Below are 110522 nucleotides of genomic sequence, written 5' to 3'. Positions count from 1 at the left end.
GGCCGCGCCGACGACAAACTCGAACCGGCGACGAAGAGCAAAATCGCGCAGTTCTGCGACGTGCCGGACGCCGCCGTGTTCTCCAACCCCGACGTGCCGGACATCTACCACGTCCCGCTGATGGTCGAAGAGGAGGGCCTCGACGAGTACGTCATGGAGCGGCTCGGCATCGCCGACGAGGCGCTTCCGAAGGAAGACCGCGACAACCGCTGGCGCGAACTCGTCACGGCCGACCGGACCGGCTCGGTCGACATCGCGCTCGTCGGCAAGTACGCCCTCGAAGACGCCTACATGTCCATCCACGAGGCGCTCAAGCACGCGGGCATCGAGTGCGGCGTCGACGTGAACATCCTCTGGGTCGACTCCGACGAGATGCTCGACAAGCACGAAGAGCGCCTGAAGGACGCCGACGGCGTCGTCGTCCCCGGCGGCTTCGGCTCCCGCGGAACCGGCGGCAAAATCGAGGCCATCCGCTACGCCCGCGAGAACGACGTTCCCTTCCTCGGCCTCTGTCTGGGCTTCCAGATGGCCGTCGTCGAGCAGGCCCGGAACGTCCTCGGCCACGAGGACGCCCACTCGGCCGAACTCGACCCCGACACGCCCTACCCGGTCATCGACCTTCTGCCCGAGCAGTACGAGGTCGACGAGATGGGCGGGACGATGCGCCTCGGCGCGCACGACACCGACATCGACGCCGGCACGCTCGCGGAGGCGGTGTACGGCGACACCTCCTGTACGGAGCGCCACCGCCACCGCTACGAGGTGAACCCCGAACTCATCGACGAACTCGAATCCGAGGGGCTCCGCTTCTCCGGCCGCGCCGAAAACCGCATGGAGATTCTCGAACTGACGAACCACCCGTTCTTCTTCGGGACGCAGTTCCACCCCGAGTTCCGCTCCCGACCCGACCGCGCGAGCCCGCCGTTCCTCGGCTTCCTCCGCGCGGTCCTCGGCGAACTCGACGCGCGCGAACTCGGCAACGAAGAGGTGACCGCATAATGGTAAACGTAGACGAATTCATCGAAGACGCGACCGAATCGATTCGCGACCAAATCGGCGACGAACACGCCATCATCGCCCTCTCGGGCGGCGTGGACTCCTCCGTCGCCGCGACGCTCGCCTACGAGGCCGTCGGCGAGCAACTCACCCCGGTCTACGTCGACACCGGCCTGATGCGCAAAGGCGAGACCGAGCAGATTGCGGACACCTTCTCCTTCATGGAGAGCCTCCGCGTCGTCGACGCCCGCGACCGATTCTTCGACGCCCTCGAAGGCGTCGTCGACCCCGAGGAAAAGCGCCAGGTCATCGGCGAGCAGTTCATCCGCGAGTTCGAGCGCGAGGCCAAAGAGACCGACGCGCAGTACCTCGTGCAGGGGACCATCTACCCCGACCGCATCGAGTCCGAGGGCAACATCAAGTCCCACCACAACGTCGGCGGCCTGCCGGACGTGGTGGACTTCGAGGGCATCGTCGAACCCGTCCGCGACCTCTACAAAGACGAGGTCCGCGAGGTCGCCCGCGCGCTCGGCCTCGAATCCATCATCGCCGAGCGGATGCCGTTCCCGGGGCCGGGCCTCGCGGTCCGCGTCCTCGGCGAGGTCACGCCCGAGAAGGTGCAGGTCGCCCGCGACGCGTGTCACGTCGTCGAAGACGAGACCGAAAAGCACGACCCGTGGCAGGCGTTCGCCGCCGTCATCGGCAAGGGAACCGGCGTCAAGGGTGACAACCGCGTCCACGGCTGGATCGTCTCCGTGCGCTCCGTGGAGTCGCGCGACGGCATGACCGCCCGCGCGCAGGAACTGCCGTGGGACACCCTCCAGCGCATCCAGTCGCGCATCACCGGGACGAACGAGAACGTCGCCCGCGTCGTCTACGACGTGACCCACAAACCGCCGGCGACCATCGAGTACGAATGACGACGGCAGTCGTCGCGGGGGCGGACCCCGACGGACTCGGCGAAGCGCTCGAAGACGAGGGCGCGACGGTCGTCCGCGTCACGGGCATCGCCTCCGCCGACTCGCTCGGCGAGGCCGGCATCGAGGACGCCGACCTGCTCGTGCTCACCGACATGGACGACGCGACGGCCATCGCGGTGGCCAAAGAGCTGAACCCCGACGTGCGCGTCGTGACCTACGCCTACGACACCCTTCCGGAGTTCGCCAAGGGGCAGGCCGACCTCGCCATCGACCCGAACCTGCTCGCGGTCGACGTGGTCGCCGAAGAACTCGTCTGAGACGGTCAGGAGTTCCTGACTGTCTCGATACGCAGGCTTTCTTGCACAGTTTTAGTTGTACAAATATTGATATCATCACGGTCCTTCATGACAGTTGCAGATGTCGTCCTTCTCTCGACGAACGATGCTGAAGAGCCTCGGCGCGACCGGTCTCCTGCTCGCAGGCGGCGCGACGACCGCGGCGGCACGCCCCGGCGGCGTCGCCGCGGGTGACGCGCGGTTCCGAGTCGGTCACTTCTCGCCCGACGCGCCCCCCGTAGACGTGTACGTAAACGGCGACCCCTTCCCCGGCCTGCAGGGCGTCCCGTTCGGCGTGCTCTCCGACTACTTCGCCGTCCCGGCGGGGACGTATCGGGTCGAGGTCACGCCCGCGGGCGACGCCTCGACGGTCGTCATCGACACCGAGGTCACGCTCCGTCGCAACCGCGATTACACCGTCGCGGCGACGGGTGCGCTCGCCGACATCGCGGCCGCCGTGGCCGCGGACACGAACCGCCCGGCACCGTACGGCAAGGCCAGCGTCCGCGTCGCGCACTTCTCGCCCGACGCGCCCGAAGTCGACATCGTCGTCGCGGGCGGCCCGACGCTGTTTTCGGGACTGGCGTTCGGCGACGTCTCGGACTACGAGACGGTCCCCGCCGGGACGTACGACCTACAGGTCGTCCTCTCGTCGGACGGGACGGTCGTGCTCGACCTCCCCGGAACGGCGCTCGAAGGCGGCCGAACCTACTCGGTGTTCGCCATCGGCTTCGCCACCGGCGGCTCGCCCGGCTTCGGCGTCCTGCCCGTCGTCGACGCCGTCTCACCCGCGCGCTAGCCGCCGACCAACGAGGGCGTCCGTCGCGTGCGCTGAGTCGATACCGGTCGCCGCCCGCGGCGAGAATCGAAACCGACCGACAGCGGCGGGAGACCCCGGCCCGCGTTGCCATGGTCGAAACCCCCTTTTGGCGTCCCCGCCGATAGCCGGTGACATGGTTCGGGTCTCGACCGGCGCGCGCATCCACTTCGGCTTCCTCAATCTGAGCCTCGCCCGCGACCGCCTCTACGGCGGCGTGGGCGTCGCGCTCGACGAGCCGCGGGTGGTCGTCGCCGCCGAGCCCGCGGCCGACGTTCGGTGTCGGCATCCCGCCGCCCGCGAGTACGCCGAGCAGGCGGTCGAACTCCTCGGCGTCGAGGGCGTCGACGTCTCGGTCGAGCGCGCCCTGCCGCGACACGCCGGCCTCGGGAGCGGGACACAGCTCGCGCTCGCGGTGTTGCGGGCGGTCGCGGCCGCCACCGACCGCGAGGCCGACGTGCGCCGACTCGCCCCGGAGGTGGGGCGCGGCGGCCGCTCCGGCGTCGGCGTCGCCACGTTCGAAGCCGGCGGGGCCGTCCTCGACGCGGGCCACCCGACCGCGCGGTTCACCACCGACCGCCCGGAAGACGGCTCGTGGTCGGTGCCGGCGGTCGCCGCCCGACACGAGGTGCCCGACCGCTGGCGGTTCCTGCTCGTCGTCCCCGACGCCGACCCCGGCCGCAACGGCGCGGCCGAGGAGTCGAGCATGCGCTCCGTCGTCGAGCGCGCGGACGCGCAGACCGGCGACCGCATCGCCGGCATCGTCACCCGGCGGCTCCTCCCGGCGCTCGCCGAGGGGTCCGCCGAGCGGTTCGGCGAGGCCGTCGAGTCCGTCGGCCGACTCAACGGGACGTGGTACGCCGACGAGCAGGGCGGCGTCTACCGGCCGCCGGTCGGCGCGCTCGTCTCGTCGCTGTCGGAGTCGCCCGTCGTCTACGGCGCGGGCCAGTCGTCGTGGGGACCGACCGTCTACGGCGTCACCGACGCCGACCACGTCGACGAGGCGGTCGAGGCGGGCCGGGCCGCGCTGGCCGACGCCGACATCGACGGCACCGTCTCGGTCGCCCGCGGGCGGAACCGCGGCGCGCGCGTCGAGTGAAGCGGGCGTGAGCGAACGGGTGTGAGCGAACGGACGTGAGCATCGCGGGGCGAGTCGGAGGTGGCGACCGCGACGGCCCACCGCGCTCCCCGAAACGCCTAACCGACGCGGCCGAGTCGGCTTCGGTATGTCTCAAATCCCCTTCGGCATCCCCCGCCTCGACAGCATCATCGGCGGCGGCGCACCCCCGGGGAACGTCGTGCTCCTCGCGGGCGAGTCCGGCGCGGGCGCTCGGGAGTTCCTCTACACGAGCGCGACGATGAACGCCCTCTCGCACGCCGACGCGGAGCTGTTCGACCTCCACTACGGCTCGCTCGCGGACACCGCGACGCCGCCGCCGGAGATTCACTACGTCTCGTTCACCGCCGGCGAGGAGTACCTGCGCCGCGAGATGGGCTACACCATGGACGACGAGGTCGTCGAGTCCGCGGTCGAACACATCGAGTTCCACGACCTCTCGCCGGAGTACTTCCAGCTCAGCCCGATTCCGCGGGAGTGGTACCTCGGCCAGCCGACGAAGCTGGAGGACCTCGGCCACCGACACAACCGCGAGTCCGTGTTGGGCGCGCTGGGGAGCACTCTGAGCGAACACGCCCCCGGGAACCTCGTCGTCATCGACTCCCTGACCGACCTCGTGGCGAGCCAGTCCGACGAGATGACGTGGTCGGACATCGCGATGGTCATCAAGGGGCTGGAGAAAGCCTCCTACCAGTGGGGCGGGCTCATCCTCGTGCTCGCGAGCACCGAGGCGCTCTCGAAGACCGAACTCGGCGTCCTCAAGGGCGCGACCGGCGGGACACTGCTTTTCGAGTGGGAGTCCGGCGGGTCGAAGCGCGCGCGGACGATGGTCGTCCAGGAGTTCCGCGGCGTGCTCGCCCGACTGGAAAGCGAGAACATCGTGCAGTTCGAGACCGAAATCAACGAAAGCGGCCTCGACGTGAGCGACGTGCGGAAGATTCGCTGAGCGAACCGACGCGGAATCGTGCGACGACCTGTCTCCGATTCGGGGACAGTTCTTAAGGCTCCGTAGACAAACTGGACACGAAGATGGAAGGGGAAGACGGGCTGTCGCTCTCAGACGACCTCCGCACGTGGGTCGAAGCGCGCGCCGACGAGGAGGACGTCGACCCGGAGACAGTGCTCTCGCGGGCCCTCGGGACCTACCGGCTCGCCGTGATAGACGCGGGCGAATCAATCGACGAGAGCGCATCGGTTCCCGACCGACTCGACGGGGTCGAGGGTCGCGTCGAGGCGCTCGAAGGCGATCTCGACGAGAAGATAGCCGACGTGCGGACGCGCGTCGTCCAGGTCAAACGCGAGACCGACGAGAAAGCGCCGCGCGACCACGCGCACCCCGAGTTGGACGGCGAACTCGACCGACTGGCCGACGACGTACACGCGGTTCGCAACCGCGTGGCCGACCTCGACGACCGCCTCGACGCCGGCTTCGAGAACTTCGAGGAGATTCTCAGCTACCTCGACGAGACGACGGCGACGCTCGACGAGAACCTCCGGTCGGTCGCGCGGACGCTTCTGGACCTCCGCGGGCGGGCGGCTGACCTCGAAGCCGCCGACCTCGAACGGACGGCGCTCGCCGAACTCCTCCGTTCGGCGAACGCGGCCGGCGAGAAGAAAGCGCGGTGCGAGGAGTGCGACGCGACCGTCCACCTCGACCTGCTCGCGGAACCCCGCTGTCCGTCGTGTCGGACCCCCTTCCGCGAACTGTCGTCGTCGCCCGGGTTCTTCGGGACGGCGACGCTCCACACCGGCCGGCTCCCCGCGCTGGAGGCGGCTGACTCGTCAGCCCCGACCGACGAGGTCGAAGACCTACTCGACGAGGCCATTCCCGACAGGCGGGACGCCGACGCCAGTTCGGACGCCGGTTCCGGTTCGGACGCGGACGACGCCCCCATCGACGAGCGCGACCGGTCCCCCGCCGCCCGAGAGGAGGAGTCGGCTCAGCGGGGTGCCGGTGCCGCGGCGGGGAGCGAACGCGGCGACGACTGAGAGCCCACGAAGACGATGACCGACGACAACGACCCCACGGACGACGCGGCGAGAGACCACACATACACCTTCGGCGACCGCGGTGACCGGCCCGAGCGCGACGACCCGACGGACGGCGCGTCCGACGCCGAGAACACCCCGGAAGCGGGCCGCGGCGGACGCAACGGCGACGCCGATTCGGCCCCGCTTTCGGACCTCGCGGGGCGCGTGGCCGAGCGCCGCAACCGCTCGCGCGTCACCGACCAGCGCGACGACGTGACCGAGCTCTTCGAGTCGGTCGAAGTCGGCGAACTCGACCGCGACGACGTGTGGACCTCGCTCGTCGAAGGCGGGGACAGCGAGGAGGCGGAGGGCGTCGGCGTCGGAGCCGAGGCCACCCCGGTCGACGCCAGCGGGGGCGTCGCGGACCACGTCGTCCCCAAGAACGAGTTCTGCCAGCGCTGTGAGCACTTCGGCGAGCCGCCGAAGCTCGCGTGCCACCACGAGGGGACGACCATCGTCGAACTCGAAGACAGCGACCACTTCCGGGTGCGGAACTGCCCGATGGTCGACGACGACTGACGGCGGCGGCGCGGCGGGCCGACTCTGATTCTCCCCGCGACAGAACGGAGTGACAGCTTCTTTGCCCTCGGTCCGCTACCGGCGGGTATGCAGTTCTGCGACGAGTGCGGTTCGATGATGGTGAGCCAGAACGGCGCGATGACCTGCACGAACGACGACTGCGGGGGGACCGCTGAGCGCGACGAGGAGCTCGCGGCGGAGTTCGTCTCCACCGAGGCCCAGTCGGACGACGAACTCATCGAGACCGAAGAGGGCGCTGAGTTCGAGGGCAAACCGACCGCGAAGGACGTTCACTGCGACGACTGCGGCCACACGAAAGCGTGGTACACCATCAAGCAGACCGGGTCGGCCGACGAACCGCCGACGCGGTTCTTTAAATGTCAGGAATGCGGCTATCGGTGGCGGGAGTACAACTAAGTCCAGCGGTAGAAGACGCAAAAAATGACGTTAATGGTAGATAAGTCACGTCTGTGAACTCACCGTAGACGTTTCTGAGACGGAATCTGAGGCACTTGAGGAGCTATCCGATGAAGCTCTTGAGAAGGCTAAGCGAGACTGGTTGGGAGGAAAGCGAGATACTGGCCCTCGACTGAGTTGAACATAATCAGGGGATTTCAAACTCTCCCAACAATATTGAGTTATCTGACTCTTCTGTCCAAGAAACACGAATCTTACCACCGCTTAATGTGCATTCTGAATCCGAATTCCGCCACGAAAATGAATATACGAACAGTTTATCACCTGATTTGACTTCTTTAGCTCCTTCGTGTCCTCCCCGATACCAATATGTTTTCCCCAACGTTGGGTTTGAAGAATCGCATTCATCTCCTCCCGAAATTTCCGCATCTATATTTTCACTCAACAGATAGTCTGGTGTGCTCATAGTCAATACAACGAAATCGTTCGCATCTTTACCTCCTGTACGAAATTCTTGACCATCATACCGTTCCGTATTCGAGTAATATTCAAACTCTATCGAGGACTTTCGTGCAATGTCTGAGGATTGAGATTCATATTCTGGCTTTGGTTGGGTTGTCTCGGTGCTCTCTGATGCTCCACTTCCTGAAGGCGAACCTGTGGCACATTTCATTCCATCGTACTCCTCATCTAAGCCATTCACATCCAGTCGGAAATCCGACGTAGGGCCGAACCCGGTTCCCTCGATCACTACGGTTTTTGTCTCTTTTGGCTCAAATGTCACTTCAACAAAATATTCGTCGCCATCCTCCTTAACCGAGAAGATCTCAAGCCTGTCGGTAGTCAGATTCTTGGCTACGAAATTCGGATAGTCAACGGAATTACCTTTCTCTATTTCTAAAATCTGGAAGGCATAGTTTCCTGATTCACAATGAGGTAGTCCATATTTTCCGACCTGGGGTGATGCCTCTGTGTGAGTCTCCGTTTCGGCGGAAGGGGTATCCGTTTGCACATCACCGGTGACACTTCCACTAGTGCATCCTGCCAGACCGATTAAACCGAAACCAGATATTCCAGCCAGAACCTCTCGTCGGTTGAATCCACTTATCCCTGTCATACGCCAAAATCACATATCCGTGATTTACGCCTTTTGGACAGTCCATCATTCCTGATAATCGTAACCTCAGAAACGGGAGGGGAACCTGCGGGACGCAAGGAACCCTCGGCCCCCTGCTACGAATGTTGTGAGACGACGTATGCGCCTTGTGAGTCAATTCGAGTGTCGGGCGACAGAAAACTAGAGTATGTTCAATATCTCTTCCTTCCGGTGACTGCCGCCTGAGAGTGAGTTGGAGACTCGTAGTGGTCCTTGAGCATTTGGACAGTCGCATTCATTCGTCCACTAATCGTATCCCACGCCACGCCTTCGTCCCGCATTCGGGTGATTGCCACTCGTCGCAAGTCGTGACGATTGCGACGCTCGGCCGCTTGCTCAACGGTGCGAAGGTCGTAGTTCCATACCGTGGTGAAAGGTCATCAGCCTCGCGGGATGTGTCAATCCACTTGATTTTTAGCAGGTCACCCCTCACCCAACTCCGCGGCCGTCACCGCACCCGGTTCCTCGTCACGTTCGTCCGTCGAATCGCTCGCGAGCGCGTAGCCGTAGGGCACGAGCAACAGGCTCCCGAACCAGCCGATGACGAGCCCGAGCGTCCCGAAAATCGTGCCGACGAGGCCGATTGCGACGGCGTCGGCCGCGACGACGACGACGGCGAGCGCGACGCTCCAGCCGACGAGCGATTTCCACGACCCGCGGCGGATGCAGAAGCCGGCGAACAGGCCGAAGGCGGCCACGACGCCGATGCCGGGAACGAGGACGTAGCGCATGCCGAGCGAGCCCGTGTTGGTGAGCGTCGTCGCCAGCCACATGGCGACGGCCGTACCGGGGACGACCAGTAAGGCGGTTCTGCGGTCCAGCGGGCGGGCGCGGCGTCGAATCCGGAACGCGCCGAGGAGGCCGAGGCCGGCGACGGTGTACGCCCAGCCGATGGGGTTGAACAGGAACCCGCCGACGATGGCGAGGAAGTTCCCGAGAATCTCGCCCTCGTTCGCCGGGTGGACGAGGTAGTGCGCGCCGCCGCGCTCGTAGAGCCCCGGTACGACGAAGGTGCTGTTGGTGACGGTGCCGCCGTCGATGGCCTCGCGCACGTCGGCGCTGGCGTTCGCGGCGGGCGACGACGCCGCGGCGGCGACGGTCTCCCAGTCGGTCGGGTCGAGTTCGATGGTCGCGCGGACCGGGTCGCCCGAGACGTTCAGAGAAAACCGGTAGTACCGGCCGTCGTAGACCGCGAACTCGGCGTCTTCGTTCACATCCGAGAGGGTCATGTACGCCTCGGGTTCGATGTCGCCGTCGTACCGGCCGGTCCGGGCGGCGGTGGCGACCGGCTCTCGGAGTTGCGGCGTCCGGTTCACCGTCTTGTCGAGGTTAACCACGTCGGGGTCGTAGGAGGCGACGAGACCGGGCGGCGAGTCGGCGGTCACTTCCTCGGCCTCGTACGTCGATTCGAGCGACGAGGCCGAGGTGGCGACGGCGAACGACTGACTCAGCGCGACGCCGACGAGGAGAAGGGCGACGACGGCGGCGAGCCGCTTGCGGGAGACCATAACCCCGGCTTCGGAGCCGAGTCAAAAATGTCGTTCGGTCGAACGGTCGCGGGCCGTTTCGTTGCGGGCCGTTTCGTCGCGGGTCCGTGGTGTCGGAGGCGACCCCGGCTCTCACTCCCGTTTTCATTCCCATCTCTCACCCTCGTTCCCCCCGTTCTCACTCGACGCCGAGGTTCGACACGAGGAAGTCGGCGACGGCGGCCGCGACCTTGTCCTCCTGTCCGATGAAGAAGTGGTCGGCCGCGAACTCGACGACGGGTTGGTGGTACTCGCGGGCGCGCTCGACGACGGGTTCCCAGTCGGCGACGTCGTCGCGGGTGCCGTAGACGACCTGCACGGGGACGGGGATGCGGTCGAAGGCGGCGACGGCGTCGAGGTCGTCGGCGAGTCGCCCGGCGGGGGCGAGCGCGGAGACGGCGTCCACGGCCGCGCCCTCGGCGGCCGCGAGAAGCGCCATCGCGCCGCCGAACGAGAAGCCGAACAGGCCCACGCGGTTGTAGCGCTCCGCGGCCCACTCGACCGCCCGGAGGGTGTCGGCGCGCTCGCCGTAGCCCTCGTCCCACGGGCCGTAATCGAAGCGGAGGCAGTCGACGCCGCGGGCGGCGAGCGCGTCGCCCACGGCGACGAGGCGGGCGTCGCCGCGGTGGCCCTGGTGTTGGGGGTGGGGCGGACAGGCGACGACAATCGCGTCGCCTCGGGCCGCCGCGTCGTCGGTGTCGTCAGTATCGTCCGCGGCGTCGCCGCGGGCGCGGTCGAGGGTCGCCCGCACGTCGCGGCCGCCGGGCACGAGAATCGTCTCGGTCATAGAGACAGGTTGCGCTGGTGAGGTTTTAAGCCGAACGTCGCGTAGTAATTGGGTATGGGAATTCTCTCTCGCACGTCGTACGTCATCCGGTCGAAGATAAACGCCCTCCTCAACCGTGCGGAGGACCCGACCGAGACGCTCGACTACTCCTACGAGAAGATGCGCGACGAGCTACAGCAGGTCAAACAGGGTATCGCCGACCTGACCACCCAGAAGAAGCGACTGGAGATACAGAAGCGCCGCCTCGAAGAGAACGTCGAAAAGCACAACGACCAGGCCCGCGAGGCCGTCCAGCAGGACCGCGAGGACCTCGCGCGCAAGGCGCTCGAAAAGAAGCAGGCCAAGATGAGCCAAATCGAGGAGTTGGAGACGCAGATCGCCAGCCTGCAGGAGACGCAGGACCAACTCGTCAACAAGAAGGACGAACTCCAGAGCCGCATCGAGGAGTTCCGCACGAAAAAGGAGACGATGAAGGCCCGCTACGAGGCCGCCGAGGCGTCGAGCCGCGTCTCCGAGGCGATGACCGGCGTCGGCGACGAGATGGCCGACGTGGGTCGCGCGCTCGAACGCGCCGAAGAGCAGACCGACGAGATGGAGGCCCGCTCCGCCGCGATGGACGAACTGATGGACTCCGGCGCGTTCGACGACGCGCTGTCGGACAAGGACTCCATCGAGCGCGAGCTCGAGGCCGGTCGCACCAGCGCCGAAGTCGACACCGAACTGGAGACGCTCAAAGCCGAGATGGGCAAGTCCTCCGGGTCGTCGTCATCGAGCGAGAGCGCGAGCGACGCCGACGTGGACGTCGAGACCGAGGTGGCCGACGAGGAGGTCGAAGCCGAACTCGAAGAGCTGAAGAACGAAGACGACTCCTCGTCCTCCTGAGCGCGCCCGCCCGACCCGACGCCTTGCCGTGAGGCGCTCGGCTGACCCAGTCGCCTCTGCCGTCTCCGCGACCGACCGCCAGTACGCACTTGACCCCGCCGCTCGATAGCTTCGGGCATGTCGAACACCGGCGGGCCGTCGGCCGGCGAGCCCGACGACACGATGCGGGAGCGCGGGACGACGAGCCGCGCGAAGCTCCGCGCCCTCCTCGACGCGGACCGCCGCGCCGTCGCCGCGGCCCCGCTCGTCGTCGTCTTCTGTAGCGTCGTCGTCCTCGGCCAACTGGACCCGACGCCGCTCCGGGTCGCCGTCGAGTCCTCGGACCCAATCGAGACGCTCGCGCAGGGGCTTCTCACCGCGATTATCACGGGCGTCACGCTCGTCGTCACCATCAACCAGCTCGTGCTCTCGCGCGAACTCGGCCCGCTGGGCGACCAGCGCGACCGGATGGAGGGGTCGATGCGCTTCCGCGAGGACGTCGCCGACCTCTTGGACGCGCCGGTCGCGCCGCCGGAGCCCTCCGCGTTCCTGCGCGCGCTGGCCGAGGGCATCGCGTCGCGGGCGCGGGCGGTCGAAGACACGCTCGATGCGGACGGGGACGCCGGCGAGAGCGGCGAGGCGAGTACGGACGGCGACGCGGACGATACCGATAGCGACCCGGCGGCCCGCGTCCGCGAGTTCGCCGGGGAGGTCGAGTCCAACGCCGAGGCGGTCGCAGAACGTTTGGAGGGCCGGCAGTTCGGGACGTTCGCGGTGCTGTCGGCGGCGCTGGACCTCAACTACTCGTGGAAAATCTATCAGGCGGCGCGGCTCCGCCGCGTCCACGACGCCGACCTCTCGGCGGAGACGAAGACGGCGCTGTCGGAACTCCGCGACGCGCTCGAACTGTTCGGCCCCGCCCGCGAGCACGTCAAGACGCTGTACTTCCGGTGGGAACTGGTCGACCTCTCGCGGACGATGTTCTACGCGGCCGTCCCCGCGCTCGTGGCGAGCATCGGCGCGATTCTCTTCCTCGACGACCCGACCACGATTACCGGCGCGACGCTCGGCGTGTCGAACCTGCTTCTCACCGTGGCGTTCGTGGTGGCCGTCTCGCTTTCGCCCTTTGCGGTGCTCGCGGCCGCGGTCCTCCGAATCTCCACGGTCGCGAAACGGACGCTCTCTATCGGGCCGTTCGTGCTTCGGTCGGAGACCCGCGAAGACGACCTCGACTGGGAGTCCTGACGGGGGCGGCGGTCTCGCGTCGGCGTCGGTGGCGTCGGTGGCGTCGGTGGGTGTCGCCGCGTTACCGCATCCGCGTCGCCGCGCCCGCGTTACCGACGCTGTGCGCCGGTTCCCGGTCGGTCGAGGGCTTCGAGGTCGATGCCGCCGTTCGGCATCGGGACGCCCTCGTAGGGGTCGTCGGCGAGGAGGAGCGAGCCGTCGAGGTCGGCGTAGTCGAGGAGCGGCGCGAGGTGACAGCCCGCCGCGATGGCGGCGTTCGACTCTATCATACAGCCGAGCATGACCTCCAGCCCGTGGGCGCGGGCGGCGTGGATGGCGCGCTTGGCCTCCGTGAGGCCGCCGCACTTCATCAGCTTGAGGTTCGCGATGTCGACGCGGTCGGCGATGCGCGGGATGTCGTCGGCCGTGATACAGGACTCGTCGGCCGCGATGGGAAGCGCGCCGCGGTCGTAGACGAACTTCAGGCCCTCGTCGTCCTCGGCGGGGACGGGTTGTTCGACGAACTCGACGCCGAAGTCGGCGAGGAACTCGGTCATCTCGACGGCCTCGCGGGGGGTCCACGCCTCGTTGGCGTCGACTCGGATGGTCGCGCCGGGGGCCTCGTCGCGGACGGCCTCGATGATGGCCCGGTCGCGGTCGGTGCCGAGTTTGACCTTGAGCACGTCGTAGCCGGCCTCGTACGCCTCCGCGGTCTTCTCGCGCATCGTGTCGAGGTCGTCGAGGCCGACGGTGTACGACGACGTGGGCGTCCGCGAGGGGTCGAGCCCCCAGAGGCGGTACAGCGGGACGCCGAGGCGCTTGGCCGCGAGGTCGTGGAGAGCGATGCTGACGGCGGTCCGCGCGGCGGGGTTGCGGCGGACCGTCTCGGCCATCTCGCGCTCGATGCGGTCGATGGCGTGGGCGTCGCCGACCGCCTCGACCACCGAGAGCAGGTCCGGTAGCACGGCCTCGACGGTGTCGGCGGTCTCGCCGTAGTGCGACGACGGGGCGGCCGCGCCGACGCCCGTCATGCCGCCTTCGTCCTCGATGCGGACGACGACGTTCTCGGCGTCGGTCTGGACGCCGCGGGCGATGCCGAACGGCTCCGCGAGCGGCATCGAGACGCGCTCGAACTCGGTCGTGATCATCTAGAACACCTCGTCGATGAGGTCGGCCGACCCGAACCGGACGGGGTCGACCGCGGGGACGCCGAGTTCGTCGGCGAAGGCGTCGACGGCCTCGGCCGCCTCCACGTCGTCGTCGACGTGGGAGGTGTTGAGCATCCCGGCGACCACGTCGGCCTCGTGGACCGGGTCGGCGAGGTTCTCGTACAGCGAGACGTACTCCGAGAGCTCGGGGAGCGCGAACTCCTCGTAGCCGTGAATCGCCTCGCGGGTGGCCTCGTGACAGAGCACGAGCTTGTCGGCCATCGACCCGTGGAGGATGCCGCAGGTGACCGCGGAGTACGCCGGGTGGACGATGCTCCCCTGCCCTTCGACGAACAGCACGTCGTGTTCGTCGCCCTTCTCCAGAATCATCTCCTCGACCGCACCGGCGGTGAAGTCGCTGACGACGCGGTCGACGGGGTTGCCCCAGCCGGCGATCATGATGCCGGTCTGGCCGGTCGGGATGAAGCCCGCGTCGATGCCGCGCTCGCGGGCGGCCTCGACGAGTTCGAGCGTCGCGGTCATCTTGCCGACCGAGCAGTCGGTGCCGACGGTGAGGACGACTTCGGCGTCCACGTCGGCGGACTTCCCCTGCGCGACGCCGAGGTCGTCGTGGGGCTTGCGAACGTCGTTGATGTCACAGCCGTGTTCGTCGGCGAGGCGGGCGAACTCCTCGTCTTCGGCGAGGAAGTAGTGGAGGCCGGAGATGAGGTCACAGCCGCGTTCGAGGGCGGTGCGAACGTCGTCGCGCCACGTCTCGTCGAACGCGCCGCCGATGGGCGAGATGCCGACGAGGAGGGCGTCGGCGTCGGGCGCGTCGGCCATCGAGGCGACGACGGGCACGTCGGGGAGGTCGCGGCGGTGGTCGGCGGCGGAGGTGCCGGGGTTGTCGCGGTCGAGGACGGCCACCACGTCGTAGTCGGCGTACTTCAGGACGCCCGTGGCGGTCTTCGCGCGGTCGGGGAACTTCTCGTGTGCGAGGACGACGACTCGCTGTGGATCGGTCATACTGAATGCCACTACGTGCCACCCTAAAAGGTGAGGCGATTCGGCGGCGACTGCCGGGTCATATCGCCGAGTTGTCTGCGAGTATTCGGGTATTCTCTGGGGAGCATCCGCGGCGTCGTCGCCGACTCAGAGCCGGTAGAGTCGCGTGGTCCAGAACTCCCTGGACGCCTCGGCGAGCGCCGCCTCGGGGTCGCCGCTGGCGTCCACGGTCGCGGTCAGCGCGGCCCGCTCGCGGAACTCACCGAGGACGGTTCGCTCGCCGAGGACGACGAGGTCGGCGTCGTCACCGGCTGTTTCCGCCTCACCCGCGCCGGAATCGCCGCCGAGGAACTCGTCGAGCGCCTCGTGACAGCGGTCGATGTGGTCGTCGATTTGGCCCTCGCGGATGCGCTCGAAGCGCGCCTGCGAGAACCCGCCTTTGGAGTGGGCGGACTTCACGTCGCTCTCGAAGCCCTCGACGAATTCGAGGTCGCCGTCCTCGTAGCGACCGAGGGCGAACAGGTCGCCGCGGACGAGCGCGACGACGGTGGTCTCGGTCGGGTGGAACCACGCCGGGTCGAGGTCGAAGCCGTCGCTCCAGCGGTCGAAGTCATCCGGTTGGCGCGGCGGCGAGAGCGCGACGCTCACCACTCCGGCGTCGTCGGTGAGCGCGACGCAGGGCGCGGCCCGGCGGACGAGCGGGGCGCGGTCGCCGAAGGCGGACTCGGCGGCCGAGGGAAGCGAGCGGTCGTCGGCGACGGCGGCGGTGAGCGCGCCCTCCGCGTCGGTCGAAACCGAATCGAGGCGGGACAGCACCTCGCGGAGGCGGTCGCCGCGGAGGTCCTCGGTCCCGCGGAAGTCGAGGGAGTCGTCCTCGCCCGAGAGGCGCTCCACGCGGTCTTCGAGCTCGGTGACGCGGTCTTCGAGGCGGTTGACCTCCTTTTCGGCCTCCTGTCGCGCGCGTGCCGCCTCCTGTCGGCGGTCGGACTCGCCCTCCAGACGCCCGGCTAACGCGTCGCGTTCGTCTTCCAACTCGGCGATGCGCGCTTTGAGTTCGGCTCGACCCAACAACTCGTCCAGCATACACGGACGCGTGCGGGCCGACCACTTGAGCGTTCGGACGCGGGGACGAGGCGAGCGGGACCGTTCCGCCCGCGCGACGACCGCGGCGGCGCGACTCAGGCCAGCCTGTCGTCGGGTCGGTCGGGGCCGGAGCCGCCGGGTCCGCCGGGCGCGAGGTCGTCGGGGTCGTAGCCGGCGTACCGGAGCAACTCGGCGGCTCGCGGGGCGTCGGCGAGAAGCACCGGCCGGTCGTCCGGGAGCGCGTCGGAGTCCACGGCGTCTCGGGGGAGCGCGAGCGTCCCCGAGGGGACGCCGTCGTCGCCGACGACCGGGAAGTGGGCCGTGTCGAGTTTCATCACGAGCGGGTAGTCGACTCGCTCGACGCCGCTACCGTCCGTGTAGACGCACTCGTTGAGTCGCTCGTGTTCCGTTCGGTGAATCGCCGCCTCGGCCCCGTCGTACGGTTCGACGTACAACCGGCCGAGGAAGTAACTGCTGGAGAAGCGTTCGAACATCTGTGCGTGTGAATGTCAACCACGAACAGGGATAAGCCTTGTCGGAACCATTTATATCGACACGCAATTCCACCGTCGAGAACCGGCGGCGGGAGTCGAGACCGGCAGACGAGAGCGCGACTCGGGCGCGAGAGAATCGGTCGTGAAAACGGGCGGGCGGGGCGGGCGTCTCGCTCGCTTCGAGGGAGCGGTCTCGGCGGGGAGAAGGTTTGGTTCCGGGTGTGACGGACGGTTCAGTCGTCGCCGCGGGTCGCCGCGGTCATCGACCAGACGGCGACGAGGCCGAGCGCGAGCGCCGGGAGCATCGGCAGGGCCAGCATGGCCGCGAGGTACGGGAGGCCGGCCATCGCCGGGAGCGACGGCACGAGGTACACCGCGCCGGGGACGACGAGGAAACAGAGCGCGACGACGCCGACGAGCACCCAGCCGCGACTTCCGAAGCCGGTCGCTTCCGGCTCCGAGCCGTCGCCGCCGACCGCGGGGCCGTCCGGCCGGTGGACGTAGGTGTCGGACTCGGCGGTCGCGCCGGTCGCGCCGTCCCGAGCCGTGGTGTCAGAGCTCACTATCGGGGATTACGACCACCTTGCCAAAGCCCTGTCGCTCCTCGATGAGCTCGTGCGCGCGGTCGATTTCGCTCATCGGGAGCGTCTCGCGGATGCGGGGTTCGAAGGTGCCGTCCCAGACGAGGTCGAGCACCTCGTCGGCCTCGCCGGGCGTCGCCATCGTCGAACCGATGACCGAGAGCTGGTTCCAGAAGATGTAGTTGAGGCCCGCGCCCGGGTCCGGTCCGGTCGTCGCCCCGCAGGTGACGACGCGGCCGCCCTTGACGAGGCTCTTGAGCGACTGCTTGTAGGTCGCCTCGCCGATGTGGTCGACGACCATGTCGACGCCGCGACCGTCGGTCAGTTTGCGAATCTCCTTCGAGAAGTCGTCTTCCTCGTAGTTGATGACGTGGTCCGCGCCGCACTCCTTGGCGTACTCCAGTTTCTCGTCGGTGGAGGCGGTGGCGTACACTTCCGCGCCCGCGTAGTCGGCGATTTGGACGGCCGCGTGGCCGACGCCGCCGGACGCGCCGAGGACGAGCACCTTCTCGCCGGGGCGGAGTTCGCCGCGGTCGACGAGCATCCGCCACGCGGTCTGGAAGACGAGCGACGCGGAGCCGGCGACTTCCCACGGCACGCCCTCGGGGACGGGCACGAGGTTCTCCTCGGGAATCGCCGCGAACTCGGCGTGGACGCCGCGGACGTGCTCGCCGATGATGTGGAAGTCCGGCGCGAGCGTCGGGTCGCCCTTCCGGGAGAACTCGTCGCCGCCGCCGGCGACGCCCGCGATGAGCGCCACGCGGTCGCCCGCCTCGAACCGGCTCACGCGCTCGCCGACCTCGGTGACGACGCCGGCCATGTCGCTTCCGGGGATGTGCGGCATCTCCAACTCGACGCCCGGAAGCCCCCGCCGCGTCCAGATGTCGAGGTGGTTGAGCGACGCCGCCTTCACGTCGACGAGGACCTCGTCGGGACCGACTTCCGGGTCCGGGAAGTCGCCGTACTCGAGGACGTCTCGGTCGCCGTGTTCCGTGAATTGGACCGCTTTCATCTCGACCCGACCGAGGATGGGCAGGAACTAAAGTGTGGGTTTACGCCAATCGTCTTTCCTCTTGTTCGACATCTGACGAACCTCGTGGATTCAAATCATATCGGTGCGAAGATATATACGACACAGGGTTCCCAACACAGTCGAGCCCGACAGTCACGGTCGCCGACATCTACCGGCGGCCCGTACAGGGGCGGTCGACAGGCGTCCGACTCGTTGGAAGGAGTATCAGGTACGTGATTCGAGACGAGACTTCAGCACAGCTTTCGCGCCTCCTCGTGAGGCGGTCGTCGTTCGTCCGAGCGCTCGCGGAGCGACCGCGAGACAAGCGCGGACTCGCCGACGACCTCGACACCTCGCGTTCGACGGTCGACCGCGTCGTCCGCGACCTGCTCGACGCCGGCCTCGTCGAGCGCGCCGACGGCCTGTATCGGCTGACCTGCGTCGGCCGGTGCGCGCTCGGCGCGTACGACGAGTGCCTCGACTCGCTCCGCGGCGTCCAAGCGGCGCGGGACCTCCTTTCGATGCTCCCGACCGACGCGCCGCTCGACCCGGTGTTCCTAACGGGCGCGGCAGTTCACACGCCGACCCCGGACATCCCGGACAGCGCGATTCGGGAGCTGTTTTCGAGCGTCGAGAGCGCAAAGCGAGTCTACGGCGTCGCCCCGGTCGCGCTCGTCGGCCAGCTTCGACCCTTCTACGAGACCGCCACCGAGGGCGGGACGGTCGTCGAGATGATTATCTCCGACGAGCTGTTCGACCGACTCGCCGCCTCTCCGGACTCGCACGCGGTCATCTCCGACCAGCTCCGACACGAGTCGGTGACGCTCTACCGGGGCGAGGTCCCGTTCCGGTTCGGCCTCTGGGTGACGGAATCGGAGGCGGGAATCGTCGTCTACACCGACACCGGCGTCGGCGGGGTCGCCCGCAACGACACCGAAGCCGCCGTCGAGTGGGCCACAGAGCAGTTCGAAGCCCTCCGCGAGAACGCGGAACGCCTGACGCTCGACTCGCTCGACGGCGTTCCAGGCGACGGGTGAGCCACGCCGGTCGCCGGCGACTCGTCCGACCGGCCGCCGCGAACCGACGACCGCCGGGCCGACGCGGGAATTTTATCGCCGGACGACGAAGCCGCGGCCGTGAGCGACCACGACCATCACCACGGCGAGGGGGGCGGCGACGACCACAGCCATCACCGCGACGACCACGGCCACGACGACCACAGCCATCACCACCACGATGTCGACGACCTCCAAGCGGCGGTGCTGACGGTTTCGTCCACCCGCGATATCGACGACGACCCCGCGGGCGACTCGATAGCCGAACTGTTCCGCGAGGCGGGTCACTCGGTGTCGGTCCGGCGGGTCGTCGACGACGACTACGACGAGATTCAGACCGCGGTCGCGCGGATGGCCGACCGCGGCGACGTCGACGTGACGGTCACGACCGGCGGGACGGGCGTCACGCCCGACGACCAGACCGTCGAGGCGACGGCGCAGTTGTTCGGGAAGACGTTGCCCGGCTTCGGCGAACTGTTCCGGCGGCTCTCGTACGACGAAATCGGCACCAAGGTCGTCGGCACCCGCGCGACCGCGGGCGTCGTCGACGGGATGCCGACGTTCTGTCTGCCGGGGAGCGAGAACGCCGCCCGGCTCGGCACCGCGGAGATAATCGTCCCGGAAGCGCCGCATCTCACCGGACTGGCGCGGCGCGACGAGGCGTAGATACCCGCCCCAAAAACCGAGGGTCGTCGGGCGAATCCGACTGCAACGTCTGCCCAGTCGCGGCCATTTAAGTTCGCGCACGCGCTCCGATGAGGTATGAGCCAGCAGTCCCCTCGCGAGGAGGACTCGGACGACGTGTTCTCCAGCGGTAAGGACCCGAGCCTCCGAAGCACGGAGGTCACGGAGGGTCCCGACAAGGCCCCGCACCGAGCGATGTTCCGCGCCATGGGCTTCGACGACGAGGACTTCTCGTCGCCGATGGTCGGCGTGCCGAACCCCGCCGCCGACATCACCCCGTGTAACGTCCACCTCGACGACGTGGCCGACGCCGCAATCGAGGGCATCGACGCCGCGGGCGGGATGCCCATCGAGTTCGGGACCGTCACCATCTCCGACGCCATCTCGATGGGGACCGAAGGCATGAAGGCCTCGCTCATCTCCCGCGAGGTCATCGCCGACTCCGTCGAACTCGTCTCCTTCGGCGAGCGCATGGACGCGCTCGTCACCGTCGCCGGCTGTGACAAGAACCTCCCCGGCATGATGATGGCCGCCATCCGAACCGACCTTCCCTCCGTCTTCCTCTACGGCGGCTCCATCATGCCCGGCCAGCACGAGGGCCGCGAGGTGACCGTCCAGAACGTCTTCGAGGGCGTCGGCACCTACGCCGAAGGCGACATGAGCGCCGACGAACTCGACGACCTCGAACGCCACGCCTGCCCCGGCGCGGGCTCCTGCGGCGGGATGTTCACCGCCAACACGATGGCCTCCATCTCCGAGGCGCTCGGGATGGCCCCCCTCGGGTCGGCCTCCGCGCCCGCCGAGTCCGACGAGCGCTACGAGAACGCCCGCCGCGCCGGCGAGGTCGTCCTCGACTGCGTGGAAAACGACCGCCGCCCCTCCGACATCCTCACGAAGGAGTCCTTCGAGAACGCCATCACCCTGCAGGTCGCCACCGGCGGGTCGACCAACGCCGTGCTCCACCTGCTCGCGCTGGCCGCCGAGGCCGGCGTCGACCTCGATATCGAGGAGTTCGACGAGATTTCCCGTCGCACGCCGAAAATCGCCAACCTCCAGCCCGGTGGCACGCGCGTCATGAACGACCTCCACGAAATCGGCGGCATCCCGGTCGTTATCCGTCGTCTCGTCGAGGCCGGCCTGTTCCACGGCGACGCGATGACCGTCACCGGCCGCACCATCGCCGAGGAGCTCGACCACCTCGACCTCCCGGACGACGACGGCCTCGAAGCGGACTTCCTCTACACGGTCGACGAGCCGTATCAGGAGGAGGGCGCAATCAAGATTCTCACCGGCAACCTCGCGCCCGACGGCGCGGTGCTGAAGGTCACCGGCGACGACGCCTTCCACCACACCGGCCCCGCCCGCGTCTTCGAGAACGAGGAGGACGCGATGCGCTACGTGCAGGAAGGACACATCGAGGAGGGCGACGTCATCGCCATCCGCAACGAGGGACCGCGCGGCGGCCCCGGCATGCGCGAGATGCTCGGCGTCACCGCGGCCGTCGTCGGACAGGGCCACGAGGACGACGTGGCGCTTCTCACCGACGGTCGGTTCTCCGGCGCGACGCGCGGCCCGATGGTCGGCCACGTCGCCCCCGAGGCGACCGAGGGCGGCCCCATCGGCCTCCTCGAAGACGGCGACGAGGTGACCGTCGACATCCCGAACCGCGAACTCTCCGTGGACCTCACGGACGAGGAACTCGACGCGCGGAAGGAAGACTGGGAACCCAAGCCGCCGGCGTACACCTCCGGCGTGCTGGCGAAGTACGCCCGCGACTTCGGCTCGGCCGCGAACGGCGCGGTGACGAACCCGGCGCTCACGCGCGACGAATAGAGACGAGTCGCCGCGGCGGCTCCCCCGACGCGGACGCCGTCGTCAGAACAGGCCGAATCCGGACGCCCGGTACAGGGCGAGTATCCCGATTCCGAGCGCGGTTCCGACCGGAATCAGCAGAATCACTTTTCGCGGCTGTTCGGTGAATCCGTAGACGCATAAGCCGAACGGGACGGACAGCAACACGTCCACCGTCCACTCCGAGAAGGGGGGCGAGAGCCCGGACCACGGGACCAAAACGAGGAGTCCAGCGCCGCCGAAGAAGGCGATAATTCGGTTCCACCGCCACGATGCGAACTGCACGCCACAACCGACAGTCGCAACTGAAGTGACAGTTTCGGTGCGGAGCCCGGTCGCGGCGTCACCGACTCCGTACTCGCAGGCCCGCCGAGTCGACTCGGCTCAGACCACGCGGTTCCGCAGGTCGTCGTCGCCGGCGTCCAGTTTGTCGAGGTTCTCGGCGATGATGTCGGCCATGCGCTCCCAGTACTTCGGGGTGTGGCCGGCGTTGTGGGGCGTGACGAGGACGTTCTCGAAGTCCCAAAGCGGGTGGTCCGCGGGGAGCGGTTCGGGGTCGGTCACGTCGAGTGCCGCCCCGCGGATGCCGTTGCTCCGGAGTTGGGAGACGAGCGCGTCGGTGTCGACGACCGGGCCGCGGCCGACGTTGACGAGGACGGTTTCGGGGGCCATCGACGCGAACGCGTCGGCGTCGACGAGGCCGCGGGTGGCGTCGGTCAGCGGGCACGCGATGACGACGTAGTCGGCGCGGGCGAAGGCGTCGTGGAGGCCCTGTTCGTCGTCGAAGCCGACGACCTCGTCGGTCGGGCCGCCCTTCTCCGGCGAGTAGCGCACGCCGACGGTCTCGACGCCGAACGGGTCGAGTCGGTCCACGATGGATTCGCCGAGCGCACCGAGGCCGACGACGGCGACCGTCGAGTCCTGCAGTTCGACCGTCTGGTACGACTGCCAGACGTTCGCCTCCTGCTGTCGCTCCGCGACGTGGAAGCGGCGGGCGAAGTAGAGGAGGCTCCCGAGGACCTGCTCGGCGATGTTCGGGCCGTGGACGCCGGAGGCGTTGGTGACCGCCACGTCGCGGGCCTCGAACGCCTCGATGGGGAGGTGGCCCGTGCCGGCGAACACGCAGGCGAACAGGTCGAGGTTCTCGGCGGCTTCGAGGTCGTCTTCGCTCACGTCGAAGCCGGTCGCGACTTGGACGCGAGAGAGCAGGTCGCGCTCCTCTTCGGGCGTCGTCGCGAGGGCGACCTCGCGGTCGGGGAGGCGCTCGCGGAGCGTTTCGGCGTACGCCTCGGCAGACAGGCCGTGTATCTTCTGCCGAAGCACCGCGATGTCTGGGTCGGACATGCTCGATGATTCTCGAAGGCGGTGATGAATCTGTCCGATTCGAACGCGGCGGGCCGCTCACTCGATGGGGTCGCGCCGCCGCGGGCGACGTTTCGAAATCGTGCGAGTGACGGCGACTGCATCGACCGTCGAGTCGACGACGAACCGAGAGCCGTCTTCGCCGAGTTTCCACGCAACGGGCGCATAGCCCTGTGGGGCGGGGCCGCCGTCGACGAACACGAGGTCGCCCGTCTCGTCGCGGAACACGACGGGCTCTCTCGGCTCGTCCGGCTCGTCTGCGGTCATTGACTCGGAGCTACCGCGGTCTCCGCTATAAACCCCCGTCTCCGGTTATCAACTGCTGTATTCAGTTGGTTTTTCCGGAGAAGATCGACCGCAGTAACCGAAATCTGACGATATATAGATTATCGAATCACGGAATTAGGCGAGACACCCCGCGTCGGGTCGGCCGCGAGACTGTCGGCTCCGGGGAGTCACGTCGCTCGTGGAACTGTCGGCTCCGAGGAGGGTTCCGAGCGGTGGCGCGCCGGTGTCGCGGTCGCGCCACGCCGCTGAAAAACGCCCCGAGCGGCGTTCGGACGCGCGGTCTCGAAACCGTCGGACGCCGCGGCGCTTCAGGGGGTTTAATAGCCGAGCGAAGTGCTGTAGCGGTATGGAACGCGTAGATGTCGCCATCATCGGCGGCGGTCCGGCCGGCACGTCGGCGGCACACGCCGCGGCCTCGGCCGGGGCCTCCGCTCTGGTCCTCGAAAAGGGCGTCCCCCGAGCAGACCGACCGGGCCTCGGCCCCGATTCGACGGACGCGGCCGGTATCCTCGACTACTGGGTGGACATCATGGGCATCCACCCCGACGAGTTCCCCGACGACGTCGTGCTCGACATCCTCGACCGCGCGGAGTTCATCGGGCCGAACGAGTCGCTGACGCTCCGCAGTACCGGCATCGACTCCTCGTACGACGAGTTCGGCTACACCTTCCACCGCGCGAAGTTCGACGACTGGCTCCGCGGTCGCGCCGAAGACGCCGGCGCGGAGTACCGCGTGAAGGCCTCGGTCCGCGACGTGGAGACCGACCTCGACGCGACCGGCGACGACCCTCGTCACGTCGTCCGCCTCGCCAACGGCGAGGACGTGGGCGCCGACTTCGTCGTCCTCGCCGACGGCCCCCAGCGGACGGTCACGAACAAGGTGCTCGACGACCTGCTTTCGTTCCCCATCACGGACCGCCTGTCGTCCACCGAGGCGAACCACATCGCCTATCAGGAACACCGCGAGTTCCCGCCGGAACTGTTCGACGAGGTCGACGGCGCGATTAAGTTCTGGTGGGGCTACATGCCCGGCCACACGGCGTACCCGTGGATTTTCCCGAACGACAACAACGTCTGCCGGGTCGGCCTCACGATGCCCATCGGCCTCGACATCGACGAGGTCGACGACCGCGATGCGTACACGCTCCTCCGCGAGGACGACGAGCGCATCCCGCAGGGCCGCGAGTACGTCCGCCGCCTCCTCGAACAGGAGTACGGCGACGAGTACGACATCGACGAGGACTTCCCGCTCGTCGAGGACCGCGGAAAGACGAAGGGGACAGAGACGTACGCCATCTCCTCGACGCGACCCATCGACTCGCCCGCGTCGGCCGGCATCGCCGTCACCGGCGGCGCGATGGGCGCGACCTCCGCCTTCCACGAGGGTGGCGACCACGTCGCCGTCCGGACGGGAGCCATCGCCGGCGAACTCGCCGCCGAGGGCGACCTGAGCGACTACAACGAGCGCTGGAAGGACGCCATCGGCGACGAGATTCTCCGCAACGTCGCCATGGCCGAAATCGTCCACGACTACGGCCCCGCCCAGTGGGACAAGACGTTCAAGGCGGCCCGGAAGCTCCTCGAAAAGGACGAGGGCTACAAGGCGTTCGGCGCCTCGAAGCTCAGCGCGGGGTTCAGCGCCGCCAAACTCGCCACGCAGTACCAGCGGACGAAAATGAAGTACCGCAAGGGCAAGTACGTCCAACTGCGCGAAGACGAGTACGCGCTGTAGCCGACGGAAGACTTATCGGTTTCTCCGAATCTCTGTCAGTCGATGGCCGGTCGCCCCTCTCGCCGCCAACTGCTCCGCCGCGGAGCCGCCGCCGTCGGCGTCGGGCTGACCGGCGGGCTCGCGGGCTGTTCGTCGCTTCGAGGCTGTTCGTCGGCCGAAATCATGCTCCGGGGGGAACTGGTCGGGTCGGCCCCCGACGGGGCGACCGTCGTCGACGTCGCCGACCCGCGGGTCGCGAACAGCCCGTGGGTGCTGAAGGTGGTCGAGGCGGCCGCCGAGGGTCACCCCCGCGAGTCGAGCATCTCGGACTGTCTGAGCGACTACGACGCCCTCCGCGAGGACCTCGACGCGCTCCCGTCGGTCGACAAGTCGGAAGACCGCCGCTACTACGTCCGCGTCGACGGGCAGGTCGTCCGGCTTCGGGCCGTCTTCTTCGCCGGCGACGACGCCCGCCGGTCGGAACTCGTTTCACCCCCGGCGCGCTAGAGGCGAGTGCGTACCTCAAGTCCCCGGCCGAGTGTTCCCGCTTCGGGAGCGATGACAGCACGGCGAACCCGGGTGCGCAATACCTACTGGCCGGCTGACGCCGGCGTACTTCGGAACGTCCGCGCCCGAAAGACGGACCGCCCGGCACGAGGGTTTCCCGGTCGACGCGGCACGCCGCCTCGGGATGAGACCGGCCGTTAGTGTTCTGGGCGACATCCTACCTCAGCGGAGATACGTCTCCAGTTTGGCTACGACCTGTTCGACGAACGCATCCGTCACGCGGCCTTGCCAGGCGACGAAATCCTCACTTCGTGGAGAGTGTACAGCCCATGGGGAGACGTACGATGCCCGAGGGCACCGCCAGTCTCCCAGACGTCGGCTGAGAGCGCAAGCGAGTCGTCGTACGCTTTCGTCGAGATGGCGACTGCGATGTACTGTTCGCCGTCGAAGGGGTGCGTCTCGTTGTTGACGATTAGCCACGGACGCTGTCTACCAGTCCCGAGTTTGAACGGGTCCGAACTCCGTGCGACGTCGCCGCGCTCCGGTTGCATCTATGACTCGTCCTCACTCACGTCCCGTTCACTCGGATGCGGGGTATCCGGGGCCGTCGAGTCCCACTCGTCGGCGTCGATGCCGCCATCGTTCGCGTCCAATCGCTCACTTGCGACGTGGAGGTCGTATGCGTCAGCGAGGCGGCTTTCGTCGGGGGTGATTGCCCAGTACTCTCCCCGGTGCCGAACCAGATTACGTGCCTTCAGCCGCGAGAGGGCGGTTCCGACTGCGTTTGGGTTCTCGTCGATGGCACTGGCAATCTCAGACCGGGTGAACGCCTGGTCGCGGTGCGCGTACAGATACGTAACCACCTGCTCGGGGACCGATGGTCCCTGTGGGAGGTTTCCCGACTCGAAGTCGTCGATACTCACAGGCATGTTCTGAAATTAGTGTGCTGATGTAATTTGTGTACTGTTGTACCAGTGACGTGTAGTCTACTTCGCGTCCGGACGGGCCACGTCGGTCTCCCGTTCGTCATCGGAGTCCGTGGGGCCGAAGAAGAGCACGGCAGTGGAGAACGCGACTCCGACGAGGAGTGCCGCCTGACCGACGGCGAGCAGTACCCAGTCCATCGGTTGGAGGAACTGTACAACGGGCGCGTACTCGGTGACGTACGGGGCCGCGAACGACCGGACCTGCGGCGGGAGGTCAAAGACGTAGACCTCCGTCCCGGCGATACAGAGGAGGAGTCCGAACAGGGGGAGGCGTTGGATGTCGGGGGCCGCGTACCGGAGGTCCCACAGTAGCGTGCCGAGGGTCGATATCGCGAGAAACACCGTCCACGTGAGCGCGACCGTTTCGAACGCCGGGGCATCGGTGACCACCCCGCCCAGTAAGGCGACCGCGGCGCTACCGAACGCGACGAGCGTGAGGATACCGAAGTACGCCCACCGTCGGAGCCGGCTCACGACGAAGCGACGGACGACTGAGGTACCGTCGCCACCGCCCCCACCGGAGACCGCGTCGACGACGCGCCCCAGGATAACTCCGAGCTTCCGGAGGAACTGGACGAAGACGGCCCCCTGAAGCACGCGGCCGATAACGAACACGAGCGCGGCGTAGAGCCAGACGATTTCGCCTCGAGCCAAGAACCCCACGCCCGCCACGAACCCACCTGTGACGAGAAGCGTCGCCAGGAGTAATCGCTGTCCGTATCCCGGTCTCCACCGGCGGCGCGCGAGTTCGACGTCGTACGCGTACCACCAGATGAGAGCGACGATACCCGCCCCGAGTATCACCGGTCCCGCGATGCGGGGATAGATGTCGAAGAAGTAGCCGATCTGTGCCGGCGCGGTCTCCATCAGGGGGACGGTTCGGAGCCCGCTCATGACCTGATATCGCTCTTCATCAGCCGGTCGACGGTACTGACCGCGATTCCGATGGGGAGCGCGAGGGCGAAGACGAACGCGACCGCGCTCACCGCTTCACGGACGACCGGAACCTCGATTATGAGTACCGCTCCGGCCACGCCGAGAGCAACGAAGAGAACGGCCGTCTCAACTGCCGAGGTCTGCTGACTGGAGGTCAGCCACAGCACAGCGCCGAGACAGCCGACAAAGAACACCACGTCGCCCACGATGACGACGTTGAGCCAGTTGTCGGCCAGCCCCACGACGACCTCCGTCGAGGAGGCCGCGACGAGACGATGGAACGCTGACTGCACGGTTCACCCTCGCCGAGACCAGAACCCGAAGTGCTCGACAACTCTCCAGAGGACGAACAGGCCAGCCACCACGGCGACCGCGGTGACGAGTCCAATCCGGCAGTTCTGTCCACACAGTGGTCTCGGGGCGACGGAGATGCTCACCGTGTCTTCGTCGGTGAACCCCTCGGGGCCGACGACCTGCAGTCGGACGACGTGCGTCCCCGGTTCCCCGAACGAGCGTCTGGTCGTCGCGCCCGTCGCTTCGAACGAGCCGTCGCCGTCGAAATCCCAGTGATACTCGGCGATAGAGCCGTCTTCGTGGGTCGAACTCCGCCCGTCGAAGAACAGCTCATCGCCGACAGTCGCGCTGGTCCGGCTGACCTCGGCGTCGGCTCGCGGCAGGCTCCGCACGGTGATGGCGCCCTCGTGGGTCGCCGTCGCCCCCTTGTCGTCGGTCACCGACAGCGAGATGGGGAACCTGCCGGTGCGGTTGAAACGGGTCGTCACCGTCCGACCGGTCATCTCAGGCTCGCCATCGCCGTCGAGGTCCCAGCTGTAGCGCTCGATAGAGCCGTCGTCGGTCGACGAGGAGGCGTCCAGCGTGACCGTCATCCCGACCGCGACCTTCGCCGGGGACTGGTCGTACCGCGGCGTGGGCGTCGGGTTCGGTTCGATGCGAATCTCTCGCCGCGCCGAGTCCGTCTCACCGAGGTCGTCGACCACCTGAAGCGTGACGGTGACCGTCCCGGGCGTCTCGAACGCGTGGGTGACCGATTCACCCTCCGCATCTATCTCGCCGTCGGAGTTCAGGTCCCACCGATAGGCGTCGATGCGGCCGTCGTCGGTCGTCGCGCTCGCGTCGAACCGTATGGGGTCGAGTTCCGTCGCCCGCGTTTCGTTCGGTTCGAACTCGGCGGTCGGCGGTTCGTTCGCAACGACGACGATTTCTCGGCTCCTCGTCGTCGTGGCACCGAACGCGTCCGTCGCGGTGACTGAGACGGTGTACGTACCCGGCGTGTCGTAGCTGAAATACACCGCTTCACCTGTTCGGTCGACGCCCCCGTCACCGTCGAGGTCCCACTCTATCGACCGGACACCGTCGGGGTCCTCGACGGTTTCGAGAGCGATTCGAACACGCTGGCGCTCGCGTGTCGGAGAGAGAGGCGGCATCGTCACGGTCGGGTTCTCGTTTTCCCGTACCTCGACTTGCTGAGAGAGGGTCGCGCTCGCCCCGCGGTCATCAACGACTCTGAGATGAACCGTGTGTCGACCGGGGGAGTCAAACGAGTGTCGGACCACCGGCCCCGAAGACTCGAAGTCCGAGTCGTCATTCAGGTCCCAGTGGTATTCGACGATACGACCGACACGGTCCGATGACGCGGACCCGTTGAACGTAATCGACTGTGTGGCCTTCGGGCTTTGTGGACTGATAGAGAACTCCGGCGACGGCTTGGTGTTGGGTTCTCTGACGTCGATTTGGACGGTCTGTGTCCCGCCGCCAGCCGAGTAGTCGAGTTCCCACGTTATCGTGTGGACGCCGCTCGCATTCGATGGAACCCTAAACTCCATCCACGGGTCGACCGACTCACCGGCCTCCAAGCCGGACCAGTCCCAGTGTACTTTCTGGAACCACGCGCCCGGTCCGGTCCACGAGCCACCGTCGTCGAACCGGTCGGACATCTCCCATCCATCCGGGAACCCCCCGTTCGACTCGGGAAACAGGAGGTAAAACGTCGTGGACTCGGCCGAGTCTCCGACGTTTCTCACGCTGAAGCTGATTCGAACCGTGTCCCCTGCTTCGACGACGCCCTGCGAAACCCTCGCAGAGGCTTCCAACCGCGGACCCGTCGCCTCGTTTTGAGACGAGACAGTCCCCACCGCAAGAAACAGTATCAGAGCGAGCACCCCCAGTTTGTACATCGTCCTCCCCCCAACCATGAGTCTTGTTAACTATGCTCTCTGCCCTATTCAACCTCTTGGTTGTAAGACACCAACTAACGACATAAACGGCTTTACGAGCGCTGAGGCTGATTATTTTGTTAAATTCAACATAGGAATTTAGTTCGGCTATGACTCATTGCCTCGGTGGAGAAGGCTTCGATGCGCCTGCTGAATAGTTCGCCCCGCGAGCGCGACGAAACCGAAGGCGCGCCCACGCAACCGCTATCGGCCCTCACGTGCCGGGACGCCGCTCGCCGAGAGCCGCGAGTACCGCCCGACGGTACCGTGCGGCCAGCGCCGTCACCACGAGTCTGTCGCGGTCGTTGACGCCGAGTGCGACGAGCGCGACGACGTACGTCACCGCGCCCAGTATCGCGCCGGTGACGGCGACGACGCCGCCGGGGCCGGCCCCGGCCAGCGTCTCGCGGACGAGGAGCATGACGCCGGCGGCGACGACGCCCGCGCCGAGGGGCTTGAGAAACGTCGCGTCGAAGGGCCACAGCCCCTCGAAGCGGCGAAGGAGCACGACCTGCACCGAGTTCTGGACGGCGATGGCGACGGCCGTGCCGAGCGCCGCGCCGGCGAGGCCGAACGCCCGGACGAACGCGAACGTGAGGAGCGTGTTCAGGACGGCCAAGAGCCAGTCGAGCGCCATCCGGGCGTACTGGTGGTCGGTCATCATGAGGAGCCACCCCGTCGCGCCGACGGCGCTCCCGACTAAGACGCCGCCGAGGTAGACGACGAGCGGGACGTAGCCCGCCGTGAAGTTCGGGCCGAACGCGGCGAGAACCGCCCGCCCGTACACCGCGAGCACGGCGAGAATCGGAACGACGCAGGTGACGATGAGCCGCGTCACCGCCGTGTACACCGCGTTGAGCGTCTCCATCTCGTCGTCGGCGTAGAGCCCCGACGCGACCGGCGGGAGGAGCATGTTAAACGAGAGGAGCGGAATCCACGCCAGCGACACCAACACGAGCACCACGTTGTAGACGCCCGCCGCCTTCGCGGTCAGGAGGAACCCCACGAGCATCACGTCGATGCGGTTCTGAAACACCTTGCCGAGACTGCTCAGCGCGATGGGGGCCGAGTGGTTGTAGAACCGCCGGGCCTCGGAGCGCAGGCCGCCGACGGACGGGCGGATGCCGCTCGCCGAGACGACCATCGGGACGCCCAGCACCACGAGTCCGGCCATGCCGACGACGAAGGCGGCGGCGACGCCGACCAGCGAGTACCCGAGCGCCATCGCGGCCACGGCACCGACCAGTTTGACCGCCGGGCGGAGGACGCGGTTGAAAAGCACCTCGCCGCGGGCCGACTGCACCGCCCTGAGGACGCCGGCGTGAATCCGCACCAGTCCGACGAGGACGACCAGCGCCGCGAACAGGCGTATCGTCGGCGGGAAGTCGGGATGTGACACCGTCGCGTCGTTGAGCCACCCGCTCGTGAGCACCAGCCCGGCGGCGAGTCCGAGGCCGACGACGAGCGTCGTCAGATACGCCAGCCCCACCACCCGCCCCTGCCGAGCGGGGTCGTCGTCGTACGCGGAGAGATACCGCTGGAGCGTCCCGACCGACCCGAAGTTGACGAGGCGGAACAGCAGTTGGGCGATTCGCCACGCGAACGCGTAGACGCCGTAGACGACCGGACCGAACCCCTGTGCGAGGACGTACTCGGTCGCCGTCGTCAGGGCGCGCTGGAGCGACTGTCCGCCCGAGCCGACGACCGCGCCGTGGCCGATGGTCAACAGCGCCTCGCGTTCGTCGTCGGGGATGTCAGTATCGGCGTCAACATCGGTGGCGGCGTCGGGGGCGGGGACAGCGTCAGCGTCGGGGACGGCGTCAGCATCGGAGTCGGGGGCGGCGTCGGCACTCCGGTCGTCGAGAACGTCGGTGTCGGATGTGTCGGAGGGCACTGTCGCGTCTCTGTCGCTTGTCGAGGTCGAAAATAAGTCGCCTGATTCGCCCGCGGGTCACCGCCGCGCGCGGTGCCGCAATCAGTCCCGACGCGAGGCGAGCGCGAGCCACCCACCGCCGGCGACGATGCCGAGGATGCCGACCAGTCCGAGGGGGCCGGAGGCCCCGAACAGCGTCGCCGCGAGGCGGTACGAGCCGGCGGCTCGAAGGGCGACGCCGGCGGCCGCGACGGCGAACGCCGAGAGCCAGAGCGCGCCGCCCAGCCGGGCCAGCCGACTGCGCCACAGGCGCTTTGCGAGACTCGTGAGCGGCCGTCGGGGGAGGCCGTCGTCGGGGTCGGTCGCGGAGGCGAAGGCGGAGTCGTCTCCGCGGTCGTCGTCGGACGGGGCCTCGCGGGGCGAGAGGAACGCGGTCCCGACACCGACGACGAAGCCGACGAGTCCGACGGCGAGGGAGTGCGGAGCCGCGGCCCCGTTGAGCGCGGCGGCTATCGCCACGAGGCCGACGAGTTTCGAGCCGGCGTCGACGAGGCGGAACGCGCGGGGCGAGAGTGGAACGTTCATAGTCGAAGTCGGGTTCGGTGGGTTGCGGGCTGTGCGGTCAGCAGGCGGTTCCGGTTCGGCTCTTGCGGCGCTTGCGGCGTTTGAGGAGCCAGTAGACGACGGCGAAGTCGAAAAGCGGCATCCCCACGGTCAGCGCGACGAGCCACGGGTAGAGGACGGCGTCGGAGACGCCCAACACGGCGGCGACGGTGGCCCGCATCCCGTCGATAGAGAGGACGATGATGAGCATGACGGCCGCGACGCCGAGGGCCGTCTGGAGCGGTCGGTCGAGCGGGTCGGCGGTGAAGTGGACCGGGTGTTCGGGGTTGTCGAGGAGCGGCCAAACCATCATCACGCCGATGATGAGCGAGGGGACGACGACGCCGCCGGCGAACCGGCCCCACTCGCCGAGCCACGAGGGCATCATCTTCAGCGAGCCGAACACCCACATGAAGAACCAGTCCGGGCCGACGTGCGAGGGCGTCGACGTGGGCGTCGCCGGGCCGATGGCGGCGATGCGCTGGACCGGGAAGAAGCCGGCGAGGAAGGCGACGGTCGCGGCCGTCAGGAGGAAGACGATAGTCGAGACGAGGAACTGCTGGGGGAAAAGCGGCATTCCGACGACGAGGCTGTCGTCATCGTCGTCGGGGCGGCCCTCGCCGCGGGAACTCGGCGCGTGTTCGGTGTGTTTCTGCCGCATCAACACGGCCATGTGGAGGGCGATAGCGCCGACCAGCGCGGCCGGGATGAGAAAGACGTGGAGGAAGAACATCCGCGGGATGACCTGGTCGGCCCCCGCCGGGAACGCCCCGCCGAAGACGAGCGACTGCAGGAACGACCCGACGACCGGAATCGTGCCGGTCATCTGGAAGCCGATTGTCGTCGCGGTCTTGCTGAAGTTGTCGTAGGGGAGCGCGTAGCCGAAAAAGCCCTCCACGAGGGCGAAAAGAAGGAGCGTGCTCCCGATGAACCAGTTCGGCTCGTGGGGGTTGCGGTACGCGCCCGTGAAGAAGACGCGGAACATGTGCAGGGCGATGGCGGCGATGAAGAGGTACGCCGCCCAGTGGTGCATCATGCGCGCGAACATCCCGAAGGTGGTGTCGTAGGTGATGTGCAGGACGCTCGCGAACGCCGCGGGCACCTCCGTGTCGGCGTACTGGAGCGCGTTGCCCTCGTAGGTGACGGCGTTGACCGCCGGGTTGTACAGGAGGCCGAGGAACGTCCCCGTCAGGCCGAGGATGACGAAGGTGAAAAGCGCGATTTCGCCGAGGAGGAACGAGCCGTACTTGTCCTCCGGGAACGCCTTGCCGAGGAGCGTGTGGTCCAGTTCGAGCCGCTGGTCCAGCCAGTCGAACAGGGCGTTTCTCGGGTACGCCTCGTGGGTTCGAACCGTCAGGTCGGTCCCCGGCAGGTCGGCGTCCGCCTCGCCGCCGTCCGGCCGAACGTCCGGTCGGTCGTCGCCGGAGCCGTCGTCCGGTGCTGTTCCCGTCATCTCACTCCTCCGTCCCGATCGGTCCCTCGAACGGTCCCGTCGCGAGGAGGAGCGTCCCGTCCTCGTCGTCGGCGATGCCGAGGGGAAGTTGCGGGAGCGCCCGCGAGGCCGGGCCGCCGGTCACGGACGCGCCCTTCGTGGGGTCGTAGAGACTTCCGTGACAGGGACACCGGAGCTCGGAGCCCTGTTCGCCCGCGACGAGACAGCCCTCGTGGGTGCAGACCTTCGAGTAGGCCACGTAGCCCTTGGCCGTCCCCTCGATGTTCGTGGGCGCTTCGTACTCGTCTTCGGGGAAGCGAAGCAGGAGCGTGGTCGCGCGCTTGGTGACGAGCGCGCCGCCGCCTTCCTTCTCCGGGAAGACGTCCATCTTGTCGAACTCGTCGGTCGAGAGCGCGTCGGCGGCGGTCAGGGGGTTGCCGTCCCTGTCGACGAGGCGCGTGCCCTCGACGTAGAGCGTCTCGCTTCCGGTGTCGAGACTGCCGGGGAGGCCGGCGGCGTAGTCGACGCCGAAGCTTCCGATGGCGGCCGCGCCGCCGATGCCGGCGAGGAGCTTCGCCATGTTTCGCCGCGTCAGTTCGTCGTCGCTCTGCGGGATGTCCGGAGCGTCTGTGTCGGTGTCGGCCTCAGTGTCGGTGTCGGTGGTCCGTTTGCTCATATCTGTGCGAATGGTCAGTGGTCTCTGGTCTCTGCGACGGTGATGCTCGGGACGAAGTACGCCGTGTACGCGAGGACGGTCAGCGCGAGCGAGAGGAACAGCATCCCGGCGTAGGTGCCGAGGAACTGCGTCCGCGCCGGGCCGAGCCCCTCCAGCGCGAGGAGGGCGGCGAACGACACGTCCACCCACGAGAGGAGCGCCACGACGAGCAGTCCGGTCCGCGACGACACGGCCGGGACGTAGTCGAGGATGCGCCGGGACTCCGTTTCCATGTACGGCGGGACGGAGACGGTCGCGCGGCCGCCGTCGGCGACGACGGAGTCGCCGAGGTGGCTGATGCGGTCGAGGAACCGCTTCGTCCCGACCATCACGCCGACCATCCCGAGGAGCGCGACCCACGCGACGACGCCGGCCTGATTGACGCCGACTTCGACCGGGCCGGGGAGGTAGCCGCTCGCGGGCTGGAGGTCGGACGAGGTGTTGACGGCGACCGGCTCTGCGCCGGTGCCGACGCCGATACCGCCGCCCTCGGTCCCGCTCGTCAGCGCGACGTACCACATCGGGAGTAGCACGACCGCGATGAGGAGCAGGATGACTGCGGTTTCACGCCGCATCGGTTCTCACCGCCGAACGTCGGGTCGGATTCACCACGAATTTCATGAATGTACCAATAGGTTTACCTAATCGTTACTGCCGGATTGACGCTCCCACGACTGTGGGTCGACCGCGGATTCGCGGGAGCGACGATGCCACGTAAGCGTTCAGACGAGCGGTTATCTTTCTTTCTGTTTCGGGATGTTCGAGAACCAACAGAACTACAAGATAGTATACGAACGGTCAGGTAGTAGGCGGTATCAGCGGTAATACGAACTCAAACACCATTATGAACAGACGAACGTTCATGAAAAATATCGCGGGTGGAATCGCCGTTCTCGGGTCGTCGACGGGTGTTACCGGGGCGTCGAGCGGGAACTCGACCGCCGGTTCCGACGGGGAGACAGACGCCGGTGGCGGCGCGTCCGGCGGCGGTTCGACCACTCATACTATCCAGATGGTGACAGAAGATGGGGAGTACTATTTCGACCCCGTCGGACTGCACGTCTCCCCCGGCGACACCGTCGAGTGGGTCCTCGAAAGCGGCGGCCACTCCGCGACGGCCTACGCCGAGTCGAATCAGGCCGAACAGCGCATCCCGGCGGACGCGTCCGGTTTCGACAGCGGCCTCTTGGAGGAGGCCGGAACCAGCTTCTCGTACACCTTCGAAGTCGAGGGGACCTACGACTACTTCTGTAGCCCGCACAAGCAACTCGGGATGGTCGGTCGGGTCGTCTGCGGCGAACCCGGTGGGCCGGCCGAGGAGGGCGCGATTCCGAACGAGCCGGGGTCCGGTCTCATGCCCGGGTCGGCGGACATCGTCGAGGCGGGGTCGCTGTCGTACCCCTACGTCCCGAGCGGCGGCTCTTCGGGGTCGCTCCCGTGGCAGTTCTGGGCCGCGACGGGCGGACTCGGGACCGCCGTCGTCGCGATGGTCTCCAAGTACGACCGGGCGTCGGGCCGCTACGGCGAGTAGGGCCGCGACGACCGCCCGTCAGGCCGCGGTCGGTCGCCCGACCGCCTCGCGGACGAACTTGCCGAGCAGGCCGAGCGTCGCGGCTCCCATCGCCGCGGCGAAGACGACGACGAACACCGAAAGCGGGTCGCCGAGGTCGGAAAGCGCCCGCGAGCGGACGAAGTTCGCGGCGAGAACCGTCGTGACCGCGAACAGGACGACGCCGCCGAGGTTCGCCAGCGTCGAGTTCGGCTCCGAGACCGCGTCGCCGTTGAGCAAGACGAGCACGACGGCGATGGCGAACGGCGTGCCGACGAGGCCGAACGCCAGCACCAACACGAGAAGCGGGAAAAACGCGCCGCCGAGGAACGCGCCGACGCCGGAGAACAGCGCCACCCCCGCGAGGAGCGCGCGGTAGCGACCGTCCGAGAGGTCCGTCCCCCAGCCGAGTTTGTCGGCCACGAGGTACGGCGGGACGACGGTGTTGCCGCCGAGCGTGGAGACGGCCGCGCCGAGGAGGCCGAGGAGGAACAGCCACCGCGCGTTCGCGCCCGCAATCGGGCCGAGCGCCTGCGCGGCCGCCACCGCCGTGAGGTCGCCCGCGGCCACCTCGGGACCGTGGAGGACGCCCGCGGCGACGAGGAAGATGGCGAGGCTGTAGACGCCGAAGGCGACGAGCATCGACGCGCCCACGTCGAACGTCGCCAGCCCGTAGTCGCGGGTGGTCCAGCCGCGGGCGCGCATCGTGTACGAGTGCATCGTGATGAGCGTGATGTGGACCGCACCGCCGAGGATGCCGGCCGCGACGAGCGCGCCGTCGACGCCGGCGGGGAGTCGCGGGACGAGCCCGCCGGCCGCGGCCGCCGGGTCGATGGGAACCAAAACCAGCGACGCGAGGAACGCGACGACGACGGCCGCGACGAGCCCCTTCGCGAGGAGTTCGACGAACCGGTAGCCGCGCCCGGCGAGGCCGGCGGCGAGGACGACCGCCCACGCGACGCCCCAGACGCGGGCGTCGACGCCGGTTACCGTCGCGCTCACGTTCGCAAGGCCCTGCATGATGACCAACTGAGCCAGCCCCGCGGCCAGCACCGCGTCGGCGACGAGCACCCACGCCCAGCCGTCGCCCAGCTCGCGTTCCACGACCGAGACGATGCCGTCCTCCGTGAGCAGTCCGAGCCGCATCGAGAGGTACTGCGCCGACGCCCCGAGCACCGCCGAGAGCACGACGACCCACAGCATCGCGTAACCGAACGTCGCGCCGGCCGTGAGCACGGTCGCCATCGTCGCCGGCCCCGCCGCGACCGCGCCCGCGACCCACGAGGGCCCCCATCTCCGAGAGGTACCCACGCCAGTCACCGTCCGCCACCGCCGATACGTCGAGTCTGGGTTCGCTCATGGCGTCGTGGTCTCGGCGGTCGTCACAAAAGTGTTGCTACTGGGTGTTACAACCGAGTAATCGTCTCGAACCGTGGGAGTCGGCACGGGTCCTTTTATCCGACCGACGTGAGTGGCATAGGTAATGAACGATGGTGGCGGTACGATTGGGCTCCTCGTCGTCGCCGATTCGAGCGTCGCGGCGGCGGTCACCGAGGCCGTCCGTCGGCGCGCGGCACGGGTCGACGTCGAGGAGGTTCGCACCGCCACCGCGGCGCTGGAACGGCTAGAAGGCGCTGACGCCGGCTTCGGTTCCGGTTCCGGCTCCGGCTCGGATTCCGGTTCCAACTCCAGTTCCGGCTCCGACTCCACCTTCGACTGTGTCATCGCGTCGACCGACGCGGGGGAGATGGACACGCTCGACTTCCTCGCCGCGGTTCGGCGACGCGCGCTCGGCCTGCCGTTTTTCGTCGTCGCCGACGGGAGGCGGGGACTGACGGCGAGCGACGCCCTCGACGCCGGCGTCACCGACTACGTCCAAGTACGAGGCCGCGAGGGGTACGACGAGCTGGCCGCCCGGGTCGAGCGGGTGGTCGCACCGCCCGCTCGGGGGGAGTTCGACCCGTCGCTCGTCTACGAGGAGGTCTTCGAGCAGATACGAGAGGGCGCGTGCCTGTACGACCGCGACGGTCGGTTCCGACTCGTCAGCGGCTATCTCGCCGACGTCTACCAGACGACGCCGGCCGAGCTCGAAGGCGAGCGAAGCCCGCTCGTCGAGGCGGTTCGAAGGGACTCCCCGGACGACCCGTATCAGCGACTCGTCGACGGCGAGATAGACTCGCTCGAAGGCGAGGCCGACCTCGTCACCCCGGACGGCGAGTCGCGGACGCTGAGCTACCGCTTCGCGCCGTTTCGGGTGGCGGGCGAGGTCGTGGGCGTCGTCGCCGTCTCGCGAGACATCACCGACCACCGAAAGCGAGAGCGGCAACTGAAGCGCGCCCGCGAGGAGTACCAAGAGCTCATCGACGGCATGAACGACACCGTCTGGGTCCTCGGCACCGACGACCGCATCCTCGCCGTGAACGAGACCGCGGTGGGGCTGTTCGGCTACCCGCGGGACGAACTCCTCTCGATGACGCCGCACGACATCGACGCGGGACTCAGCGACGACGAGATTTCGGGGCTCATCTCCCGGATGCCGACCGACGGCACGCAGGTGTTCGAGACGGTCCACCGGACGAAATCGGGGCGCGAGTTCCCCGTCGAAATCAGTTCGAGCCTCGTGACCTACCGCGGGGAGTCGGCCATCCTGAGCGTCGCCCGCGACATCACGACGCGGAAGTGGTACGAGGCGGAACTCCACGAACAGAACCGCCTCCTCGAAACGCAACGCGACGAACTCGCGGTGTTGAATCAGGTCGTCCGCCACGACGTTCGCAACGACCTGCAGTTGGTGACCGCCTACGCGGAACTGCTCGCCGAGCGCGTCTCCGACGACGAGGCCCGGGAGTACGTCGAAATCGTGCGGAAGCGGGCGAACCACGCGGTCGAACTGACGAAGACGGCCAGAGACATGGCCGAGATGATGAGCACGCGGGGCGTCGAGATCGAACCGGTCCGGCTGGCTCCCGTGCTGAGAGCCGAACTCGCGTCGCTCCGGGAGATGGCACCCAACGCGAGCGTGACGGTCGACGCCGAGTTGCCGGTGGTCGCGGTGCTCGCCGACGACATGCTCGGGTCCGTCTTCCGGAACCTCCTGACGAACGCCGTCCAACACACGGACAAACGCGAACCGAGCCTCTCTGTCTCCGTCGCGGAGCGCGAGGGAGGCGGCCGCGTCGTGGTCCGAATCGCCGACGACGGGCGCGGCGTGCCCGACGAGCGGAAGGACGCGATTTTCGCCAAGGACGAAAAGGGACTGGAGAGCCGTGGGACCGGCCTCGGACTGTACCTCGTGCAGTCGCTGGTCGAGAAGTACGGCGGCGACGTGTGGGTCGAGGACAACAACCCCTGCGGTTCCGTCTTCTCGGTCGAACTCCGGACCGCCCCCGGTCAGGCCGACTCGGACCAGTCGTCGCCGACGCGGTCGTAGCCCATCATCTGGCTCCCCTCGTGTTCGGTGAAGACGACCTTCTGGTTCGACTCCGGCACGCCGAACCGCTCTGCGACGGCCTCGATGACCGCGAGGGCGAGGTCGCGCTTCCGCTCGGCCGACCGGCCCGCGCGGATGTCGGCCTGTAGTACGACGGTCTTGTCCCCGGTCGCCCGGCCGAGGTGAATCGCCCGGACCTCGCGGACGCTGACGGCGGCGTAGTCGGTGTCGGCGTCCATCCGCTCGGCGTACAACTCGGCCATCTCGCTGGCGAATCGGTCCGCCTCGCGCGCCGTGACCTCGAAGTCGAGGTCGAACTGGAGATGCGGCATCTGCGTGACTCGCAGATACGCCCGCGACGACAAAAAGCCCGCTCCGTCGGCGGAAACGGGGACGGAGTCGGCTGAACAGAACGCGATGCGTCGAGACGGCGGCGAGTCGCCCTACAGGTCCGCCACGTCTTCGATGGCGTCGGTCAGCGCCTTGATGGACTCCACGTCGTGTTCGCCCATGTGGCCGATGCGGAACGTCTTCTCGCCGAGCGCGGAGCCGTAGCCGTTCGAGAAGGCCATGTCGTACTTCTCGTTGACCTCCTCGATGGTGGCGGCGACGTCGATGCCCTGCGTGTTCTCGATGCAGGCGACGGTCTGGGACTCGTAACCCTCCTCGGGGAACATATCGAAGTGCTCGTAGGCCCACTCGCGGGTGTACTCGGCCATCTCGCGGTGGCGCTTGTCGCGCCCCTCGTGGCCCTCTTCGAGCATGTACTTCATCTGCTTGCGGTACGCGAGCATGATGGGAATCGCGGGCGTGGAGTGGGTCTGGCCCTTGCGGTCGTAGTAGTCGAGGGCGCGCTGGAAACCGCCGTACCACGACGCCGAGTCCTTCGACAGTTCGCGCTCGTAGGCGTCCTCGCTGACGGTGCAGATGGCGAGTCCCGGCGGCATGGCGAACGCCTTCTGCGACGAGGCGAAGATGACGTCGATGTTGTGCTCGTCGATGTCGACGTAGTCGCCGCCGAGGGCGGACACCGCGTCGACGACGAAGTAGGTGTCGGGGTACTCGGCGACCACGTCACCGATTTCCTCGATGGGGTTGCGGACGCCGGTCGAACTCTCGTTCATCACGGTGGCGACCACGTCGTAGTGTTTGTCGCTGGACTCCAGCGCCTCGCGGATGTCCTCGGGCTTGATGGCCCGTCCCCACTCGTACTCGATGCGGTCGACGTTCTTGCCGAGGCGCTCCGCGACGTTCGCGTGGCGCTCGCTGAAGCTCCCGCAGGTCGGCACGAGGATGTTCTCGTCGACGAGGTTGAGCGTCGAGGACTCCCAGATTTCGGTTCCCGACCCCGTGAGAATCATCACGTCGTTGTCCGTGCCGAGGAACTCCTTCGTGTCCTCGACGATGGTCGTATAGAGGTCGGTCATGCGGTCCATCCGGTGGCCGAACATCGGCTGGCACATCTCCGCGATGACGTCCTCGCGCACCTCGGTCGGACCGGGGATGTACAGCGTCTTGTCCGGATAGTCGTCCTTGTATTCGCGTTTTTCCGTCACGTCATCCACCTGAATACGGACCACTGCGTCGCGGGCGATGATGGTACTTGTGATTGCGACACTCGTCGCAGTCGCTCAGGGGGTGTTAACACGGGGCAAAACGGGCGGCGTCGGCGGGGGGAAAACGGCTCCGGCGTGAGGTCTGAGGCTCAGTCGTCCGCTTCAGCCGACTCGGCCCGCGGGACCGTCACGTCGGTCAGGCCGGCCTCTATCTGCTCGCGCCGACCTTCGAACTCGCCGGGGAGGACGAGGCGGCCGCCGAGGTCGTCGAGGGGTTCGTCGGCGGTGTAGCCCGGGTCGCTCGTGGCGAGTTCGAACAGCACGCCGCCGAACTCGCGGAAGTAGACCGACCGGAACCAGTGGCGGTTGATTTGGGCGGTCGGGCGCAGGCCCTTCGACTGGACGGCCTTGCGCATCGCCTCTTGGTCCTCGTCGGTCGGCGTCTGGAAGGCGACGTGGTGGACCGTGCCGAGGCCCTGTCGACTGCTCTCGATGGTCGGCAACACGTCCACGTACTTCCCGACGGTGCCGGTCGCGGCGAACCGCGTCCGCTCGTCGCCGGGGGTGTCGCCCTGCGCTTCCTCGGTGCCGACGCGCTCGAAGCCCATCGTTTCGAGCAGGTCTTCGGTGGGCTGGGGGTCGGCCAGCCAGAGCGTCACGGAGTGGAAGCCGCGAATCGCAACGTCTTCGGGGACGAACTCGGTCCACGGGACGGTCGGGTCGTCGTCGGCTATCTCGACTTCGACCAGTTCGACCGGGAGGCCGTCGGGGTCGCTGAAGGGGAGGACCGTCTCGCCGAATCGCTCGACTCGGTCGTCGTAGTCGACGCCGTACTCGTCGAATCGGTCCTCCCAGTAGTCGAGGCTCCCCTCGGGCACGCGGAACGCGGTGCGGGAGACCTGTCCGGTGCCGACCTTCCCGCGCGAGAGGTTCTCCCACGGGAAGAACGTCATGCTCGTGCCGGGCGTCCCCTCCGCGTCCGTGAAGAAGAAGTGGTACGTGCTGGGGTCGTCCTGATTGATGGAGCGCTTGGCGAGGCGGAGTCCGAGCGTCTCGACCCAGAAGTCGAGGTTCTCCTGTGGGTCGCCCGCGATGCAGGTGACGTGGTGGATGCCGGGGGTGGGCGTGATGTCTGCCATGGACGGTCCTACGGGCCGCAAGGACTTGAGTATCCGCTGACGCGAGTGTTACCGGGTCGCGGCGGCGTCGTCGCCGCTCGCGCGGCCCCGGCAGTCGAGTCGGCGAGACACACGTTTTTCCCCATCGACGATGACGTTCGACGTATGCAGACCCGCGCACTCGGCGACACCGGCCACGAGAGTACCATCGCAACGTTCGGCGCTATCGCGCTCAACTGGCTCGAACAGGAGGGCGCGAACCAGATGGTCGAACACGTCCTCTCGAAGGGCGTCAACCACTTCGACGTGGCCCCGACCTACGGCGACGCGGAGCTCAAACTGGGCCCGAAGCTCCGCCAGCACCGCGAGGACATCTTCCTCGGCTGTAAGACCCAAGAGCGGGGCTACGAGGGCGCGAAACGGAAGCTCGACCGCTCCTTTGACCGCCTCGGCGTCGACTACATCGACCTCTATCAGGTCCACGGCCTCGAATACGAGTCGGAACTGGACGAAATCACGGCCGACGACGGCGCGCTCGCGGCCTTCCGCGAGGCGAAAGACGAGGGGAAAATCGGCCACATCGGGCTGACGAGCCACGGCAACCCGGGGCTCATCCGCGACGCCATCGACCGCATCGACGACCTCGAAACGCTGATGTTCCCGCTGAACCCCGTCGTCGTCGGCAAGGGCGACGACGAACACGACTACGAGGGCGTCTTCGAGGCGGCCGAGAAGGCCGGCATCGGCACCCTCGGAATCAAGGCGTTCGCCCGCGGGCCGTGGCCCGACACCGACGACCTCCCCGAGGCGGACCGGCCGTTCGCCAACTGGTACGAGCCGGTCGACGCCCCGGACGAAATCGCCGAGCGGTTCGACTTCGCGGCCGCGCGGGGCCTCACGAGCGTCGTCACGCCGGGCGACCCGAAGCTCGTGGCGATGGTCCTCGACGCCGCGACGCGGTACAACGGCATGGACGAGACGGCCCAGCGGTCACTCATCGAGCGCCTCCGCCACGACGAGAGTCCGGTTCCGGAGCAACTGCACCACTAGCGAGGCGAGACGACTCCCGCCTCGATTCCACCCGCCGCCAATGGACGTTCCAACGACCGTCACGGCCGCCCTCGACGACCGGCCGGTCCGCGACGCGGTCTGTCTGGAGGCCGGTTCGGGGACCGGCAACGCGACCGCCGGACTCCTCGACGCGGGCGCGAAACGGATCTACGCCGTCACGAACGACCCCGAACACGCCGCCCTCGTCCGCGACCGGGTGGCACCCGAGCCCGCGGACCGAGCGCGGACCGCGGTGCTTCAGGCCGACGTTCGGAGCCTCCCGCTCGCCGACGACTCGGTCGATATCGTCACCGCCCACGGGCTGTTCAACCTCATCGGTCCCGAGTCGCTCGCCGCCGTCGCACGGGAGCTAACCCGGGTCGCCGCGCCCGGCTGTCACCTCGTCGTCGACGACTACGAACCGCTCCCCGACGACGCCGCGGTTCGGGAGTTGTTCGCGCTCGAAAACGCGGCGAGCCAGTTGGCCCGCGGGCGACCCGCGCTGACGTTCTATCCGGCCGACGCGCTCGGGGCGCTCTTTTCGGGGTACGGCTGGCGCTTCGACCGCGAACTGACCCTACTGGACCCGGTGCCGTGGTCCGAAAGCCACGTCGAGGCGCACGCGTCGCTGGCGGCGTCGCTGGCGGCGGAGGTCCCCGGCGAGATGGGGAAGCGGCTCGCGGCCGAGGTCGAGCGCGTCGCCGACGCGGTCGAATCGGAGTCCGCGGGCGAGATGTACAGCGTGGCGATGCGGCTGTCCGACTCGGGGGCAGACGCGACTCGATAGCCGCGGACACGACTCGGTAGGCGCGGGCGCTACCGCTCGCGGTCGACCGCCGCGTCGTCGAGCCAGCCGTCGACGACGCCCTTGAGCGCGCCGGTGGTACTGCCGAGATTGATGAGCTGATAGCCGTGTTCCGCCTTCTGGTTCACGTCGTCCATGCCGAAGCCGAGGCCGCCGACGGGGACCCCGGCATCGACCGCGGCCGAGCGGATGCGCTCGACCGCGTCCTGCACGTCGGGGTGGTCTATCTCGCCGGGGTGGCCGAGCGCCACCGAGAGGTCGAACGGTCCGATGAAGACGAAGCCCAGTTCGGGCACGTCGAGAATCGCGTCGAGGTCCGCAAGCGACTCGGCGGTCTCGATGGTCACGCCGACGAGCGTCTCGCGGTCCTCGCCCGCGACGTAGTCGTCTGCGAGGCCCCACCGGCGGGCGCGGGGCGACGCGAGGCCGCGGTCGCCGGGGCCGTCGCCGTAGGTAAAGCGGGCCGACCGAACCGCCGCGCGGACCTCGTCGGCCGACTCCACGCGCGGGAGGAAGACGTTTCTGACGCCGAGGTCGAGGGCCTTCCGGACGAACTCGGGGTCCGTCGTCGGGAGTCGAACCAGCGGCTCGATGCCGGTTCGTTCCGCCGCGCGGAGGAGGTCTTCCATCGCACCCGAGTCGAGCGGGCTGGGGCCGCCGTGTTCGAGGTCGAGCCAGACGAAGTCGAGACCGAGTTCGCCGTAGAACTCCACGAGCGTCGGGCTGTAGGTGTTGTCGAGGACGCCGAGCGCGACGCCGCCGGCCTCGATTCGGGCGCGGAGCGCGTTCGATGATGGTGTGTCGACCATGTTCGCGATACGACACGTAGCCGGAAAAGCGGCGTGGCGGTCGTCGGAGAGCCGCGTCGCCGGTCGCCGGTCGCCGGTCGTCGCTTACGACTCGTCGGGCGTCCAGCCGTCGCCGACGCCGACGAGGTGGTTCACGCTTCCCGCGCCCTCGCCCACGTCGGCGGGTTCGGCGAGGGTCGCACGCGTGAACTCGATGCCGCGGCGGACCGCGTCGGCGAGGTCGTCACCGCGGGCGAGGCGGGCGGCGACGGCGCTCGAAAGGGTACAGCCGGAGCCGTGGGTCGCCGTCGCGTCGATGCGGGGGTTGACGAACGTCGTCGTCTCGGTCGGCGTGACGAGCGTGTCGACCACGGTGTCGCCGTCGGTGGCGACGTGGCCGCCCTTCAGGAGCACGGCGTCGGCACCGCGGTCGAAGAACCAGTCGGCGGCCTCGGAGACGGCCGTCGGGGAGTCGGGGAACACGCCCGTCAGCGCCTCGGCCTCGTCGGCGTTCGGGGTGGCGAGCGTCGCCCGCGCGAACAGGGCGTCGTAGGCGTCGACGGCGTCCTCGGCCAGCAGTCTGTCGCCGGAGGTGGCGACCATCACGGGGTCGAGGACGACCGGGCCGTCGTAGTCGGCGAGGCAGTCGGCGACCGTCTCGACCGCCTCGGCCGTCGCCAGCATCCCGAGTTTCACGGCCGCGATGTCGAAGTCGTCGGCGACGGCCTCGTACTGGGCGCGAATCGACTCGGCGGGGAGGACGTGCGAGCCCTCGACGCCGCGGGTGTTCTGGGCGGTCGCGGCCACGACGACCGACCCGCCGTAGACGCCGAGTCGGGTCATCGTCTTCAGGTCGGCTTGGATGCCCGCGCCGCCGCCGGAGTCGCTGGAGGCGATGGTGAGGGCGTACGACGGCGTCTGCGGGTCGGGCGGGGTCCCCGGCATCTATCGCACCTCGATGCGGTCGATTCGGTCGACGATGTCTGGTGTCGAGGCGTCCGCGAGCCCCGCGACCGCGTCGAGGAAGGCGATTTTGTAGCTGGCCGGGCCGCGGTAGTCGCCGAACGCGCCCTCGGCGGCGAGTTCGCCCGCGAGTCCGTACGCCGCGGTTCCGGTGAGCGCCGCCGCAACCGGGTCGTCGACGGCGGCCGCGAACACCGCGAGCGTCGCGCCGAGCATACAGCCGGTGCCGACGACCGCGCCCATCATCGAGTGGCCGGCGTCGACCTCGAAGGCGGCCGTCTCGGTGGCGACGATGTCGGTCTCGCCGGAGGCGACGACGACCGCGCCGGTCTTCCGGGCGCACTCGACGGCCGCCGCGGCGATTTCGGCGTACTCGCCGACCGACTCGACCCCGCGGACCTCGGCGTCGTCGCCGACGAGCGCGGAGATTTCGCCGTAGTTGCCGTTGAGCACGTCCACGTCGAGGTCGGTGACGAGGCGGTCTGCGACCCGGTCTCTCGTCGGGGTCGCGCCGACGCCGACGGGGTCGACGACGAGCGGGATACCGCGCTCGTTGGCGGCCCGCCCGGCGGTCAGCATCGTCTCCTCGCCCGACTCGCTCACGGTCCCCATGTTGAGCAGACAGCCGTCGGCGATGCCGACCATGTCGCCGACCTCGCGCTCGTCGTCGGACATGACCGGCAGGCCGCCCCAGTAGAGCGTGACGTTCGCCACGTCGTTGACCGTCACGTCGTTCGTGACCGAGTTGATGAGCGGTTGCTCGCCCGCGACGGCGGCGAGCGCCTCGTCCAGCGCCACGTCGGGGACGCCGCCCGCGCCGGTCGCGTCGTCCGAACCGTCCGCGCCGCCCGAACCGCCCGGTCCACCCGCGCCGTCCGGGCCGTCTCGTCCGCTCATCGGCGGTCACTCCCGGCGACGACCGAGGCGGCGAGGCGGCGGGTCGCGTCGGCGGGGTCGTCCGCGGCGGTGATGGCCGAGACGACGGCGACGCCGTCGGCCCCGGCGGCGACCACGTCGGCGGCGTTGTCGGGCGTGACGCCGCCGATGCCGACGAACGGAATCGAGACGGCTTCAGCGATGGCCGACACCCGCTCGGTCCCGATTTCGGACTGTTCGGGGTCGGTGTCTTTCGTGTCCGTGGCGAACACCGCCCCCACGCCGAGGTAGTCCGCGCCGGCTTCCTCGGCGGCTCTCGCGCCCGCGACCGTCGAGACCGACCGGCCGACGACGGCGTCGTCGCCGAGTTGCTCGCGCGCGACCGAGACGGGCACGTCGTCGTCGCCGAGGTGGACGCCGTCGGCGTCGATGGCGGCCGCGATGTCGACCCGGTCGTTGACGACGAGCGGGACGCCCGCGTCGGCCGTCACGGCGCGGACCTCGCGGCCGACCGCGTAGCGGTCGCGGGCGCTCGCGTGCTTCTCCCGGAGTTGAACGACGTCGACGCCGCCGTCGACGGCGGCCCGCACCACGTCGGGGGTCGACCGCCCGGCGGAGCGGTCCGACTGCGTCACCAGATAGGTTCCCATCGAGATATTCATTGGTTGTATTTTGGAGTGATGCGGCGACGGGCAAAACAGTTCCTCCTCCGAGCGTCGTCCGGCCGGATTCCCGGCGACTGGGAGGTGCCGACTGCCGTTATGGTGTGAGCGAGCTAACAGGAACGCGGTGAACTGTATGGGAACGATACTCGTCGCGTACGGGAGCAGAGAGGGACAGACGGAGAAGATAGCCGAGCGCATCGCGATGGCGCTGGCGGCCCACGGCTACGACGTGCGGACCGAGTCGGTCACCGACGACGCCGCCGGCGAGGCGGTCGCCGACGCCGACGCGGTGCTCGTCGGGTCGTCGATTCACATGGGCGCGCACTCGAAGCCGGTGTACGCGTTCGTCCGCGAGCACCGCGAGGACATCGAGGCGCGGCCCAACGGCTTCTTTCAGGTGTCGCTGTCGTCGGCGCTCGACGACGAGGACGCCCGCGCCGAGGTCGCGACGTACATCGACGAGTTCGTCGAGGAAAGCGGCTGGCACCCCGAGCGGATGGCCGCGTTCGGGGGCGCGCTTCGGTACTCCGAGTACGGCTTTCTCACCCGGATGGTGATGAAGCGCATCGCCAAGGGCGCGACCGGCGACACGGACACCTCGCGGGACTACGAGTACACCGACTGGGACGAAGTCGAGACGTTCGCCGCCGACTTCGCCGACTTCGTGGACTCGACCGCGGGCACCGCCGCGGGAGGGGCGGCGGTCTGAGCGGGCGGTGCGACCCGCCCGGTGATTTCCGTGAACTTCCGCACACTCGGTATCGTCGTCGTCGCCGCGCTCGTCGTGGTCGCGGTCGCGGCCGGCGGGCTCTGGGCGTTCGGCCGGCTCTCGTTTCTCGACTCCTACGGGAGCCAGTACGACTACAGCGTCCGCGTCTCGGCGGACGAACCGGTTTCGAACGTGACGGTCCTCGTCCCGCTTCCCGTCAGCGACGGCTCCTCGGCCGTCGGCGACGCCGTCGAGTCCCGCGACTACCTGCTTCCGGCGGGCTGGGAGTACGACGTGGCCGAGACGGAGTACGGGCCGATGCTCCGCCTCCGCGCCGACGAGATTCCCGCCGACCCGACGTACTACCGGGCGGTCGTCGAGAACGACCGACTCGTCCGCTGGGAGCCGATTCCGGCGAGCGAGTACAGTCGGAACGACTCCGACACGCTCCGCGTCGAACACGACGCGATAGACCTGTCCGCCGACGTGCGGGTGAACCAGTCCATCGACACGCTCGCGCCCGAGGGGACCGAACCGCTGTTCGAACCCCGCGAGAACGCCCGGCTCGTCCCCTGCGACTGGCCGAGCGAGGGCGACGACGCCCGGTGTTACGACTACGAGTCGATGCTGTTCGTGCAGTACGACGGCCCCGCGACGACGAACGTCTCGGTGAGCGTCGAACTCCGCGGCGCGAACTCGTGGTGGGTCGGCGGCTGGAACTACAACGAGTACGTCGACCACGTCGCCGCCTACGACCTCCCGGCGGACCGACAGGGCTGGGTCGCCGCCGACGGCGAACTCCGAACCGGCGTCGGGAACTACCCCCGGAACCCGCCGCAGTAGCCGGGTTCTCAGCCGGGTGAGAACCCGTACAACCCCCGCTCAGCCCCCGTGCGACGAAGCCGGCCCGCCGCGAACGACTACCGCTTCGGGCAAACGTGGCGAGTCACACACAGGTTTTTGCTATCCTGCACGATTATATGTGATAATGTCTGGCGACGGCCCCCCGCGGGCGACGCGAATCACGGCGGAAACGAACGGCGAGAGACGGGGAGATTTCCAGCGATTTCAGGAGTCGCGCGACTACGACGTGGTCGACGTATCCGAACACGCCGACCTCGCCGCCGACCTCCGGGACGTCGTCTCCGGCGAGGTGCGGTTCGACGAGTACGCGCAGGTGCTGTACGCGACCGACGGGTCGATTTACCGGGCGCGCCCGGCGGGCGTGGTCGTCCCCCGCGACGAGGACGACGTGCGCGCCGCGGTGCGGACGGCCGCCGAACACGACGTGCCCGTGCTCCCGCGCGGGGCGGGGTCGTCGCTGGCGGGACAGACCGTCGGCCCCGGCTGTGTCGTCATCGACTGCTCGAAGTACATGGACGAAATCGTCTGCGTCGACCCCGACGCGCGGCGGGCGCGGGTCCAACCCGGCGTGGTGCAGGACGACCTCGACGACCGCCTCACGGAGCACGGCCTCAAGTTCGCGCCGGACCCCGCCTCCTCGAACCGCGCGACGGTCGGCGGCGGCATCGGCAACAACTCCACGGGCGCGCACTCGGTCCGCTACGGCATCACCGACGCCTACACCGAGGAGTTGCGAGTCGTCCTCGCGGACGGGTCGGTCGTCCACACCCGCGACGTGGTCGTCGGGGGCGACGAGTGGAACCACATCGTCGAAAAAGACGACCGCGAGGCCGCCCTCTACCGGACCGTCCTCGGACTCGTCGAGGACCACGAGGAGGAAATCGAGCGGCGGTATCCGAGCCTCAAGCGGTCGGTGTCGGGCTACAACCTCCACAAGGTCGTCTCCGAGAACGACGACGGCGAGACCGTCGTCAACCTCTCGAAGCTGTTCGTCGGCGCGGAGGGCACTCTCGGCGTCGTCGTCGAGGCCACCGTGTCGCTCGTGACGGTCCCCGAGGAGACGGCGCTCGTCCTCTACGCCTACGACGACCTCGTCGAGGCGATGGCCGCGGTCCCCGACGCCCTCGATTTCGACGCCAGCGCGGTCGAACTCATGGACGACGAGGTGTTGCGGATGGCCGCCGAGTCCAGCGAGTACGCCCAGTACGTCGAGGGGATTCCCGACGGGACGGCGGCGACCCTGATGCTGGAGTTCGACTCCGAACTGCACGACGACTTCGAGGCGGTGATTCGCGAGGCGAACGACCACTTCCTGCGAGACGGCGGCGACGGGTCGGAGGCTGGCGACGTGCCGGCGGCGGGCGACGAGTCGGAGGCGGACGACGCCAACGACGGCGGCGACGGCGGCGCGTTCGAAGCCATCGAGGCGTACACGCCCGAGGCGCAGGCCGACCTCTGGAAGCTCCGCAAGGCGGCGATACCGCTTCTCATGTCGTTGCCGGGCGACCCGAAGCCCTACCCGTTCATCGAGGACGCGAGCGTCCCGCCCGAGGAGTTGGCGGAGTACGTCCAGTCGTTCGAGGACGTGCTGGAGGACCACGGCACGTCGGCCGCGTACTTCGCCCACGCCGGCGCGGGGACGCTCCACATCCGCCCCATCCTGAACCTGAAAGACGGCGCGGGCATCGAGACGATGCGCGCCATCACCGACGACGTGACCGACCTCGTGTTGGACCACCGCGGGGCCTTCTCGGGCGAGCACGGCGACGGGATGGCCCGGACCGAGTGGAACCCCAAGATGTACGGCCCCGAACTCTGGGGCGCGTTCAAGGAACTGAAGACGGCGTTCGACCCCGAGTGGCACATGAACCCTGGCAACGTCGTCTACCGCGACAGCCCCGACGACCTCGGCCCGGACGTCGACCGCGGCGTCGGCGCGGACATGCGCGAGAACCTCCGGTACGGCGCGGCCTACCAGTCCATCGAGCCCGCGACGACGCTCGACTTCGACGGGGAGGGCGGCTTCTCGCACCTCGTCGAACTCTGCAACGGCTGTGGCACCTGCCGGCAGACCGGCTCGGAGACGATGTGTCCGACCTACCGCGCCTCGAAGGACGAGGCCGAGACGACCCGCGGGCGGGCCAACATGCTCCGCGCGGCCATCAGCGGCGACCTCCCGGAGGACGAGATTCACTCCGACCGCTTCCAAGAGGAGGTCCTCGGCCTCTGCGTCGGCTGTAAGGGCTGTCAGAACGACTGTCCGACCGGCGTCGACTTGGCGAAGCTCAAAGCCGAGGTGAAACACGCCCACCACGCCGAGGAAGGCGCGTCGCTCCGCGAGCGCCTGTTCGCCAACATCGACCGACTGGCCGGCGTCGGAAGCGCACTCGCGCCCGTCTCGAACTGGGCGGCCGAGCTACCGGGCGCGCGGGCCGCGATGGAGCGGCTCGCGGGCGTCGCCTCCGACCGGTCGCTCCCCTCGTTCACCCGCGACACGCTCGAATCGTGGATGGACGGGCGACGGCCCCGCGTCCCGGCGAGCGAGGCCGACCACCGCGTCCTCCTGTTTCCCGACACCTACACGAACTACGTCACGCCCGAAATCGGGAAGGCGGCGGTTCGCGTGCTGGAGGCCGCCGGCGTCCACGTCCGCCTCGCCGAGGGCGTCGAGCCGAGCGGTCGCGCGGCCTACTCCGGCGGCTTCCTCGACCTCGCGCGGCGGCGCGCTGGCCACAACGTCGAGACGCTCCGCCCGTCGGTCGAAACCGGCTGGTCGGTGGTCTTCGTCGAGCCCTCGGACGCGGTGATGTTCCAAGACGAGTACGCCGACCTCCTGCCGGACGACGCGGTCGCCCCGGTCGCCGCGGCCGCCTACGGCGTCATGGAGTTCCTCGACACCCACCGACTGGACGAGGACCTCCCGATTCGCGGGCACTCGGCCGACGGCGACGACGCGGCCGGACCCGTCGCCTCGGCGGTCGCCGACGGCGGCGCGCTCGGGTCGCTCACCTACCACGGCCACTGCAACCAGAAGGCGCTGAACAAGGACCACCACGCGGTGGGCGTCCTCCGGCGGGTCGGCTACGGGGTCGACCCGCTCGATTCGAGCTGTTGCGGCATGGCCGGGAGCTTCGGCTACGAGGCCGAACACTACGACCTCTCGAAGGCCATGGGGAACATCCTGTTCGAACAGGTCGACGACAGCCCGGGCGACGAGGTGGTCGCCCCCGGCGCGTCGTGCCGGACGCAACTCGAAGACAGGGACGACGCGGCGCGGCGACCGCCGCACCCGATAGAGAAGGTCGCGCAGGCGCTGTCGCGCTGAGTTGGCACGTCGGCGCCGTCGGGACGAGTGAGCGCGTCGGCGCAGTCGGCCGGCCGGACTCCGACGGGTGGGGTCGGGGTTAGAGCCAGTTCACGACGTTCCGCAATCACATCGTTTTTGCCGGTTTGCGTGGCACGTGAAGTCAGACCATGTCCGATGCACCCGATGTCGGCGAACTCACCCCGCCGAATCGAACGCTGATGGGCCCCGGCCCGAGCGACGTTCACCCGCGCGTGCTCCGCGCGATGTCCACGCCGCTCGTCGGCCACCTCGACCCGTCGTTTATCGACATCATGAACGAGGTGCAGGAGCTCATGCGCTACACGTTCCGCACCGACAACAAGTGGACGATTCCGGTCTCGGGGACCGGCTCGGCGTCGATGGAGGCCGCCATCGGCAACCTCGTCGAACCGGGTGACACGATGCTCGTCCCGACGAACGGCTACTTCGGCGGGCGCATGGAGTCGATGGCCGAGCGCGCCGGCGGCGAGGTCGTCCACGTGGACGCGCCGTGGGGCGAGCCGCTCGACCCCGCGGACGTACAGGACGCCTTCGACGAGTACCAGCCGGACGTGTTCGGGTTCGTCCACGCCGAGACCTCGACGGGCGTGAAACAGCCGAGCGTCCCCGAGCTGACGAGCATCGCCCACGACCACGACGCGCTCGTCGTCGCCGACACCGTCACCTCGCTCGGCGGGGTCGAACTCGAAGTCGACGACTGGGGCATCGACGTTGCCTACTCCGGCCCGCAGAAGTGCCTGTCGTGCCCGCCGGGCGCGAGCCCGCTGACGCTCAACGACCGCGCGATGGACAAGGTGCTCTCGCGGGAGGAACCCACCCGCTCGTGGTACCTCGACCTGTCGCTGTTGGAGGGCTACTGGGGCGACGACCGCTCGTACCACCACACCGCGCCCATCACCAACGTCTACGCCATCCGCGAGGCGCTCCGACTGGTCGCCGAAGAGGGCATCGAGGCGCGGTGGGCGCGCCACCGCCGGGTCGCGGGCGCGCTGAAAGCCGGCGTCGAGGCGATGGGCCTCGGTCTCAACCCCGAAGACGGCTACTGGCTCCCCAGCCTCAACGCGGTGCTCGTCCCCGACGGCGTCGACGCGGGCGAGGCAATCGACTACGTGCTCGAACAGTACGACCTCGAAATCGCCGGCGGCCTCGGCGCGCTCGCGGGCGACATCTTCCGTATCGGCTGTATGGGCCACTCGGCGCGGCCGGAGAACGTCTCGTTCCTCCTGACGGCCCTCGGCGAGGCGCTGGAGGCGCAGGGCGCGGACGTGGACCCCGAAGCCGGCTTCGCCGCCATGCGCGAGGCGCTGAACCAGTAACGGCTCCGAATCGGCGGCAATTCGCCGCAACCCGCGTCGAAACTCGGCGAAACCGACGCAAAACGCCCGCCACGGTGTCCGCTTTTCATGACCGTCGCCCCGCGAGTGGCGACCGGAGCGACTCACCATGAACCGACGCAGACTCTCCCTCGTCGGCGTCCTGCTCGCGGTCCTCGTCGCGACCGCGGGCGTCGCCGCCGCCGCACCGTCCGAGAACGCACGCGAATCGTCCCCCGCGTCCGCGGCCGGCCAGCAGGGGCCGCCCGGCGAACTCCCCGACCGGGTTCCCGAGTTCGTCTCGGGCGTCCACGACCTCGTGAGCGACTTCCTGAGCGGGGCCCTCGACGGGTCGCTCGGGGACTCGCTGAGCGAGCGCGCCAACGGCTTTTCGGGTGCGTAACTAAGTGTGACCCGACGGTATCGAGCAACGCGGTAAATGACAGCTGTCCAAGATAAGTTCCCGACTCAGTTATGAGACACCCACTCCTCGCCGCCGCAACAGTTCTCGCCCTCCTGACGACCGGTGTCGTAGCCGCGTTCGTGACCGGGGTCGGACCGTTCGCCGACACCACCCCCGCCGGCGACTCCGACGGAGCGTTCCCCACGCAGACGACCGCGCCGCCCGACGACAGTGGGAGCGACACCGGCGACACCGGCGGCAACGACACCGGTAGCAACGACGGTAGCGGTGGCGACAGCGACGCCGGCGACGCGACCGCGACGGAATCGGTGCCGCCGTTCGGCGTCGTCGTCGACGACATCGAGAAGTGCGGCCAGACCTGCCGCGACGTGACGAGCACGATAACGAACCAGCAGGACACAGACAGTACGGGCATCACCGTCTACAGTCGCATCTTCGTCGGCAACGGCACCGACCCGGACGACGAGGTCTGGCGCGGGTCGCAGGCGGTCGGCGACCTCGCGGCCGGCGAGTCGTACACGACGACGAAGCGCGTCGAACTGTCGTACTCGGAGGCGTTCGCGGTTCGGCAGGCCGACGGCTGGATTACGGTCCAGACGACCATCGAGACCGACGACCGGACGCTGACGTACACGGAACAGCGCCACGTGGCGTAAGTCGCGTCACCCCCGTCGTGAGAGGCGAGCGCCGGAGTCCCCCGTCGTTCCGGTCGCGGACGACGCGTTCCGGGCACCACCGGGCCGCTCGTCGCACCCCCGACTGACGGTGTGGCTCTGGTTCGCGTGTGAAACGACCGACAGCAGTTTTACTGAGTACGCGAAACTATAATTTAGACATGGACAATTTAGACGTTTGCATGTGTGAACAATCGGGGTGGCGGTAAGAGATGCGCACCTCGCTCCGCGAACTGCTCTCGTATCTCGGTCCCGGCTTTATCATCAGCGTCGCCTACATGGACCCCGGCAACTGGGCGACCAACATCTCGGGCGGCGCGAAGTTCGGCCCCGCCCTGCTGTGGGTCATCGTCCTCGCCAGCGTCATGGCGATGGGGATTCAGGTGCTCGCGGCCAAACTCGGCATCGCCACCGGGAAGGGCGTGGCACAGCTCTGCCGCGAGCGGTTCTCCGGCCCCGTCGTCGTGGTCCTGTGGGCCGCCGCGGAGCTGGCGATGGTCGCCACCGACATGGCCGAAATCATCGGGGCCGCAATCGGCTTCAGCCTCGTCTTCTCCCTGCCGCTGTGGGCCGGGGCCGTCCTCGCGGCGGTGAGCTCGTTCGCCCTGCTCGGCGTTCGGACCGCCCACAAACGGGGGTTCCGCTGGGTCGAACTCACCATCATGGCGCTCGTCGGCGTCATCGCGCTCTCGTTCGTCTTCGAGATGGCGCTGGCGAGGCCGACCGCGTCGACCGTCGCGTCCGGCCTCGTCCCGACCGTGCCGAACGCCTCGGCGCTGTACGTCGCCATCGGCATCCTCGGCGCGACCGTGATGCCCCACAGCGTCTACCTCCATCCGTACATCGTCCAGGACCGCCGCGACCGGCTCATCGAGTCCGACGGCGACACCGAGGCCGTCCACCGCCGCCACTTCAATCTGGAGCGTCTCGACACCGTCGTCGCGCTCTTCGGCGCGATGTTCGTGAACGCCGCGATGCTCATCGTCGCCGCCGCCGCGCTTCAGGGGACGGGCATCGAGACGCTCGAAGAGGCGTACGTCACCCTCACCGGCGTCTTCGGGGCGAACGCGAGCCTCGCGTTCGGTATCGCGCTCATCGCCGCCGGGCTCTCGTCGTCGCTCGTGGCGACGATGGCCGGCCAGACCGTCATGGACGGCTTTCTGGACCTCAACATCAACGTCTGGCTCCGCCGGTCGGTCACGCTCGTGCCGAGTCTCCTCATCGTCGCCGCGGGCTTCGACCCCACGTCGGTGCTCGTCGCCTCGCAGGTCGCGCTGAGCTTCGAGCTCCCGTTCGTCCTGATTCCGCTCCTCTGGTTCACCCACGAGGCGTCGCTGATGGGGAACTTCCGCAATCGGGCGACCACGACCGGCGTCCTCGGCGTCGTCATCGCCGTTATCGTGGTCCTGAACGGCTGGCTCCTGTACTCGACGCTCCTCGGGTGACCGGGCGGGGGCGGCCGCCCGTCGAGTCCCCGTCGGGGCCGGCTCGGTGACCGCCCCCGGCGGTTGGACGGCCGCCCGCGGCCGCCCCACCGCTTCCGCAACGACTTTTCGCGCCGGCCGCAAAGCCGGGGTATGAACATCGAGGTTCGCGAACTGGCCGACCTCGGCACCGACGCCCGCCGCGCCTTCTTCGAGCGGGACGCCGGCGTCGGAGAGGTCCGGTCCGACGTGCGCGACATCGTCGAGCGGGTCCGCCGCGAGGGCGACGTGGCGGTCCGGGAGTTCTCAAACGAGTTCGACGGCGTCCAGGTCGGCAACATCGACGTGACCGACGCCGCCGAGCGCGCCTACGACGAAATCGACGACGACGTGCGCGAGGCCATCGAGGACGCCGCGGCGAACGTCCGCGAGTTCCACGAAAAGCAGGTCCCCGCGGACTGGCGCGAGGAGTTCGGCGACGGCGGCACCCGCGAACTCGGGCGTCGCTACCGGCCGCTCGACCGCGTGGGCGTCTACGCCCCCGGCGGCACCGCCGCCTACCCGTCGAGCGTCCTGATGGGCGTCATCCCCGCGAAGGTCGCGGGCGTCGAACACGTCGCGGTCGCCACCCCGCCCGCGGAGCCGATGAACCCCGTCACGCTCGCCGCGATGCACGTCGCGGGCGCGGACGCGGTCTACTCGGTCGGCGGCGCACAGGGCATCGCCGCGCTCGCCTACGGAACCGAGACGGTGAAGGCCGTCCAGAAGGTCGTCGGGCCGGGCAACAAGTGGGTCACGGCGGCGAAGGCCGAGGTCCGCGGCGACGTTGACATCGACTTCCTCGCCGGCCCCTCCGAGGTGCTCGTCGTCGCCGACGAGACCGCCGAGGCGCGGTTCGTCGCCGCCGACCTCGTCGCGCAGGCCGAACACGACCCGAACGCGTCGGTCGTCGCCGTCACCGACGACGCCGACCTCGCCGCGGACGTCGTCGCGGAGGTCGAGCGACAGGCGGGCGAGCGCGAGCGTTCGGAGACCATCGAGGCGGCGCTCGAAGGCGACGCGTCGGGCGTCCTCCTCGCGCGGTCGATGTCCGAGGCGGTGCTGTTCGCCGAGGAGTACGCCGCCGAGCACCTGACGATTCAGGCCGACGACGACGAGGCGCTGTTGGACCGCATCGACTCCGCGGGGAGCGTGTTCCTCGGCCCGTACACGCCCGTCGCGGCCGGCGACTACGCCTCCGGGACGAACCACGTCCTCCCGACCGGCGGGGGCGCGAAGCGACAGGGCGGGCTCTCCGTGGACCACTTCGTCCGCTCGACGACGGTCCAGCGCCTCGACCGCGAGGGGCTGTCTGAGCTGTCGGAGACGATTACGACGCTCGCCGAGGCGGAGGGCCTCGACGCCCACGCCCAGAGCGTCCGCGAGCGGTTCGACGAGTAGTCGAGTCGGGCGAAACGGCCCGTTCGAGCCGTCTCTCCCCGTTTTTCGCCCGGTAGTCGCACCCTACCGGGGCGGCGCGCGAAGTTCCGCCTGCGCCACAGTTATCCGTTCCCACAGTATAGTGGGGCGTATGAGCACGGAATCCGCGAGTGGCGGCGGCGATGTGGCGGTGACGGTCACGCCCGCGGCCGCGGACGAGGCCGTCTCCCTCCTCGAAGGCGAGTCGATGGACACCGACGTGGCCGGACTCCGGCTGTTCGTCCAGCAGGGCGGTTGCGCCGGGCTGTCCTACGGGATGCGCTTCGACAACGAACCGGAAGACGACGACACGGTCGTCGAACAGCACGGCCTCCGCGTGTTCGTCGACCCGGCGAGCATGAACTACATCGGCGGCTCCACCCTCGACTTCGAGGGCGGCCTGCAGGGCGCGGGCTTCCACGTCAACAACCCGAACGCCGAGAGCAGTTGCGGGTGCGGCGAGTCGTTCCGGACGTAGGGACCAATTTCTTAAGCCACCCGCGCGCGAATCGGTGGCATGGCCGAACTTCAGACCCAGACCGTATCGAGCGGTAAGACCGTCTTCGTCGCCACCGACGAGGCCGAACGCGGCTCGAAGGGACCGTTCTACGTCGTCTATTCGACCGAGGACGCCGAGAACCGATGGGGCTACCTCTGCGGGAACTGCGACTCGTTCGACACCGCGATGGACACGATGGCCCGCATCGAGTGCAACAACTGCGGGAACGTCCGCAAACCCGAGGAGTGGGACGCCGCTCACGAGTAGTCGGGGGTCTCGGCGCGACGTTCGTCAATTAGTGGTATGGTATACCGTGACAATCTTTATCAGGAGTGCGGGTGTACGTAGACGTGCATGGCCCAGGCTTCGATGCCTCCGGTTCAGGAGGCTCGGTCGATATTCGGCCGGCTCGGCTACTCCGTCTCGGGGGACGGAACCGATATGCTGGCCGAACGCAAGTGGCGTACGGTCCACGTGACCGCACTGAGTTCGCGCGAAGCGACCGAATGCCGTCCGGTGCTCGCAGACGGCGGAACCGAGACACCGTATCGGTTCCGCTGTTTCGTGACGTGGGACGACCACATCAGCGCGCTTCGAGAGCGGCTTCGCGGTATCGACCTTCCATACGAGTGGGCAATCATCGGCGTGTCGAACGGTGGTGGGAACGACTACGAGGTCGTTCACGGCACGAACACGTAATCGAAACGGGGCGTCTTCGCCCAAACGTTTTCTCAACCCGTCGCTAACGGACGAGCATGTCGCAGGCCGCAGAGACGGAGCTGGCGCGATTCGTCCGGAGCAGACGGCTCAACGCGGCGCTCGCGTGGCTGTTCGTCGGCTTCCTCGTCGCCGTCGCCGTCGGGAGCGTCGTCACCGGCGGCGACCTCGTCTGGGGCGGCTTCGCGGCCGTCGTCGCCGCGGTCACCGTCGTTCCGGCCGTCGCCTTCCGCGAGCCGCGAGCGATGCTCCCGTGGGAAGTCGTCGCGCTCGCGTCGCTCCCGCTCGTCGCTCGCGTCCTCGTTCGGGGCCAGACCATCGGCGGCGTGACCTTTACCGGCCGCGTCTCGACGTATCTCGCGGTGGCCGCCATCGCGCTCATCGTCGCCGTCGAACTCGACGTGTTCACGCCGGTCCGGATGAACCACTCCTTCGCCGTCTTCTTCGTCGTCATCGCCACGATGGCCGCCGCGGGCGTCTGGGCGGTCGTCCAGTGGCTCTCGGACCTCTACCTCGGCACGCGCCTGCTGTTGAACGGCCGCCCCGACGAGGTCATCGAGACCGGGCTGATGTGGGACTTCGTCGCCGCCACCGTCGCCGGCCTCGCGGCCGGGTTGCTGTTCGAGTACTACTTCCGCCGCCGGGCCGGCTCGCGCGAGCGGCTCCCGGAGGAGGTGGCGGAGATAGCCGAGGAGGCGGAGGCGGCAGAGACAGCCGGGCCGTCGGACGCGGCGGAGGCGGACGGGGACGCCCGCGCGTCGGAAGGCGGTGAGTCGTCGTGAGGATTCGCTCGTACTTCCGCATCGACGAGCGACGGCAGTCCCAGCTCTCGCGGGCGATGCAGGTGGTCCTCGTCGGCCTCGTCTTCATCGGTCTCGACCGCGGGAACTTCGGTATCGTCGTCAACGCGCTGGTCGGTCTCGGCGTGACCTACCTCCCGGCGATGCTCGAACGCGACTACCGCATCCCGATGGACGCCGGGCTGACGCTCTGGATTTCCTCGGCGGCGTTCCTCCACGCGCTCGGCACGGTCGGCCTCCCGGGGTCGGAGACGAGCTTCTACTCGGGCGTCTGGTGGTGGGACCATCTCACCCACGCGCTGTCGTCGTCGGTCGTCGCGGCGGCAGGCTACGCGACCGTCCGCGCGGTCGACGAGCACACGGCGGACATCTACCTGCCGCCGCGGTTCATGTTCGTCTTCATCCTGCTTTTCGTCCTCGCGTTCGGCGTCTTCTGGGAGGTCATCGAGTTCGCCATCTCCGGGGCGGCCTCGCTCGCCGGCACCGGGTCGGTGCTGACGCAGTACGGCCTCGACGACACGCTTCTCGACCTCGTGTTCGACGCCGTCGGCGGGGTCATCGTCGCCGTCTGGGGCACCGCACACCTCTCCGACGTGGTCGGCGCGTTGGAGCGCCGGCTCGAAAGAGAAGCTCGCTGACACGACTGGGGCGAACGACACTCCGACCCAATCAGCCGACCGTAGCCGAATCTCGCCGAGTCCCGATATACATTTGTACACGGACTGAGACGTTCATACCGATGTCGAGTTGGGTCGGCGACGGGGACGAAGACGACGAGGACGCCGCCGACGCGTTCGAGGCGGTCGGTCGCCGCAGTCAGATTCTTCAGGCGCTCTCGTCGGAGCCGCTATCGAAAGCCGAACTGGTCCGCGCGCTCTCTGTCTCTCGGTCCACCGTCGACCGCGCCGTCGAGCGGCTCGTCGACCTCGGTCTGGTCGAACGGTCGGACGGCGGGTTCGCCGCCACGACGGCGGGGCGAGTCGCGCTGGAGACGCACGACGAGGCGCTCCGGGCCATGGCGAACGTGCTCGACGCGGGACCGGTGCTCGACCGCCTCCCCGAGTCGGTCAATCCGCCGCCCTCGCTGTTCCGCGACGCGGTCGTCTGTACGGGCGACCTCACGTCGATGGAACGGCGGGTCTCGATAGATTTCGACCTCGGCGAGGTGACGGAGGTCATCGGCTTCAACGGCCCGTTTCTGTTCAGTAGCTGGCCCGAGGTGCGCGAACAGTTCATGCGGCTCGGGGACGGCGCCACGCTCGTGCTCTCTGCGGAGTCGCTCGACTGGCTCTCGAACCGTTATCCCGACGGCCTCGACGCCATAGTCGACGCCGGCGTCCGCGTGTCCGCGGTCGACGACGAACCGGAGTTCGGCGTCGTGGTGATGAACCGCCCGACGACGGCCTCGGTCACGCTCGTCGTCTACGACCACATGGGCGGCCCCGAGGCGCTGGTCGTGAGCTACGACCCCTCGGCCGTGGCGTGGGGGCGGACGCTCGTCGCGGCGCGGGCCGAGACCGCGCGCCCGTACCGTCCCGACGAGTGAGTCCCGCGACGACGCGCCGGGGGTCGCTCCGACCGTCTCGTCCGCTCCAACCACTCCAACCGCCCCGACCGCCTCGTCGCCGAGTCGGGGACGATTATTTGTGATAGTAAGACGAAGGGTCCGACGAGATGGTGTTCAAGAAAATCACCCTCGTCGGTCGGAGTGCAGAGAGTTTCGACGCCGCCGTCGACGACGCGATTAACCGCGCGGAGGAGACGCTCGCTGGCGTCCACTGGGTCGAAGTGAAAGAACTCGGCGTCGAACTCGCGTCCGTCGAGACGCGGGAGTACCAAGCCGAGGTCGAAGTCGCGTTCGAACTCGAAGGGAAAGACGGCGAGTAGAGGCGTAACTCGCCCGCGTCGAGGCGATGGCGGCCGCGCCGGTTCCGCGCCGTCTCGCCCGCCCGCGGGCCGTCCCGACGGCTTCTTATCCGCCCGCGCCGCCACATTCGAGAAGCGAATGCCTCGGCTCCTCCACTACTCCGACATCGAGAACGTCTTCGACGACACCGAGCGCGCCGGCCGTCTCGCGGGCTGTGTCCGCGCTCTCGACGGCGACGACACCCTCGTGGTCGGCACCGGCGACAACACCGCGCCGGGCGTCCTCTCGCTCGTCGAGCGCGGCGGGCAGGCGCTCGACTTCTACGACGCCGTGGACGCCGACCTCGAAACGTTCGGCAACCACGACTTCGACTACGGGTCGAGCCGGACCCGGGAACTCGTCGCCGCGAGCCGGCCGACGTGGGTCACGAGCAACGTCCGCGGCGAGGGCGGCGGTCGGTTCGCCGCCGCCGAGGGGAGCGTCCCGCGGACGACCCGCGAGATAGACGGCCTGACGCTCGGGTTCTTCGGCGTCACCGACCCCGCGACCGGCTCCATCAATCCCGAGGCGACCGACCTCGACTTCGCCGACCCCTACGCGGCCGCGTCGGACGCCGCCGACGCGCTCAGGGCCGACGGCGCGGACCTCGTCGTGGCGCTCTCGCACCTCGGGAGCGGCGACGACGAACTCGTCGCCCGGTGCGACGTGGACCTCGTCCTCGGCGGTCACGTCCACGCCGAGCGCGACGACGCGGTCGACGGCGTGCCGATCGTTCGCCCCGGCGCGAACGGCCACGTCGTCTGGGAGGTCCGCGTCGCCGCCGACCGAATCGAGACGGTCCGCCACCGGACCGCCGAGTACCGCCCTGACGCGGAACTCGTCGCGGCGCTTGAGGGCCGCGTCGACGCCGCCGGGCTCGACGAGGTGCTCTGCCGCATCGACCGCCCGATGGACCGCGCCGAGGAGACCGTCGCGGCCGGCGAGTGCCGCGTCGGCAACGCCATCGCCGACGCCTACCGCTGGGCGACCGGCGCGGACGTGGGACTCCAGAACAGCGGCGGCATCCGCTCCGGCCCGCCCGTCGGCCCCGACGTGACCCACGCCGACCTCGTGAGCCTCGTCCCCTTCGAGGAGCACCTCGTCGTCGCCGAGGTGACCGGCACGGAGCTCCTGGCGGCGTTCGGGGCCGCCCGCGGGGCCGAGATGGGCTTCGGCGAATCCGACTGGTGGCACGCCCACGTCAGCGGCGCGCGCATCGTCTGGGACGACGACCGCGACGAGGTCGTCGAGGCGTTCGTCGGCGGCGAGCCGATCGACCCCGAAGCGCGCTACACCGTCGCCACGAGCGACTACCTGCTCCACAGCACGCAGGAGTTCCCGGCCATCACGCAGGCCCACCGCGTCGGCGAGTTCGAGATTCAACACGACGCGCTGGCGCGCTACGCCCGCGAGGTCGGCTTCGACGCCGCCGTCGAGGGCCGCATCGAGCGCCGGTCGGCCAGCCGCGCCGACGACTGAGGCGGCGAGGGGAAGGGAGAAACGGGGGCAACGACGACGCGGCCGCCGGCGAAGCCGTCCGAGAGGGAAAGGTTCACGCACGCCCGGCGAGTGGCTTCGGAGTATGACACGGGTCGTGGTCCCGGTTCGGTATCCCCTCTCGAAGCACTCCCGGGCGACGCTCGACGAGGCCGTGCGCGTCGCGAGAGAGCGCGACGCCGAGCTGACGGTCCTCCACGTCGACCTCTACCAGTCGAACCGCGGCGTGACGCGGACCGAACTCAAGCGGGCGGTCGAAGCCGAGTTCGGCCCGCTCGTCCGCGCGCGCTACGTCGTCCGCCGGGGCTTCCTCGTCGAGGAGACGATTCTCGAAGAGGTCGCCGCCGAGGAGGCCGACATCGTCGTCATCGGGTCGAAACAGGCCAGCCGCTGGCGGCGGATGCTCCGGCGGTTCCTCGACGACCCCGACATCGACGTGTTCCTCCGAGAAAAGCTCGACTGCACGGTCATCACCGTCCGCGCGGACGACTGAGCCGGCGACGCTCGGCTCTCGGGTTCGGGTTCGGTGTTCCGTTTTCGACGCCGCCCCAGTGCCGACCGTCTCGGGCGCTTCCCGGTCAGTCGCCGCCGGCGGCGTCTGTCGAATCGTTGTCTGTTGGCTCCGCGTCCGCCGAACTCGGGGTATCCGTCGAGTCGGTCGCGTCGGTCGTGTCGGCCGGGGCGGTTGGAGCGGTCGTGTCGGTCGCATCGACCGGGGCTTCAGCGCCCTCTCCGTCAGAGACCGACTGGACGGGCGCTCCCGGGGCCGGCGACGCGGTGGCGTGACGCCGGTTCGCGGCCTCGTCGCTGGTGACGTGGAGGCTCCCGCTGGTCTCGTCGAAGACGAGGTGGGTGTGCGGGTAGGCGAACTCGACGGTCGCCTCGGACTCCTCGACGAGCGTCCAGAGCCGCGTCTGGACCTCCGACTGGATGCGGCCGATTTTGTACGGTTTCAGCGCCCAGTAGCGGAGCCGCAGGAGGACGCCGTTGTCGGCGTAGGAGTTGATGTAGGCGGTCGGCTTCGCCGGGTAGCGGGCGCTCCCGATGCGGATGTCGGGGCCGCCTTCGACCACCGAATCGCAGTCGCGGGCGGCGCGCTCGACGAGGTCGCGGGCGGCGTCGATGTCGGACTCGTAGGTGACGAGCACGTCGAGCGACAGGCGAGTCCGCTCGTCCTCGGCGGAGTAGTTGATGACGTCGCGGTCGCGGATGTTCGAGTTCGACATCACGAGAAAGGTGTTGTCGAGGGTGAATATCTTCGTGTAGCTCAGGGTTATCTCGTCGATGAAGCCCTTCGTGCCGTCGTCGAGCTCTATCATGTCGCCGATTTCGAACGGCTGGTCCGAGAGGACGAACACCCCGTTGATGATGCTCCCGACGATGGGCGCGAGGACGATACCGAGCACCGCCGAAAACACCGTCACCGAGAGGACGATGTCGCCGAGTTCGAGGCCGAGGACGTTCGCCCCGACGCCGACGCCGACGAGGACGATGGCGAGGCGAACGATTCGAAGCACGGTCTGGGCGACGCTCTGACGGCGGAACTGCCGGGCGACCGGACGACCGAGCAGGCGGACGACGTACTTCGAGAGCCCGACCGACAGGGCGGCGATGACGAGGGCGACGATGATTCGCCACCCCGGGAACAGGAGGTACTCCGGCACGAACGTCGGCGGCGTGAGCGCCGTGGACTGGAGCGGGGCGACCGCGAGGTGGCTCACAGCGGTCAGCGCCCCGCCTACTGCGGCCGACGCGTCGGCGACCCCCTCGACTCCGTGCATGGAACCCGCAACGGGGAGCGGCGAAAAAAGGGTTGTTACTGCGGGATTCGCGCGCGGTGAACGGCTAAGTGTCGGGGCGTCGCAGTGTTAGTATGGCCAACGCGACGCCCACCCGTCCCGACTTCCGGATTACACACGACACCGCCCCGAGCCGAGCGCTCCTCTGCGGCTTCTCGTCGTTCGGACTCGCCGGACTCACCGCCGTCGACTTCATCGTCGACCACCTCGGCCTCGAACAGACCGGCCACCTCACCGTCGAGGGGCTCCCGGCGGTGACGCCCTTCGAGGACGGTCGCCCCCGACACCACACGCGGCTGTTCTCCCGCGAGGACCTCGACGTGACCGTGCTCGTCGGCGAACTGTTCGTCCCCTCGGTCCACGGCACGCAGTTCGGAAACGCCATCCTCGACTGGACCGAACGAAATCAGGTCGAGGAGCTCGCCGTCCTCTCGGGGATTCCGATGGCCCACGGCCCCGACGAACACCGCGTGTTCTACATCGCCACCGACGACTACCGCGAGGCGCGACTCGCCGACAGCGACATCACGCCGATGGGACGGGGGTTCTTCGACGGCACCAACGCGGCGCTCGTCGAACGCGGCATCGGCTCGCCCCTCGGCGTCGGCGTCTACGTCACGCCCGTCCACGCGCAGGTCCCCGACGTGGAGGCGGCCATCCGCCTCGTCGACGCCGCCAACGAGGTGTACGACCTCGGCGTCGACTCCTCGCCGCTGGAGTCATTCGCGGCCGAGGTCCAGCAGTACTACGCCGAACTCGCAGAGCGACTCCACGACAGCGAGGCCGACCTCCCGGAAGACCGGATGTACATGTGAGTGCCGACCCGTCCGCCGTCCCGCGACGGTCGACCGACGGCCTGCTGTCTGTTGTGCCACTTGTTTTCGGAATTTCGTGCTACTCGGATTTCAGTAAATGATTTAGGTGATGCCGTACACGTCACGACTATGGCTGACGAACTGCGGCTCACCATGGAGCGAGTCGGTGAGCGCTTCAACCTCGGCGAGTACGAGATAGACGCGTATCTGGCCGTCCTCGAACACGGACAGTTGACGGCGAGCGAAATCGCCGACCGAACCAGCATCCCCCAGCCGCGGGTGTACGACACGGTCCGGAGCCTGTCGGACCGCGGCCTCGTCGAGCTCCGCGAGTCGCGCCCGATGAAAATCGTCGCCGTCGACCCCGACGACGCCTTCGCGAACGTCAAGACCTCGCTTGAGGAGCTCATCGAGGAACTGGAGGCGCGCTACACCGCCCCCGCCCGCGACACCGAGGCCGTCTCGCTCGTCAAGTCGCGGTCGACCATCCTCCGCTACATCGAGGAAATCATCGAGGCCGCCGAGTACGAACTCGTGCTCTCGCTGACGCCCGACCTGCTCCGTCGCTTCCGCGACGACCTCGCGGCGGCCATCGACAGCGGCGTCAGCATCGACCTGCTCGTCACGCCCGCCTCCCGCGCGCCCGACCCCGAGGAGTTCAACTACCTCGACGTGGCGACCATCGCCCGCGCCCGCCGCGGCATCACCTCGCCCGTCCTCGCGGTCGCCGACGGCGAGTACTCCATCTACGCGACGCAGGACGCCCTCCGCGACGACCGCGACCGCTACGGCGTCATCTTCAACCGCTCCGCGCTCGGCTTCCTCGTCAGCGGCTTCTTCGGGACCGTCCTCTGGAGCACCGCCGAGACCATCGTCGCCAACGGCAAGCGCCGGCCGTTCCCCCGCCGCTACGCCTCTATCCGCCGGGCCGTCAAGGACATCCGCGAGATAGACGGCGACTTCTACGCCTCCGTCTCCGGCCGCGACATCGAGACGGGCGACCCCATCGTGGTCGAGGGACGCGTCATCGAGACGGCCTTCGAGGACACGGAGGAGGTCGCGTCGCTCCACATCGATACCGAGGAGGGCGTCGTCGAGGTCGGCGGGCTGGTCGCCGCGCTCGAAGACGTGGAAGGACAGGAGATTCTGCTCGGCCGCGACGAGGTTCCGAACCGCGACGAAATCGTCTGAAGCCGCGTCGTCAGTTTCCGCGCTCGTCTTTTCCGCTCGGCCGTGCCCCGCCAGCGACGGCTACTCGTCGGGGAACTCGTAGACGACCGCGCCGCAGTCCGCACAGCCGAGCACCTCGTGTTCCGGCGAGTCGTACAGCCCCGCGGTGCCGCCACAGCAGTTGCGCGTCGTCGTCTCCTCGACTGCGCCGCCGCAGTCCGGACAGACCTCGACGAACATCCGCATCGGCTCCGTGGCCGCGAGCGCGACCATCGGGTCGACGCCGCGCTCGACGACCGTGTAGAGGGTCGCCACGTCCGCGATGGCCTGCGGCCGCGAAATCCACACGGACATCGAGGGGCCGTCGAGCGAGATGCCGCCGAACTCGGCGTCGACCGCCGCCTCGAACGGGACCGCGTTGGCGACGGCCTCGGCGAGTTCCTCGTCTGTGGTCTTCCGGAGCGTCGCCATCGTCGACTCCCACTCCTCGCGGGCGTCGTCGGCGAGGAACAGCCCGTCTGCTTCTTCGACGAGGACGCCCGCGTTCAGGAGCGCCGACAGCATCGCGTCGGGGTCGACGTCGGCGTCGAGCGATTCCGAGCGCCGGTCGGGAGCCGACCCCTCGCCGCCGTGGTCGAAGACGCCGGCGAGGCCGACCGCCGCGACCAACCGCGGCGCGAACGAGGGCGTTCCGGGGACGACGTAGCCCCGGAGGTACACCGAGAGCGCGCCGCCGACGAGGACGGCGAGACCGGCGACCGGCGAGAGCACGCTGACCGCGAGGCCGACGGCGACGACGATGGCGACGTTGACGGCGGTACACGGGAGACAGCGGTTCTCGCCGGTGTGTTCCGGGCGCCTGAGTGAGTCGATGACGGACATGGTGTGAGACGTGGGGCTTGGGGTGTGCGTTCGCGGTGGTCAGTTCGCCGGGGGCGTCTCGGTCTCGGTCTCGGCCGCGTCGAGGCGGACCGCCTCGCCGGTCTCCGACGAGCGGTAGATGGCGTCGATGACGCGCTGGACGGCGAGGCCCTGTTCGACCGTGTTGCGGCCGGGGTGTTCGCCCTCGGCGACGGCCGCGAGGAACGCCGCCTGTTCGGTCTTGTGGGTGTCGTTGTCCTGGGTCTCCACGTCCGTCGTCGAGAGGTGGTTGCCGCCGCCGACGCCGTCCTCGTAGAACTGGAGGTCGTGGCTCGCGCGGTCGAAGCGCACGCCGCCCTCGGTGCCGCGGAGGAAGAACTCGTCGTTGGTCGGGCGGTTCGTCGCCCACGCGACTTCGAGGGAGATGGTCGTGCCCTCGTCGGTGCGGATGAAGGCGCTCGCGGAGTCGTCCACGTCGAAGGCCTCCGGGCCCACGTCCTCGCCCCACATCTCGACGAAGGTGTAGTCGTCGCGGTCGCCGAACTCCGAGCGGGTGACGCCGGAGACCTCGACGACCTCGGGGAAGTCGAGGAAGTAGAGCGCGAGGTCGATGGCGTGGACGCCGATGTCGATGAGCGACCCGCCGCCCGCGATTTCCTTGGAGGTGAACCACGACCCGCGGCCGGGGATGCCGCGGCGGCGGACGTAGTTGGCCTCGACGTGGGTGACGTCGCCGAAGCGGCCCTCTTCGTAGTGGTGGCGGACGACCTCGACGGGGTTGGCAAAGCGGTTGTTGAAGCCGACCATGCAGAAGCCGTCGGCCGCCTCGGCCGCCGCGGCGATTCGCTCGGCCGATTCGAGCGAGTGTGCGAGCGGCTTTTCGAGCAGGACGTCGAGGCCCGCGTCGAGCGCGGCGACGGCGTACTCCTCGTGGAAGCGGTTCGGCGTGGTGATGATGACCGCATCGACCTCCGCGAACAGTTCCGACTTCTCCTCGTAGGTGTTCACGTCGTACTTCTCCGCGAAGCGGCGACGGGCGTCCGCCTGTATGTCGAGGCCGCCGACGAGGGTCGCGCCGAGGTCGACGAGGCGGTCTGCGTGGTGGTGTCCGATGTTTCCGAGTCCGACGATGCCGACTCGGACCGATGATTCCGTACTCATGATTCGATGATTAACTACAGGTGGTGTTAAGTTTCACGTTCTTTGGGCTAAATTGGCGGAATCGACCGCGAGACGCCGTTCAGGTCGCGTTCTCGACGTGGCGAGCGGCGCGCGGCGAAACCGGATGCGGCGGGGAACACGGGTCGAAACCGAGTCAGTAGAGCTGTTCTTCTCGCTCCTTGCGTTCTTCCTCGCGGCGCTGTTCTTCCTTGAGCCGACGCCGTCCGCGGAGGTACTGCTTGCCCTTCGGGATGAACTTGTTCTTCAGGTCGAGCAGGAACGAGACGATGCCGTAGGCCCAGAAGAAAAACAGGACGGTCATCCCGCCGAGGTAGAACAGGCCGAGTTCGTTGACCATTGGTGTGTGATGTGGTGTGGCTCCGATAAGCGTTGTGCGGGCTGTTCGAGTCGCGCGCTGGCGAGGGAGGACGAGCCGACGCGGGCCGCGGTACGGCCGCGTCAGTCGTCGCTTTCGGCTTCCGTGCCGGGCGCGCCGCTCGTCTGGACGGTCGTCTCGATGCCGTGGCTGATGGCCTCGCCCGTCTCCGTGTCGAAGAGGTGGACGCGCGAGCGGTCGAGCAGGACCGTCACGTCCTCGTCTTCCTCGATGTCGGTGTCGGGGGCGACGCTCATCAGCAGTTGGTCGTTGGCGACGCCGCTGGTGTCTTCGAGGTCCGTCTCGGTCGTCTCCGCGAGCTTCAGGTAGACGAATATCTCGTCGCCCATCGGTTCGAGCACGTCCGTGACGGCGTCGATGCGGCGGCTGGGGTTCGACACGAGCGCCTCGTCGCCGACGAGGTACACGTCTTCGGGGCGGATGCCCATCGTGACGTCCGCCCCCGGCTCGACGCCGAGGTCGGCGGGGTCGAACTCCACGTCGATGTTGGTCGAGACGAAGCCGTTTTCGGTGACTTCGCCGTCGAGGAAGTTCATCGAGGGCGAGCCGATGAAGCCGGCGACGAACAGGTTCGCGGGCTCGTTGTAACAGACGAGCGGCGGGTCTATCTGCTGGAGTTGGCCGGAGTCGATGACCGCGATGCGGTCGGACATCGTCATCGCCTCCGCCTGGTCGTGGGTGACGTAGATGATGGTCGTGTCCAGTTCCTTGTGCAGGCGCTGGAGTTCGGTCCGCATGTGGACCCGGAGCTTCGCGTCGAGGTTCGCCAGCGGCTCGTCCATCAGGAAGACGCCGGGGTTGCGGACGATGGCGCGGGCGATGGCGACGCGCTGTCGCTGGCCGCCGGACATCTCGTCGGGCATGCGTTCGAGCATCCCCTGCAACTGGACGATTTCGGCGGCGCGCTCGACGCGGCGCTCGATTTCCTCCTTGTCGTAGTTGCGGAGGCGGAGGCCGAAGGAGATGTTGTCGTAGACGTCCATGTGGGGGAACAGCGCGATGTTCTGGAACACCATCGCCACCCCGCGGTCCTTCGGCGGGAGGTTCGTCACCTCGCGGTCGCCGATGAACACCTTCCCCTCCGAGGGGATGGTGAGGCCCGCTATCATCTCCATGGTCGTCGACTTGCCGCACCCCGACGGACCGACGAGACAGATGAATTCTCCGTCGTCGATGTCGAGGTTCATGTCGTCGACCGCCGTTACGTCGTCGTAGTGCTTGCTTACGTGTTCGAGTGTTACGTCTCCCATGATTACTCCTTCAGCGCTCCTGCGGTCAGTCCACTCACGATGCGTTCCTGCGCGATGATGACAAGGATAGCCACGGGTAAGACCCCCACGATGGAGGCGGCGGCCATCAGGTTGTACGGGGTGTCGAACTGCCCCTGATACTTCAGGATACCCGCGACGATGGGGGCCCACGAGTCGGCCTCGCCGTTGTTCATCAGGAACGAGAAGAAGAACTCGTTGTAGACGCTGATGAACGTGAGCACGCCCGCGGTCGCCACGCCGGGTGCCGAAAGCGGCACGATGACGCGGAACAGCGCGCCAAGTCGGGTCGTTCCCTCCACCCGCGCCGCGTCCTCCAACCCGTCGGGAATCTGCCCGTAGAAGGTCGTGAGGATGAATATCGACAGCGGCAGGAACAGCGCGCTGAACGGGAACACCATCGGTGCCGGCGTGTTGAACAGGTCCGGCGTCGATATCGTCACCATCCCGATGCTAATCGCCGTGTTCCCGGTGAACAGCTCGAAAAGCGGGATGAGGAACGCCGCCGGCGGGAAGTAGCTGATGGCGAGGATGCCGAGCATCAGCACGCCCTTGCCGGGGAAGCGAAGGCGGCCGAAGACGTACCCCGCGAGGCTGGCGATGAGCAACACGAGCACGGTGGTCGTGATGCCCAGCACGAAGCTGTTGAACATGTACAGGTGGAACGGCACCCGCTCGAACATCGCGACGAACACCTCGGGGTTGAACCCCTTCGGCACGAGCCCCATGTTGGCGATGAGGTTGTTCGGCGTGAGCGCGAGCACGAGAAGCCAGTAGAACGGGAACAGCGTCGTGACGAGGAAGAACAGCATCGCCACGTAGAACATCGCGCGGTAGACCCTGTCGGGGTTCTTGATGGCCGAGTCGACCCAACGGCCGAGCGGCCCGCGTTCCATGTCGTCGTCGTCGGAGCCGAGGCCGGCTCCCGGGGTTTCGCTGGACATCTCAGAGACCCTCACTGGCGAAGTTCACGATGTACACCGAGACCACGACGGCGATGATGCCGGCGGTGACGAACGCCACGGTCGCCGAGGTCCCGTACAGCGGCGTGTTGAACGTCGTGACGACGAGACACGAAAGCGACGGGACCGTCTGACAGCCGGCCATCGTCTGGATGATGCCGTAGACGCGCATCGCGTCGATGGTGCGGAACAGCATCGCCACGAGCACCGTCGGCAGGATGAGCGGGAAGGTGATGAGCTTGAACTGTTGCCAGCGCGACGCGCCGGCGACCTTCGCCACGTCGTACAAAGACCGGTCGATGCTCTGCATCCCCGCGAGGATGAGAAGCGCCATGAACGCCGAGGTCTTCCACACGTCGGCCACGATGATGAGGAACAGCGCGTCGGCGGTGTTCCGAAGCGGCGTCGTGCCGATGAGTCCGAGTTGGTTCAACAGCGCCGGATTCTGGCTCGTCCCGACGAGGAAGCCGATGTTCGGTTGGAACATCAGGTACCAAATCATCCCCTGAATGACGATGGGCACGGCCCACGGGATGATGATGGCGACGCGGACCCACCGCCGCCCGCGGAAGTCCTGGTCTAAGATGAGCGCCTGACCGAAGCCGATGAGCGTTTCGAACAGCACGCTGAAGACGGTGAAGATGAGCGTCACCGCGAGCGCGCTGGCGTAGATGTTCGTGACGAAGGGGAACTCCGAGGAGAACGTCGGGAGGAACTGCGACGGGAGCGCGTAGTTGCGCGCGCCGGTGAACAGGTCCACGTAGTTCTGCAGTCCGACGAACTCGCCGAGCCGCGCGCTCCCCGTCAGCTGGTCGGCGAACAGCGACATGCTGAACGTCGACACCAGCGGGTAGACGGCGATTACCCCCAAGAGGACGAGCGCGGGCGTCAAAAGCAGGTACGCGAACTGCGTCTCGGAAAGCGACTCCATCCAGTTGACGGCCGAGGCGTACGGACCGCTCCGCTGGGTGTCGGAAAATGTCTCCCCTGATTGTTGTTCGGTAGCCATGTCAAATGATAACGTGTATGTTTGTTACGTCTCGGTAAAGACGTTGCTCTACGCGTTCTGCTCGATCTGTTCGAGCTGTGATGCGAGGTCGGACATCGCGTCTTCGGGGGATTTCTCCTGGGCGAACGCGGCGTTGACCTCCTGTGAGATGCGGCCGGACTGCTGGGGCCAGACGACGGTGACCGGGCGCGGAATCGCGTTCTCGCCGGCGACCTTCAGGGCGTCGAGGTAGCGGCCGATGATGGGCACCTCGGCGGCCTGGTCGGATTCGAGGAGCGACGGGCGCGGCGGAATCCAGCCGATGATGCGGAACATGTCGAGCTGGAACTGCTCGGTCTGCATCGTCCGAAGCACCTGCACCGCGGCCTGCTTCTGTGCGTCCGAGGAGTTCGGGTTCATCGTCATGTGCCAGCCGCCGAGGGCGGCGACGGGGCCGCCGGTGCCCTCGTACTGGGCCTCGTCGGCGGTGACGCCGTACGGAATCGGCATGACGCCGAGGTCCTCGCCGAAGCCGGTCTGGTCGTTCTCCTCCGAGGGCTCCGCCCCGTTGATGACGATGGAGTACGGCCAGTTGCGGTGCATGACCGCGTTGCCGGTCGTGAAGGGCTGTCGGGACGGGTCTTCGGTCCACTGGAGGACCGCCTCGGGCGAGATACCGCCGGTGATGCCGTCGAGGGCGTACTCGTCGTCCTCGCCGTGGATGAGCGTCCGAACCATCCGAATCGCGTTGATGACCGGCTCCTCTTCGACGGTGATGGGGCGGTCACCGATGGGGCCGAACAGGTTCTCGCGGCCGCCGAAGTACGCGCCGCCGTACGAGGTCATGAACTCGTTGAAGTCACAGCACGACAGGCCCTCGTAGACGTTCGCCTGGAACGTGAAGCCGTTCTCGATGTCGGGGTTGGCGTCGAGCGCCTCCCGCGTGACGCGCGAAAAGTCCTCCCACGACATCGACTCGGTCGCCCACGTCGAGAAGTCCTCGTCGGTGTAGCCCGCGTTGCGGAGCAGGTCCTTTCGGTACTGGACCGTCGGGAAGTCGGGGAACAGCGGCTGACCGTAGAGGTCGCCGTTCGGCCCCGTCGCCGTCGAGACGCTGGCCTCGAAGTACTCCTCTTGGATGGTCGACGTCAGCTCCGAGGGGAGCGACTGCGAGAGGTTCTGCAGTTGGTTGCGGGCGATGAAGGGAATCGTCCACCCGCTGTCCATCATGAGCAGTGTCGGCTCCGAGCGACCGCCGGAGAGCCACTGCTGATACTGCGCCTGTCTGTTGTCGGTCACCTGCGAGCCGGCGAGGATGTCGATATCGATGTTCTCCGGGAGGCCCGCGTCCCGAAGCGCCTGCACGACTTCCGCTTCCGCCTCCGCGACGCGGGTGTCGGCGGCCCACTGAAGCGTGATGTCCTCGGTGGACTCTTCGGTGTTAATCGGCGTGTCGGTGTCGGCGTCCGTGCCGCCGTTACCGCCGCCGTTGTCGCCGCCGCCGGTGCTAATGCATCCGGCCAACCCGACGGCGACGCCCGATGCGCCGGCCGCCTTCACAAAACTGCGTCGAGAGACGCCAGTACGCTTGCCCTTGCGTGAGTCAGCATCAACCATTACAGTTTGTACACTACAATTAGTGATTATTTATAGTTTTGGTGCTGGCCACTACCGCTGTTGTAGTAAACTACATGATACTAATCACCCGGTTCCGAAATTCAATCGCCCCCAAGTCTGTAACTATCGTCTATGAAGAATAGGTCGCCGGACCCTTAGTCCTTGCCCGGCGCGGGCCACGTCGGCGACTTCGGTGCCTCGATTCGCTCGATATCGTCGTCGCTCAGGTCCACGTCGAGCGCGCTGACGTTCTCTTCGAGGTGGTCGAGCCGGCGCGGCCCGATGATAGGGGCGTCCACGACGGGCTTGTGGAGGAGCCACGCGAGCGACACCTGCGCGGGCGTGGCGTCTTTCTCCTCGGCCAGCGACCGAATCGCGTCGAGGACGGCCCAGTTCTCGTCGGTGAAGCGGCCCGACGTGTACTCGTCCGAGTTCGCGCGCGTGTCCGCGGGCACTTCGGCGTCGCGCTCGTACTTGCCCGTGAGGAAGCCGCCCGCGAGCGGCGACCACGGGATGACGCCGACGCCCTCGCCCTCGCAGACCGGAAGCAGGTTCGCCTCCTCGTGGCGGTCGACCGCGTTGTACTCCGGTTGCATGCAGGCGAAGCGTTCGAGGTTCTCCACGTCGGCGGTGTACAGCGCCCGCGTGAACTGATACGAGGTCATCGTGGACGCGCCGACGTACCTGACGAGTCCTTCCTCGACGAGGTAGTCGAGCGCCGACAGCGTCTCCTCGATTGGGACGCCGTCGTCCCAGCGGTGAATCTGGTAGAGGTCGATGTAGTCGGTGCCGAGGCGGTCGAGGCTCGCGTGCGCCTGGTCGATGATATGCTTGCGCGAGAGCCCCGATTTGTTCGGCCCGTCGCCCATCGGGAAGTAGACTTTCGTCGCGATGGCGAGTTCGTCGCGGTCGCGGTCGGCGATGGCCTCGCCGACGATTTCCTCCGACTCCCCGCGGGAGTAGGCGTTCGCCGTGTCGAGGAAGTTGATACCCTCGTCGAGCGCGCTGTCGAGGAGGTCGAGGCTCGCCTGCCTGTCGTTCATCATCCACTCCGCGCTGGAGCCGAAGTTCATACAGCCCAGACAGAGCCGCGAGACTTCGAGGCCGGTGTCGCCGAGATAGGTGTACTCCATGTCGGTCACACCGGTTCGTACACGAACGACAATGATAAGCATACGCACGTCTCGGCGGTGAGAGAAACGACCACGGACGCGCGGAGACGTAATCGCTTTACCCGCGCCTCCGGAACCCGAGGTGTATGGACGGGCGCACTCGCGAGTACCTCGAAGGTCGCTTCGGCGATTACTACCGGAGCACCGACGTTCCGCTCCCGCCCGCCCCGGGCGAGCGAGAGTGGGGCGTCATCCCGTGGTCGGCCGGCGGCACGCGGATGCACCGCCACCAGTCGCTTCTCGACCTCGGCGACCTCTCGGACTACCTCGCCCGGAGCGCGCCCCGGCACGTCTACTTCTCGTCGGCCCGCTTTTCGGACCCCGGCGCGGGCTCGATGGACGACAAGGGCTGGCGCGAGGCCGACCTCGTGTTCGACATCGACGCGGACCATCTCCCCGGCGTCGACCCCGAGACGACGGGGTACGCCGACATGCTCGACGCCGGGAAGGAGGCCCTGCTTGACCTGCTTTCCCTCCTCGAAGACGACTTCGCCTTCGAGGAGACGCAGGCGGTGTTCTCCGGCGGCCGCGGCTATCACGTCCACGTGCGCGACGAGTCGGTCCGCGGCCTCGACAGCGAGGCCCGCCGCGAGGTGGTCGACTACATCCGCGCCATCGACCTCGACTTCGACGCGCTCATCGAGACGCGACAGCACGGGACGACGACCCAGCGCGTCCTCCGGACCGAAGGCGGATGGGGGCGGCGAACCCACGAGCGACTCCTCGGGTTCGTGGACGCGCTGTTGGAGATGGAAGAGGACGCCGCGCTCTCGCGGCTGAAGGAACTCGACGGCATCGGCGACGGGCGCGCGAAGACGATTCTCGGCGCGTTCCGCAACAACCCCGACGCCGTCCGCGAGGGCAACGTCGAGGCCGGCGGCCCCGGCGTCCGGACGCTGGTCGAGGCGCTCGCCCACGAGACCGTGGAAGACGAGACCTCGCCGATAGACGAACCGGTGACGACCGACACGAAGCGACTGATTCGGCTCCCAAAGAGCCTCCACGGCGGGTCTGGACTCGTCGTCGAACCGCTCGACCGCGACGAAATCGACGACTTCGACCCCCTGTCCGACGCGGTCCCGGACCGCTTCCGCGGCCGCGACATCGCCGTGAGAGTGACCGACCCCGGCGAAGTCGAGTTCGACGGCGATAGCTTTACACTCGACTCCGGCGTGCAGTCGGTAGACGAGAGCCTCGGCGTGTTTCTCATGACTCGCGGTCGAGCCGAGAAGGTGACAGAATGAACGTAGACGACCTCAGGAGCGTGCTTCGGACGGAGCGACAGAAAGACAGCCTACAGCACCTCCGCGAGTCGTTCTACGAGGACGTCGCGGAGTTCATCGCCGAGCAGAAGGCGAAACGCGAGGAGAAGGCCGAACAGCTCGGCACCCACTACTCGCCGGAGATTCGGCGGCTCACGGACGAAATCGAGACCGCGGAGGAGGTCGTCACCTCCATCTACGAGCGCCGGGTCGGCAAGGTCGTCAAGGCCGCGAGCTTCGCGGCCGCGGGGATGTCCTCCGAGACGGACGGGCTGACCCACGAGGAAAAGCGGCTGTTCGACGATCTCGTCGACCGCATCGAGGAGAACCGCGGGACGGTGCTGTCCGCGCTCGAAGACGTGTCGGCCGCCGACTCCCCGCGCGACGCCGTGTCGGCGACCGACGTGACGACCGCGGAACCGGACGCGCCCGGCGATTCCGGTCCCGCGATTCCGCCGGACGAACCCGACCCGGAAACCGCGCCGACCGGAACCGGAACCGACGCCAGCGCCCCCGAGGCCGCCACCGCCGACTCGGCCGCGGGCGACGTGCTCGCTGACGCGATGGGCGGCGGGAGCGGCGACGACGCCTCGGACGCGCAGTCGGCGACGCAGACGGGGGCCGACCGACCGGCCACTGAGGCCGCCGCGGTCTCCGCCGATTCCGAGTCCGTGGGTTCCACTCCGACGGACTCCGACCCCGCGATTCCGCCGGACGAACCCGACTCGGAGACCGCGGCCCCATCGACGGCGGACGCCGACGCGGTGGAACCGTCCGACGACGACCCGCTTTCCGGCCTCGCCGACGAGCGCGAGACGGTGCGCATCACCGCCGACGTGGGGACCATCCTCGGCGTCGACGAGCGCGAGTACGACCTCGCCACCGAGGACGTGGTGACGCTCCCGGCGGCGAACGCCGACCCGCTGGTCGAGCGCGGCGCGGCCGAGCGACTCGACTGAGAAAGACCCTTCTCCCCGCCGCCTGAACTGGTGGCTATGCTCGAACCCGGCGACGACGCCCCCGACTTCGAACTGCCCGACCAGCACGGCGACCTCGTCTCGCTGTCCGACTTCCGCGGCGAGCACGTCGTGGTCTACTTCTACCCGCGCGCCGACACGCCGGGCTGTACCACCGAGGCCTGCGGTTTCCGCGACTCGTGGGACGAGTTCGAGGAACGCGACGCGACGGTCCTCGGCATCAGCGACGACCCCGTCTCGGACCTCGATTCGTTCGCCGAGAAGTACGACCTCCCGTTCACGCTCCTGTCGGACGAAGACGGGAGCGTCTCCTCGGCGTACGACTCCTACGGCGAAAAGAACATGTTCGGCAAGACGTTCGACGGCGTCTTCCGCAACTCCTACCTCGTCGGCCCCGACGGAACCATCGAACGGGTCTACGAGGGCGTCTCGCCCGACGGCCACGCCGACGAAATCCTCGCCGACCTCGACGGCTGAGCGGCCGGCCGGCCACTCTGTGCCCCCTCGCGCCCAACTGACAACTACCGACCGAGTACATTCTTTACAAACGCCGGGAGACACACCGCATTTCCGGTGAAATAAACGTAGAACTCGTTGATTATTTCGTATCCCGAGAACCGCGTACCACTACGTAGCAGACGGGAGTGATATGAACGTGACGGTCGCGCCGTCGCTCGGTGGGTCGCGTTCGAAAAAATATCCGGGTGCGCGACGACCGCGGGGCGCTTACTGGAAGGTGCGGCCGACTTCCGTCTCGCGGTCGCGTTCGACCTCGCTCTTCTGGAAGCGCTCTTCGATTTCCTCGTAGCGGCGGCGCACGTCGTCGGTGACGCTCGCGCCGATTTCGTCGAGGGCGTCCTCGAAGTGGTCCATCGTCACGCGGACGTTCCCGACGCTCTCGCCGATTTCCTCTTTCGCGACGCTCCGGATGAACTCGCGGGAGGCGTTCATCGACGCCTCGCGGGCGAGCGCTTCGAGGTCGGCACCGACGTAGCCGTCGGTCTTCGACGCGATTCTGTCGAGGTCCACGTCGTCCGCGAGCGGCTTGTTGCGGGTGTGCACGTCGAGGATGGCGCGGCGGGCCTCCTCGTCGGGGACGGGCACGTGGACGTGGCGGTCGAGGCGACCGGGGCGCAGGAGCGCCGAGTCGATGAGGTCCGGCCGGTTGGTCGTCGCGATGACGACCACGTCTTCGAGCGCTTCGAGGCCGTCGAGTTCGGTGAGCAGTTGCGAGACGACGCGCTCGGTGACGCCCGAACTCGACGAGTCGCGGCCGCGCTCGGTCGCGATGGAGTCGATTTCGTCGAAGAACACCACCGTCGGGGCGTTCTCGCGGGCCTTCTTGAACACCTCGCGGACGCCCTTTTCGGACTCGCCGACGAACTTGTTCAGGAGTTCGGGGCCCTTGATGGAGATGAAGTTCGACTCCGCCTCGTTGGCGACGGCCTTCGCCAGCAGGGTCTTCCCCGTGCCCGGCGGGCCGTACATCAAGACGCCCTTGGCGGCGTCCATGTCCATCTGCTGGAACACCTCGGGGTATTCGAGGGGCCACTGGATGGTCTCGCGGAGGCGCTCTTTGGTGGGTTCGAGTCCGCCCACGTCCTCCCACGTCACGTCGGGGACCTCGACGAACACCTCTCGGAGCGCCGAGGGTTCGATGCTCTTGAGCGCCTGCTTGAAGTCGTCTTCCGTGACTTTGAGGCCTTCGAGCACCTCGGCGTCTATCTCCTCGGCGTCGAGGTCGAGCTGTGGCCGGATGCGCCGCAGGGCGTGCATCGCCGACTCCTTGGCCAGCGATTCGAGGTCGGCCCCGACGAAGCCGTGGGTGCTGTCGGCGTATTCGTCGAGGTTGATGTCGTCGGTCAGCGGCATGTTCCGCGTGTGGACCTGCAGGATTTCCTTGCGGCCGTCGCGGTCCGGCACGCCGATTTCGATTTCGCGGTCGAAGCGGCCGCCGCGGCGGAGCGCGTTGTCGATGGCGTCCACGCGGTTGGTCGCGCCGATGACGACGACTTCGCCGCGCTCGTCGAGGCCGTCCATGAGCGACAGCAGTTGGGCGACGACGCGGCGTTCCACGTCACCGCCGGCCTCGCTCCGCTTGGGCGCGATGGAGTCTATCTCGTCGATGAAGACGATGGCCGGCGAGTTCTCCGTGGCCTCCTCGAAGATTTCGCGGAGCTGTTCTTCGGACTCCCCGTAGTACTTCGACATGATCTCCGGGCCGGAGATGGTGTGGAACGAGGCGTCGATTTCGTTGGCGACGGCCTTCGCGATGAGCGTCTTCCCCGTCCCCGGCGGGCCGTGCAGGAGGACGCCCTTCGGCGGCTCGATGCCGAGGCGCTTGAACAGTTCGGGGTGGCGCATCGGGAGTTCGATCATCTCCCGGACCTGTTCGAGCTCCTTGTCGAGGCCGCCGATGTCCTCGTAGGTGACGGAGGGGCCGCCGTCGTCGCCCGGCGCGGCGTCCGTAATCTGCTCGGCGGGCTTCTGGCTCACCTGGAACTCGGTGTTGTCGGTGACGACGACGGTCCCGTCGGGGTCCGTCGACGCGATTTTGATGGGGACCGACTGGTTCGACGCGCTCATGAAGCCGAAGCCCAGCGGGAGCTGGACGCTCTGGCCCTGCGCGACCGGCTGGCCCGAGAGCTTGTCGCGGATGTAGGTCCCGATGTTGCCGCCGATGCGGAGGTTCTGCGGGAGCGCGATGGTGACGCGCTTTGCGGGCTTCACGTCCGCTTTCTCCACGTCGACGCGCTCGTCGATGCCGACGCCGGCCTGCTGGCGGAGGCGGCCGTCGATGCGGATGATGCCGGTACCCTGGTCTTCGGGGTAGCCGGGCCAGACGCGGGCGATGGCGGTCCCGTCGTTCGGACCGTCGATGCGGATGAAATCCCCGCCTTCGAGGTCGAGTTCCGCGGCCGCGGCTCGGTCGATGGCGGCGAGCCCGCGGCCGGCGTCCTTCTGCTTGAGGGGTTTGACGATGAGTTTCATTTACTTGGTGAGGGTGATGGTGAGCACGCCGTTTCGAACCGACACGTCGGCGTCGCCGCCGGCGGGGAGTTCGAACTCCGTCTCGGTCACGCGGTCGCCGGTGTCGGCCACGACGATGGCCGTCGACCCGACGATGTCCACGTCGATCTCGTCTTCCGAGAGACCCACGTCGGCCGCGATGACCCAGCTGTCTTCGTATTCGTACCGGCGAATGAACCGCTCGTTCCCGCCGGCGAACTGTTGCATGCTCATTGTAAGTCTAACCTAAAGTTAGCGTTTTAAGTATATAAGTCTTTTCCCAGCAAATCGGGTGACGACACCGATATCTCGCGTTTCGGTCGAATTGCGGTTCACAGTCGCCACGCCTCACCGTGTAGTTCGCGGCGGAGTAACGTCAAACTAGTGGCCTCGGCAGGGGGCCGCACGGTCGGCCGCGAAGCGGCCGCTTCGCCCCGCCGCCGAAACTCGGTGCCGGCGTGGGGGTTTATTGGCCCGCGGCGACCAGTTTCGAGGCATGGAGACGGCTTCGGTGGACCACCACGGACGGGAGACAGCCTATCGATACCGCGACGCGGGGGGAGAGGGACCGACGGTCCTCTGTGTGCACGGTAGCGGCGGCGCCCACGGCGTCTGGCGCGGTCAGTTCCGCCTCGCGAGCGACTACCCGACGGTCGCGCTCGACTTGAGCGGCCACGGCGACAGCGACGACGTGGACGCCGACGCCGGCTACGAGACGCTGTCGGCCTACGTCGACGACGTGGTCGCCGTGGCCGAGGCGACGGACGCGAGCGTCCTCGTCGGCAACTCCCTCGGCGGCGCGGTCGCCCTGACGCTCGCGCTCGAACGCGACCTCGACCTCGACGCGCTGGTCCTCGCGGGCACGGGCGCGAAACTCGCCGTGCTCTCGGACCTGCTGAGCTGGCTCGACGACGACTTCGACCGCGCCGTCTCCTTTCTCCACGGCGAGGACAAACTGTTCCACGCCGACGACGAGCGACTCGTCGAGGGCTCGAAAGCGGCGATGTACGACGCCGGACAGGCCGTCACCCGCCGAGACTTCCTGTCGTGTCACACCTTCGACGTGCGCGACGAGGTGGGCGAGATTTCGGTTCCGACGCTCGCGCTCGTCGGCGAGTACGACCGCCTCACGCCGCCGTCGTACCACGAGTACCTCGCGGAGACGATGCCCGACTGCGAACTCGAAACGGTCGAGGACGCCGCGCATCTGGCGATGCTCGAACGGCCGGCGGCGTTCAACGAGGCCGTGAAGTCGTTCCTCGACCGCCGCGTCGCGTAGGTCGTCGCAGGTCGCCGCAACCGGACGCGAGCGGGGGTGTCGGTGACGGTCCTCCTCAGTACAGTTCGTCGAGGTCGTCTTCGACGTGGCTGTGTTCGTCGGCCGGGAACTCGCCGGTCTCGACGGCCTCTCTGTACGCGCCGACCGCCCTCTCCATCTCCGATTTCACGTCGCCGAACTGGGCCGCGAAGGGCGGGGTGCGGTCGCTCATGCCGACCACGTCGTCGACGACGAGCACCTGCCCGTCGCAGTCGGGGCCCGCGCCGATGCCGATGGTCGGGATATCGATGGCCGCCGTGACCTGTTTTGCGAGGTTCGCCGGGACGTGTTCGAGGACGAGCGAGAACGCGCCCGCGTCGGCGTGGGCCTTCGCGAGGTCGAGAATCTCCCGCGCGTCGTCGCGGTCGGTGCCCTGCCTGCCGTAGCCGACCTCCTTGACGCGCTGGGGCGTCAGTCCGAGATGGGCCATCACCGGGATGCCGAGCCGGACGAGGTGTTCGGTCAGTTCGACCGTGTGCGGGCCGGATTCGAGTTTGACCGCGTCGGCGTCGGCCTCCTTGAGCATCCGGCCGCAGTGTTCGACGCTCGACGCCTCGTCCACGCCGACCGAGAGGAAGGGCATGTCGGCGACGACGAGGGCGTCGTCGGCCGCGCGCGCCACCGCGGCGGTCCGGCTCGCCACGTCCTCGACGGTCACCGGGAGCGTCGAGTCGTAGCCGAGCGCCGTGTTGCCCATGCTGTCGCCGACGAGGATGACGTCGACGCCCGCCTCGTCGACGACGCTCGCGGTCGGCGCGTCGTACGCCGTGAGCATCGTGATGGGCTCGCTACCAGCCTTCGCCCGAATGGACCGTACCGTGACCATGCGAGGTCGTTCGCGGGTCTGCGTTATCAGGTTACCCTTGCGCGTCGCCGAACGCGAGTCCTCGCCGCCACCGTCAGCCCGCGGCGTCCACGCGGGTCGGCCCGACCTGCGGTCGAAGTAACACTTTACTTAGAGGAACGCGCCTGTGCGAACGACGCATGCCCGCTTTGTCACCCTCCGACCGCCGCTCGTCCCGCGGCATCTCCCCGGTCGTCGGCGTCTCGCTTCTCGTCGTCATCGTCGTCCTCCTCGCCGCGATGGTCGGCGTGATGGTGATGGGGTTCGAAGACGTGCTCTCCGAGCCGCAACCGCAGGTGTCGTTCGACGTGGCCTACCACCCCGACGGCCCGGGCAACGGCGCGAACGGCGCGTACATCAACATCACCCACGAGTTCGGCAGTATCGAAGACGGCAGTCAGGTGTTCGTCGCCGACGACGCCAACAACCGAATCGCGTGGGAGGACGTGTGGACCGGCGGCGAGACGGTCGGTCCCGCGGGCGAGTACGCCCACATCGACGGTGCCGGCTCCGACAGCGCGCTCCGCCCCATCTGCGAGGCGGGCCAGCACTACCGGGTCGTCATCGAACACGAAGACGGGTCGTCGAGCGTCCTCGTCGACTACGAGATTCCGACCGACCCGACCTCGACGAGCGCCGCCTGCTGAGCGCCGACGGTCGGGGCGTCGGACCCGCGCGCCGCGAGCGGGAACCGGCACGCATTAGCCGTCGCCGTGATACTGCTACCCGTGCAACCAGTCGAGCGCTCGAATCCGGACGGCGTCGATTACGGGTGGGTCATGCAGATGACGTTCGTCACGACGATTCTCGTCGGCTCGCCCATCGTCGCGGTCCTCTCGATTAACGCCGGGCTCCAGACGTGGGGAGCGCGCGCCGAGTTCGCGATTCGCGTCGGCGCGGTCATCTGGTTCGTGACTGCCGTCGTCCTGTTCGTCTACGCAAAGCGGACCAACGCGGGCGACGGCGGGACGCCCCCCGAAGCCGAGTTGGACACCGACATCGACGTGGAGGACTGAGGCCGACCCGCGGGCGACGCAGGCGAACGCGGGACTGGCCTGCGACGGCGACCGCGACGGTGTCGGCGGCGTCGCCCGCTCCCGGAAACTCTTTCACACGATACGGCGACGTTCTCGTATGATAGACGAGACCATCGAGGAGATTCGCGAGATGCAGACGCACAGCTCCTCGGTCGTCGCCGTCAAGGCCACGCGGGCGCTCGCGGAACTGACCGAGCGCGACTACGCGACCGTCGAGGAGTTCGAACGCGACCTCGAACGCAACGTCAGCGCGCTCAAGCGAGCGAACCCGTCGCACGCGTCGCTGTACAACGCCCTGCAGGACGTGCTCCACAGCGTCCAAGGCGAGGCCGACGACCTCGACGAGGCGCGGGAGCTCACCTTGGCGACCATCGACCGCGTGGTCGAGACCGTCGAGACGGGCAAGCGCCGCGCCGCCCAACAGGCGGCCGCGACCATCGAGGACGGCCAGACGTTCCTCACCCACGACTACTCCTCGACGGTCATGGAGGCCGTCGAAATCGCCGTCGCCGACGGCGCGGAACTCACCGCCTACGTGACGGAGGCCCGCCCGCGGTTCCTCGGCCGGAAGTTCGCGCGCGAACTCGCCGCCATCGACGACGTCGAACCGCATCTGATGGTCGACGGCGCGTCGGGGATGTTCCTCCCGAAGTGCGACCGCGTCATCATCGGCATGGACTGCATCGTCGAGGAGACGCTCTACAACCGCATCGGGACGTTCCCGCTCGTCGCCGCCGCCAACGAGGTCGGCGTGCCGGTCACGGTGGTCGGCTCGGGCGCGAAGGTCGTCGACGGCGGCTTCCGCTTCGAAAACGAGATTCGCTCGCCCAGCGAGGTCATGCTCGAACCCGTCGAGGGCATCGAACTGGAGAACCCCGCCTACGACGCCACGCCGGTCGACCTCATCGACGAGGTCATCACCGACGAGGGAATCATCGAGTTCTGAGCGGGCGGCGAGTCGCCCGCGGTCCGATTCGATTTCTCGCCGTTCGACCCGTCAGCCGAGGCTGACCCACCCGCCGGCCTCGTCGGAGCGCTCGATGGCGTCGAGAACCGCCTGCACCTCGTAGCCGTCCTCGAACGACGGCGAAAAGTCGCCGCCGTCGGCGACCGCCGACAGGAACTCGTAGTTCTCGTGGACGAACGTGTGTTCCCAGCCGAGGACGTGGCCCGGCGGCCACCAGTGGTCGAGGTAGGGGTCCGTCTCGTCGGTGACGAGAACCGTCTCGTAGCCGCGGGCGTCGCCGGTTTTCACCTCCAGTTCGTTGAGGCGTTCGAGCGAGAACTGCAGGCTTCCCTCGGAGCCGTGAATCTCGATGCTGTGGTCGTTCTTGTGGCCGTCGGCGAAGCGCGAGGCCTCGAAGCTCCCGACCGCGCCGTTTTCGAACTCGGCCTGCGCGGTGTAGGCGTCGTCGACGGTCACGGGCCTGTACTCGTCCGTGCCGGGCACGGGTCGCTCGTCGACGAACGTCTGGAGGTGGCCCGAGATGCGGTCGATGTCGCCGGCGCGGTCGCCGACGAGGAACCGAACGAGGTCGACCGTGTGCGCGCCGAGGTCGCCGAGCGCGCCGGAGCCGGCGGCGTCTTCGTCCATGCGCCACGTCCACGGCGCGTCGGCGTCGACGAGCCAGTCCTGTAAGTAGCGCCCGCGGACGTGTCGAATCTCGCCGAGTTCGCCGTCCTCGATGAGTCGCTTCGCGTACCGGATTGCGGGCACGAACCGGTAGTTGAACGCACAGCCGGCGACGCCGTCGGCCGCGCGGGCGGCGTCGCGCATCGCCTCGGCCTCGTCGAGCGTCGGCGCGAGCGGCTTCTCGCAGAAGACGCTGGCACCGGCTTCGAGCGCGGCGATAGAGGGCTCGGCGTGGAGGTGGTTCGGCCCGAGGTTGTAGAACACGTCCACGTCGTCGACCACGTCGCGCCAGTCGGTCGCCGTCGATTCGAAGCCGAAGCGGTCTGCGGCGTCGGAAAGCGCCTCCTCGTCGCGGCCGACGATGACCGAGCGCTCCACGTCGGGCGCGTCCGGGAAGAACATCGGCAGGCGGGCGAGCGCGTTGGAGTGCGCCTTCCCCATGAATCGGTAACCGAGGACGCCGACGGTGAGTGGTTCAGTCATTGTGCCGCCTCCGTGACCAGTGCAGTACCGCGAGCGAGGCCGGCGGCCGAGTCTCGCGGCAGTTTTTGGCCCAGATTTTTGCGGTGAGCGGGTCGCGAAGCGGCCCCGAACCGGAAAAAGGTGGGCCTGAAGCGGTAGCCGAGGACGCCGATTTTGAGTGAGTCAGTCATGGATTACTCCGCCCAGTAGGCGTCGCCGGGTTGCGTCTCGAAGACGGCGCGCGAGAGCACGTCGACGGCCTTTTCGAGGCCCTCCTTGGACGACGTGAGCGCGTCCTCGTGTTCGATGGAGAGCGCGCCCTCGTAGCCGACCATCCGGAGCGTCGACACCACGTCCTTCCAGTGGCCCTCGTCGTGGCCGTAGCCGATAGAGCGGAACAGCCACGAGCGGTCGGCGGTGTCCGCGTAGGAGGTCGTGTCGAGGACGCCCTTGATGCGCGACTCGGACTCGTAGACCTTCGTGTCCTTCGCGTGGAAGTGGTGGATGGCGTCTTCCTCGCCGAGGAACCGAATCGCGTCGGTGATGGAGATGTCCTGCCAGTAGAGGTGCGAGGGGTCGAAGTTCGCGCCGACGCGCTCGTTGGTCGCCTCGCGGAGCTTCAGCATCCCGGTCGGCTCGTAGACGAGCATGTTTGGGTGCATCTCGATGGCGATGTCGACGCCGTGGTCGTCGGCGAACGCGGCGAGGTCGGACCAGTAGTCGACGGCGACCTCCCACTGGTAGTCGTGGGCGTCGGCGTGCTCGGTCGGCCACGGCGCGGTAATCCAGTTCGGCACCTCGTCGTTCGGGCCGCCGGCGGGGAGCCCCGAGAAACAGGTGACGGTGTTCACGTCGAGGGCGTCCGCGAGTTCGATTGCCTCGCGGAGTTCGGTGTCGGCCTCGGCGGCCGTCTCCTCGTCGGGGTGGAGCGGGTTGTTGTGCGTGGCGAGCGCGCTGATTTGCAGGTCTCGGCTCTCGACCGAATCGAGGAGGGCGGCCTGCGCCTCTTCGTCCGCGACGAGGGCGCTTCGGTCGACGTGGTCCTCGCCGGGCCAGCCGCCGACGCCGAGTTCGACGCCGTCGACGCCGATACCCGACAGATAGTCGAGCGCGTCGTCGAGGGGTTCGTCTCCGAGTGGGACGGTGAGCACTCCGATGTACATATCACCCATATATACTAGGAAGTGAATAAAAATTAAGGATACGCGCAAGGGGGAGCGAGGCCGGCGCGGCCGCTCTCGAATCGGCGTCGAACGGTCGCAGTCGGTCGACTACCGGCGGAGGAACTCCGAAAGCTTCTCTCTGAGGCCGGCTTCCTCGCCCAGTCGGAGGTAGAACGCGGCCCCGCCGTCCTCGTAGTAGTTGTCGATGCGGCGGCGGACCTCGAAGCCCATCCGCTCGTAGAAATCGAGGGCGTTCGTGTTCGTCGTCCGGGCGTGACAGGTCACGACCGGGTGTTCTCTCGCGACCTCGGCGACGAGGCGCTTGCCGTAGCCCTCGCCGCGGGCGTCGGGCGAGACCGCGAGAAAGAGGATGTAGCCGTCGCGCCGCGTGGAGGCGAACGCGACGAGCGCGTCGTTCTCGTAGAGGAGATACGTGTTCGACCGGCGGTAGGCGTCCATGAAAAAGCCCCGTCGCTGTTTCAGGAGGCCTTCTTCGACCCGAATCCGCTCTTTCAGGTCCCACGCCTCCTCGGCGTACTCGCGCTGGCCGGGGGCGTCGACCCGCATCTCCACGTTGACGCTCACGTCCCGTCGTAGCCGGAGCGAGAATATAACTCCACCGTCCGTCAGGACGCCCGGACGCGGCCGCCGCCGGCCGACTCGATAGCCTGCCGACATGAATCGCGCGGGTCAGCGGCCCCCGACGCACACTCGCCGCCGACCGAAAGGACGAGGGTCGGCGGCCGCACTCACTCAGCTATGGGATTTACGCTCCGCGACCACACCGCCGACGTGGCCGTCGAGGCCGACGGCGAGAGCCTCGGTGGCGTCTTCGCCGCCGTCGCCGACGGGCTCACCGCCGCGATGTGCGACGACCCCGCCGAGACGGGCGACCGCTTTTCGTTTTCCGTCCGCGCGGAGGGCCGCGAGGCGCTGTTGTTCGACTACCTCGACCAACTCATCTACGAGCGCGACGTGCGCGGCGTCCTCCCCGCGGCCCACGAGGCGACCGTCCGCCGAGCGGGCGACGAGTGGGTCGTCGAGGCGTCCGCGCGCGGCGTCCCCTTCGCCGACGTGGACGCCCGCGACGTGAAGGCCGTCACCTACTCCGAGATGCGACTGGCGGAGACCGACGCCGGCTGGGAGGCGTACGTCGTCTTCGACGTGTGAGCTGTCGGCTTTGTCTCCGTCGTCGCCGACGGTCGCGCCGCGCGCCACAGACGCTCGCGGCGTGACGGAATCCTATTGAGTCGGCGCGTCGATTGTCCGGGTATGGAAACGCGCGAGTTCGGCGACATCGAACTGCGACGAGTTCGCGAGCACGTCTGGGAGATTCCGCAGGAGGGCGAGATGAACGCCCCCGCGCGGGTGCTGGCCTCCGAGGCGTTGCTCGACCACATCGGCGACGACAAGACGCTCGAACAGCTCCGGAACGCGACCCACCTGCCGGGCATCGCCAACCACGCCATCTGCATGCCCGACGGCCACCAGGGCTACGGCTTCCCCGTCGGCGGCGTCGGCGCGACCGACACCACGGACGGCTGTATCTCGCCCGGCGCGGTCGGCTACGACATCAACTGCGGCGTCCGCATGATGACGACGAACCTCACCTACGAGGACCTCCGGGGCCACGAGGAGGAACTCGTCGACGCCCTGTTCGAGGCGGTTCCTTCGGGGCTCGGCGGCGGCGGCGTCGTCAAGGGCGACGCCGAGACCATCGAGGACATCCTCGCCCGCGGGATGCGCTGGGCGGTCGACGCCGGCTACGCCACGGACGACGACCTCGCCCACTGCGAGGACGAGGGCTTCCGCGACGACGCCCGTCCCGAGTTCGTCTCCCAGAAGGCGAAGGACCGCGGCCGCAACCAAATCGGCAGTCTCGGCTCCGGGAACCACTTCCTCGAAGTCCAGCGCGTCACGGACATCTACCGCGACGACGTGGCCGAGTCGTTCGGCCTCGAAGCCGACCAAATCGTCGTCCTCATCCACTGTGGCTCCCGCGGCCTCGGCCACCAGACCTGCACCGACTACCTCCGGCGCATCGAGAAGGAACACAAGGACCTGCTCGACGACCTGCCGGACAAGGAGCTCGCGGCCGCGCCCGCCGGCTCCGAACTCGCCGAGGAGTACTACGGCGCGATGTGCGCCGCCATCAACTTCGCGTGGGTGAACCGACAGCTCATCATGCACCGCACGCGCGAGGTGTTCGCCGACGTGTTCGACCGCGACTGGCGCGACATGGAGATGCGGCTTCTGTACGACGTGGCGCACAACATCGCCAAGAAAGAGGTCCACGAGGTCGGGGTCGACCCGGAGGGGCGACCTGTGCGAGACGGTGACGCCGTCGAGCGCGAGGAGCGCGAACTCTACGTCCACCGGAAGGGCGCGACGCGGGCGTTCCCCGCGGGGCGGCCCGAACTCCCGCCCGCCTACGCCGACGTGGGCCAGCCGGTCATCATCCCCGGGAGCATGGGCGCGGGGAGCTACGTCCTCCGCGGCGGCGACCAGTCGCTCGACCTCACCTTCGGCTCGACCGCCCACGGCGCGGGCCGGCTCATGAGCCGAACCAAGGCGAAACAGGAGTACTGGGGCGAGACGGTGCAGGACGAACTCCGCGAGCAGGAGAAGATATACGTGAAAGCCCAGTCGGGCGCGACGGTCGCCGAGGAAGCGCCGGGCGTCTACAAGGACGTCGACGAGGTCGTCCGCGTCTCCGACGAGCTGGGCATCGGCGACAAGGTCGCGCGGACGTTCCCCGTCTGCAACATCAAGGGCTGAGTCGCCGACCCGACACGGCCCGACCTGACCCGTGTCCGCGGCTCAGGCGACGGTCGTCCCGACCGCGCGGCGCTTGTAGAAGTAGTACGCGAGCGCCGCGAGGCCGACGAACACCGCGGTCACGCCGTCGCCGACCGCGCCCCCCGAGAGGAGCGCCGAGACGACGCTCCCGAGGCCGATAGCGAGCACGAGCAGGCCGCCGCCGAGAATCCACGCCCGCGAGTCGCGGCTGGCTTCGTCGTACTGGCCGCGCTCGATGAGCGCCATCTCCTTTCTGTGTTCGAGGTAGACCACCGCGCCGGCGAACGCGAAGACGACGACGGCGAGGGCGACGAACGGCACGAAGAACAGCGCGTCGCCGAGGCCGAAGGAGGACTGAATGGGAACCATGCGTGAATAATCGACGCGTGAGCTATTGAATACGGAGGGACGCGCGTTCGCACGACACGAAGACATCGTCTCGGAGCGCACGGGTGCGCGAGTCGCGCCGAAAGTTCAGAACCCGCCGGGACCGCGCGGCCCCGCGTTCGGGCCGCCGGGTCCGGCCGGCCCAGAGGGGCCTCGCCCGCCGATGACGACGTAGTCGCTTTCGGGGACCGCCTCGACCTCGCGGCCGCCTTCGTACTTGACGAACGAGAGGTAGAACTCGCGGCCGCACGGCGACGCCAACCCGGGGCGCTCCACGTCGTCGGCGTCGACCACGTCGCCGGTCCACGACAGGGGCGAATCGCTCTCTCTTTCGCCCTCTCCTTCACGCTCGCCCTCGCCGCAGACGAACCGGACGCCCTCGGCGTCTTCGAAGTCGTCGGTCGGGTCGGCGTACGCCCAGCCTTCGAGGGGGTACGGCGTCACCGACTTGTCGGCCAGGTAGCCGTCGCGTTCGAGTTCGACGACCGCGCCGCAGTGCGGACAGTAGTACGAGACCGGAAATCCCATGGGTGAGCGTAGGACTCGGCGGGCTTAACGCCCGCGCCGAAACGGAGGTTTATCTCGAATGCCGCGGCCATCGTCTCCGTGCGTTGAGCATCGCCGCCGGGCGCGACGCGGGAGCGCGGCACGACGCCCGGCGGAGCGGCCGTGCCGCCTGTTCGCTCCTGTCGTAGCTTCTGCCCTGTCCCTGTCCCTTCGAACCTCCGTTCAGACGCCGGAGGGGCCGCCGTCGACGTATCTGAAGGCCACGCCGGCGCGGTCGGCCGTCACCTCGTCGCGGGCCGAGTCGCCGACGAACACGGCCGAGTCGGGGCCGACCGCCATGCGTTCGAGCGTCGTGAGCAACGGCTCCGGGTCGGGCTTCTGCGTCGCCACGGTGTCGCGGCCGACGACGGCGTCGACGTGGTCCGAAAGGTCGTGCACGTCGAGCGCGACCCGGCAGGCGTCCTCGGCGTTGAGCGAGCAGACGCCGGAGGGGACGCCGTCCTCGGCGAGGTGGTCCGCGAGCGGGAGGCGGTCGGAGACCCACGCGCCCTCCCGCTCGTGCGCCGCGATTTCCCGCTCAAGTTCGTCGCGGACGCCGGCTTCGTCGGCCGCGTCGAGCATGTTCCAGAGGTCCAGCGAGTCGGCGTCGACGCCGGCGTCCCGCAGGACGGCCGCGGCGTCGCGGGCGGTGTCGTTCCAGTCGACGCGGAGGTTGACGAGCGTCCCGTCGAGGTCGTAGACGACCGCGTCGAACGCCGAGAGGTCGGGGAGCGTCATTGCCAGCAGTAGGGAACCGCGGGGAAAAGACGCTTCGGGCGAAGGCCTATCCCGAATCCCCGCGTCGCCTCCGGTATGGCATTCCCGCTCCGCGAACGCCTCGCGCCGGTCCTCCCGTCGCTCGTCGTCGCCGCCGGCGTCTTCCTCCCGTGGATACAGGTCGACCCGGCCCACGACGGCCCGGTCATCGACGTCTACTACGGCGGCATGGGAAACGGGCTGGAACTCGTCCACGGAGTCGTCCTCCTCCCGACTGTCGTCCTGCTCTCCGTGGCCGCGCTCGCCGGACGGCGCTCCCGCCGCGCGGAACTCGTCGTCGGCGTCGTCGGCACCGTCGCGGTCCTGCGGTTCATCCAGCTGTGGGACGAGACGTTCGTCTCGGCGGCCGGCGCGTGGGTGACGCTCGTCGGCTGTCTCCTCCTCGCGGGCGTCGCCGCCGCCGACGTGGTCCGCGAGCGAGGACTGCCGACGCTCGCCCGGAGTCCGTGAGCGACTCGCCCGGCTGAAAAAGAGACGGCTCGCCGACTCGCCCGTTCAGTCGAGGAGCGACCGCGCGATGATTTCCTTTTGAATCTCGCTGGTCCCCTCGTAGATGGTCGTAATCTTCGAGTCGCGGTAGTAACGCTCCACGTCGAAGTCGGTGGTGTAGCCGTAGCCGCCGTGGACCTGCACGGCCTCGTTGGTCACGTCGACCGCGGCCTCGCTGGCGAAGTACTTCGCGATAGACGCCGCGGTCCGCGGGTCGTTACCGGCGTCGGCGACGCGGGCGGCCTCGCGGACGAGCATCCGCGAGGCATGGACTTGCGTGCCCATGTCGGCGATTTTGTGGCGAACCGCCTGAATCTTCGAGATGGGCTTGTCGAACTGCTCGCGCTCGTTCGCGTAGTCGATGGCGTCGTCGAGCGCGGCCTGCGCGAGTCCCACGGCCTGCGAGGCGATGCCGATGCGGCCGCCGGTCAGGATTCGGAAGGCCGCAGAGAGGCCCTTACCCTCCTCGGTGAGCCGGTTTTCGGCCGGGATGCGCACGTCGTCGAAGCGGAGCGCCGTCGTGTCGGACGCGCGGAGACCGAGTTTCTCCTCTTTCTTGCCGACCTCGTAGCCGGCCGACTCCGGGACGAGGAACTGCGTGACCGACGAGGGGTCGTCGGGGTCGGTCTTGGCGAAGAGGACGCAGACGCCGCCGCGCTGGCCGTTCGTTATCCACTGCTTTTTCCCGTTGATGACGTACTCGTCACCCTCACGCCGGGCGACTGTCGACATCTCCGCCGGGTTCGACCCGGCGTCCGGCTCGGAGAGGGCGAACATGCCGACCGGCCGGCCGCGGGCCATCTCGGGGAGCCACGTCTCTTTCTGCTCGTCGGTGGCGAACTCGGCGATGCACTCGGTGGCGAGACAGTGCACGGAGAGCGCCGTGGCGACGGCGAGTTGGCCGTAGGCGACCTCCTCGTTGACGACGGCGTAGGTGGCGCGGTCCGCGCCGAACCCGCCGTACTCCTCGGGGACGGTCAGCCCGGTCAGGTCGAGTTCGGCGAGGCCGTCCCACACGTCCTCCGGGAACGTCTCCGTCTCGTCGGCCTCGCGCGCGGTCGGGCGAATCTCCTCGACGGCGAACTCGTGGACCACGTCGCGGATGGCCCGCTGCTCGTCGGTCAGACCCGTGGCAGACCCTACGGTTTCCATGGTGATGAGTACGGACCATCATTGAAAAAGATGATTGAACCGCCGGTCGTCCGTCGGGCGTCAGCACGGCGCAGACCGGCCGCTCCACGGGCGTATTCAGTCGCGCAGGTACGCCAGCACCTCGTCGGCCGGCGCGCCGAGGCCGCCGCCCTGCGCGAAGGTCGGCCCACCGCCGCCACCGCCGCCGAACTCGTCTGTCACCTCGGCGACGACGTCCCCGGCGGCCGCGTCGCCGGCGCTGGCGACGACGACGAACGGCGCGTCGGACTCGCCGACGGCGACGAACACGTCTGCGTCTGCCCCGTCGCGGGCTTCCTTGGCGGCCTCGCCGACCTCGTTCGCGTCGAAGCCGGAGACCGCGCCGACGTTCCACGTCAGCCCGTCGCGCTCGACCGTCTCGAAGTCGGCGAGGCGAGCGCGCAGGACTTCGGATTTCAGGTCGGCGAGTTCGGACTCCAGTTCCTCGCGGGCGGCCGCGGTGCCGGCGGCCGACTCCCCCAGTCCATCGAGGTTCGTGCCGAGCGCTCGGGCGGCCTCGTAGGCGGACGCCCGGACCTCGGCGCGCCGGTCGACGGCCGACGGGCCGACCGCGAACTCGACGCGGGTGAGTCCCTCGCCGGGGTTCGACCGGCCGAGCACCTCGACCGGCCCGATTTCGACGGTGTTCGAGACGTGGGTGCCGCCGCAGGCCGCCCAGTCCCAGCCGTCGATAGAGACGACGCGAACCTCGTCGGCGTCGGCGAAGACGCCCTCCTCGGTCTTGACGTTGAACGCGATTTCCTCCCGCTCGCGGGCCTCCGCGACGGGAATCTCCTCCCACGACACTTCGCGGCTGTCCCACACCGCCCGGTTGACGAGGCGCTCCAGTTCGACGAGCGCGTCGTCGTCGACCTCGGTCGAGGTCTCGAAGTCGACGCGCACCTTCTCCGCGGAGATGTCGAAGCCGCCGTAGCCGAGGTCGTCGAAGATGCGTCGACCCGCGCCGTAGAGGACGTGACTGGCGGTGTGCGCCCGCATGCAGTACGTCCGGAAGTCGTCGTCGACGACGCCCGTCACCTCGTCGCCGACGCCGAAACCGGGGTCGGCCGCGAGGTCGTGGACGACCGCGCCGTCGGCGTCCGTGCGGACGTGTTCGACGTCGACGCCGCCGAGGACACCTCGGTCCGCGGGCTGGCCGCCGCCTTCGGGGTAGAAGTACGTCTCGTCGAGAGTGACCGACCGACCGTCGACGCGCGTCACCGTCGCGTCGAACGCCCGGACCGTCGGCGACTCGGGTGCGAGTGAGTCGGACATGTGCGCGTCGAGACGCCCGACCGAGAAAAATCGTGCTACTCGTCGACGAGGGTCACGTCGAGGCGCTCTTCGAGCGCGCGGATGGCCGACCCGCCGACGTTCGCCCGCGTGGCGCGGCCCTGCTCGATGGCGAGCAGTTGCTTCTCGTCGAGGTCGAGTTCGTCGGCGAGCTCGGCGAGTTGGAGGCCGGCGTCCTGCCGGGCGGATTCGACGACGCCGCCGTAGCCGGAGACGAGGTAGGGAAGCCGGTCTTTCTCGTAGTTCGTCCCTTTCTCCTCCCAGTGTTTGGAGTCGCCCTTCGCGCTGTCGTACATCTTGGCGGTGCGCTGGGCGGCGCGCTTCTTTCGGTTCCCCGAGGTACCGTCCCGAGAGGTGCCACTCGACCCGCTCTTTCGGTCGGCGTGGCGGTTCTCGCCGTGCGGCGCGCAGTCCGGGCAGACCAACAGGTCCGCGCCGGCCACGTTCGCGCGCCGGAGCTTCGCGGTGCTTCGGCCGCAGAGTTCGCAACTGTCGCCGTCACCGCCGCCACCGCCCCGGTTCGTCGAGTACTTGGCCATGCCCCGTGTTACTCGTTCGACCCTTTTAAACTCGCGGCACGGGGGCGACTGCGGGTGTCCGAAGTCGGAGCCGATGCGGTCGCTGGTCGGTGAATAGCGAGTCGCTCGGAGAGATATTCCTACCGGGAAGCGGTTCAGAGAAATCCAGAGAGGCGAACCTCTCCGGGTGTAGTTTCGTGGAAGGATTGTGCGTGGGTGATGTCCGTGTAGGGACGTCACCTGCATCTTGCGATGCGTGGGACCGGATTTGAACCGGCGGACCTCTACAGGACAGCGCCCTCAACGCTGCGCCGTTGGCCTGGCTTGGCTACCCACGCTCGCTGTGTCTTACTGCACTCTCCGTTACCCCGCGGTAATTTAAATGACTTTCCTTTCGACTCGGCAATGTCGGGCGTTTGCAGGCGTCGTGCCGCGGCGGGCGACAGAACGATTTTGGCCTCGCGGCCCCGGAATACGCCCATGGAGTTCCGAGCACGCGACCACGTCCGCGGACTGACCGCTCTCCTCTCGGTGCTGTCGCTCGCGCTCGTCTTCGGCGCGGCGCTCGGCGCGATTCCCCGCGCCGCGATTCCGACCGCACCGGCGGCCGCGCTGAACGCGATTCCGCACGTCAACGCGGTCATCAGCACCGTCGCCATCGTCACCATCCTCGCCGGCGTCCGATTCGTCCGGCGCGACGAAATCGAGCACCACCGGCGCATGATGCTCGCCTCCTTTCTCCTCTTTGCGACGTTCCTCGTCCTCTATCTCTACAAGGTCGTCGTGCAGGGGACCGCGGAGTTCCCCGGCCCCGACGCGGTCTACCAGTTCGTCTACCTCCCGACGCTGGCGATTCACATCCTCCTCGCCGTCGTCTGCGTCCCCGTCGTCTACTACGTCCTGCTGTTGGCGCTGACGCGGCCGATAACGGAGGTCTTCGGCACCGAGCACGCCCGGTTCGGTCGGGTCGCCGCCTCGCTGTGGCTCGTCTCGTTCGTCCTCGGAAACGTCGTCTACGCCCTCCTTTACGTCGTCTACTGAGGCGGGAGTCGGCGAGCACCGCCGCTCGGCCGTTCAAAGGGAGTACCCGTCCGACGCCCGCGGCGGGCGCGCGGCCCGAGGGCCGGTGCGGACGGGCGGTAGTACGTGGTGCGACCGGCAGGTCACAGAGACGGGGCGTGCGGGCCCTCCCGCGGCGTTCCACCGCCCCGTCGATTCGCACTCCGTACTCCGCTCGCAACCCGGTCCTCGGCGAGTCGGAGTACGGTTCGAACGACGCGCGCGAGAGAAAAGAAAGTCCGCGTTGACTATGCTATCGCGGCTCGCGGTGACTGTCAGGTGGCGCGATAGGTCGGGGGGGACGAAGGGAACCGAAACTCAGTCGCTCAGCGGCGCTTCGGCACCGACGACGGGGCGACTCACGTCGCGGTCGGTCTCCTCGCCGTCGATGTCGTAGGGGTACTCGCCGGTGACACAGCCGAGACAGAGGTCGGCGCGGGACTTTTCGAGCACCTCGGCCACGGAGTCGATAGAGAGGTAGCCGAGGCTGTCGGCGTCGATGGTGTCGCGGACCTCCTCGACGGACTTGTCCGAGGCGATGAGTTCCTCGCGGGTGGCCATGTTGATGCCCATGTAGCAGGGAGCGACGATGGGCGGCGCGCCGATGCGCATGTGGACCTCGGTCGCGCCGGCGTCGTACAGCAGTTGGACGAGCTGGTTCGACGTCGTCCCGCGGACGATGCTGTCGTCGATGAGCGTCACGGACTTGCCCTCGACGGTGCTCTTGATGGGGTTGAGCTTCAGGCGGACGGCGCGCTCGCGCTCGTCTTGGGTCGGCATGATGAACGTCCGGCCGACGTAGCGGTTCTTCATCAGCCCCTCGGCGAACTCGACGGTGGCGTCGTCTTCCTGTGCGGCCTCGGCGTAGCCGGAGGCGAACGCGCGGCCCGAGTCGGGGACGGGCATGACCACGTCGGTGTCGACGCCGTTTTCCTCCCAGAGCTTCCGGCCGAGTCCGCGGCGGACCTCGTAGACGAGCGTGTCGTTCATCACGGAGTCCGGGCGGGCGAAGTAGATGTGTTCGAAAAAGCAGTGGGCCGTGTTGTCGCGTTCGACCAGTTGATACGAGTCGAAGCCGCTTCCGTCGGGGTCGAGGACGACGAGTTCGCCCGGTTTCACGTCGCGGACGAGTTCGCCGTCGAGCGTGTCGATGGCGGCCGACTCGGAGGCGAGCACGTAGCCGTCATCGACTTTCCCGATACAGAGCGGGCGGTTCCCCTCGGGGTCGCGCACGCCGAGGACCGTCTCGTCGTGCATGATGGTGAGCGCGTACGAGCCGTGGATGCGCTCCATGGTCCGCTTGACGGCGCGGACGAGGTCCTCTTCGAGGAGGTTGCGCGCGAGGTCGTGGGCGATGACTTCGGTGTCGCCCGTGGAGGTGAAGGCGTGACCGAAGTTCTCCAGTTCGTCGCGGAGTTCGTCGGCGTTGACGAGGTTCCCGTTGTGCGCGAGACCGAGCGACCCCGACTTGAAGGAGACGGCGAACGGCTGGGCGCACGACTTCGACACGTCGCCCGCGGTGGGGTAGCGGACGTGACCGATGCCGGCCTCGCCCTTCAGACCGTCGAGGTCGTCGGCGCCGAACGCGTCGCCGACGAGACCCATCTGGACGTGACTGTGCTGTTGGAACCCGTCGTGGGTGACGATGCCTGCCGACTCTTGGCCCCGGTGCTGGAGGGCGTACAGCGAGTAGTAGAGGGGCCGTGCGGCGTCTCGACCGCCGAGTGCGACGCCGACGACACCGCACTTCTCGGTCGGTCCGCCGATGTGGTGGTGGGAGTCGTCCCGCCCAGTTACCATGGAAGATGGTAGAGAGTCGAGGGGGTAAAAAACCCGTCCTTATGCAGTAACGACGGGTTCCGAAACGGGAAAGTATGCACATGAGTGCATATTTCGGCGTGCGACGGAACTGCGGGCGACGACGCGGCGAAACGCGATGACGACAGCCACGGCGACGCTGGTAGTCGCAGAGATGACGACGGTGCTCGTCGGAGAGACAGTGACGAAGGCGACCGCGGCGGCGACGACACGCGAGGAAGAGCGCACGCAGTCGGCGAGTGTCGAGGACACGTACTCGGTGCTAGCGAGTGTCACGGACGCGAGGACGAACCGGGAGTCAGGAACGCGGGTTCGTTCTCGCCGCAGACGGCGAGAGAGAAGACAGAGACGGTCGGAGACCGTCGAGAGTCGTTAGTTGTCGCCGGACTTCGACTGCCAGGCGTAGCTCCGACGCTTCTTCGACTTACCGAAGCCGCAAGACGAGCAGACCTTCTTCTTCACGTGGTAGGACTTCTCGCCGCAGCGACGGCACTTGACGTGCGTCGTCTTGTTCTTCTTTCCTTGGCTGGGGGTTCCTGCACCCGTCATGCTTTGATGGTGACGACGTTATCGCCGCGTATAATGGTTGTGTCTTGGACTTGCTCGAGTTCGATATCCCCGGGCACGGTGTCTTCGTCCAGCGCTTCTTCGAGTACGACGTTCATGTGCTGGTCGTAACCAGCGAGGACGCCGAAGTACGCGTTTCCGTCCTTGAGGAGAACCGTCACCGGCTCGTCGAGTGACGCTTCGAGGACGTCGAGGGGTCGGCCGCTCATGCATCAAATCCGTCTCGTAGTTGTCTTAAATGTGCCGGACCGACAGTGCGAAATCGCGTCGAACCCGGTCGTTCGGGGGCGAAATCGTCGTCGAACGGACGGGTGACCGCGAATCGCGTGAGAGACTCGCACGGGTGCGAGCGTGCGGACGCGGTGAACCCACGTAGTTTTTAGTACCCCCGTGAGTAGAACTCAGTACCAGAAACCCGCGGGTAAGTGCGGGCGCGCCCAGTTCGACCGGTTCGGGCCGTCTCGCACGCGGGGTCATTCGACCGACGAGCTGCAAGACGCCGGGGCCGGTGGCCCCCAGACACCCGTCTTTCCGTGAGCACCTTCGCCACATCGTGGCTTTCGATGCTCGGAATATCGAGACACAAACCATGGAAATCGAAATCGCAACCATAGGCGGATACGAAGAAGTCGGCCGTCAGATGACGGCCGTCCGTGCCGGAGACGACGTCGTTGTCTTCGACATGGGTCTCAACCTGTCGCAGGTCCTCATCCACGACAACGTCGAGACCGAGAAGATGCACAGCCTCGACCTCATCGACATGGGCGCTATCCCGGACGACCGGGTCATGAGCGACCTCGAAGGAGACGTGCAGGCCATCGTCCCCACGCACGGCCACCTCGACCACATCGGGGCCATCTCCAAGCTCGCCCACCGCTACGACGCCCCCGTCGTCGCGACGCCCTTCACCATCGAACTGGTGAAACAGCAGATCGAAGGCGAGAACAAGTTCAACGTCAACAACGACCTCGTCAAGATGGAGGCCGGGTCGACGATGTCCATCGGCGACTCCGGACAGGTCGAACTCGAGTTCGTCCACGTCACCCACTCCATCATCGACGCCATCAACCCGGTCATCCACACGCCCGAGGGCGCAATCGTCTACGGTCTCGACAAGCGCATGGACCACTCGCCGGTCCTCGAAGACCCCATCGACATGAAGCGCTTCCGCGAGATCGGCCGCGAGGGCAACGGCGTGCTCGCGTACATCGAAGACTGTACGAACGCCGGCCGGAAGGGCCGCACGCCCTCCGAGTCCGTCGCGCGCCGCCACCTCAAAGACGTGATGACCTCCGTCGAGGACTACGACGGCGGCATCGTGGCGACGACGTTCTCGTCGCACATCTCCCGGGTCTCCTCGCTCGTCGAGTTCGCCAAGGACATCGGCCGCCAGCCGGTCCTCCTCGGCCGCTCGATGGAGAAGTACTCCGGCACCGCCGAGCGCCTCGGCTTCGTCGACCTCCCCGACGACCTCGGGATGTACGGTCACCGCAAGTCCGTCGACCGCACCTTCAAGCGAATCATGAAGGAGGGCAAGGAGAACTACCTGCCCATCGTCACGGGCCACCAGGGCGAGCCGCGCGCGATGCTCACCCGCATGGGCCGCGGCGAGACGCCGTACGAGATTGACGACGGCGACAAGGTCATCTTCTCGGCGCGGGTCATCCCGGAGCCGACGAACGAGGGCCAGCGCTACCAGTCCGAGCGCCTCCTGCGCATGCAGGGCGCGCGCATCTACGACGAGATTCACGTCTCGGGCCACCTCCGCGAGGAGGGCCACTACGAGATGTTGCAGGCGCTCCAGCCCCAGCACGTCATCCCGGCTCACCAGAACCTGAAAGGCTTCGCTCCGTACGTGGACCTCGCGGAGAGTCAGGGCTACGCCCTCGGTCGCGACCTCCACGTCACGCGGAACGGAAACATGATTCAGCTGGTGGAGTGATGACTCCCGACGCGACGGAAAAGCGGGTGCTCGAGGCGATTCGCGAGCGACGCGAGCTCGTCAACGACGCGCTCGACGAGGACGTGCCGATGGCCGAGCCGGAACGGCTCTACGAGGCCACCCGGTACCTCCTGAAAGCCGGCGGCAAGCGCCTCCGGCCGACCGTCTCCCTCCTGACCGCGGAGTCCCTCGCGGACGTCGAACCGATGTCGGAGGACTACCGGGCGTTCCCGACGCTCGCGGGCGACGCCATCGACGTGCTGGTCGCCGCCGTGAGCATCGAGGTCATCCAGTCGTTCACGCTCATCCACGACGACATCATGGACGACGACGACCTCCGTCGCGGCGTTCCGGCGGTCCACAAGGAGTACGACACCTCGACCGCCATCCTCGCCGGCGACACGCTGTACGCCAAGGCGTTCGAACTCCTGACGAAGACGGGCGCGGACCCCGCCGACGGCCTCGAAGCCGTCCGCCGGCTCGCGACCACCTGCACGCAGATTTGCGAGGGGCAGGCGCTCGACATCGAGTTCGAGCGCCGCACCGAGGTGCTCCCCGACGAGTACCTCCAGATGGTCGAGCTGAAGACGGCGGTTCTCTACGGGACCGCCGCCGCCGTTCCGGCGGTCATCATGGGCGCTGACGACGAGGTCGTCGAGGCGCTCTACCAGTACGGCATCGAGTCCGGGAGCGCGTTCCAGATTCAAGACGACGTGCTCGACCTGACCGTGCCGTCCGATCAGCTCGGCAAACAGCGCGGCTCCGACCTCGTGGAGAACAAAGAGACCATCATCTCGCTTCACGCGCGCCAGCAGGGCATCGACGTGGACGACCTCGTCGACGCCGAGACGGCCGAGGAACTCACCGAAGACGCCGTCGAAGCCGCTGTCGCCGAACTGAACGAGGCGGGAAGCATCGACTACGCCCGCGAGATGGCCGAAGACCTCACCGAGCAGGCCAAGTCGCGGCTCGACGTCCTCCCGGACAACGAGGCCCGCGACCTGCTGTGCGACATCGCGGACTACCTCATCACCCGCGGCTACTGAGCGCGCGGCGCGCCCGCCGCGAACCGCGGACGCCGGCCGTGCGGTTTTCTCTTCGAGCCGTCCCGTCCCCGAGCCCCGCCGTAACTCATATCTACTTCGAAGTGCTAACATATGACGTACCCCTGCCCGCGCGAGGACCCTTCCCCGCAATCCGGGCCTGTTTTTAGGCGCGCCGCGGAAGCGAACGGTAATGGACGACGAGCTTCGAGAGCGCATCGAGCGAGAGGCCGAGAAGCACGCGCTTCTCAACGCGGTCAAACACGAAAGCGACGCCGACGTGGGCGCGATTATGGGCCCGCTGATGGGCGAGAACCCCGACTTCCGACAGCACGGCGGCGAGATTCCGGGCCTCATCGGCCCCGTCGTCGCCGAGGTCAATCGGCTGTCGGCGGGCGAAAAGCGCGAGCGACTCGAAGAGCTCGCGCCCGAGGAACTCGCCGAGATGGAAGCCGAGGAGGAGGCGGACGACTCGCTCCTTCCCGACCTTCCGAACGCCGAGGACTACGACGAGGTCCGCATGCGCGCCGCGCCGAACCCCAACGGCCCGTGGCACCTCGGCCACGCCCGCATGCCCGCGGTCATCGGGACGTACAAGGAGATGTACGACGGCTCCTTTATCGTCCGGTTCGACGACACCGACCCCGAGACGAAGCGCCCGGACCTGACCGCGTACGACGCCATCCTCGACGACATCGACTACCTCGGGTTCGAGCCCGACGACGTGATTCGCGCCTCCGACCGTGTGGAGACGTACTACGACTACGCCCGCGAACTCATCGAGATGGGCGGCGCGTACACCTGCTCGTGTTCGGGCGAGAAGTTCTCGAACCTGAAGAACGACGGGAAGCCGTGTCCGCACCGCGACAAGGACTCCGAGACGACTCGCGAGGAGTTCGAGGACATGGTCGCAGGCGAGTACAGCTCGGGCGAGATGGTCCTCCGCGTCAAGACCGACATCGAACACAAGAACCCCGCGCTCCGCGACTGGGTCGCCTTCCGCATGATAGACACGCCGCACCCCCGCGAGGAGGCGGCTGACTACCGCGCGTGGCCGATGCTCGACTTCCAGTCCGGCGTCGACGACCACCTCACGGGCGTCACCCACATCATCCGCGGCATCGACTTACAGGACTCCGCGAAGCGCCAGCAGTTCGTCTACGACTACTTCGGCTGGGACTACCCCGAAGTCGTCCACTGGGGCCACGTGCAGGTCGACGCCTACGACGTGAAGATGTCCACGTCGAGCATCAAGGAACTCATCGACGCGGGCGAGGTCGAAGGCTGGGACGACCCGCGCGTGCCGACCATCAAGAGCCTCCGTCGCCGCGGCATCCGCGGGCAGGCCATCGTGGACGCGATGGTCGGCCTCGGCACCTCCACCTCGAACGTCGACCTCTCGATGTCGACCGTCTACGCGAACAACCGCGACCTCGTCGACGACGAGACGGACCGCTACTTCCTCGTCCGAGATGGAGAGGAGTTCGCCGTCGAGGGCGGCCCCGACAGCGCCCACCCGCCGCTTCACCCGAGCTTCGAGGAGCGCGGCACCCGCGACATCCCCGTCGGCGACAGCGTCCGCCTCGAGTCGGGCGACGTGCCCGCCGAGGGCGAGCGCGTCTGGCTGAAGGGCTTCGGCGCGGTCCGCCGCGAGGGCGACTCGCTCGTCGCCACCGGCGACGACCTCGACGTGGTCCGCGAGGGCGACGTGGCCGTGATTCACTGGGTCCCGACCGACGGCGTCTCGGTCCGCATGCGCACCATGGACGGCGACGTGACGGGCGTCGCTGAGCCCGACTTCGGCGACGTGCCCGAGGACGAACTCGTCCAGTTCGAGCGCGTCGGCTTCGTCCGCGTGGACGACCGCGGCGACGACGAGACGGTCGTCTACTTCGCGCACAAGTAAGCCGAGCGACGGACAGTCGCTTTCGACACGAACACTCGTTTTACCCACCCGCGCCTAAGGAGTCGTATGACCCTCCTCGACCTCACCCGCCGCGTCGAAACGGGGATGCCGACGTACCCCGGCGACCCGCAAGTCACAGTCGAGTCGCACGCCGACTTCGACGCCGACGGCTACCGCGTCTCGCGGCTCGAACTCGGAACCCACGCGGGCACGCACGTCGACGCCCCCGCCCACACCGAGCCGGACGGCGCGACGCTCGACGACTTCCCGGTCGAGGACCTCCGGTTCACCGCTCGGGCCATCGACTGCCGAGACGCGGGGGCCGGCGGCCGAATCGGGCCGGACGCGATTCCCGAACACCTCGAACCGCGCGTGGACTTCCTCGTGTTCCGGACCGGCTGGGAAGACGAGTGGGGGACCGAGCGCATGACCGACCACCCGGCGCTCGCGCCCGAGACGGCGCGCGCCTGCGCAGACCGGGAACTCTCGGTCGGCATCGACGCGCTCAGCCCCGACCCGACCGGCGGCGACGACGTGCCCGCTCACCACGCGATTCTCGGGGCGGACCTCCTCGTCGTCGAGAACCTCCGCGGGTTGGACGCGCTCCCGACCGACCGGACGTTCGACCTGTACGTCATGCCGCTTCGGGTGGACGCCGACGGCGCGCCCGCCCGGGTCGTCGCCGACGCGGAGACGGGACTGATTCGGCGGCGCGACGAGCGATAGATCGGCGGGAACGCGAAGTCGGTCGGCGCTCAGAGCACCACGGTCAGGACGAACCCGACGAGCATGGAGAACGTCAACAGCGCCTGCACCGCCGCGGTGGCGAGGACGCCGACGGTGGCGACGAGGGCGCGCCGACCGCTCTCTTCGGCGTCCTGATGGTCGAGGTATTCGAGGGCGAAGACGGTGCCCGCGACGCCGACGAAGATGCCGAGCGGGCCGATGAGGAACATGAGCAGGAAGCCGGCGACGCCGGCGATAATCGACGTTCTGGTCGACGCGCCGCCGAACCGCGCGGCGACCATCCCGCCGGCGTAGTCGGTGACGAGCGCGACGAGGCCGACGAGAGTGAGGCCGACGAACGCGATGGGACCGGGGTCGGAAAAACCGGACGCCACCCAGTAGACGACCACGCCGAGCACGGACAGGAGCGCGCCGGGGAGAAGCGGGAGCACGCTCCCGACGACGCCGAGGACCAAGAGGGCGAGCGCAATCCAGAGGAACACGTCCATACCGCGGTGGTTCGGGCCGGGGGCTATTCACCCCACCGAGTGGCGCGTCGAGACTGCGGCGGGAAACGGTGAGTGTAACGGGCCACCGATTCCCGCGACGAGTCGCCGAGAATCGCCCGTTCGGGGGATAGTTTATTGCCTCTACCGGAATATGTCACTAAGAGTCATGGCTATCGACCCGCAGTTCGAGGCAAACAGGGAGAAGGTCGGAGAGGAAAACGGCGTGGCCGTCTGGGGACCGGTCGAGCCGCCGGAGAAACTCGGCATCCACGGCACGCACGTCGCGGTGGACTTCGACATCTGTCTCGCCGACGGGGCGTGTCTGGAAGACTGCCCCGTGGACGTGTTCACGTGGGTCGACACGCCCGACCACCCCGAGTCGGACATCAAGGCCGAACCGACCCACGAAGACCAGTGTATCGACTGCATGCTCTGTGTCGACGTCTGCCCGGTCGACGCCATCGACGTCGACCCCGGGCGAGCGGGACGCATCTGAGGGAAGAAACCCCGACTTTTTGCGGGTGACGCCGCCGCCAGCGACGCCGCCGAGCGGCGCAGACGTTCCGGCAACCTAGTACAAAAGATTATTATGAATATGAGCTAGCATTAACTGGAGAGTGTTCTCAATGCACATGGTGGTACTTACCAAAGGCGTTCCCGACTTCCGGGAGGGCCAGGTATCGTTTGACGAGGACGGGCACCTCGAACGGGGGAAGACGCCCACGGTGATGAATCCGAACGACCGCTTCGCGCTGGAGGCGGCGCTCCAGACGCGGGTTCGACACGGCGGACGGGTGAGCGTGATGAGCATGGGGCCGCCGGGGTACAAGGAGGTGCTACAGGAGGCGATGGAGACGGTGTACGCCGACGACCTCCACCTCGTCTCGGACCGCGAGATGGCGGCCGCCGACACGTGGGCGACGGCCATCACCCTCAGCGCGGGCATCGAGACGCTCGGCGAACCGGACGTGGTGTTCGCCGGGTTCAAGACCGCAGACGGGGAGACGGGCCACACCGGCCCGCAGACGAACTGGTGTCTCGACATGCCGCTCGTCACCCACGTCGTCTCCCTCGACATCGACGAGGAGGCGGGGACCCTGCGCGCCAAGCGACTGGTCGAAGGCGACATCGAGGAGATAGAGACCGTCGAGACGGAGCTTCCGGCGTTCGTCGTCGCGGACCCCGAGTTCGAGCCGTCGTATCGGACGGCGGGCGAGCGCCTGACGCTGAAGGACCTCCGCGAGGAGACCCGGGCGCGCGCCGAAAACTACGAGGAGCACCTGACAGTGCGGGACCACGCCGACATCAACGTCGACCCGGACTACATCGGCCTCGACGGCTCGCCGACCATCGTCTCGTCGGTCGACCCGATTCCGAAGGCCCCGGCGGAGCGGGAGGCCACGATGGTCGACCCGGACGATACGAGAGCCATGCAGGACGTGCTGACCGCGATGCAGTCGGCGGTGGGCGACGGCGACGGCGGCGACACCGCGGCCGCGGGGGGTGACTGAGCGTGACCGACTTCGACCCCGGCGACTACGAGATTTCGGAGCTCGGCCCGGCCATCAAGGACATCGACGACCTCGGCGAGCTAGAGGAGATTCTACAGGCCGAACACCGCGGGCAGAACCGCGCGCCGGCCGTCGCGCTCATCGAGAGCCGCATCGAGAAGTTCTCCGAGGACGACGAGGAGCCGGCGGACGCGGGCGAACTGGACCTCGCGTCGATGAGCACCGCAGAAATCGGGAACACCCTCCAGAGCGTCGAGGAGGTCTCGGAGCTCGAAGCGCTCCTCGAACGCGAGGAGGCCGGCGAGGACCGCGACCCGGTGAAGCGACTCATCAGCAACCGCATCGACTCGGTGAAGGGGAGCGACGAGGAGGACACGGAAATCGAGGTGGACGACCGGACGCCCGAGGAGCGCCACCCCGACCTCGACCACCCGACCCGCGACAAGCGACACGTCCGGTCGCTCCACGGGGGGACCTACCGCGACATGTGGGTCTACTGCGAGACGCAGGCGGGCGAACTCGTGGACGTGTCCAAGGAGATGCTGGGCAAGGCCCGCGAGCTGATGGACACCTACAACGACGACTACACGACCGACGAGCGGGTCGTCGCGGTGCTCATCGGCTCCGACGTGTCGAAGCACGTCGAGGACGTCATCGCCTACGGCGCGGACGTGGTCGTCGTCCGCGAGGACGCCCGGCTCGAACGCTTCCAGCACAAGCCGTACACCGAGATATTCTGCGACATGGCCCGCGCGGGGGCCACCCACCAGAACTTCGAGGTCACGGACGGTCGCGACGAGCCGTGGCGCGACTACGACAAGCCGCGGTACGTGCTGTTCCCGGCGACGAACAACGGCCGGGACCTCTCGGCGCTCGTGCAGGCCGAACTCGACTCCGGCCTCGCCAGCGACTGCTCGGGGCTGTACATCACAGAAGAGGTCATCTCGAACCCGGTCAAGACCGGCGTCGCCGGCGAGAAAAAGGAGTTCCAGCGCGTCCTCCACATGAAGCGCCCGGACTTCTCGGGCTTCGAGTACTCGACGATTCTCTGTATCGACAACCCGACGCGGGAGTTCCACCCGCAGGGAGCGTCGGTCATCCCCGGGAGCTTCGACGTGCCCGACCCGGACCCAGACCGCGAGGGACTCGTGGTCGAACACGACGCCCCGCTCGACGACGACTGGTTCCGCGTCACCGTCACGGACTTCGACCAACTCGACGAGGGTATCGACCTGACCGGCCACGAGGTCATCGTCGCGGTCGGCCGCGGCATCGGCGACGACCCGACGAAGGGCATCGAACTCGCCTTGGACCTCGCCGACCAGTTCGAGGACGCCGAGGTCGGCGTCACCCGCGGCATCGTCACGGGGTCGTTCAACTTCGACGGCCACGTCGAGCAGTACACCCACGAGGACAGACAGATAGGCGAGACGGGGCAGGTCGTCGCGCCGAGGCTCTACGTCGCGGCGGGCATCTCCGGCGCGGTCCAGCACAAGGTCGGCATGGACGAGTCGGACACCATCGTCGCCGTCAACACCGACCCCGACGCCCGCATCCGCGACTTCTCGGACTACTTCATCGAGGGCGACCTGTTCGAGGTGTTGCCGAGGCTGACGACGGCGCTCAAGGAGGGCCGGTTCGAGGCGGCGGTCGCCAGCGACGGGGGACGCGCGGCATCGACGCCGCCGGCCGGAGCGCCCGACGCTGGCGCTGGCGCGGCCGCGGACGACCGAGGTGAGTCGCGATGAGCGACTACGAACACTACGAGGCGCTGGTCGTCGGGGCTGGCCCCGGCGGCGCGGCGGCGGCCGCGACGTTCGCCAACTACGGCATCGAGACGCTCGTCCTCGAACGCGGCGTCGAGGCCGGGTCGAAGAACGTCTCGGGCGGGCTCATCTACGCCGAGGAGTCCGCGCCGTACACCATCGACGACCTCTTTCCGGGCTTCCGCGAGGCGGCCGCCGAGCGGCCCATCACGAAGTACCGCATCCACAACATCGCCGGCGACAAGGTGGAGTCGTTCGACCTCACGGACCTCCACGAACACGACACCGAGTGGTCCGACTCGGTCCTCCGGCGGAAGATGGACTCGTGGCTCGAAGACCGCGTCCACGAGCGGACCCGCGAGACCGGCGGCGGTCTCCTGACGGGCGTCCACGTCAACGGCCTGCTCCGCGAGGAGGGCCGCATCGTCGGGGTCACGCTCGACGAACTCGACCCGATAACGGCCGATATCATCGTCGCCGCCGACGGGGTGAACTCGGAACTCGCCCGCGACGCGGGCCTGATGGACTGGGACGAGCCAGACGAGTGGTTCCAGGGCGTCAAGGCCGTCGTCGACATGCCGGAAGACGCCATCGCCGACCGGTTCGACGTGGCTGACGACGAGGGCGCGGCCCACCTGTTCTCGGGCGACCTCTTCGAGGGCGTCCGCGGTGGCGGCTTCCTCTACACGAACCGCGACACGCTGTCGCTCGGGACGGTGTTCCACCTCGACAGCCTCGTCGCCGAGGAGGCGGAGCCACACGAGCTACTGGACGGACTTCTGACCCACCCGCTTCTCGCGCAGTGGCTCGGTGACGACTACACGGAACTGGAGTACAGCGCGAAGCTCGTGCCCGACTCGAAGAAGGTCGCCCTGCGCGAACCGCACTTCGGCCGCCTGCTCCTCGTCGGCGACGCGGCCGGCCAGATGCAGGCGCAGGGGCCAATCATCAAGGGCATGAACCACGCCGTCACCGCCGGCGCGCTCGCCGCGGAGTCGTACGCGCAGGCCAAATCGCGCAACGAACCGGAGAAGGCAGGGACCCGCTACGCCCGCAAACTCCGGAGCGAGGGCGTGATGAAGAAGCTCCGCCCACGCGGCTACGAACTGCTCCGGGGCGTCGCCGAGGACGACGGCGTGACCGGCGTGGTCGACTCCGTGCTCACCTCGGCGGTCGGTCGCGCCGGCATCAGGGCGCTTTCCGGGCGGCTCGAACGCCTCTACAACGTCCCGACGCTGTCGGCGTTGATGCCGGACACGCGGACGCCCTACGTCACGCTCCCGACGGTCATCGCCGAGGAGTTGGGGACGCGGGTGCGCGAGACGAGTTCGGTGACGCCGCCGGACCTCGAAGCCCGCATCGGCGGGCTGACCTACGACACCGACATCGGCAACCCGCACATCACGCTCCGCGACGAGTCCTTCGAGGCGAGCGGGGCCGCGGTGGCGGCCTGTCCGGTCTCGGCGGTCGACTTCGGCGGCGGCTGTTACCGCGAGGAGGTCGTCCGGACCAACGGCTCCGAGGAGCGCGTCGTCAGCCTCGACACCCAGCCCTGCGTCGAGTGCGGCACCTGCGCCGTCGTCGCCGACACCGACTGGAGCCACCCGCGCGGCGACAAGGGCGTCGAGTTCAAGTGGGGGTGACGGGGGTGCGAAGATGAGCGGCGACGCGACCGGCCCGGAATCTCGCCCCGACTCCCAACCCGTCGCCGACGGCCGCGGGGCCGAGGAGCGTCACCCGGAAGACGTGCGGTTCGGCGAGCGCGCCAGAGCCCTCGCCGCCGAGGCGCGGGAAGCGCGGGAGTCGTTCGACCCGCCACCGTCGTCGGCCGCGGACCGGCGCGCGCTCGAATGCGCCCGCGACGGCGTCGGCCCGGCGGTCTCGCTCTACATCCGGGCGCGGACGGGCGACCGACTGGTCTCCTTCACCGGCGAGGAGTTCGAACTCCTCCACCGGGCGATGAACGACTGGCTCGCCATGTACGCCCGGTGCTACGGCGTCGACCTCGACGCGGACTTCACGGTGCGCGAGGCCGCCGAAGTCCTGCTTCGGACCCACGACGTGGTCGACACCGCCCAACTCCTGACCTGCGTCCCCGAGCGGCGCTGAGGCCGGCCCGCGCCCCGCGGTCGCGGTCCCGTTTCACGCGTCGGCGAAGCCGACTGTCGGCGAGTCGAACACGAACAACAATTATAAATCATGAGTGTGATTGTGTACCATGGAAGTAACTGACAGTCTCAACTTCGGACACAAAGACCGCAAAGACATCTACGAGTACATCGAGCGCAACGGGACCGTCCGCGAAGACGAGGTACGCCGGGCGCTCAACTTCGAGCCGGCGGCGCTGGGGGCGCACCTGACCGTTCTGCGACGCGACGGCTACATCCGAAAAGTCGGCAACCACGTCGAGGTGGCGTACGCGCCCGGCGAGGCGGAGACGGTCGAACTCGGCGACCTCGACGTGACGATTCGGATGGCCCAGAACGTCGACCTGGAGAGCCTCGTCGACGCCATCCACGAGGTCGCAGACGAGGGCCGGTACATCGAGGCCGAGACGGTCGCCGACCTGCTCGACCACGAGGAGGTCGTCCTCCGGCACAACGACGTGAACTCCCGGATGGTGTTCGTCGCCACCGTGGGCGACGAGCTCGCCGGCTGGGTCCACCTCGACCTGCCCGAGGCGGAGAAGCTGAGCCACACCGCCGTCCTGACGGTCGGCACGCGACCGGAGTTCCGCGGTAACGGCGTCGGGAGCAGACTCCTCGACCGCGGCGTCGACTGGGCGCGCGAGCGCGGCTTCGAGAAGCTCTACAACAGCATCCCGGCGACCAACGAGGAGGCCATCGCGTTCCTCGAAGGCCACGGCTGGGAGACCGAAGCCGTCCGCGACGGCCACTACAAGATAGACGGCGACTACGTCGACGAAGTGATGATGGCCGTGTCGCTCCGGTGAGCGCGGACTCGCTCCGTCTCCGACCCTGATTTTCTGCGCGTCGTCGCTTCCGCCAGCGACGCGTGGGTCTGCGACTGCCCCGCGTGCGACCGGTCGCGCGACCACCCGACCGGCTTACGACCAATCGTCTG

General features: G+C 68.0%; 116 protein-coding genes, 1 tRNA gene and 1 pseudogene (2 of these 118 only partly in view). 61 read left to right on the top strand and 57 right to left on the bottom strand.

The features are described 5' to 3' along the window. The 9 genes from pyrG to C438_RS11225 all read left to right on the top strand — a co-directional run. Positions 1 to 999 carry the 3' portion of a glutamine hydrolyzing CTP synthase gene (gene pyrG / locus C438_RS11265; protein ID WP_004969522.1) on the top strand. It extends 651 nt beyond the left edge of the window, so only the last 999 of its 1650 coding nucleotides appear in the window; its start codon lies off the left edge, out of view; its stop codon occupies positions 997 to 999. Then, positions 999 to 1916: a glutamine-hydrolyzing GMP synthase gene (guaA, locus tag C438_RS11260; protein ID WP_004969521.1), complete on the top strand. Its 918-nt coding sequence runs from the start codon at positions 999 to 1001 to the stop codon at positions 1914 to 1916. Before pyrG ends, guaA begins: the two co-directional genes overlap by 1 nt. After that, positions 1913 to 2233, top strand: a complete 321-nt coding sequence (locus tag C438_RS11255) for a DUF7126 family protein (protein WP_004969520.1) — start codon at positions 1913 to 1915, stop codon at positions 2231 to 2233. Before guaA ends, C438_RS11255 begins: the two co-directional genes overlap by 4 nt. A gap of 124 nt (positions 2234 to 2357) precedes the next feature. Further along, positions 2358 to 3050, top strand: coding sequence for a DUF4397 domain-containing protein (locus C438_RS11250; RefSeq protein WP_004969519.1), 693 nt, complete (start codon positions 2358 to 2360; stop codon positions 3048 to 3050). Positions 3051 to 3204: 154 nt separating this feature from the next. Further along, on the top strand, positions 3205 to 4167 hold the full coding sequence (locus tag C438_RS11245; protein WP_004969518.1) for a beta-ribofuranosylaminobenzene 5'-phosphate synthase family protein: 963 nt from the start codon (positions 3205 to 3207) through the stop codon (positions 4165 to 4167). Positions 4168 to 4294: 127 nt separating this feature from the next. Then, positions 4295 to 5131 carry an RAD55 family ATPase gene (locus C438_RS11240; RefSeq protein WP_004969517.1) on the top strand — a complete coding sequence of 279 codons (837 nt, stop codon included), beginning with the start codon at positions 4295 to 4297 and terminating at the stop codon, positions 5129 to 5131. A gap of 83 nt (positions 5132 to 5214) precedes the next feature. After that, positions 5215 to 6174, top strand: a complete 960-nt coding sequence (locus C438_RS11235) for a hypothetical protein (protein WP_004969516.1) — start codon at positions 5215 to 5217, stop codon at positions 6172 to 6174. Positions 6175 to 6189: 15 nt separating this feature from the next. Beyond that, positions 6190 to 6735, top strand: coding sequence for a hypothetical protein (locus tag C438_RS11230; protein WP_004969515.1), 546 nt, complete (start codon positions 6190 to 6192; stop codon positions 6733 to 6735). Positions 6736 to 6822: 87 nt separating this feature from the next. Continuing rightward, the gene (locus tag C438_RS11225) at positions 6823 to 7152 is read left to right on the top strand and encodes a transcription factor S (protein WP_004969514.1); all 330 of its coding nucleotides are present in this window, start codon (positions 6823 to 6825) and stop codon (positions 7150 to 7152) included. 187 nt (positions 7153 to 7339) lie between these two features. Here the strand turns inward: C438_RS11225 and C438_RS19375 are convergent, their stop codons facing one another. The 3 genes from C438_RS19375 to C438_RS11215 all read right to left on the bottom strand — a co-directional run bounded on the left by C438_RS19375 (position 7340) and on the right by C438_RS11215 (position 10621). Next, positions 7340 to 8269 (bottom strand): hypothetical protein, encoded by a 930-nt coding sequence (locus C438_RS19375; RefSeq protein WP_152421768.1) that lies wholly within the window; start codon positions 8267 to 8269, stop codon positions 7340 to 7342. Between the two features lie 461 nt (positions 8270 to 8730). Then, positions 8731 to 9816, bottom strand: a complete 1086-nt coding sequence (locus tag C438_RS11220; RefSeq protein WP_004969513.1) for a hypothetical protein — start codon at positions 9814 to 9816, stop codon at positions 8731 to 8733. Positions 9817 to 9973: 157 nt separating this feature from the next. After that, positions 9974 to 10621, bottom strand: coding sequence for a dienelactone hydrolase family protein (locus C438_RS11215; RefSeq protein WP_004969512.1), 648 nt, complete (start codon positions 10619 to 10621; stop codon positions 9974 to 9976). A gap of 54 nt (positions 10622 to 10675) precedes the next feature. On the opposite strand from C438_RS11215, the gene C438_RS11210 reads away from it, so the two are divergent. Both C438_RS11210 and C438_RS11205 read left to right on the top strand, forming a co-directional pair. Continuing rightward, positions 10676 to 11503: a PspA/IM30 family protein gene (locus tag C438_RS11210; RefSeq protein ID WP_004969511.1), complete on the top strand. Its 828-nt coding sequence runs from the start codon at positions 10676 to 10678 to the stop codon at positions 11501 to 11503. A 117-nt stretch (positions 11504 to 11620) separates the two neighbouring features. Next, complete coding sequence (locus tag C438_RS11205; RefSeq protein ID WP_004969510.1) at positions 11621 to 12727, top strand: hypothetical protein; 1107 nt, start codon at positions 11621 to 11623, stop codon at positions 12725 to 12727. 89 nt (positions 12728 to 12816) lie between these two features. On the opposite strand, the gene C438_RS11200 is transcribed toward C438_RS11205, so the two are convergent. From C438_RS11200 to C438_RS11175, 6 genes are all read right to left on the bottom strand, one after another. Beyond that, positions 12817 to 13854, bottom strand: a complete 1038-nt coding sequence (locus tag C438_RS11200; RefSeq protein WP_004969509.1) for a dipeptide epimerase — start codon at positions 13852 to 13854, stop codon at positions 12817 to 12819. Then, positions 13855 to 14880 (bottom strand): DUF1611 domain-containing protein, encoded by a 1026-nt coding sequence (locus C438_RS11195; protein WP_004969508.1) that lies wholly within the window; start codon positions 14878 to 14880, stop codon positions 13855 to 13857. A gap of 126 nt (positions 14881 to 15006) precedes the next feature. Next, complete coding sequence (locus tag C438_RS11190) at positions 15007 to 15942, bottom strand: Vms1/Ankzf1 family peptidyl-tRNA hydrolase (RefSeq protein ID WP_004969506.1); 936 nt, start codon at positions 15940 to 15942, stop codon at positions 15007 to 15009. Between the two features lie 95 nt (positions 15943 to 16037). Then, positions 16038 to 16436 (bottom strand): DUF5802 family protein, encoded by a 399-nt coding sequence (locus C438_RS11185; protein WP_004969504.1) that lies wholly within the window; start codon positions 16434 to 16436, stop codon positions 16038 to 16040. A 233-nt stretch (positions 16437 to 16669) separates the two neighbouring features. Continuing rightward, positions 16670 to 16999, bottom strand: a complete 330-nt coding sequence (locus tag C438_RS11180; RefSeq protein WP_004969502.1) for a hypothetical protein — start codon at positions 16997 to 16999, stop codon at positions 16670 to 16672. After that, positions 16989 to 18029 (bottom strand): zinc-binding dehydrogenase, encoded by a 1041-nt coding sequence (locus tag C438_RS11175; protein ID WP_004969500.1) that lies wholly within the window; start codon positions 18027 to 18029, stop codon positions 16989 to 16991. Before C438_RS11175 ends, C438_RS11180 begins: the two co-directional genes overlap by 11 nt. A 233-nt stretch (positions 18030 to 18262) precedes the next feature. Between C438_RS11175 and C438_RS11170 the strand changes: the two genes are divergently transcribed. From C438_RS11170 to ilvD, 3 genes are all read left to right on the top strand, one after another. Next, entirely contained in the window at positions 18263 to 19066 is an 804-nt protein-coding gene (locus C438_RS11170; RefSeq protein ID WP_004969498.1) for a helix-turn-helix transcriptional regulator, read from the top strand. Positions 19067 to 19165: 99 nt separating this feature from the next. Continuing rightward, positions 19166 to 19750: a MogA/MoaB family molybdenum cofactor biosynthesis protein gene (locus C438_RS11165; protein ID WP_049917976.1), complete on the top strand. Its 585-nt coding sequence runs from the start codon at positions 19166 to 19168 to the stop codon at positions 19748 to 19750. 96 nt (positions 19751 to 19846) lie between these two features. Beyond that, positions 19847 to 21601 carry a dihydroxy-acid dehydratase gene (ilvD, locus tag C438_RS11160; RefSeq protein ID WP_004969495.1) on the top strand — a complete coding sequence of 585 codons (1755 nt, stop codon included), beginning with the start codon at positions 19847 to 19849 and terminating at the stop codon, positions 21599 to 21601. A 42-nt stretch (positions 21602 to 21643) separates the two neighbouring features. Here ilvD and C438_RS11155 read toward each other — a convergent pair whose 3' ends face one another. The 3 genes from C438_RS11155 to C438_RS11145 all read right to left on the bottom strand — a co-directional run bounded on the left by C438_RS11155 (position 21644) and on the right by C438_RS11145 (position 23248). After that, positions 21644 to 21904 (bottom strand): hypothetical protein, encoded by a 261-nt coding sequence (locus C438_RS11155; protein WP_004969494.1) that lies wholly within the window; start codon positions 21902 to 21904, stop codon positions 21644 to 21646. A 99-nt stretch (positions 21905 to 22003) separates the two neighbouring features. Continuing rightward, the gene (locus tag C438_RS11150; RefSeq protein ID WP_004969493.1) at positions 22004 to 22963 is read right to left on the bottom strand and encodes a D-2-hydroxyacid dehydrogenase; all 960 of its coding nucleotides are present in this window, start codon (positions 22961 to 22963) and stop codon (positions 22004 to 22006) included. Positions 22964 to 23020: 57 nt separating this feature from the next. After that, positions 23021 to 23248 carry a hypothetical protein gene (locus C438_RS11145; protein ID WP_004969492.1) on the bottom strand — a complete coding sequence of 76 codons (228 nt, stop codon included), beginning with the start codon at positions 23246 to 23248 and terminating at the stop codon, positions 23021 to 23023. A 367-nt stretch (positions 23249 to 23615) separates the two neighbouring features. Here C438_RS11145 and C438_RS11140 point away from each other — a divergent pair, with 367 nt between their 5' ends. Together C438_RS11140 and C438_RS11135 are read left to right on the top strand one after the other, a co-directional pair. After that, positions 23616 to 25001, top strand: coding sequence for an NAD(P)/FAD-dependent oxidoreductase (locus tag C438_RS11140; RefSeq protein WP_004969491.1), 1386 nt, complete (start codon positions 23616 to 23618; stop codon positions 24999 to 25001). A 42-nt stretch (positions 25002 to 25043) separates the two neighbouring features. After that, positions 25044 to 25487 (top strand): hypothetical protein, encoded by a 444-nt coding sequence (locus tag C438_RS11135; protein ID WP_004969490.1) that lies wholly within the window; start codon positions 25044 to 25046, stop codon positions 25485 to 25487. A gap of 222 nt (positions 25488 to 25709) precedes the next feature. On the opposite strand, the pseudogene C438_RS11130 reads toward C438_RS11135, so the two are convergent. The 10 genes and pseudogenes from C438_RS11130 to C438_RS11085 form a co-directional block, all read right to left on the bottom strand. After that, positions 25710 to 26038, bottom strand: a pseudogene (locus C438_RS11130) (hypothetical protein). After that, positions 26039 to 26416: a hypothetical protein gene (locus C438_RS11125; RefSeq protein WP_004969488.1), complete on the bottom strand. Its 378-nt coding sequence runs from the start codon at positions 26414 to 26416 to the stop codon at positions 26039 to 26041. Between the two features lie 57 nt (positions 26417 to 26473). Further along, positions 26474 to 27367 (bottom strand): hypothetical protein, encoded by an 894-nt coding sequence (locus tag C438_RS11120; protein WP_239640673.1) that lies wholly within the window; start codon positions 27365 to 27367, stop codon positions 26474 to 26476. Beyond that, positions 27364 to 27702 (bottom strand): hypothetical protein, encoded by a 339-nt coding sequence (locus tag C438_RS11115; protein WP_049917974.1) that lies wholly within the window; start codon positions 27700 to 27702, stop codon positions 27364 to 27366. The genes C438_RS11120 and C438_RS11115 overlap by 4 nt, the downstream gene beginning before the upstream one ends. A gap of 3 nt (positions 27703 to 27705) precedes the next feature. Beyond that, complete coding sequence (locus C438_RS11110) at positions 27706 to 29451, bottom strand: PKD domain-containing protein (RefSeq protein ID WP_004969484.1); 1746 nt, start codon at positions 29449 to 29451, stop codon at positions 27706 to 27708. Between the two features lie 406 nt (positions 29452 to 29857). Continuing rightward, on the bottom strand, positions 29858 to 31537 hold the full coding sequence (locus C438_RS11105) for a lipopolysaccharide biosynthesis protein (RefSeq protein ID WP_004969483.1): 1680 nt from the start codon (positions 31535 to 31537) through the stop codon (positions 29858 to 29860). 81 nt (positions 31538 to 31618) lie between these two features. After that, entirely contained in the window at positions 31619 to 32101 is a 483-nt protein-coding gene (locus tag C438_RS11100; RefSeq protein ID WP_004969482.1) for a hypothetical protein, read from the bottom strand. 37 nt (positions 32102 to 32138) lie between these two features. Next, positions 32139 to 33572, bottom strand: coding sequence for a cytochrome b (locus tag C438_RS11095; protein ID WP_004969481.1), 1434 nt, complete (start codon positions 33570 to 33572; stop codon positions 32139 to 32141). Between the two features lies 1 nt (position 33573). Continuing rightward, on the bottom strand, positions 33574 to 34227 hold the full coding sequence (locus C438_RS11090; RefSeq protein ID WP_004969480.1) for a QcrA and Rieske domain-containing protein: 654 nt from the start codon (positions 34225 to 34227) through the stop codon (positions 33574 to 33576). 14 nt (positions 34228 to 34241) lie between these two features. Beyond that, positions 34242 to 34841, bottom strand: coding sequence for a hypothetical protein (locus C438_RS11085; protein ID WP_004969479.1), 600 nt, complete (start codon positions 34839 to 34841; stop codon positions 34242 to 34244). Between the two features lie 269 nt (positions 34842 to 35110). Here C438_RS11085 and C438_RS11080 point away from each other — a divergent pair, with 269 nt between their 5' ends. After that, complete coding sequence (locus tag C438_RS11080) at positions 35111 to 35797, top strand: plastocyanin/azurin family copper-binding protein (protein ID WP_004969478.1); 687 nt, start codon at positions 35111 to 35113, stop codon at positions 35795 to 35797. 18 nt (positions 35798 to 35815) lie between these two features. Here the strand turns inward: C438_RS11080 and C438_RS11075 are convergent, their stop codons facing one another. Next, complete coding sequence (locus C438_RS11075) at positions 35816 to 37060, bottom strand: divalent metal cation transporter (protein ID WP_004969477.1); 1245 nt, start codon at positions 37058 to 37060, stop codon at positions 35816 to 35818. 238 nt (positions 37061 to 37298) lie between these two features. On the opposite strand from C438_RS11075, the gene C438_RS11070 reads away from it, so the two are divergent. Beyond that, entirely contained in the window at positions 37299 to 39245 is a 1947-nt protein-coding gene (locus C438_RS11070; protein WP_004969475.1) for a sensor histidine kinase, read from the top strand. On the opposite strand, the gene C438_RS11065 is transcribed toward C438_RS11070, so the two are convergent. From C438_RS11065 to C438_RS11055, 3 genes are all read right to left on the bottom strand, one after another. Beyond that, complete coding sequence (locus C438_RS11065; protein WP_004969474.1) at positions 39206 to 39577, bottom strand: tautomerase family protein; 372 nt, start codon at positions 39575 to 39577, stop codon at positions 39206 to 39208. The genes C438_RS11070 and C438_RS11065 overlap by 40 nt on opposite strands. Before the next feature lie 111 nt (positions 39578 to 39688). Further along, positions 39689 to 40801 (bottom strand): pyridoxal-phosphate-dependent aminotransferase family protein, encoded by a 1113-nt coding sequence (locus C438_RS11060; RefSeq protein WP_004969473.1) that lies wholly within the window; start codon positions 40799 to 40801, stop codon positions 39689 to 39691. A 149-nt stretch (positions 40802 to 40950) separates the two neighbouring features. Beyond that, complete coding sequence (locus C438_RS11055) at positions 40951 to 41940, bottom strand: ring-cleaving dioxygenase (RefSeq protein WP_004969472.1); 990 nt, start codon at positions 41938 to 41940, stop codon at positions 40951 to 40953. Between the two features lie 144 nt (positions 41941 to 42084). Between C438_RS11055 and C438_RS11050 the strand changes: the two genes are divergently transcribed. Both C438_RS11050 and C438_RS11045 read left to right on the top strand, forming a co-directional pair. Continuing rightward, positions 42085 to 42969 (top strand): aldo/keto reductase, encoded by an 885-nt coding sequence (locus C438_RS11050; RefSeq protein WP_004969471.1) that lies wholly within the window; start codon positions 42085 to 42087, stop codon positions 42967 to 42969. Positions 42970 to 43009: 40 nt separating this feature from the next. Continuing rightward, a complete protein-coding gene (locus tag C438_RS11045; protein WP_004969470.1) occupies positions 43010 to 43756 on the top strand; it encodes a class I SAM-dependent methyltransferase in 747 nt (248 codons plus the stop codon). Positions 43757 to 43785: 29 nt separating this feature from the next. On the opposite strand, the gene C438_RS11040 is transcribed toward C438_RS11045, so the two are convergent. From C438_RS11040 to thiE, 4 genes are all read right to left on the bottom strand, one after another. Beyond that, the gene (locus C438_RS11040) at positions 43786 to 44583 is read right to left on the bottom strand and encodes an HpcH/HpaI aldolase family protein (RefSeq protein WP_004969469.1); all 798 of its coding nucleotides are present in this window, start codon (positions 44581 to 44583) and stop codon (positions 43786 to 43788) included. Positions 44584 to 44667: 84 nt separating this feature from the next. Further along, on the bottom strand, positions 44668 to 45507 hold the full coding sequence (gene thiD, locus C438_RS11035; RefSeq protein WP_004969468.1) for a bifunctional hydroxymethylpyrimidine kinase/phosphomethylpyrimidine kinase: 840 nt from the start codon (positions 45505 to 45507) through the stop codon (positions 44668 to 44670). Then, the gene (gene thiM / locus C438_RS11030; protein ID WP_004969466.1) at positions 45508 to 46422 is read right to left on the bottom strand and encodes a hydroxyethylthiazole kinase; all 915 of its coding nucleotides are present in this window, start codon (positions 46420 to 46422) and stop codon (positions 45508 to 45510) included. Then, positions 46419 to 47051, bottom strand: coding sequence for a thiamine phosphate synthase (thiE, locus tag C438_RS11025; protein ID WP_193363631.1), 633 nt, complete (start codon positions 47049 to 47051; stop codon positions 46419 to 46421). Before thiE ends, thiM begins: the two co-directional genes overlap by 4 nt. 148 nt (positions 47052 to 47199) lie before the next feature. Here thiE and C438_RS11020 point away from each other — a divergent pair, with 148 nt between their 5' ends. The 17 genes from C438_RS11020 (at position 47200) to C438_RS10940 (ending at position 63190) form a co-directional block, all read left to right on the top strand. Continuing rightward, a complete protein-coding gene (locus C438_RS11020) occupies positions 47200 to 47775 on the top strand; it encodes a flavodoxin domain-containing protein (protein WP_004969461.1) in 576 nt (191 codons plus the stop codon). A gap of 30 nt (positions 47776 to 47805) precedes the next feature. Then, entirely contained in the window at positions 47806 to 48618 is an 813-nt protein-coding gene (locus C438_RS11015; RefSeq protein ID WP_152421767.1) for a hypothetical protein, read from the top strand. A 145-nt stretch (positions 48619 to 48763) separates the two neighbouring features. Beyond that, positions 48764 to 51964 (top strand): FAD-binding and (Fe-S)-binding domain-containing protein, encoded by a 3201-nt coding sequence (locus C438_RS11010; protein ID WP_004969459.1) that lies wholly within the window; start codon positions 48764 to 48766, stop codon positions 51962 to 51964. Between the two features lie 200 nt (positions 51965 to 52164). Next, complete coding sequence (locus C438_RS11005) at positions 52165 to 53301, top strand: pyridoxal-phosphate-dependent aminotransferase family protein (protein WP_004969458.1); 1137 nt, start codon at positions 52165 to 52167, stop codon at positions 53299 to 53301. A gap of 127 nt (positions 53302 to 53428) precedes the next feature. Next, the gene (locus tag C438_RS11000) at positions 53429 to 53701 is read left to right on the top strand and encodes a hypothetical protein (protein ID WP_004969455.1); all 273 of its coding nucleotides are present in this window, start codon (positions 53429 to 53431) and stop codon (positions 53699 to 53701) included. Positions 53702 to 53772: 71 nt separating this feature from the next. Continuing rightward, the gene (locus tag C438_RS10995; protein WP_004969454.1) at positions 53773 to 54378 is read left to right on the top strand and encodes a hypothetical protein; all 606 of its coding nucleotides are present in this window, start codon (positions 53773 to 53775) and stop codon (positions 54376 to 54378) included. A 230-nt stretch (positions 54379 to 54608) separates the two neighbouring features. Beyond that, a complete protein-coding gene (locus C438_RS10990; RefSeq protein WP_004969453.1) occupies positions 54609 to 55841 on the top strand; it encodes an Nramp family divalent metal transporter in 1233 nt (410 codons plus the stop codon). A 138-nt stretch (positions 55842 to 55979) separates the two neighbouring features. Continuing rightward, on the top strand, positions 55980 to 57260 hold the full coding sequence (hisD, locus tag C438_RS10985) for a histidinol dehydrogenase (RefSeq protein WP_193363630.1): 1281 nt from the start codon (positions 55980 to 55982) through the stop codon (positions 57258 to 57260). Positions 57261 to 57390: 130 nt separating this feature from the next. After that, entirely contained in the window at positions 57391 to 57756 is a 366-nt protein-coding gene (locus tag C438_RS10980) for a HesB/IscA family protein (RefSeq protein ID WP_004062279.1), read from the top strand. Positions 57757 to 57795: 39 nt separating this feature from the next. Beyond that, positions 57796 to 58044, top strand: a complete 249-nt coding sequence (locus tag C438_RS10975; protein ID WP_004969450.1) for a DUF5816 domain-containing protein — start codon at positions 57796 to 57798, stop codon at positions 58042 to 58044. A gap of 87 nt (positions 58045 to 58131) precedes the next feature. Further along, positions 58132 to 58476: a DUF7116 family protein gene (locus C438_RS10970; RefSeq protein ID WP_004974708.1), complete on the top strand. Its 345-nt coding sequence runs from the start codon at positions 58132 to 58134 to the stop codon at positions 58474 to 58476. A 56-nt stretch (positions 58477 to 58532) separates the two neighbouring features. Next, on the top strand, positions 58533 to 59276 hold the full coding sequence (locus C438_RS10965; RefSeq protein ID WP_004969449.1) for a hypothetical protein: 744 nt from the start codon (positions 58533 to 58535) through the stop codon (positions 59274 to 59276). Next, the gene (locus C438_RS10960; RefSeq protein ID WP_004969448.1) at positions 59273 to 59932 is read left to right on the top strand and encodes a hypothetical protein; all 660 of its coding nucleotides are present in this window, start codon (positions 59273 to 59275) and stop codon (positions 59930 to 59932) included. Before C438_RS10965 ends, C438_RS10960 begins: the two co-directional genes overlap by 4 nt. A gap of 101 nt (positions 59933 to 60033) precedes the next feature. Beyond that, entirely contained in the window at positions 60034 to 60840 is an 807-nt protein-coding gene (locus C438_RS10955) for a helix-turn-helix transcriptional regulator (RefSeq protein WP_004969447.1), read from the top strand. 128 nt (positions 60841 to 60968) lie between these two features. Beyond that, on the top strand, positions 60969 to 61181 hold the full coding sequence (locus C438_RS10950; RefSeq protein WP_004969446.1) for a dodecin: 213 nt from the start codon (positions 60969 to 60971) through the stop codon (positions 61179 to 61181). A 118-nt stretch (positions 61182 to 61299) separates the two neighbouring features. Further along, positions 61300 to 62679 (top strand): bifunctional metallophosphatase/5'-nucleotidase, encoded by a 1380-nt coding sequence (locus C438_RS10945; RefSeq protein ID WP_004969445.1) that lies wholly within the window; start codon positions 61300 to 61302, stop codon positions 62677 to 62679. Between the two features lie 103 nt (positions 62680 to 62782). Then, on the top strand, positions 62783 to 63190 hold the full coding sequence (locus tag C438_RS10940) for a universal stress protein (protein WP_004969444.1): 408 nt from the start codon (positions 62783 to 62785) through the stop codon (positions 63188 to 63190). An 85-nt stretch (positions 63191 to 63275) separates the two neighbouring features. On the opposite strand, the gene C438_RS10935 is transcribed toward C438_RS10940, so the two are convergent. Beyond that, on the bottom strand, positions 63276 to 64478 hold the full coding sequence (locus C438_RS10935) for a mechanosensitive ion channel family protein (protein WP_004969443.1): 1203 nt from the start codon (positions 64476 to 64478) through the stop codon (positions 63276 to 63278). 92 nt (positions 64479 to 64570) lie between these two features. Here C438_RS10935 and C438_RS10930 point away from each other — a divergent pair, with 92 nt between their 5' ends. Together C438_RS10930 and trmB are read left to right on the top strand one after the other, a co-directional pair. Further along, positions 64571 to 65311 (top strand): proteasome assembly chaperone family protein, encoded by a 741-nt coding sequence (locus C438_RS10930; protein WP_004969442.1) that lies wholly within the window; start codon positions 64571 to 64573, stop codon positions 65309 to 65311. Positions 65312 to 65440: 129 nt separating this feature from the next. Then, positions 65441 to 66502: an HTH-type sugar sensing transcriptional regulator TrmB gene (gene trmB, locus C438_RS10925; protein WP_004969440.1), complete on the top strand. Its 1062-nt coding sequence runs from the start codon at positions 65441 to 65443 to the stop codon at positions 66500 to 66502. A 60-nt stretch (positions 66503 to 66562) separates the two neighbouring features. Here the strand turns inward: trmB and C438_RS10920 are convergent, their stop codons facing one another. The 8 genes from C438_RS10920 to C438_RS10885 form a co-directional block, all read right to left on the bottom strand. Then, positions 66563 to 67363: a hypothetical protein gene (locus C438_RS10920; RefSeq protein ID WP_004969439.1), complete on the bottom strand. Its 801-nt coding sequence runs from the start codon at positions 67361 to 67363 to the stop codon at positions 66563 to 66565. A gap of 39 nt (positions 67364 to 67402) precedes the next feature. Then, positions 67403 to 68503: a Gfo/Idh/MocA family protein gene (locus C438_RS10915; protein ID WP_004969438.1), complete on the bottom strand. Its 1101-nt coding sequence runs from the start codon at positions 68501 to 68503 to the stop codon at positions 67403 to 67405. 154 nt (positions 68504 to 68657) lie between these two features. After that, the gene (locus C438_RS10910; RefSeq protein WP_004969437.1) at positions 68658 to 68861 is read right to left on the bottom strand and encodes a hypothetical protein; all 204 of its coding nucleotides are present in this window, start codon (positions 68859 to 68861) and stop codon (positions 68658 to 68660) included. A 101-nt stretch (positions 68862 to 68962) separates the two neighbouring features. Next, positions 68963 to 70150, bottom strand: coding sequence for an ABC transporter ATP-binding protein (locus C438_RS10905; protein ID WP_004969436.1), 1188 nt, complete (start codon positions 70148 to 70150; stop codon positions 68963 to 68965). A 2-nt stretch (positions 70151 to 70152) separates the two neighbouring features. After that, entirely contained in the window at positions 70153 to 71112 is a 960-nt protein-coding gene (locus C438_RS10900; protein ID WP_004969435.1) for a carbohydrate ABC transporter permease, read from the bottom strand. Between the two features lies 1 nt (position 71113). After that, on the bottom strand, positions 71114 to 72061 hold the full coding sequence (locus C438_RS10895; protein ID WP_004969434.1) for a carbohydrate ABC transporter permease: 948 nt from the start codon (positions 72059 to 72061) through the stop codon (positions 71114 to 71116). A 126-nt stretch (positions 72062 to 72187) separates the two neighbouring features. Continuing rightward, positions 72188 to 73735, bottom strand: a complete 1548-nt coding sequence (locus C438_RS10890; RefSeq protein WP_152421766.1) for a substrate-binding domain-containing protein — start codon at positions 73733 to 73735, stop codon at positions 72188 to 72190. A gap of 155 nt (positions 73736 to 73890) precedes the next feature. Then, positions 73891 to 74868: an aldo/keto reductase gene (locus tag C438_RS10885; RefSeq protein WP_004969432.1), complete on the bottom strand. Its 978-nt coding sequence runs from the start codon at positions 74866 to 74868 to the stop codon at positions 73891 to 73893. Between the two features lie 125 nt (positions 74869 to 74993). Here C438_RS10885 and priS point away from each other — a divergent pair, with 125 nt between their 5' ends. From priS to bcp, 3 genes are read left to right on the top strand one after another with little or no spacing between them, the layout of a single operon-like run. Next, positions 74994 to 76151 (top strand): DNA primase small subunit PriS, encoded by a 1158-nt coding sequence (priS, locus tag C438_RS10880; RefSeq protein WP_004969431.1) that lies wholly within the window; start codon positions 74994 to 74996, stop codon positions 76149 to 76151. Continuing rightward, on the top strand, positions 76148 to 77128 hold the full coding sequence (locus C438_RS10875; protein WP_004969430.1) for a DNA replication complex subunit Gins51: 981 nt from the start codon (positions 76148 to 76150) through the stop codon (positions 77126 to 77128). The genes priS and C438_RS10875 overlap by 4 nt, the downstream gene beginning before the upstream one ends. A 36-nt stretch (positions 77129 to 77164) precedes the next feature. Continuing rightward, on the top strand, positions 77165 to 77623 hold the full coding sequence (gene bcp, locus C438_RS10870; protein ID WP_004969429.1) for a thioredoxin-dependent thiol peroxidase: 459 nt from the start codon (positions 77165 to 77167) through the stop codon (positions 77621 to 77623). Between the two features lie 249 nt (positions 77624 to 77872). Here bcp and C438_RS10865 read toward each other — a convergent pair whose 3' ends face one another. Together C438_RS10865 and C438_RS10860 are read right to left on the bottom strand one after the other, a co-directional pair. After that, positions 77873 to 80137 carry a CDC48 family AAA ATPase gene (locus tag C438_RS10865; protein WP_004969428.1) on the bottom strand — a complete coding sequence of 755 codons (2265 nt, stop codon included), beginning with the start codon at positions 80135 to 80137 and terminating at the stop codon, positions 77873 to 77875. Further along, positions 80138 to 80389 carry an Hsp20/alpha crystallin family protein gene (locus C438_RS10860; RefSeq protein WP_049917966.1) on the bottom strand — a complete coding sequence of 84 codons (252 nt, stop codon included), beginning with the start codon at positions 80387 to 80389 and terminating at the stop codon, positions 80138 to 80140. It lies immediately after the preceding gene. Between the two features lie 262 nt (positions 80390 to 80651). On the opposite strand from C438_RS10860, the gene C438_RS10855 reads away from it, so the two are divergent. Continuing rightward, the gene (locus C438_RS10855) at positions 80652 to 81434 is read left to right on the top strand and encodes an alpha/beta fold hydrolase (protein WP_049917965.1); all 783 of its coding nucleotides are present in this window, start codon (positions 80652 to 80654) and stop codon (positions 81432 to 81434) included. Positions 81435 to 81489: 55 nt separating this feature from the next. Here the strand turns inward: C438_RS10855 and panB are convergent, their stop codons facing one another. Further along, positions 81490 to 82299, bottom strand: coding sequence for a 3-methyl-2-oxobutanoate hydroxymethyltransferase (gene panB / locus C438_RS10850; RefSeq protein WP_004969425.1), 810 nt, complete (start codon positions 82297 to 82299; stop codon positions 81490 to 81492). A gap of 158 nt (positions 82300 to 82457) precedes the next feature. Here panB and C438_RS10845 point away from each other — a divergent pair, with 158 nt between their 5' ends. The 3 genes from C438_RS10845 to C438_RS10835 all read left to right on the top strand — a co-directional run bounded on the left by C438_RS10845 (position 82458) and on the right by C438_RS10835 (position 84300). Further along, positions 82458 to 82964 carry a type IV pilin gene (locus C438_RS10845; protein WP_004969424.1) on the top strand — a complete coding sequence of 169 codons (507 nt, stop codon included), beginning with the start codon at positions 82458 to 82460 and terminating at the stop codon, positions 82962 to 82964. A gap of 132 nt (positions 82965 to 83096) precedes the next feature. Next, positions 83097 to 83333, top strand: coding sequence for a DUF5822 domain-containing protein (locus C438_RS10840; RefSeq protein WP_004969423.1), 237 nt, complete (start codon positions 83097 to 83099; stop codon positions 83331 to 83333). A gap of 118 nt (positions 83334 to 83451) precedes the next feature. Then, positions 83452 to 84300 (top strand): translation initiation factor eIF-2B, encoded by an 849-nt coding sequence (locus tag C438_RS10835; protein ID WP_004969422.1) that lies wholly within the window; start codon positions 83452 to 83454, stop codon positions 84298 to 84300. A gap of 51 nt (positions 84301 to 84351) precedes the next feature. Here C438_RS10835 and C438_RS10830 read toward each other — a convergent pair whose 3' ends face one another. The 3 genes from C438_RS10830 to C438_RS10820 form a co-directional block, all read right to left on the bottom strand. Next, positions 84352 to 85470 (bottom strand): Gfo/Idh/MocA family protein, encoded by a 1119-nt coding sequence (locus tag C438_RS10830; protein ID WP_004969421.1) that lies wholly within the window; start codon positions 85468 to 85470, stop codon positions 84352 to 84354. Between the two features lie 173 nt (positions 85471 to 85643). After that, on the bottom strand, positions 85644 to 86612 hold the full coding sequence (locus tag C438_RS10825; RefSeq protein ID WP_004969420.1) for a sugar phosphate isomerase/epimerase family protein: 969 nt from the start codon (positions 86610 to 86612) through the stop codon (positions 85644 to 85646). Between the two features lie 108 nt (positions 86613 to 86720). Then, positions 86721 to 87197, bottom strand: coding sequence for a GNAT family N-acetyltransferase (locus tag C438_RS10820; RefSeq protein WP_004969418.1), 477 nt, complete (start codon positions 87195 to 87197; stop codon positions 86721 to 86723). A 174-nt stretch (positions 87198 to 87371) separates the two neighbouring features. On the opposite strand from C438_RS10820, the gene C438_RS10815 reads away from it, so the two are divergent. Then, complete coding sequence (locus tag C438_RS10815) at positions 87372 to 87782, top strand: archease (RefSeq protein WP_004969417.1); 411 nt, start codon at positions 87372 to 87374, stop codon at positions 87780 to 87782. A gap of 102 nt (positions 87783 to 87884) precedes the next feature. Continuing rightward, positions 87885 to 89390, top strand: a complete 1506-nt coding sequence (locus C438_RS10810; RefSeq protein WP_004969416.1) for an RtcB family protein — start codon at positions 87885 to 87887, stop codon at positions 89388 to 89390. Between the two features lie 42 nt (positions 89391 to 89432). Here C438_RS10810 and C438_RS10805 read toward each other — a convergent pair whose 3' ends face one another. The 3 genes from C438_RS10805 to C438_RS10795 all read right to left on the bottom strand — a co-directional run bounded on the left by C438_RS10805 (position 89433) and on the right by C438_RS10795 (position 91082). Further along, on the bottom strand, positions 89433 to 89780 hold the full coding sequence (locus C438_RS10805) for a hypothetical protein (RefSeq protein WP_004969415.1): 348 nt from the start codon (positions 89778 to 89780) through the stop codon (positions 89433 to 89435). Between the two features lie 105 nt (positions 89781 to 89885). After that, the gene (locus C438_RS10800; RefSeq protein WP_004969414.1) at positions 89886 to 90326 is read right to left on the bottom strand and encodes a hypothetical protein; all 441 of its coding nucleotides are present in this window, start codon (positions 90324 to 90326) and stop codon (positions 89886 to 89888) included. Positions 90327 to 90527: 201 nt separating this feature from the next. Next, a complete protein-coding gene (locus tag C438_RS10795) occupies positions 90528 to 91082 on the bottom strand; it encodes an HAD family hydrolase (RefSeq protein ID WP_004969413.1) in 555 nt (184 codons plus the stop codon). Positions 91083 to 91157: 75 nt separating this feature from the next. Here C438_RS10795 and C438_RS10790 point away from each other — a divergent pair, with 75 nt between their 5' ends. Continuing rightward, positions 91158 to 91571 carry a hypothetical protein gene (locus tag C438_RS10790; protein ID WP_004969412.1) on the top strand — a complete coding sequence of 138 codons (414 nt, stop codon included), beginning with the start codon at positions 91158 to 91160 and terminating at the stop codon, positions 91569 to 91571. 45 nt (positions 91572 to 91616) lie between these two features. On the opposite strand, the gene C438_RS10785 is transcribed toward C438_RS10790, so the two are convergent. The 4 genes from C438_RS10785 to C438_RS10770 all read right to left on the bottom strand — a co-directional run bounded on the left by C438_RS10785 (position 91617) and on the right by C438_RS10770 (position 94929). Next, positions 91617 to 92762 (bottom strand): acyl-CoA dehydrogenase family protein, encoded by a 1146-nt coding sequence (locus C438_RS10785; protein ID WP_004969411.1) that lies wholly within the window; start codon positions 92760 to 92762, stop codon positions 91617 to 91619. Between the two features lie 96 nt (positions 92763 to 92858). Further along, positions 92859 to 94055: an alanyl-tRNA editing protein gene (locus tag C438_RS10780; protein ID WP_004969410.1), complete on the bottom strand. Its 1197-nt coding sequence runs from the start codon at positions 94053 to 94055 to the stop codon at positions 92859 to 92861. Between the two features lie 35 nt (positions 94056 to 94090). Continuing rightward, positions 94091 to 94612: a helix-turn-helix domain-containing protein gene (locus C438_RS10775; RefSeq protein WP_004969409.1), complete on the bottom strand. Its 522-nt coding sequence runs from the start codon at positions 94610 to 94612 to the stop codon at positions 94091 to 94093. Positions 94613 to 94844: 232 nt separating this feature from the next. Then, positions 94845 to 94929 (bottom strand) — tRNA-Leu (locus C438_RS10770). Between the two features lie 142 nt (positions 94930 to 95071). Between C438_RS10770 and C438_RS10765 the strand changes: the two genes are divergently transcribed. Continuing rightward, on the top strand, positions 95072 to 95632 hold the full coding sequence (locus tag C438_RS10765; protein WP_004969407.1) for a DUF420 domain-containing protein: 561 nt from the start codon (positions 95072 to 95074) through the stop codon (positions 95630 to 95632). A gap of 336 nt (positions 95633 to 95968) precedes the next feature. Here C438_RS10765 and purF read toward each other — a convergent pair whose 3' ends face one another. Beyond that, the gene (purF, locus tag C438_RS10760) at positions 95969 to 97450 is read right to left on the bottom strand and encodes an amidophosphoribosyltransferase (protein ID WP_004969405.1); all 1482 of its coding nucleotides are present in this window, start codon (positions 97448 to 97450) and stop codon (positions 95969 to 95971) included. A gap of 136 nt (positions 97451 to 97586) precedes the next feature. Between purF and C438_RS19365 the strand changes: the two genes are divergently transcribed. Continuing rightward, positions 97587 to 97844 carry a hypothetical protein gene (locus C438_RS19365; RefSeq protein WP_004969404.1) on the top strand — a complete coding sequence of 86 codons (258 nt, stop codon included), beginning with the start codon at positions 97587 to 97589 and terminating at the stop codon, positions 97842 to 97844. Here C438_RS19365 and C438_RS19105 read toward each other — a convergent pair. Together C438_RS19105 and C438_RS10755 are read right to left on the bottom strand one after the other, a co-directional pair. Further along, the gene (locus tag C438_RS19105) at positions 97841 to 98017 is read right to left on the bottom strand and encodes a 50S ribosomal protein L37e (protein ID WP_004042936.1); all 177 of its coding nucleotides are present in this window, start codon (positions 98015 to 98017) and stop codon (positions 97841 to 97843) included. The genes C438_RS19365 and C438_RS19105 overlap by 4 nt on opposite strands. Then, complete coding sequence (locus C438_RS10755) at positions 98014 to 98244, bottom strand: LSM domain-containing protein (protein ID WP_004042938.1); 231 nt, start codon at positions 98242 to 98244, stop codon at positions 98014 to 98016. The genes C438_RS19105 and C438_RS10755 overlap by 4 nt, the downstream gene beginning before the upstream one ends. A 380-nt stretch (positions 98245 to 98624) precedes the next feature. Between C438_RS10755 and C438_RS10750 the strand changes: the two genes are divergently transcribed. From C438_RS10750 to C438_RS10735, 4 genes are all read left to right on the top strand, one after another. Further along, positions 98625 to 99977 carry a ribonuclease J gene (locus C438_RS10750; RefSeq protein ID WP_004061394.1) on the top strand — a complete coding sequence of 451 codons (1353 nt, stop codon included), beginning with the start codon at positions 98625 to 98627 and terminating at the stop codon, positions 99975 to 99977. Continuing rightward, positions 99977 to 101023, top strand: coding sequence for a geranylfarnesyl diphosphate synthase (gene idsA3, locus C438_RS10745; RefSeq protein ID WP_004969403.1), 1047 nt, complete (start codon positions 99977 to 99979; stop codon positions 101021 to 101023). Before C438_RS10750 ends, idsA3 begins: the two co-directional genes overlap by 1 nt. Before the next feature lie 190 nt (positions 101024 to 101213). Next, positions 101214 to 102926 (top strand): glutamate--tRNA ligase, encoded by a 1713-nt coding sequence (locus tag C438_RS10740; RefSeq protein ID WP_004969402.1) that lies wholly within the window; start codon positions 101214 to 101216, stop codon positions 102924 to 102926. A gap of 66 nt (positions 102927 to 102992) precedes the next feature. Next, positions 102993 to 103652: a cyclase family protein gene (locus tag C438_RS10735; protein ID WP_004969401.1), complete on the top strand. Its 660-nt coding sequence runs from the start codon at positions 102993 to 102995 to the stop codon at positions 103650 to 103652. A 29-nt stretch (positions 103653 to 103681) separates the two neighbouring features. On the opposite strand, the gene C438_RS10730 is transcribed toward C438_RS10735, so the two are convergent. Continuing rightward, positions 103682 to 104161: a DUF456 domain-containing protein gene (locus C438_RS10730; RefSeq protein WP_004969400.1), complete on the bottom strand. Its 480-nt coding sequence runs from the start codon at positions 104159 to 104161 to the stop codon at positions 103682 to 103684. A 166-nt stretch (positions 104162 to 104327) separates the two neighbouring features. On the opposite strand from C438_RS10730, the gene C438_RS10725 reads away from it, so the two are divergent. The 6 genes from C438_RS10725 (at position 104328) to C438_RS10700 (ending at position 110391) form a co-directional block, all read left to right on the top strand. Beyond that, complete coding sequence (locus tag C438_RS10725) at positions 104328 to 104657, top strand: 4Fe-4S dicluster domain-containing protein (RefSeq protein WP_004969399.1); 330 nt, start codon at positions 104328 to 104330, stop codon at positions 104655 to 104657. 130 nt (positions 104658 to 104787) lie between these two features. Next, positions 104788 to 105672 carry an electron transfer flavoprotein subunit beta/FixA family protein gene (locus C438_RS10720; protein ID WP_049917962.1) on the top strand — a complete coding sequence of 295 codons (885 nt, stop codon included), beginning with the start codon at positions 104788 to 104790 and terminating at the stop codon, positions 105670 to 105672. Positions 105673 to 105674: 2 nt separating this feature from the next. Next, on the top strand, positions 105675 to 107420 hold the full coding sequence (locus tag C438_RS10715) for an electron transfer flavoprotein subunit alpha/FixB family protein (RefSeq protein ID WP_004969397.1): 1746 nt from the start codon (positions 105675 to 105677) through the stop codon (positions 107418 to 107420). Then, complete coding sequence (locus tag C438_RS10710) at positions 107417 to 109081, top strand: FAD-dependent monooxygenase (protein ID WP_004969396.1); 1665 nt, start codon at positions 107417 to 107419, stop codon at positions 109079 to 109081. The genes C438_RS10715 and C438_RS10710 overlap by 4 nt, the downstream gene beginning before the upstream one ends. A gap of 13 nt (positions 109082 to 109094) precedes the next feature. Continuing rightward, positions 109095 to 109547, top strand: coding sequence for a hypothetical protein (locus C438_RS10705; RefSeq protein WP_004969395.1), 453 nt, complete (start codon positions 109095 to 109097; stop codon positions 109545 to 109547). A gap of 109 nt (positions 109548 to 109656) precedes the next feature. Beyond that, positions 109657 to 110391, top strand: a complete 735-nt coding sequence (locus C438_RS10700; RefSeq protein WP_004969394.1) for a GNAT family N-acetyltransferase — start codon at positions 109657 to 109659, stop codon at positions 110389 to 110391. A gap of 114 nt (positions 110392 to 110505) precedes the next feature. Here C438_RS10700 and C438_RS19705 read toward each other — a convergent pair whose 3' ends face one another. Continuing rightward, positions 110506 to 110522, bottom strand: partial view of a hypothetical protein gene (locus C438_RS19705; protein WP_004969393.1) — the 3' end only. It continues 148 nt past the right edge of the window; 17 of the gene's 165 nt are visible here — the last part of the coding sequence; the start codon falls outside the window, past its right edge; it ends in the stop codon at positions 110506 to 110508.

Origin of the sequence: Haloferax denitrificans ATCC 35960 (genome assembly GCF_000337795.1) — an archaeon.
GTDB classification, from domain to species: Archaea; Halobacteriota; Halobacteria; order Halobacteriales; family Haloferacaceae; genus Haloferax; species Haloferax denitrificans.
The sequence above is the reverse complement of the archived record's forward strand: the minus strand, read 5'-3'. Positions and strand labels throughout refer to the sequence as shown.

What these genes read in the sequence shown, in the direction of transcription:
- guaA (WP_004969521.1), top strand. Translation starts at nt 999, where the DNA reads ATGGTAAACGTAGACGAATTCATCGAAGACGCGACCGAATCGATTCGC.
- C438_RS11255 (WP_004969520.1), top strand. Translation starts at nt 1,913, where the DNA reads ATGACGACGGCAGTCGTCGCGGGGGCGGACCCCGACGGACTCGGCGAA.
- C438_RS11250 (WP_004969519.1), top strand. Translation starts at nt 2,358, where the DNA reads ATGCTGAAGAGCCTCGGCGCGACCGGTCTCCTGCTCGCAGGCGGCGCG.
- C438_RS11245 (WP_004969518.1), top strand. Translation starts at nt 3,205, where the DNA reads ATGGTTCGGGTCTCGACCGGCGCGCGCATCCACTTCGGCTTCCTCAAT.
- C438_RS11240 (WP_004969517.1), top strand. Translation starts at nt 4,295, where the DNA reads ATGTCTCAAATCCCCTTCGGCATCCCCCGCCTCGACAGCATCATCGGC.
- C438_RS11235 (WP_004969516.1), top strand. Translation starts at nt 5,215, where the DNA reads ATGGAAGGGGAAGACGGGCTGTCGCTCTCAGACGACCTCCGCACGTGG.
- C438_RS11230 (WP_004969515.1), top strand. Translation starts at nt 6,190, where the DNA reads ATGACCGACGACAACGACCCCACGGACGACGCGGCGAGAGACCACACA.
- C438_RS11225 (WP_004969514.1), top strand. Translation starts at nt 6,823, where the DNA reads ATGCAGTTCTGCGACGAGTGCGGTTCGATGATGGTGAGCCAGAACGGC.
- C438_RS19375 (WP_152421768.1), bottom strand. Translation starts at nt 8,269, where the DNA reads ATGACAGGGATAAGTGGATTCAACCGACGAGAGGTTCTGGCTGGAATA.
- C438_RS11220 (WP_004969513.1), bottom strand. Translation starts at nt 9,816, where the DNA reads ATGGTCTCCCGCAAGCGGCTCGCCGCCGTCGTCGCCCTTCTCCTCGTC.
- C438_RS11215 (WP_004969512.1), bottom strand. Translation starts at nt 10,621, where the DNA reads ATGACCGAGACGATTCTCGTGCCCGGCGGCCGCGACGTGCGGGCGACC.
- C438_RS11210 (WP_004969511.1), top strand. Translation starts at nt 10,676, where the DNA reads ATGGGAATTCTCTCTCGCACGTCGTACGTCATCCGGTCGAAGATAAAC.
- C438_RS11205 (WP_004969510.1), top strand. Translation starts at nt 11,621, where the DNA reads ATGTCGAACACCGGCGGGCCGTCGGCCGGCGAGCCCGACGACACGATG.
- C438_RS11200 (WP_004969509.1), bottom strand. Translation starts at nt 13,854, where the DNA reads ATGATCACGACCGAGTTCGAGCGCGTCTCGATGCCGCTCGCGGAGCCG.
- C438_RS11195 (WP_004969508.1), bottom strand. Translation starts at nt 14,880, where the DNA reads ATGACCGATCCACAGCGAGTCGTCGTCCTCGCACACGAGAAGTTCCCC.
- C438_RS11190 (WP_004969506.1), bottom strand. Translation starts at nt 15,942, where the DNA reads ATGCTGGACGAGTTGTTGGGTCGAGCCGAACTCAAAGCGCGCATCGCC.
- C438_RS11185 (WP_004969504.1), bottom strand. Translation starts at nt 16,436, where the DNA reads ATGTTCGAACGCTTCTCCAGCAGTTACTTCCTCGGCCGGTTGTACGTC.
- C438_RS11175 (WP_004969500.1), bottom strand. Translation starts at nt 18,029, where the DNA reads ATGAAAGCGGTCCAATTCACGGAACACGGCGACCGAGACGTCCTCGAG.
- ilvD (WP_004969495.1), top strand. Translation starts at nt 19,847, where the DNA reads ATGAGCCAGCAGTCCCCTCGCGAGGAGGACTCGGACGACGTGTTCTCC.
- C438_RS11150 (WP_004969493.1), bottom strand. Translation starts at nt 22,963, where the DNA reads ATGTCCGACCCAGACATCGCGGTGCTTCGGCAGAAGATACACGGCCTG.
- C438_RS11145 (WP_004969492.1), bottom strand. Translation starts at nt 23,248, where the DNA reads ATGACCGCAGACGAGCCGGACGAGCCGAGAGAGCCCGTCGTGTTCCGC.
- C438_RS11140 (WP_004969491.1), top strand. Translation starts at nt 23,616, where the DNA reads ATGGAACGCGTAGATGTCGCCATCATCGGCGGCGGTCCGGCCGGCACG.
- C438_RS11135 (WP_004969490.1), top strand. Translation starts at nt 25,044, where the DNA reads ATGGCCGGTCGCCCCTCTCGCCGCCAACTGCTCCGCCGCGGAGCCGCC.
- C438_RS11125 (WP_004969488.1), bottom strand. Translation starts at nt 26,416, where the DNA reads ATGCCTGTGAGTATCGACGACTTCGAGTCGGGAAACCTCCCACAGGGA.
- C438_RS11120 (WP_239640673.1), bottom strand. Translation starts at nt 27,367, where the DNA reads ATGAGCGGGCTCCGAACCGTCCCCCTGATGGAGACCGCGCCGGCACAG.
- C438_RS11100 (WP_004969482.1), bottom strand. Translation starts at nt 32,101, where the DNA reads ATGAACGTTCCACTCTCGCCCCGCGCGTTCCGCCTCGTCGACGCCGGC.
- C438_RS11095 (WP_004969481.1), bottom strand. Translation starts at nt 33,572, where the DNA reads ATGACGGGAACAGCACCGGACGACGGCTCCGGCGACGACCGACCGGAC.
- C438_RS11090 (WP_004969480.1), bottom strand. Translation starts at nt 34,227, where the DNA reads ATGAGCAAACGGACCACCGACACCGACACTGAGGCCGACACCGACACA.
- C438_RS11085 (WP_004969479.1), bottom strand. Translation starts at nt 34,841, where the DNA reads ATGCGGCGTGAAACCGCAGTCATCCTGCTCCTCATCGCGGTCGTGCTA.
- C438_RS11080 (WP_004969478.1), top strand. Translation starts at nt 35,111, where the DNA reads ATGAACAGACGAACGTTCATGAAAAATATCGCGGGTGGAATCGCCGTT.
- C438_RS11075 (WP_004969477.1), bottom strand. Translation starts at nt 37,060, where the DNA reads ATGGCGACCGTGCTCACGGCCGGCGCGACGTTCGGTTACGCGATGCTG.
- C438_RS11070 (WP_004969475.1), top strand. Translation starts at nt 37,299, where the DNA reads ATGAACGATGGTGGCGGTACGATTGGGCTCCTCGTCGTCGCCGATTCG.
- C438_RS11065 (WP_004969474.1), bottom strand. Translation starts at nt 39,577, where the DNA reads ATGCCGCATCTCCAGTTCGACCTCGACTTCGAGGTCACGGCGCGCGAG.
- C438_RS11055 (WP_004969472.1), bottom strand. Translation starts at nt 41,940, where the DNA reads ATGGCAGACATCACGCCCACCCCCGGCATCCACCACGTCACCTGCATC.
- C438_RS11050 (WP_004969471.1), top strand. Translation starts at nt 42,085, where the DNA reads ATGCAGACCCGCGCACTCGGCGACACCGGCCACGAGAGTACCATCGCA.
- C438_RS11045 (WP_004969470.1), top strand. Translation starts at nt 43,010, where the DNA reads ATGGACGTTCCAACGACCGTCACGGCCGCCCTCGACGACCGGCCGGTC.
- C438_RS11040 (WP_004969469.1), bottom strand. Translation starts at nt 44,583, where the DNA reads ATGGTCGACACACCATCATCGAACGCGCTCCGCGCCCGAATCGAGGCC.
- thiD (WP_004969468.1), bottom strand. Translation starts at nt 45,507, where the DNA reads ATGCCGGGGACCCCGCCCGACCCGCAGACGCCGTCGTACGCCCTCACC.
- thiM (WP_004969466.1), bottom strand. Translation starts at nt 46,422, where the DNA reads ATGAGCGGACGAGACGGCCCGGACGGCGCGGGTGGACCGGGCGGTTCG.
- thiE (WP_193363631.1), bottom strand. Translation starts at nt 47,051, where the DNA reads ATGGGAACCTATCTGGTGACGCAGTCGGACCGCTCCGCCGGGCGGTCG.
- C438_RS11020 (WP_004969461.1), top strand. Translation starts at nt 47,200, where the DNA reads ATGGGAACGATACTCGTCGCGTACGGGAGCAGAGAGGGACAGACGGAG.
- C438_RS11010 (WP_004969459.1), top strand. Translation starts at nt 48,764, where the DNA reads ATGTCTGGCGACGGCCCCCCGCGGGCGACGCGAATCACGGCGGAAACG.
- C438_RS11005 (WP_004969458.1), top strand. Translation starts at nt 52,165, where the DNA reads ATGGGCCCCGGCCCGAGCGACGTTCACCCGCGCGTGCTCCGCGCGATG.
- C438_RS11000 (WP_004969455.1), top strand. Translation starts at nt 53,429, where the DNA reads ATGAACCGACGCAGACTCTCCCTCGTCGGCGTCCTGCTCGCGGTCCTC.
- C438_RS10995 (WP_004969454.1), top strand. Translation starts at nt 53,773, where the DNA reads ATGAGACACCCACTCCTCGCCGCCGCAACAGTTCTCGCCCTCCTGACG.
- C438_RS10990 (WP_004969453.1), top strand. Translation starts at nt 54,609, where the DNA reads ATGCGCACCTCGCTCCGCGAACTGCTCTCGTATCTCGGTCCCGGCTTT.
- C438_RS10980 (WP_004062279.1), top strand. Translation starts at nt 57,391, where the DNA reads ATGAGCACGGAATCCGCGAGTGGCGGCGGCGATGTGGCGGTGACGGTC.
- C438_RS10975 (WP_004969450.1), top strand. Translation starts at nt 57,796, where the DNA reads ATGGCCGAACTTCAGACCCAGACCGTATCGAGCGGTAAGACCGTCTTC.
- C438_RS10970 (WP_004974708.1), top strand. Translation starts at nt 58,132, where the DNA reads ATGGCCCAGGCTTCGATGCCTCCGGTTCAGGAGGCTCGGTCGATATTC.
- C438_RS10965 (WP_004969449.1), top strand. Translation starts at nt 58,533, where the DNA reads ATGTCGCAGGCCGCAGAGACGGAGCTGGCGCGATTCGTCCGGAGCAGA.
- C438_RS10955 (WP_004969447.1), top strand. Translation starts at nt 60,034, where the DNA reads ATGTCGAGTTGGGTCGGCGACGGGGACGAAGACGACGAGGACGCCGCC.
- C438_RS10950 (WP_004969446.1), top strand. Translation starts at nt 60,969, where the DNA reads ATGGTGTTCAAGAAAATCACCCTCGTCGGTCGGAGTGCAGAGAGTTTC.
- C438_RS10945 (WP_004969445.1), top strand. Translation starts at nt 61,300, where the DNA reads ATGCCTCGGCTCCTCCACTACTCCGACATCGAGAACGTCTTCGACGAC.
- C438_RS10940 (WP_004969444.1), top strand. Translation starts at nt 62,783, where the DNA reads ATGACACGGGTCGTGGTCCCGGTTCGGTATCCCCTCTCGAAGCACTCC.
- C438_RS10935 (WP_004969443.1), bottom strand. Translation starts at nt 64,478, where the DNA reads ATGCACGGAGTCGAGGGGGTCGCCGACGCGTCGGCCGCAGTAGGCGGG.
- C438_RS10930 (WP_004969442.1), top strand. Translation starts at nt 64,571, where the DNA reads ATGGCCAACGCGACGCCCACCCGTCCCGACTTCCGGATTACACACGAC.
- trmB (WP_004969440.1), top strand. Translation starts at nt 65,441, where the DNA reads ATGGCTGACGAACTGCGGCTCACCATGGAGCGAGTCGGTGAGCGCTTC.
- C438_RS10920 (WP_004969439.1), bottom strand. Translation starts at nt 67,363, where the DNA reads ATGTCCGTCATCGACTCACTCAGGCGCCCGGAACACACCGGCGAGAAC.
- C438_RS10915 (WP_004969438.1), bottom strand. Translation starts at nt 68,503, where the DNA reads ATGAGTACGGAATCATCGGTCCGAGTCGGCATCGTCGGACTCGGAAAC.
- C438_RS10910 (WP_004969437.1), bottom strand. Translation starts at nt 68,861, where the DNA reads ATGGTCAACGAACTCGGCCTGTTCTACCTCGGCGGGATGACCGTCCTG.
- C438_RS10905 (WP_004969436.1), bottom strand. Translation starts at nt 70,150, where the DNA reads ATGGGAGACGTAACACTCGAACACGTAAGCAAGCACTACGACGACGTA.
- C438_RS10900 (WP_004969435.1), bottom strand. Translation starts at nt 71,112, where the DNA reads ATGTCCAGCGAAACCCCGGGAGCCGGCCTCGGCTCCGACGACGACGAC.
- C438_RS10895 (WP_004969434.1), bottom strand. Translation starts at nt 72,061, where the DNA reads ATGGAGTCGCTTTCCGAGACGCAGTTCGCGTACCTGCTTTTGACGCCC.
- C438_RS10890 (WP_152421766.1), bottom strand. Translation starts at nt 73,735, where the DNA reads ATGGTTGATGCTGACTCACGCAAGGGCAAGCGTACTGGCGTCTCTCGA.
- C438_RS10885 (WP_004969432.1), bottom strand. Translation starts at nt 74,868, where the DNA reads ATGGAGTACACCTATCTCGGCGACACCGGCCTCGAAGTCTCGCGGCTC.
- priS (WP_004969431.1), top strand. Translation starts at nt 74,994, where the DNA reads ATGGACGGGCGCACTCGCGAGTACCTCGAAGGTCGCTTCGGCGATTAC.
- C438_RS10875 (WP_004969430.1), top strand. Translation starts at nt 76,148, where the DNA reads ATGAACGTAGACGACCTCAGGAGCGTGCTTCGGACGGAGCGACAGAAA.
- bcp (WP_004969429.1), top strand. Translation starts at nt 77,165, where the DNA reads ATGCTCGAACCCGGCGACGACGCCCCCGACTTCGAACTGCCCGACCAG.
- C438_RS10865 (WP_004969428.1), bottom strand. Translation starts at nt 80,137, where the DNA reads ATGAAACTCATCGTCAAACCCCTCAAGCAGAAGGACGCCGGCCGCGGG.
- C438_RS10860 (WP_049917966.1), bottom strand. Translation starts at nt 80,389, where the DNA reads ATGAGCATGCAACAGTTCGCCGGCGGGAACGAGCGGTTCATTCGCCGG.
- C438_RS10855 (WP_049917965.1), top strand. Translation starts at nt 80,652, where the DNA reads ATGGAGACGGCTTCGGTGGACCACCACGGACGGGAGACAGCCTATCGA.
- panB (WP_004969425.1), bottom strand. Translation starts at nt 82,299, where the DNA reads ATGGTCACGGTACGGTCCATTCGGGCGAAGGCTGGTAGCGAGCCCATC.
- C438_RS10845 (WP_004969424.1), top strand. Translation starts at nt 82,458, where the DNA reads ATGCCCGCTTTGTCACCCTCCGACCGCCGCTCGTCCCGCGGCATCTCC.
- C438_RS10840 (WP_004969423.1), top strand. Translation starts at nt 83,097, where the DNA reads ATGCAGATGACGTTCGTCACGACGATTCTCGTCGGCTCGCCCATCGTC.
- C438_RS10835 (WP_004969422.1), top strand. Translation starts at nt 83,452, where the DNA reads ATGATAGACGAGACCATCGAGGAGATTCGCGAGATGCAGACGCACAGC.
- C438_RS10830 (WP_004969421.1), bottom strand. Translation starts at nt 85,470, where the DNA reads ATGACTGAACCACTCACCGTCGGCGTCCTCGGTTACCGATTCATGGGG.
- C438_RS10825 (WP_004969420.1), bottom strand. Translation starts at nt 86,612, where the DNA reads ATGTACATCGGAGTGCTCACCGTCCCACTCGGAGACGAACCCCTCGAC.
- C438_RS10815 (WP_004969417.1), top strand. Translation starts at nt 87,372, where the DNA reads ATGGGATTTACGCTCCGCGACCACACCGCCGACGTGGCCGTCGAGGCC.
- C438_RS10810 (WP_004969416.1), top strand. Translation starts at nt 87,885, where the DNA reads ATGGAAACGCGCGAGTTCGGCGACATCGAACTGCGACGAGTTCGCGAG.
- C438_RS10805 (WP_004969415.1), bottom strand. Translation starts at nt 89,780, where the DNA reads ATGGTTCCCATTCAGTCCTCCTTCGGCCTCGGCGACGCGCTGTTCTTC.
- C438_RS10800 (WP_004969414.1), bottom strand. Translation starts at nt 90,326, where the DNA reads ATGGGATTTCCGGTCTCGTACTACTGTCCGCACTGCGGCGCGGTCGTC.
- C438_RS10795 (WP_004969413.1), bottom strand. Translation starts at nt 91,082, where the DNA reads ATGACGCTCCCCGACCTCTCGGCGTTCGACGCGGTCGTCTACGACCTC.
- C438_RS10790 (WP_004969412.1), top strand. Translation starts at nt 91,158, where the DNA reads ATGGCATTCCCGCTCCGCGAACGCCTCGCGCCGGTCCTCCCGTCGCTC.
- C438_RS10785 (WP_004969411.1), bottom strand. Translation starts at nt 92,762, where the DNA reads ATGGAAACCGTAGGGTCTGCCACGGGTCTGACCGACGAGCAGCGGGCC.
- C438_RS10780 (WP_004969410.1), bottom strand. Translation starts at nt 94,055, where the DNA reads ATGTCCGACTCACTCGCACCCGAGTCGCCGACGGTCCGGGCGTTCGAC.
- C438_RS10775 (WP_004969409.1), bottom strand. Translation starts at nt 94,612, where the DNA reads ATGGCCAAGTACTCGACGAACCGGGGCGGTGGCGGCGGTGACGGCGAC.
- C438_RS10765 (WP_004969407.1), top strand. Translation starts at nt 95,072, where the DNA reads ATGGAGTTCCGAGCACGCGACCACGTCCGCGGACTGACCGCTCTCCTC.
- purF (WP_004969405.1), bottom strand. Translation starts at nt 97,450, where the DNA reads ATGGTAACTGGGCGGGACGACTCCCACCACCACATCGGCGGACCGACC.
- C438_RS19365 (WP_004969404.1), top strand. Translation starts at nt 97,587, where the DNA reads ATGACGACAGCCACGGCGACGCTGGTAGTCGCAGAGATGACGACGGTG.
- C438_RS19105 (WP_004042936.1), bottom strand. Translation starts at nt 98,017, where the DNA reads ATGACGGGTGCAGGAACCCCCAGCCAAGGAAAGAAGAACAAGACGACG.
- C438_RS10755 (WP_004042938.1), bottom strand. Translation starts at nt 98,244, where the DNA reads ATGAGCGGCCGACCCCTCGACGTCCTCGAAGCGTCACTCGACGAGCCG.
- C438_RS10750 (WP_004061394.1), top strand. Translation starts at nt 98,625, where the DNA reads ATGGAAATCGAAATCGCAACCATAGGCGGATACGAAGAAGTCGGCCGT.
- idsA3 (WP_004969403.1), top strand. Translation starts at nt 99,977, where the DNA reads ATGACTCCCGACGCGACGGAAAAGCGGGTGCTCGAGGCGATTCGCGAG.
- C438_RS10740 (WP_004969402.1), top strand. Translation starts at nt 101,214, where the DNA reads ATGGACGACGAGCTTCGAGAGCGCATCGAGCGAGAGGCCGAGAAGCAC.
- C438_RS10735 (WP_004969401.1), top strand. Translation starts at nt 102,993, where the DNA reads ATGACCCTCCTCGACCTCACCCGCCGCGTCGAAACGGGGATGCCGACG.
- C438_RS10730 (WP_004969400.1), bottom strand. Translation starts at nt 104,161, where the DNA reads ATGGACGTGTTCCTCTGGATTGCGCTCGCCCTCTTGGTCCTCGGCGTC.
- C438_RS10725 (WP_004969399.1), top strand. Translation starts at nt 104,328, where the DNA reads ATGGCTATCGACCCGCAGTTCGAGGCAAACAGGGAGAAGGTCGGAGAG.
- C438_RS10720 (WP_049917962.1), top strand. Translation starts at nt 104,788, where the DNA reads ATGCACATGGTGGTACTTACCAAAGGCGTTCCCGACTTCCGGGAGGGC.
- C438_RS10710 (WP_004969396.1), top strand. Translation starts at nt 107,417, where the DNA reads ATGAGCGACTACGAACACTACGAGGCGCTGGTCGTCGGGGCTGGCCCC.
- C438_RS10705 (WP_004969395.1), top strand. Translation starts at nt 109,095, where the DNA reads ATGAGCGGCGACGCGACCGGCCCGGAATCTCGCCCCGACTCCCAACCC.
- C438_RS10700 (WP_004969394.1), top strand. Translation starts at nt 109,657, where the DNA reads ATGGAAGTAACTGACAGTCTCAACTTCGGACACAAAGACCGCAAAGAC.